Raw genomic sequence first — 113,270 nt, 5'->3', positions numbered from 1 at the left:
CAGCCCCTTGTGTTCGCGCATCAGGCGGCGGGTGCGCGCCCGCAGTTCGGTGGGCGACAGCGCCGGTGTGTCGTCGATGAACAGGGGCGCCTCGGAGAGCATCTGCACCGCGCTCGTCAGACGCGGCCAGTCGCCGTCCTCCAGGCGCCCGGAGCGCAGCTTCTGCTGGTTGATCCGGCCCATGGAGGACAGCAGGCGCATGGCCAGCTGCTCGCCGGGCATCTCCATGGAGAAGATCGCGACCGGCTCGGAGTTCTTCATCGCCACGTACTCGGCGATGTTCATCGCGAACGAGGTCTTGCCCATGGACGGACGCCCGGCGACGATCACCAGATCGCCCGGGTTCAGTCCGGAGGTCAGGGCATCCAGATCCTGATAGCCGGTGGCCACCCCGGTAATCGGGTTCTGGCTTTCGTAGAGATACTCGATCTGGTCGACCGCCGCGGTCAGCAGCGGCTTCATCCCGCGAAAGCCCTGGGCCCCGCGCGCGCCCTGCTCGGCGATGCGGAACACCTTCTGCTCCGCCACGTCCAGCAGTTCCTTGGAGTCGCGGCCCTCGGGGGTATAGGCCGAATCGGCGATCTCGGTGCCCACCGAGATCAGCGACCGCAGGATGGAGCGCTCGCGGACGATATCGGCGTAGGCCACGATGTTCGCGGCACTGGGGGTTTCCGCTGCCAGGCGGCCGAGATAGGCCATGCCCCCCGCGGATTCCAGCTCCGCGGTACGGTCCAGCTGCTCCGACACGGTGACCATGTCGAACGGGGCATTGCGATCCGCCAGCGTGGACACCGCCCGGAAGATCAGGCGGTGGTCGTGGCGATAGAAGTCTTCTGCGGTAATGCGGTCCGCCACCCGGTCCCAGGCGGCGTTATCCAGCATCAGGCCTCCGAGGACTGCCTGTTCGGCCTCCTCGGAATGCGGGGGGACCCGCGGATTCGGGGTCATGGGCGAGTTCATGCGACGAACCCGCCCACCTGCCGGGTATCAGCGACCCGGTGGGGCCACCCTCCCGACATCCGACGGATCACTCTTCGCCGATCACAACGACGCGAATGTCCACATCCACGTCCGAGTGCAGGTGCAGCCCGACCTCGAATTCGCCGGCGGTACGCAGCGGGCCTTCCGGCATGCGCACTTCCTTCTTCTCGACTTCGGTGCCCTTGGCGCTCAGCGCGTCGGCGATGTCCGCCGGGCCGATGGAGCCGAACAGCTTGCCTTCGCCACCGGCCTTCGCGGTGATCTCGAGCACGGTGCCGTCCAGCTTTTCCTTGCGCGCCTCGGCGGCGGCGAAGGCCTCGGCGGCGGCCTTCTCCAGTTCGGCGCGACGCGCCTCGAACTCGGCGATGTTCTCGGCGGTGGCGAACGTGGCCTTGCCCTGCGGCAGCAGATAGTTCCGCGCGAAACCGGGACGCACGTTGACACGGTCACCCAGGGTGCCGAGGTTATCGATCTTTTCCAGCAGAATGACTTCCATCTTTGTATTCCTGTAACGTTTGATCAGCGCCCGAAGGCACGCATTCTACACCGGTCTCGGACCGGTCTCACGGATTGTTGTCGCCGCCCTGCCCACCCGATGCGGAGCCGGGGCCCAGCCGCGAGCGGATGTCCGCCCAGGCGTCGATGACGCCGATGGTGGCGAGCAGCAGGAACATCTGCGGCATCGCCAGCGCCAGCAGGACGTACATCCCCACCAGCCAGAAGCTGCTCATGCCCTGACGGAAGGTCAGCGCGTGCATCAGCGCGATCCCCTGCAGGAAGAACAGCACCGCGAGGATGAACGCCAGTTCGGTCGCCAGCGGCACCGGGCCCAGATGGCCGATCCCCGCCAGCAGCAGCGTGGCCGCGCTTGTGGCGCGCCCGAACTGCAGTGCCCGAAACTCCTCGCCGAACGCCCCCGGGTTGTACAGCAGCGCCTGCCAGTAGCGACCCAGGAGCACCGAGAGCGTGAGGCTCAGCAGCAGGATCCCGGCAAACAGCCCGGTCAGGTACGGGGCGGCGCGGCGCAACGCCGCCTCGAGTTCCTGCGGACCGGTCTCGCTACCTTCGACCAGGGGCCCCAGCAGTCTCATCCCGGCCTCGGCCCAGGTGGACTCGAGATCCGGGACGAGCATATGGACGGCCAGCACCCCGAACCCGGCGACCCCGGCGGCGGCCTGCAGCGTGCTGCGCCACGAGACGGTCCGTCGCAGCAGCTCCGCCAGCAGCGCCACCGGCGCCCATTGCACCACCCCGGCCACCACCCCCGCGAACAGCGGGGCCTCGGGCATCAGGGCAAACATTGCGACCCCGAGCACGAGCGCGGACAGCGCGATCACCAGCAGTGCCTGCCCGAGGCCAATGCGCAGCCCGACCAGGGCGACCAGCGCGCTGCCAAGCAGCGCCACCGGCGGCAGAAACAGCCCCGCCACACCAAAACCGGAGACCGCGCCCACGGCGCGGCCCCGGCTCTTCATCGCGAATTCGGCCAGTGCGCGCATGGCGACGGCCCCCGGCGAACCGGTACGAGACTTAGTGGTTGTCGCTGTACGGCAGCAGGGCGAGGAAGCGCGCGCGCTTCACGGCGGTGGCCAGCTGACGCTGGTACTTCGCGCTGGTGCCGGTCACTCGGCTGGGGACGATCTTGCCGGTCTCGGTGACGAAACCCTTGAGCAGGTTCAGGTCCTTGTAATCGATGTAATCGATGCCTTCGGCGGTGAACTTGCAGTACTTGCGGCGACGCGGAAAACGGGCCATCTCAACTCTCCTTCAAAAATTCGGTCAACGAACGGGCGGGACTTATTCGGCAGCGGCCGAATCATCGGAGGCGGACTCGCCGCCCTCGTCGTCACGCTCGCGGCGACGGCCCTTGGAGCCTTCCTCTTCCTGGCCCTTGGCCAGCGGGGAGGTCTCGGTCACAGCCTCTTCCATGCGCATCGCCAGGTGTCGCAGCACGGCATCGTTGAACCGGAAGGCGCTGGCGAGCTCTTCCATCGCCTCTTCCGAGGCCTCGATGTTCATGAGCACGTAGTGGGCCTTCACCAGCTTCTGGATCGGGTAGGCCAGCTGACGGCGGCCCCAGTCTTCCAGGCGATGGATCTTGCCTTCGTGGCCTTCGACCAGGCCCTTGTAGCGCTCGATCATCGCCGGGACCTGCTCGCTCTGGTCCGGGTGGACCAGGAATACAACTTCGTAGTGACGCATCGGGAACTCCTTTCGGGTATCAGCCTCCCGTCCACGCGGTGAGGCAAGGGTTCAACCCCGCGGGCGCGCCCGCGGGGCAGAAAGGCGCGATACGATAACCGAAGCGGGCGACAACAACAAGCGACGAACAGGCCAGGCGGCCGACGCCCTCAGTCCGGCGCGCCGGCCTGGCGCTGGCGCACCGCCTCGAACAGGGTTACCCCGGTGGCCACGGAGACATTGAGGCTCTCCACCGTCCCGTGCATGGGCAAGGCGGCCAGGTGGTCGCAGGCCTCCCGGGTGAGCCGGCGCAGGCCCTCGCCCTCGGCCCCCATCACGATCGCGGTCGGCGGGCGCAGGTCCAGCGCGTAGAGGCTTTCCCCGGCCTCGCCCGCGAGGCCGACGGTCCACATACCGGCCTGCTTGAGCGAGGCGAGCGTCCGCGCGAGATTTCCGACCGTTACCACCGGCACGGTTTCGGCCGCGCCCGAGGCCACCTTGATGGCCGCCGGGGTCAGGGCGGCGCTGTGGTGGCGCGGCATGATCACCGCGCCGGCCCCCGCCGCATCGGCGGTGCGCAGGCAGGCGCCGAGGTTGTGGGGGTCGGTCACCCCATCGAGAATCAGCACGAGGTCCAGACCATCGCGCACCCGCTGGATCAGGGTCTTTTCATCCACCACCGGACGCGGGGTGCAGTGCACGATCACGCCCTGGTTCTGGAACCCCGGATGCTGCTGATCCAGGCGCTCGCGGCCCACCCGCTCCACCGCGAGACCGCAGGCGCGGGCACGATGCAGCAGGCGCTCCAGCGCGGGCTCGACCGGGTCGGTCGCGAGCTGCAGGCGCTTCACCCGTTCCGGGGCACGCTCCAGTACCGCCGCCACCGCATGAATACCACCGAAGGTCTCCGCGCGGCTGCCCTTGCCACCCTTGCTCACCGCACCCCTCCACGGGACACAGCCGGCCGCGAACCCGCCGCGCGCTCGCGCGGGGATGCCGCGCCTCGCGATGGATGGCCCTGCGCACTCACCGGGCGGTACCTCAGGACGAGGAGGGACGCCGGCGACGGCTGCGGCGACGGCCGGAACCCGCGGGCTTCTTGCCCGCCGCCTGGGCTTGCGGCTCCGACTCGACGATGGTGTTGCCGTCCTTGTCGGCCTCCGGTCGCGGCGGCGGGACCGCCTCGTTGCCGGGTTCCGGGGCATCGGGAATACCCTCGCCAGGGTCGGACACCGGGGCCGCCTCGTTCCCCGGCTCGGGGGCCGGGTCCGGGGTCGTGTCACCGGAGACCGAACCACGGCGGCGACCCCCGCGACGGCGACGCTTCTTCTTCGGTGCCGGGGCCTCGTCGTCGGCGGCGGGTGCCTGCGGCTCGGCCGGAGCCGGGTCCGCCGCAGCTTCGGCCGGCTGGGTCTCGTCCGCCGGGGTGGCGGCCGGGGCGGTCTCGGCATCCTTGCGGCGCTTGCTGCGGCGGCTGCGCTTCTTCGGCGGCGCGTCCGTCGGCTTCGGCTTGCCCGGTTCCCCGGCCAGCGCGAGGTCGATCTTGCGATCATCCAGACTCACCCGGGCCACCTGCACCTGCAGTTCGTCCCCAATACGGAACACACGTCCGCCGCGCTCGCCGGTCAGGGTGTGACGGGTCGGGTCGAAGTGGTAGAAGTCATTGTCCAGGCTGGTCACGTGGACCAGGCCCTCGATGTAGACATCCTTGATCTCGACGAACAGGCCGAACCCGGTTACGCCGGAGACCACGCCGGTGAAGGTCTCCCCGACCTTGTCCTGCATGTACTCGGCCTTCAGCCAGGCCTCGGCATCGCGGGTGGCATCGTCGGCGCGCCGCTCCGCCATCGAGCAGTGCTCGCCCAGCGATTCCATGTCGCTGTGCGAATACGGGAACGCCTTGCCACTGCCCTTGCGCAGCACATGACGAATGCCACGATGCACCAGCAGGTCGGGATAGCGCCGGATCGGCGAGGTAAAGTGCGCGTAGTCGTCCAGCGCCAGACCAAAGTGCCCGTCCAGTTCCGGGGCGTACACCGCCTGGCTCAGCGAGCGCAGCAGCACCGTCTGGATCAGCTGCTGGTCCGAGCGCTGGCGCGCGGCCTTCAGCACGGCGGTGTAGTCGGCCGGTGTGGGTTCGGCCCCGCCGCCCAGGCTCAGGCCCGCGCCATTCAGGAACTCGCGCAGCTCCTCGACCTTCTCCGCCGGTGGCTGGTCGTGGATACGATAAAGCGCCGGCACCTTGTGCTTCTTCAGGAACCGCGCCGCCGCGACGTTCGCCATGATCATGCATTCCTCGACCAGGCGATGGGCATCGTTGCGCTCGGTCGGGACGATCTGCTCGATCTTGCGGTCCTCGCCGAATACGATTTTGGTCTCGGTGGTGTCGAAGTCGATCGCGCCGCGGCGATTGCGGGCTGCGTGCAGGGACTTGAAGACCTTGTGCAGGGTCTCCAGATGCGGCATCACATGGGCGTTCTGCTCGCGCAGGGCCGTGTCGCCGTCGAGCATCGCCGCAACATCGTCGTAGATCAGACGCGCGTGCGAGCGGATCAGGCCCTCGTGGAAGCGATAGCTCTTCAGTGCCCCGCGCGCGCCGATCTCCATCTCGCAGACCATGCTCAACCGATCCACCTTCGGGTTCAGCGAGCACAGGCCGTTGGACAGGGCCTCCGGCAGCATCGGGATCACGTTGTCGGGGAAGTACACCGAGGTGCCGCGGGTGCGGGCCTCGCGGTCCAGGGCCGCATCGCGCTCGACATAATGGGACACGTCGGCGATCGCGACCCACAGGCGCCAGCCCTTGCCCTCCGGCTCGCAGTACAGGGCGTCGTCGAAGTCGCGGGCATCACTGCCATCGATGGTGACAAACGGCTTCTCGCGCAGATCCAGACGGCCCTTCTTGTCCTTCTCGGCGACCTCGGCACCCAGTGCGTCGGCGGCGGCCGTGACCTCGTCCGGCCACTCGTGCGGCAGGCCATGGGCACGGATCGCGATGTCGATCTCCATGCCCGGGGCCATGTGTTCGCCCAGGACCTCCAGCACATCGCCCTTCAGGCGCGCGGTGCGCGAGGCGGATTCGCGGATACGCACCACCACGATCTGGTCGTCCTGCGCCTCGCCCAGGCCGTCCGGCGGCACCAGGATGTCGTGGGTAATCCGCTTGTTGTCCGGGGTCAGGACACCGACCCCGTCCTCGATCTTCAGGCGCCCGACCACCTGGGTGGTGTTGCGCTCGAGGACCTCCACGATCCCGCCTTCACGGCGGCCGCGGCGATCCACGCCCATGACCCGGGCCAGCGCCCGGTCGCCATGGAATACGCCGCGCATCTGCTTGGGCGACAGGAACAGATCGTCGTCCTGCTCGTCCGGCACCAGGAAGCCGAAGCCGTCCGGATGCCCGATCACACGGCCGCGGATCAGATCTTCCTGGTTGACCGGCAGATAGGCCCCTCGGCGATTGCAAAGGGCCTGGCCGTCGCGCTCCATCGCCTTCAGGCGGCGGCGCAGGGCCTCGAGGCGATCGTCATCGTCGATCTGCAGCCGCTCCGCGATCTCGTCGTAGGACAGCGGATTGTCGGCTTCCTGCAGGAGCCCGAGGATGAACTCGCGGCTGGGGATGGGGTTGTCGTACTTCTGCGCCTCGCGCTCGAAGTTGGGATCGGCGGGGGTCTTGCGACGTTGTCTTGGCATTCAGTGAACTCTGTGGATGTTGCAATGGGCAGCCCCTCGCCGGGAACCCGGCCGGGCGCGCAAGGGAAACGCTGATTCATGTGCACGCTCGCGCTCGAGCCGCTTTCCAGCGTGCGAACAAGATGCGATGAGCGCAGTGTAGCCGAGCGACACCAGCGGACCGCAACACCAGCGGGTACATGAATCGGCGCTTCCCGAAGCGCCCATTATGAGGCATGCAGAATTTTGTTGCGCAGCACGGGTGCGCGCCGGCCCGCCGGCGCCCGTCCCGGACGGCGAATTTCGGCCTCCGGGGCGTTGACAGCCTCGCGAGCGCGCACTATATTGCGCGCTCCTGAAGCGCAGGACACTCGGTTTTCACCGCTGTGTCGTCCCTCGTGCCGAGGTGGCGGAATTGGTAGACGCGCTAGCTTCAGGTGCTAGTGGGGGTAACCCCGTGGAGGTTCAAGTCCTCTCCTCGGCACCATTTTTCTGCTTCAACACACTCCCTGAACCACTCCGGAACGCGCGGCATCCACATGGATGGCGTGGATTTTTTCGTGGGCGCTGCCTTCGCGGGCGCGGCCCGTGGAGCATTCACCCGGGCCATTCGCATGCCACATGGGCAAACCTCGACGCCGCTTCATGCACACGCGTCATGCGCACCCGCGTGCACAGGCGCCGGACCCCCGGGCCGGGGCATCACCGAAGCCCGCGCTTGCTGACGCCCCGACCGTCCGGGCGGGATATCAGCTGTCGAACGGGTCGCGCAGCACCAGGGTTTCGTCGCGATCCGGGCCGGTGGAGACCATATCCACCGGGACCCCGACGACCTCGCTCAGACGCTCCAGATAGGCGCGCGCATTCGCCGGCAGCTTCGCGTACTCGCGGATGCCGACCGTGGACTCCGACCAGCCCGGCATCTCCTCGTAGATCGGGGTGCAGGCGGCATAGGCCTCGGCCCCGGACGGCGGTACCTCGCGGCGCTCGCCACCACAGTCATAGCCGACACAGATCTGCACACTTTCCAGACCGTCCAGTACGTCCAGCTTGGTCATGCACAGGCCGCTGATCGTGTTCACCTGGACCGCCCGCTTCAGCGCGACCGCGTCAAACCAGCCGCAGCGCCGCGCACGCCCGGTGGTGGAGCCGAATTCGTTGCCCTGGCGCGCAAGGTGCTCGCCCATGTTGTCGAACAGCTCGGTGGGGAACGGCCCCGCCCCCACGCGCGTGGTATAGGCCTTGGTGATCCCCAGCACGTAGTCGATGTCCCGCGGGCCCACCCCGGAGCCGGTGGAGGCGCCCCCCGCGGTGGTGTTCGACGAGGTCACAAACGGATACGTGCCGTGGTCGATGTCCAGCAGCGTGCCCTGGGCGCCCTCGAACATCACGTCCTTGCCCTGCTCGCGCAGCGCGTGCAGTCGCCCGGCCACGTCCGTGACCATCGGCTGCAGTCGTTCGGCGTGCGCCAGGCACTGCTCCAGCACTTCCTGCTGATCGACGGTCGGCGCCTTGAAGTAGTGCTTCAGCGCAAAGTTGTGATAGTCCATCACCTCGCCCAATTTGGCCGCCAGGCGTTCGCGGTGGAACAGGTCGTCCAGACGCAGGCCGCGACGCGCCACCTTGTCCTCGTAGGCCGGCCCGATGCCGCGCCCGGTCGTCCCGATGGCCGCCTTGCCGCGTGCCTTCTCGCGCGCATGGTCCAGTGCCACGTGGTAGGGCAGGATCAGCTGGCAGGCATCCGACAGACGCAGGCGGTCGGCGACCGGAACCCCCTTGGCCTCCAGCTCCTCCATCTCCGTGATCAGGGCCTCGGGCGAGAGCACCACCCCGTTGCCGATCATGCACTCCACGCCTTCGCGCAGGATGCCGGACGGGATCAGGTGCAGGACGGTCTTCTCGCCGCCGATCACCAGGGTATGGCCGGCATTGTGCCCGCCCTGGAAGCGGACCACCGCGGCCGCATCCTCGGTCAGACGATCGACGATCTTGCCCTTGCCCTCGTCCCCCCACTGGCTGCCCAGCACGACTACAAAACGTCCCATCGTCATCAATGCTCCACTACCGTCCATTCGCCGTCGCGCTGCTCCAGACGCGCGCCGGCAGGTGATCCATGGTCCTGGCCATCCAGCTCGCGCACTACGCGCACACCCCGCGCGCGCAGGTCCGCGATCGCGGCCTCCAGGGCCGCATCGCCGCTGGCCGGCGCACGCACGCTTTGCCTTGTCGCGGCCGCCACCCCGCCTTCGCGGCGCACGAAGGCGCGCAGATCGGTACTGAACCCGGTCGCCGCCCGCGCACGGCCGAATACCCGCCCGATGTCGTTATACCGCCCGCCCCGGGCGATGGCCTGGCCGGAACCCGGGACGAAGGCGGCGAACACGAGCCCCGTGTGATAGGCGTAGCCGCGCAGTTCCGCAAGGTCCAGGTGCAGGTCCAGTCCCGGCTCGCCCGCCTCGAGGCGGGCGACCACGGACTGCAGGTGATCCAGCGCCGACTGCACCTCGGCCGGTGCGCCGTCCAGGGCCCGGCGGGCCTCGTCCAGTACCGTGGCGTCCCCATTCAGGTCGACCAGCGCACGCAGACGCGCGCAGGCGACCGGGTCCATGCCGGAGGACTGCCAGGCCGCCAGGGTCTCGTCGATCTCGGGCACGCTCTTGCGCTGGAGCTGGTCGAAGAAGTCCTGCTCCTGGCTTTCGTCGAGGCCGGCGTCGCGCGCCAGGGCGCGATAGATCCCGACATGGCCGAGATCCATGCTCGGGCGGTCCACGCCGCAGACGGTCAGGGTGGCCAGCATCAGACGGATGATCTCGAGATCGCTGTCGATCCCGTCGTGGCCGAACAGCTCGGCACCCGCCTGCAAGGGGCTGCGCGAGCCGGACCATTCGTCCGCGCGGGTGCGCAGGGCGGTGCCCACGTAGCACAGGCGATTCGGCCCCTGCACGCGCAGGCGATGCGCGTCGATACGCGCCACCTGCGGGGTCAGGTCCGCGCGCACGCCCATCATGCGCCCAGTAAGCTGATCGGTGAGCTTGAAGGTCTGCAGATCGAGGGCATGCCCGGCCCCGGTCAGGAGGGATTCCAGATACTCGGCCAGGGGCGGCATCACGAGGTCGTAGCCCCAGGTGTCGAACTGGTCCAGCACGCGGCGCCGGAGCGCCTCCAGACGCCGCGCGGCATCCGGCAGCGCCTCCTCCAGGCCGTCCGGCAGCAACCAGCGGTTGATATCGGTCATGTCATCCCTGTCCTTGTCCTGTCATCCACCCCGCCCGGCCGGCAAAAGTCGGGCCCGGAAACCTCCGGGCCCGTTGCAAACGGCGACCTTCGGGGCAGCCCCGCAGCCACCCGGATTCCGGCCCGCTCAGCGGGCCTGCAGCGGTGCCGGACGTTCGCCCCCGGGGGCATTGAAGTACTGGAAGAACTCGGAGTTCGGTTCCAGGATGAAGGTGCTGTTCTCGCCGCTCATGCTGTTGCGGTAGGCAATCAGGCTGCGATAGAAGCGGAAGAACTCCTGGTCTTCGCCGAACGAACGCCCGAGGGTCTCGGTCGCCCGGGCATCACCGGCACCGCGGATCTCTTCGGAGTCGCGGTAGGCATTCGCCAGGATCACCGTGCGCTCGCGGTCGGCCCGCGACCGGATGCGCTCCGCCTCCTCCTGCCCGCGGGCCCGGAAGTCCTGGGCCACGCGCTGACGCTCGGCGCGCATGCGCTCGTACACCGACTCGGATACCTCGTCGGGCAGGTCCATGCGGCGGATGCGCACATCCACCAGGTTGATCCCGAGCTCCTGGGCAGTCTCCAGTGCCGTCTGACGCACCGCACCCATAATGGTCAGGCGCTCGCCAGCGACCACGTCCTGCAGCTCGAAGCGGGCGAACTCGTTACGCATCCCGTCCCGCAGGATCTGGGCGAGGCGCTCCTCGGCCAGACGTTCGTCGCCGCGCGTGGCGCGATAGAACTGCCCGACGTCGTCGATCCGCCACTTGGCGTAGAAATCGACGATGATGTTCTTCGCCTCGGAGGTCAGGAACCGGTCCGGCGGGATATTCAGCGTCATGATCCGGGCGTCGAACTTCTCGACGTTCTGAATCAGCGGGAACTTGAAGTGCAGGCCCGGGGCCGGATCGACCTCGCGGATCTCCCCCAGGGCGAACTTGATCACGCGTTCGCGCTCGTCAACGGTGTAAGTCGACAGGGCGACGACGATACCGAGCACGACCACGGCAATACCGGCTATGCGGAGCATTAGCGCACCTCCCGCGAACGCTGGGCGGCCGGGTCGCGATCACCCAGCCGGCTGCTCGTACCCGAGCCACTGTTGCTGAAGACACTGCGGCTGGTATCCAGCGGTCGCGGTGTCGGTGTGTCGCCGGAACTGTTCCCGCTGCGCGCGGCGCCCTGGAACAACTGATCCAGCGGCAGCATCATCAGGTTGTTGCTGCTACCCACGTCCAGCATCAGCTTGCGCGAATCCTCCAGCACGGCCTCGACCGCCTCCAGGTAGAGACGATCCCGGGTCACGTCCGGGGCCTGCTGGTATTCGGCCAGCAACTGGTCGAAGCGCGAGGCATCACCCTCGGCCCGGGCGATCACCTGATCGCGATAGCCCTCGGCCTCCTCGATGATGCGGGCGGCCTGACCGCGGGCCCGCGGGATCACGCCATTGGCGTAGGCCTCGGCCTCGTTGCGGAAACGCACCTCGTCCTCGCGGGCGCGGATCGCGTCGGCAAAGGACTCCTGCACCGGTTCCGGCGGCTGCGCCTGCTGCATGGACACGGCGGTGACGATGATGCCGGCCCCATAGGCGTCCAGGTTTTCCTGCATCACCACGCGCGACGACGAGGCGATCTCGCCACGCCCCTCGCCGAGAATGAATTCGAGGTTGTTCTTGCCGATGCGCTCGCGGATCGCCGACTCCATCACCCGATTCACCGTGGCGTTCGGGTTGCGGACATTGAAGAGATAATCGACCAGGTCGAGGATGCGGTACTGCACCGCGATATCGACATCGATGATGTTCTCGTCGCCGGTCAGGATCAGCGCGCGATGCTCGAGCGTCCGGACGTTGTCGACGTTCTCGATCTCGATGCGCTCGATGGGATAGGGCAGATGCCAGCCCGGCCCCGGGTTCTTCACTTGCTGGAACTCGCCGAAGCGCAGCACCACGCCACGCTCGCCTTCCGAGATGATGTGGAAGCCGGACGCCAGCCAGACCACCAGCGCGATGATCAGACCGAGGCTGACCAGGGCCTGTGCGCCCCGACCCATGCCACCGCCGGAACCACCCGAGCCGCCGCTGCCGCCCCCGCCGAAGATGCCATTCAGCTGACGCGACAGTTTGCGCATCATCTCCTCGAGGTCGGGGGGCTGATTGCCACCCCCGCCACCGCCACCACTACCGCGCTGGCCGCCGCCACCCCCGCTCCAGGGGTCGCGGTTGTTGTTTCCCGGTTCGTTCCAGGGCATTGACTGGACTCCGTCGCTCGCTCAGGGCTGGCCTGCCGCAGCATCCGCGGATCGCGGCAGGCATAAGGAGCCACATTCTAGGGAGCCGCCCCAACCCGGGCAACCTCGCCCGGAGGGAAAGACGGGTTACTCGCCGCCCCAGGGGAACACAGATCAATGCACCCGCTCGCGCTCGAGTCGCTTGTGCCTGCGCTTAATGCACGGTGACTGCCGTGCAGTCATCCGGCACAAGGGAGCCCCAACGCGGCCCCACGCCCGGTCTTGATCAACAACGGGCGGGCAGAACCACTACCCGCAAGCGGCGCGCCTTGCCTCGGAAGACCGGGGGTGCAAACGAACGCGAGCGTGTAAATTAATCCGTGTTTCCCTCCAGGACCACGAAGGCCTGGGCGTATTCGCGTTCGTCGCTGATGCTGAGATGGATCGCGCGCACACCGAGGCGGTCTGCGGTGGCCCGGGCCCGCCCGGCCAGCACGAATTCGGGGCGCCCGCGCGCGTCATGGGTCACCCCCGCCTCCGCCAGCGCCATGTCGGCCCCGACCCCGCAGCCCAGCGCCTTGGCCAGCGCCTCCTTGGCGGCAAAGCGCCGGGCCAGAAACCCGGCCGGTTCATGGGATGGCAGATCGGCCTGCTCCAGCGGATGCAGGATGCGCTCGGCGAGGCGGCGGCCGTGGCGCTCCCACATGCCGCGCATGCGCGCGACCTGCACCAGATCGGTCCCGATCCCGAGGATCATCGCGCTCAGACCGGGTACTGCCCGGCCGGCAGCCCCTGGCGGGCAGCATCCATCAGCCCGCGCATGTGACTGACCGCCTCGGGCAGGCCGGTAAACAGGGCCCGCGCGACGATCGAATGCCCGATATTGAGCTCGTGAAACACCGGGTTGGCCGCGATCGGGCGCACGTTGTCGTAGTCCAGCCCGTGGCCGGCGTTGATCACCAGACCCATCTCCCGGCCGGCGGCAGCGGCCTCGTTAATGCCGGCGAGCAGGCGTTCGCGCTCGGCCGCATCACGGGCGTTGGCATAGGCACCGGTGTGCAGCTCCACCACCGGCGCGCCAATGGCCACCGCCGCCTCCAGCTGGCGCGCATCCGGCTCCACGAACAGCGAGACCTCGATCCCCGCGGCGGTCAGGGGCGCGACAAACTCGCGCAGGCGCTCCAGCTGCCCCACGGCATCCAGCCCACCCTCGGTGGTCAGCTCCTCGCGCTTCTCCGGCACGATGCAGCACGCCTCCGGGCGCAGCCTCAGGGCAATCGCCTGCATGCCCTCGGTGGCCGCCATCTCCAGGTTCATCGGGACCTTGAGCCGGGGCTTGATCCCGAAGACATCGTCGTCCTGGATATGGCGGCGGTCCTCGCGCAGGTGCAGGGTGATGGAGTCCGCGCCGCTGGCCTCGGCCAGGCGCACCGCCTGCATCAGGTCCGGATACGGCGTATGCCGCGCCTGGCGAATGGTGGCGATGTGATCGAGATTGACCCCGAGCTTGAGCGGAGCAGGATGCGACATGAGGCGGTGCCCTTGGTTGGATGCGGTCCCGAAGCCTACAGCAGACCCCGGGTGCGCAGGGGCCGGCCGGCCAGGTGGATGTCGATCAGCCGGCGCATGAAGTCGCGACTGACGCGGGCATGATTATCCGGCACGTCCTCCCCGGTGGCCAGCGCCCGCAGCGCCGAACCGGGGATCGCCTCGCCCCGTCCGGCGGCCACGGGCTCCAGTCCGGCCTCCGGGTCGTAGCGATACCAGCCATCCGGGTCCAGCTCGGCCGGCTCGACATGCTCCAGCCCGGAGTCCAGCGGGGCAAGCAGGGCCCATTCGGCACGGCGCAGGACGGTATCGGCGCGTTCGCCCGCGGCCAGCCGGGCGTAGGCGGACAGCAGCGCGGGCAGGGCCTCCGGGATCGGGGCCTCGCGCGGGTACAGGCGCAGGATCAGCTCGTTCAGGTACAGCCCGCAGACCAGGGACCGTCCGGTCAGCGGGAAGACCCGCTGCTGCTCGGCGACGCTGAGGGTGGGCAGTTCGCCGCGCCCGCGCCAGGCCAGATCCAGCAGCACGAACGGCTGGACAGACCCGGCCTTGCCGCGCACCACCGCCGACAGGCGGCCGCTCCCGGCGGTCAGCAGATCCAGCACGCGGCTGTTCTCGCGCAGCGGGCGGGCGTGCAGCACGACCCCCTGGGTGACCGCCGACCCCGCGCCACTCATGCCCGTCGCGGGGCCCTCATCGGGGTTCTTCGATGCCGAGTTCGCGCAGGGCCCGCGGGTTGCGGGTCCAGTCGGCCTCCACCCGCACGGTCAGACGCAGCATGACCTTGCGCTCCAGCAGTTCTTCCAGCTGGACGCGGGCCGCCTGGCCGATCCGCTTGAGGCGCTGGCCACCCTTGCCGATCACGATTCCCTTCTGGCTGTCGCGCTCGACCAGGATGACCGCGTCGATGTGTGTCGTGCGCGGCTCGTCCGACCAGTCCTCCACGCGCACCGCCACCGAGTACGGAACCTCCTGCCCCAGGTGCTCGAGCATGGATTCGCGGATCATCTCCTCGGCGCGAAATCGCTGCGGACGATCCGAGAGCTGATCGGGGTCGTACAGGAACGGGCCCTGCGGGAGGTGCGTCCGGATCTCCGCGATCAGGCCCTCCAGATTGGAGCCGGTCTTTGCCGACAGCGGCACCACGCCGGCATAGTCGAAGCTCGCGGCCCGGGCCTGGATGAACGGCAGCAGGTCCTCCTTCGCGCGGAACTGGTCGACCTTGTTGATCACCAGCAGCGCCGGGCGCCCGGAATGCCGGATGGTCTCTTCGATGCGCTCGTCGCCCGGGCCGAACTGGCCGGCCTCGACGATGAAGCAGACCAGGTCGGCATCCGCCAGCGCCTGGCTGGCCGTGCGGTTGAGGACGCGGTTCACGAGCTGGGTGCGCTCGGTGTCGATGCCGGGCGTATCCATCAGCACGATCTGGTCCTGCCCCTCGGTCACGATCCCGAGGATGCGGTTGCGCGTGGTGTGGGGCCGCCGGGTCGTCGCCGCCAGCTTCTCGCCGACCAGACGGTTCATCAGCGTGGTCTTGCCCACGTTGGGCCGGCCGATCAGCGCGATCAGACCACAGCGCGTGGATTCGCCCGCGGGGCGGTCATCGGTTTCGCTCATTGTTCCTGTACCTGTTGCAGGCGCTTCAGGGCGGCCTCGGCCGCGGCCTGCTCGGCGCGGCGCCGCGAGGAGCCCTGGCCGCGCTGCCCCCAGCCCTGGGTGGGAAGGTGCACCGCCACGGTGAACTGGCGCTTGTGATCGGGGCCGGCCACCTCCAGTACCTCGTAGACCGGAAGCTCCGCATTGCGGCCCTGCAGCTGTTCCTGAAGGCGGGTTTTCGGGTCCTTCAGCGACTCGGCCGACGGCAGATCCTGCAGGCGCTCGGCGTAAAGCGCCAGGGTGAACTCGCGCGCGGCCTGCATGCCGGCCTCGCGATAGGTCACCCCGATCAGGGCCTCCACCGCATCCGCGAGGATGGAGTCGCGGCGCTGACCACCACTCTTGCGCTCGCCCTGGCCCAGGTTCAGCGTGCCCTCCAGTCCCGTCTCGCGCGCCAGCGCGGCCAGCGACTCGCGATTGACCAGCGCGGCACGCAGGCGGGTCAGGTCGCCCTCCGGGGCGTCCGGGAGCTGCTCGTACAGGGCGTCGGCGATCACGAGGCCCAGCACGGCATCCCCGAGGAATTCGAGACGCTCATTGTTGCGCCCGCCGGCACTGCGGTGGGTCAGCGCCTGGCCCACGCCCTCGCCGTCGCGCACGGCCGGCGGCAGCAGGCTGCGAAAGTCACGACTCACGAAAACACCCCTGGAGGCATGCAACAGATCGACGCCGCCGTCCTCAAGGGGCGAGTGTCTCGCTGTTCGAGAAGCGCGCCACCACGTCCACGTTGCCGAGGAATTCGCGGCGCACCTCGTATTCCAAGTTCAGGCGGCGGCCCTCCCCGTGCTCGGTCACGCTGAAGTTGTCCTCGCCGATCCCGTCGTATACCGAATTGATCTGAAACCGGCGATTGATCTCGCGCCACAGCTCGCGCTCGCTCTTGTCGGCGGCGCCGGTCTGGGTGGCCACATCCTGCATGATCGAGCGCACGGTCAGGAACTGGGTGTACTGCGTACCCATCTTGATCACGAAGGTGCCGACCAGCAGCGCGAGGAAGATCAGCGCAAGAATCGTCACCGCGCCCGCGCCCTGCATCGAGTGTCTGGAATGTCGCATGAATACCCTGCCCCTGGTTGCCTGCTCCCGCGGAATACGGCCTAGCGAATCGCCTGGCCGATCCGGGAAAAGTCCCGATGGCCTTCATTGTAATCCCAATGCAGCCAGATGAAGAGCGCCCGGCCCACCAGGTGCTCCTCGGCGACGAACCCCCAGACCCGGCTGTCGTTGGAGTTGTCGCGGTTGTCACCGACCATGAAGTAGTGACCGTCGGGGACCGTGACCGAACCGTCGAGGCTCGCCTGCTGCTCGCGCATCAGGGTGTTGTAGGTGCGTCCATCCAGGGTCTCCTCGAACATCGACGCGCCCGACATGACCTGCCCGGAGCCCTCGCCCTCGAAAGTTCCAACCCGCTCGGCCGGCTGCGGCTCGCCATTCACGTACAGCACACGATCGCGGAACGCGATGGTATCGCCCGGCAGACCGATGACCCGCTTGATGTAGTCCTCGGCGGGGTTGCGGGGATACTTGAACACCACGACCTCGCCACGCTCCGGCTCACCGGTATCAAGGATCTTGGTGCGGGTGACCGGCAGGCGGATCCCGTAGGAGAACTTGCTGACCATGATGAAGTCGCCCACCAGCAGGGTGGGCATCATCGACCCGGAGGGGATGCGGAAGGGCTCGGCCACGAACGAGCGCAGGATCAGCACGATCAGCAGCACCGGGAAGAACGAACGCGAGTAGTCCACGAACCAGGGCATCGCCCGCTGGCGCTCCGGGCTGCGACGCCGCCGCAGGATCACCCAGCCCAGCCAGATCAGGCCGGTCACGGCGGTTGCCAGCACCAGGATCAGTTCGAGATTTGCCATGCCGTGTCCTCTGTTCCCGGCCCGCCGGGGAGTGCCCGACGGCCCTTCCGGGCCGCAGGCCTGATTGTCACTTCTTGTCGTCGTCCACCGACAGCACCGCCAGGAAGGCCTCCTGCGGCACGTCCACCTTGCCGATCGATTTCATGCGCTTCTTGCCGGCCTTCTGTTTCTCCAGGAGTTTGCGCTTGCGGGTTACGTCGCCGCCGTAGCACTTGGCCAGCACGTTCTTGCGCATCGCCTTGACCGTGGCGCGCGCGATAATCTTGGAACCGATCGCCGCCTGGATCGCCACCTCGTACATCTGACGCGGGATGATCTTGGCCATGCGCTCGATGATCTCGCGCCCGCGCGACTCGGCATGGTCGCGATGCACGATGGCCGACAGCGAATCCACGCGGTCGCCATTGATCAGGATGTCCACGCGCACCAGCGGCGCCGCCTGGAAGCGCAGCGGCTGGTAGTCGAACGAGGCATAGCCGCGGGTCGCGGACTTCAGGCGATCGAAGAAGTCGAGCATCACCTCGGACATCGGCAGCTCGTAGGACAGCTGCACCTGGCGCCCGAGGTACTGCATCTTCGTCTGCACACCGCGCTTCTCGACACACAGAGTGATCACCGCCCCTACATACTCCTGCGGGACCAGGATATTCGCCTCGATGATCGGCTCGCGGATCTCGGCCACCTCGTTGTTCGCCGGCAGCTCGGAGGGGTTGTGCACTGAGACCACCTCGCCGTCGTTGCGCTCCACCTCGTAGACCACGGTGGGCGCGGTGGTGATCAGGTCCAGGTCGTATTCCCGCTCCAGGCGCTCCTGCACGATCTCCATGTGCAGCATGCCGAGGAAGCCGCAGCGAAAGCCGAACCCGAGCGCCTGCGAGGTCTCCGGCTCGAACGACAGCGCCGCATCGTTCAGGCGCAGCTTGTCCAGCGCCTCGCGCAGGTCGTTGAAGTCGTCCGCACTGACCGGGAACAGCCCGGCGAATACCCGCGGCTGGATCTCCTGGAAGCCCGGTACCGGCTCGTCCGCCGGGTTGTTGAAATCGGTGAAGGTGTCGCCCACCTTGGCCCCGGAGATGTCCTTGATGGTCGCGATCAGATAGCCGACCTCGCCAACCTCCAGCGTCTTGCGGTCCAACGGCTTGGGCGTGAATACGCCGACCCGGCTGACCTCGTGCGCCCGCCCCACCGACATCGCCTTGATCTTCTGGCCCGCGTAGAAGCGTCCGGCCTTGACCCGCACCAGCGCCACCACGCCCAGGTAGTTGTCGTACCAGGAGTCGATCACCAGCGCCTTGGGCGCGGCCTCGGCATCGCCCTCCGGTGGCGGGATCCGGCGCACGATCTCCTCCAGCAGCTCGGCGATGCCCTCGCCGGTCTTGGCGGAGACGCGCAGGGCATCCGTGGCCTCGATACCGATCACGTCCTCGATCTCCGCGGCCACCCGGTCTGGCTCGGCGGCGGGCAGGTCGATCTTGTTCAGCACCGGGACGACCTCGAGCCCCTGATCGATCGCGGTGTAGCAGTTGGCGACGCTCTGCGCCTCGACGCCCTGCGAGGCATCCACCACCAGCAACGCACCCTCGCAGGCGTACAGCGAGCGCGAGACCTCGTAGGAGAAATCCACATGCCCCGGGGTGTCGATGAGATTCAGCTGATAGCGCTCACCGTCCTGGGCGTCGTAGTACAGCGAGACGCTCTGCGCCTTGATGGTGATCCCGCGCTCGCGCTCCAGATCCATCGAGTCCAGCACCTGCTCGGACATCTCGCGTTCGGTCAGGCCATGACAGCCCTGGATCAGGCGGTCCGCCAGCGTGGACTTGCCGTGGTCGATATGCGCGATGATGGAGAAATTGCGGGTGAGGCGGGTTTCGGTCATGCAGGGGCCAGTTGGTCCAGCAGTGCCTTTCGGTCGAGGAAATGGCAGCAGAGAATGTCGCCGTCGACCGCAAGCACCGGGACCTTGACGTTGAAACGCGCCTGCAGCTCCGGGTCCTCGTCGATGTCGACGACCGTAAGCGCGAAAGTATAACGGCTTTTGAGGGCCATGATCTCGGCCAGCATGTCATGGCAGAGACCGCAGCTCTCGCGGTGATAAAGCGTCAGTTCGGTCATCCGCAAACGATCGGGAGGGCTGCCGACCGGGCCGACAACCCTCCCTTGCTCCATGGCGGCCCCGGGGCGTGCGCCCCGAAGGCGGTCTCAGTCCCGCGGGATGCGCAGGGCGATGTAGGTCGGGTTGTCGCCGCGATACACCAGGACCGGCACCGTCCGCCGGTCGCCGACCTCGGCGATCTGTTGCTCCAGCGTCTCCGCCGAGTCGATGGCATGGCCGCCGAACTGCACGATCACATCGCCGGGGCGCAGGCCGGCGGAACGCGCCGGGTTGTCGACGACCTCCCGCACGACCACGCCGGCGTCCACGTCCAGCTCCGCGGCGCGTTCGGCCTCCAGCGGCTCCAGGACCATCCCCAGCAGGCTCTGCGGCTCGGTCCGCTCCGGCGTCTGCCGCTGTGGCCCGCCACGCTGGGCCGAGATGTCGTCCGGCAGGCGCTCGATCTCGACCGTGATGGTGCGGGTCTCGTCGCCGCGGCGCACTTCCACCTCGGCCTCGGTGCCCACCGGCGTGCGCCCGACGATCGGCGGCAGAGCGGAGGAGTTGGGCACCTCGATGCCGTTGAACGACAGGATCACGTCACCGGTCTCGAAGCCGGCCTTCTGCGCCGGGCTGTCGGCCTGCACCCGCGCGACCAGGGCGCCGGTGGGCTTGTCCATGCCGAAGGAGTCGGCCAGCTCGCGCGTAACCTCCTGGATCAGCACACCCAGCCAGCCGCGCGTCACCTCGCCGTGTTCCCGCAGCTGCTGCACCACGTCCTCCACCATCTCGATGGGCACGGCGAAGGACAGGCCCATGAAGCCGCCCGTGCGGCTGTAGATCTGGGCATTGATGCCAATGACCTCGCCATCCAGATTCAGAAGCGGCCCGCCCGAGTTGCCCGGATTGATCGCCACGTCGGTCTGGATGAACGGGACGTAGTTCTCGGTCGGCAGGTTGCGCCCCTTGGCGCTGACGATGCCGGCGGTGACGGAGTGATCGAAGCCGAACGGCGAACCGATCGCCAGCACCCATTCGCCGACCTTCAGGTCGGACGAAGAACCCAGCTTCAGGGTCGGCAGGTCCTCGGCGTCGATCTTCAGCAGGGCCACGTCACTCTGCGGGTCCTTGCCGACGATCTCGGCGTCGAACACGCGCCGGTCGGACAGATGGACGACGACCTCCGAGGCTCCGTCCACCACATGGTTCGCGGTGATGATGTAGCCATCCTCGGTGTAGATGAAGCCGGAACCCAGCGAGTTGCGTTCGAAGCTCTCCGGGGCGCGCTCGCCCGAGCCGCCCGGACCGCCAAAGAAACGCTCGAACAGGTCCTCGAAGGGCGTGCCCTCGAAGTCCGGCATCTGGCCGCGATGCGGATTCTCGCGCTCGCGGGTGGTGGCGATGTTCACCACCGCCGGGCTGTGTTCCTCCGCCAGCGGCACGAAGTCCGGCAGCATGCGCGCCGAGGCCGGCAGCGACAGGGCGAGAAAGGTCAGGGCCACCAGTGCCCATTGCATCGGTTTCATCATCATCTGATCCGCATTGGGAAGTCGAAGGTTCAACGCTCTAGAAAGCCGCACCCACCCGCAAGTTCCCGCGGGCGCACACAGACCCTCAGGGTCGCGGCGTGAGCACGGAGCCGGCGGAGCCATGCACGCCCGAGGCCGGATGACGCTCCAGCAGCACCGGCGCCAGATCCGGCGCCCGACGGCGCAGCCAGACGCGTACCGCATACAGGCCCGCGGCAAAGCCCAGGGCGCCGGCGAGCAGGTGTATTCCCTCGCCCAGCCCGGGCGCGACCAGCATCATCAGGCCGGGCGCCGCCACCAGCCCGGCCAGTGGCAGCAGGTACATTGCAAGGGCCCCTGAGACCAGGGCCTGGTCACGGATCCCCAGGGTCACGGTATCCCCGGGCTGCAGCGTTCCAGGATGCCCGACGGTCACCTCCACCGCCTTGCGGCCGAGAACCTCGGAGAGCACCCCGCTGCCGCAGCCCGAACGGGCCGAACAACTGCCGCAGGTCGACTGGCGCTCGATGCGCACGCGCGCCGCATAGCCCTCCACCGACAGCACAATGCCCTGTTCGCGGATCCATTCACTCATGCTGCGCCCCGCGAGGAATCATTCACCGGAGTGGTACACGATCGCATCCAGCACACCCTGAACCGTGGCCCGCGGGACGTCGCCCACCGCGGTTACCTGGTGCCCGGCAATCGAGCGGGCCGCGCCGTGCGTGGCGCCCGCGCGGGTCGTCCCCTCGAACATTCGCTCGCCACTGGTCTTTTCGATATACACCGAAACCGAGGCAAGGCCGTCGCTCAGCACGAAGTGGCGCAGACGGGCCTCGCCATCCCCGACCGGACGTTCGGTCGCGGCGATCGCGGTAAAACCGTCCGGCAGCGCATCGAAGTGCCAGCCGTCCATGCCCGTCTGTTCGTCCCATTCGGGCTTTTTGTGGCCACGATCGGCCCGCACTTCGACCCGCTCCGCGTCTTCCTGCGTGGGCTCGAGAGCACCCTCGGCGACCTCCTCCAGGCGCTCGAGACTGGTGAACGCGAGACGTTCCAGCAGATGGCCATGCCCGTCGTACAGCTCGCTCAGCAGCGGGAGCGCGGTCTCCGTGTGCAGGCAGTAGCGATGACTGTAGCGCAAGGTATCGCGCGCCCGCGCCAGGATCATGCGGCAGTCGAGACCGGCCACGCGGTCCGCGCCCATGTCCTTCAGTTCATAGTGATCGTGGCGCTCAAGCAGGAACACCGGCGCACCGGCCGGTCCGTGCGGGGGCTCACCCGCCGCCGCCCGGGCACCCTTCAGGGCACTCAGCCGGTCGACCGAACGCAGGATCTCGCGCGGGGCGCCGGTCAGGGTCTCCAGACGTTCACGGTAGCCACCGTTCTCGGCGGCATGTACCACGCGGATGGCGTCCAGCCGGTCGTCGCGCTGGAGCACGAAGGTCCCCTGGTAACTCTCCGAGTGCAGACTGCCGGTCATACGCTGCAACCAGTCGGCGGGGGACGCCTCCCCCGCCAGGACCGGCAAAGGCAGACAACAAAGCGCGGTAGCGGCAACCAGGGCGTACGCGAGGCTGCGGCGCATCACGCGTTACTCGTCACTCACCGAAAAGCGAACACGACCCAGGGCGGTGGACCCCGGCCCCATCAGTTCCGCATGGTTTTCGAGGTATCGGGCAAAGCGCGGATCCAGGCCTTCCGGCTCGGTGGCCGGCGCCTCGGAACCCGTGGTGCTGACCCGCTGGATACCGTCGACCAGCTGCGCCGGCGTGCCCTCGCTGGCGACCGGCGTCGCCTCCGGCGCACCGGAGTCGGGGCCGATCATCTGCATCCCGACCAGGGTGACCATCGCGACCGCGGCGGCGACGCCAGTACCGGCCACCGGCTTCAGCCAGCGCGGCTGATCCGGCTTGCGCGCGACCGACAGCGGGGCCTCTTCGGCCAGGGCCGCCTGGACGCCGTCCATGAAGCTCGCGGGTGCGGTGCGACGCATCCCCCCGCGCAGACTGTCGCCGATCAGGTGATAGCGTTCCCAGCGGGCCCGATCCTCCTCGGACCGCACCAGTTCGTCCATCAGGCGACGCGTCTCGAAGTCATCCGTTTCTCCGTCCACCAGAGCCGACAGACGTTCGTTCTTGGAGACTTGTTCTTTCATGGCGCTACTCGTTCAGTTGTTGTCTAGCAACGGACGCAAGGTCCGGTCGATGGCCTCGCGGGCCCGGAAGATGCGCGAGCGGACCGTGCCGATCGGGCATCCCATCGTCTGCGCGATCTCCTCGTAACTCAGTCCCTCGATCTCGCGCAGCGTGATGGCCATCCGAAGGTCGTCGGGCAATTCCTCGATGGTGCTACGCACCGCCCCTTCAATCTCTTCGGACAACAGCTCCCCCTCCGGGGTTGCACTGTCCTTCAGGGCGGAGTCACCGCCCATCTGTTCCGCGTCCTGCGCATCGACCTCGGCCTCGGGCCGACGCCGTCCCTGGGAGACAAGGTGGTTCTTGGCCGTGTTGATGGCGATGCGGTAGAGCCACGTATAGAACGCACTCTCGCCGCGAAAGTTCGCCAGCCCTTTGTAGGCCTTGATAAAGGCCTCCTGGGACACATCCAGGGCCGCCGCATGGTCATGGACATAGCGCCCGACCAGGTTGACGATCTTGTGCTGATACTTCAGCACCAGGATGTCGAAAGCCGCCTTGTCGCCGTTCTGAACTCGCTTGACCAGGGCCTCGTCGGAAGCCTTCTCGCTCATGCGGGGACTCCCGCCAGCACACCGGTCTCCGGTAATCTATGGTGCATGGACCGCCTGACTCGCATTAAGTTCGCTTTGCGCACAACACTGTTGCGCAAGGGCCACATTTTGCTCTGGCAACAAGCGCAGCACGTTACCTGACCCATGGGGACAGTACAACAACCGCGCCTGGCGGACGTCCTCGTGATCGGAAGCGGCGCGGCGGGGCTCTCCGCGGCCCTGCATCTGGCCCCGCATCGACGCGTCACCGTGATCAGCAAGGGTCCGGTCGACGAGGGTTCCACCCGCTATGCCCAGGGCGGCATCTCCGCAGTACTCGACCGCACCGACTCCTTTGACGCCCATATCCAGGACACCCTGGACGCCGGTGCCGGCCTGTGCGACCCGGACGCCGTGCGCCGCACCGTGGCGGCGGGCCCCGAGGCCATCCACTGGCTGCTCAACCTGGGCGTGCCGTTCACCCGGGAACCCCTGGAAGGCCGCAGCCGCCTGCACCTCACCCGCGAGGGCGGGCACAGCGCGCGCCGCGTGGCGCATGCCGCCGATGCCACCGGCCGCGCGATCGAGGAGGCACTGGTGCGCAACGCCTCGGGCCAGGGCAGCATCGAGGTCTTCGAACGCCATGTGGCGGTGGACCTGATCACCCAGCCGGTGGATGGCAGCCGCCGAGTGATCGGCGCCTATGTGCAGGACGCGAAGACCCGCGAGGTGGAGACCCTGCTGGCGCCGACCGTGATCCTGGCCACCGGCGGGGCCAGCAAGGTCTATCTGTACAGCTCCAACCCGGACGGCGCGACCGGCGACGGCATCGCCATGGCCTGGCGCGCCGGCTGTCGCATCGCGAACATGGAGTTCATGCAGTTCCACCCGACCTGCCTGTTCCACCCGAAGGCGAAGTCGTTCCTGATCTCCGAGGCGGTGCGCGGCGAGGGCGGGGTGCTGCTCCTGCCCGACGGCGAGCGCTTCATGCCGCGCTTCGACGAGCGCGCGGAACTGGCCCCGCGGGATATCGTCGCCCGCGCGGTCGATCACGAGATGAAACGCCTCGGCATCGACCACGTGAACCTCGACATCAGCCACAAGCCGGCCGAGTTCATTCGCGAGCATTTCCCCACGATCTACGAGCACTGCCTGGAATTCGGCTTCGACATGACCCGGGAATCGCTGCCGGTTGTCCCGGCCGCCCACTACACCTGTGGCGGCGTGATGGTGAACCACTTCGGTCAGACCGACCTGCCCGGGCTGTACGCCGCCGGTGAGGTGTCCTACACGGGGCTGCACGGGGCCAACCGCATGGCCAGCAACTCGCTGCTGGAGTGCCTGGTCTACGCCCGTGCCGCGGCCGATCACATCCTTTCGCAGACCGATCTGCCCGCCCCCGAGCAGCTCCCGGTCCCACCGGCCTGGGACGAGTCCCGGGTCACCGAGTCACAGGAAGAGGTGGTGGTGGCCCACGACTGGGACGAACTGCGCCGCCTGATGTGGGACTACGTGGGCATCGTGCGCGCCCGCGAACGGCTGCACCGCGCCGAGCGGCGCATCCGCATCCTGCAGGAGGAGATCCACGAGTACTACAGCCACTTCCGCATCTCCCCGGACCTGCTGGAGCTGCGCAACCTGGCCATGGTCGCCGAGATCATCGTGAAGAGCGCGCTGTCGCGCCAGGAGAGCCGCGGCCTGCACTATATCCGCGACTACCCCGACACCGATCCGGCCCTTGACGGTCAGCCGACCATCCTGGCGCCGGACAACGCCCTGCGCCCGGGCGACACCCGCCGCCCGTAAGCCACCCCGTCATTGCGAGTCGCCACAGGCGACGTGGCAATCGATGTGCTCAGCCACCTGACCCCAGCGCACTGCCAGCGTTGGGAGATTACTCGCTCCGCTCGCCCTTCGGGCCGGCCTGCGGCCGTTCAACGCAGCTTCGCTGCTTTTGTGCTTCGTCGCCTGCGGCGACTCGCAATGACCAATTCAGACCGCCGCCTGGCGCACTACCACCACTTCTCGTATTTCAGCTGGGCCTCGGGGATGCCCCATTCCGCCAGCAGGGTGGCCATGTCCTCGATGAACTCGCGCGACCCGCAGAAATAGAACAGCGCATCGCGCGGCAGGTCCAGCGACTCCAGCAACGCATGACTGATGCGGCCGGTATGCCCCAGCCAGTCCTCCGCCTCGCGCGTGACCGTCAGGCTGACGTCGATGTTCGGTGCCGCGGCCATTGCCTCCAGCTCCTGCGGGAACAGCACCTCGTCCTGGTGGGCCACGCTGTAGACCAGGTGGGCATAGACGTCCGGCATCCCGGCATGGATCGCGCGCAGGATGCCGAACAGGGGCGTGACCCCGATGCCCGCCCCCAGCAGCACCACGTTCTGCGCCATGCCGGGCTCGAAGAAGAAGCTGCCCTGCCCCGGCGTGATGTACACCGTGTCGCCCTCGCCGGCCTCCGTGTGCAGGTAATGGGTCGCCGCATGATGATCCGCGTACTTGATGGCCAGCTGCAGTCGCCCGTCCGCGCGCGGCGCGGAAACCACCGAGTACCCCCCGACGAAGGGCTTGCCCTCCGCCTGCGGGATCACCAGGTCCAGCCACTGGCCGGCCTTGCTGGAAAACCGCTGCGGGTCCGCCGCCAGGGTGAATACCTTGATCAGCGGGGTAACCTGCTCGATGGTCTCGATCCGGGCGGGCAGAAAGTGGTCGGGCAGCTCAACGGCTTCGGTCATGTCGGGTCCTTGGTATCGAATGTGTCCCGGGTCGCGCGTTCAAGACGCCGCGCCTCCTGGTAAAGGGTCTCCTGGCGATCGAAATCGAGCCCGGCCAGGGTCTCGCCGCTGGCCGCGGCCAGCGCCTCCATCTGGCGGAAACGGGCCTCGAACTTGCGCGTGCTGCCGCGCAGCGCGCCCTCCGGGTCCACCCCCAGATGCCGCGCCCAGTTGCTGACCGCGAACAACACGTCGCCGACCTCCTCGGCGATGCGCGCCGGCGGCTCGCCCTGGTCCACCGCCGCCTGCACCTCGGCCAGCTCCTCGTGAATCTTGGCGACCACCGGGGCCGGGTCGTCCCAGTCGAAACCCAGGCGCGCGGCGCGGCGCTGACTCTTCACCGCGCGCGACAGGGCCGGCAACGCCAGCGGGATATCGTCCATCGCGCTGGTCTGGGCGCGCGCCGCACGCTCGCGCGCCTTGTCCGCCTCCCAGGCGGCCTCGCGCTCGGCATCCGAGCCGTGCTCGGCATCGGCGAACACGTGCGGATGCCGGCGCACCAGCTTGTCGCCAATCGCGCGGGCGACATCATCCAGATCGAAGCGACCGGCCTCCTCGGCGACACGCGCCTGGAAGACCACCTGGAACAGCAGGTCCCCCAGCTCGTCACGCAGCTCCCGGGTGTCGGCCTCCGCGCCCTGGTCGCGGGCGATCACGTCGGCCAGCTCATAGGCCTCTTCCAGGGTGAACGGGACGATACTGCCCGCAGTCTGCGCCCGGTCCCAGGCACAACCGGCCCCGGGATCGCGCAACCGCGCCATGATCGCGCGCAGACGTTCCAGCGGGTTCGGCGACGCGAGCGAGCCCGGCGCGTCAGCGGGTGTGTGGTCGGTCATCGCGGGAGTGTACGGGGTCCGGCAGGCGGTAAAAACCGCCCACCGGATGAACATTCGGAACCGGTGGCTCCTGGCGGGGCCACCGGAAGGGATCGGACTAACCCTGCTGATCGGTCTCGCAGAGGCGCTTCTTCTCGTCCGGCAGGTTGTCCGGACAGATGCCGCAGCCCTCGTTGCCGGGCAGCGCCCAGTCGATCTTCTTCGGGTACGGCAGGTCCATCTCGTCCATGATCTTCACGAACTCGGCCTCCGGCTTGCCCTTGCCCAGGCGCGGGTTGCGCATCTTCTCCTGACCAATGGTGGTGATCTGGCGCTCCTCGTAGTCGTGCGCGGGGTACACCAGGGTCTCGTCCGGCAGGGTGAAGAACTTGTCCTGGATCGAGTGGTACAGGGTCTTGGCATCCCCCGACTGAAAGTCCGTGCGGCCGCAGGCTTCGATCAGCAGGGCATCACCGGAGAACAGCATCTTCAGGCCGACGTGATCCATCAGATAGGCATGGTGCGCATCCGTGTGACCCGGGGTGTACAGCGGGTTGATCACCAGGTTGCCCACCTGGAAGGGCTCACCCTCGCGCAGGCCGAAATCCCGGCAGGGCAGTTCGTCCATCGCCGGACCGCCCAGCTTGCAGCCGGTCTTCTCGCGCAGCATCCGCGCACCGGTGATGTGATCGGCATGGATATGGGTCTCGATCACGTAGTCGAGACTCAGGCCCATCTCCTGCAGCACGCGCAGATCGCGGTCGACGGTCTCGATGACCGGGTCGATCAGGGCCGTCTTCCCGGTATCCGGGCAGCTCAGCAGATAGGTATAGGTGGACGACTCGTCCTCGAACAGTTGCTTGAAGATCATGGTCTTTGCCTCCGTGGCCCGACGGGCCGGTCAATGATGGCCTGATGCTAGCGAGCCGGTTCGGTTCGGACCAAACCACCCCGACTTTCCATGCAGGTGTTCCGATGGGAACCCCACTCCGGGTTGGAGTTCCGCGTGTGGGGGCACTTCATGTCGGGCCAGACGCCCGGCTATCATCCGCGGCTGACATTCGCACTCATCACACGCACGCAAGGGGACTCATCATGGAAGCCAGCCAAGTGGCCGAACTCATCCGCGCCGGCCTGCCGGAGGCCCAGAAGGTCGAGGTCACCGGGGGCGAGGGCAAATTCGAGGCCCTGGTCGTCAGCCCGCAGTTCGCCGGCATGAACGCGGTCAAGAAGCACCAGACCGTCTACGCCACCGTGCGCGATCAGATCGACTCCGGCGAGGTGCACGCGCTGTCCATCCGCGCCTTCACGCCGGAGGACGCACCGGACGCCTGAGGCGTACCGCATCCGCCCATGCTGTCACCCAAGGGCCGCGAGGAGATCGAGCGCCTGCTGGAAGGCGGACTGGTCCAGGACTGGGGCGAGGCGGAGACCACGCTGCGCAACGTCACGCGCATGCTGCTGACCACCCGCCCCGACCTGCTGCGCCTGTACTTCACCCCCGAGGCCTGGGAGCAGATCACCACCTGGCCACAGAAGAAGGCCGCCAACGCGATCATCGCGGCCCTGCGCACCGGGGTAGTCGACACCCTGGGACGCCCGGCCATCGTCAACCGCGAACAGGCCCGGTTCTACCTGCTGTGCTTTCAGGATGACCTCGCCGAGCGCGTCGACGCCTGGTGCCGCGAGCATCCCGAGGAGTGCCCCCGGCGCAGCCGCAAGCACAGCAGCGCCCTGCCCGGTCGGCCAGACGCATGAGCCCCTCCGCGATCCAGACCTGCGGCGACCCCGGCCTGCGGGAGGCCCTCGCGGACCTGCTGGCGCGCTACGGCCTGCGTCTGGTGACACACCCGGCCCGGGCCCCGCTGCCCGGCACCTGGTGGGGCGAACCCGAGGCCGGGATTATCGGCCTGGAGGTCCACGTGCGCCCCGACACCCCGATCCACTCGGCCCTGCACGAGGCCGGACACGTGATCTGCATGGACGCCACGCGGCGTGCCACCCTGCACACCAATGCCGGCGGCGACGACCTCGAGGAATGCGGTGTCTGCTACCTGCAGATCCTGCTGGCCGACGAGCTGCCCGGCGTCGGCCGCGAGCGGCTGATGCGGGACATGGACACCTGGGGCTACAGCTTCCGCCTGGGCAGCACCACCGCATGGTTTCGCGAGGATGCCGCCGACGCGCGCCGCTTCCTGCAATCCCACGACCTGATCGACCACGACGACCGGCCGCGCTTCGCCTGCCGCGGGGCCGCGGCGGCGGTTCCTGTGGCGGGATCGGATGCTACACTGGCGTCCATTGACTAGATCGCGCACGCGCGCCCGCCCCGCTGCCCTTCCTGCGGCGTCGCGACGCGGGAATGGATTGGCACAGCACGGACCGGGAACCGCCCCATGGATAGCACCAGCATCGACACCCTGCTTCAGGACCTGGACCTCACCTCCGGCCTGTCGGACCAGGCCCGCAGCGAACTCGCCTCGGCCTGCCTGGCACGGGAGCTGGACGCCGGTCGGCGCCTGCGCCCGCAGGAGGTCGAGGACCGCTACCTGTTCCTGGTAAGCGGCCAACTGGTCCGCGTCAGCGGCGGCAACCCGGCGCGTATCACCCTGGATGCGGCCGACCCCGACAGCCCGCTGCAGATGTTCGACCAGAACATCGGCCAGCAGGACTTCCTGATCACCGAGAAGACCTGCCAGATGCTGGAGATCCCGACCGCGGCCCTCGAAAAGGCCCACAGCGCTTCGCTGGTCGTGCATGACACCGACCTGGACGATACCGAAGGCGCTTTCTTCGGCGAGCTCTACGACCTGATTACCAGCAACCGGCTGGAGTTGCCGACCATGCCGGAGATCGCACTGCGTATTCAGGAACTGACCAACGACCCGGACGCCGACCTCGACAAGCTGACCGAGGTCATCCAGCGTGACGGCACCATCGCCGGGGCGTTGCTGCACGCGACCAACAGCCCGCTGTTCCGCGCCGCCAAGCAGATCCAGTCCGTGCGGGACGCGGTCAATCGCCTCGGCTTTCGCAACACCCGCATGCTGGCGATGAACATGGCGCTGCGCCAGGCGTTCAAGGCCAAGCACGCCTCCACCCGCGACGCCATGGAAGCCAGCTGGAAGCATGGCGCCCTGCAATCCGCCTACAGCTACCTGATCGCGGATTCGCTCAAGCTGCTGGACCGCGAACGCGGCCTGCTGGCCGGGCTGGTCGCCGGGATCGGCGCGGTCCCGATCATCCAGTTCGTGGAGCTGCGCGAGGACCACCCCGACACCGAGCGCGTGCAGTCGCTGGTCCGGCGCCTGCGCAACCTCGCCGGTGTCCTGGTGATCAACTACTGGGACCTCGGGGGCGACCTGGTCACGGTCGCGGAGCATGCCGGGGACTGGGGCTATCGCGCCGGCGAACCGGATTACGCCAGCATCGCGCTGGTCGCGGAATGGGCCGCCCGACGCGCCGAGGGCGAAACCGTGCCCGATGCGGCCGAGGTCGCCGCCTTCGGCGTCCTCGGGATCGAGCCACCGGCGCCGGGGGAACCGATCGCGTTCCTCGAGGAACGCGCCGAGGACCTGGCCGAACTCCGCGCGATGTTCAACGTCTGAACCCCCGTGATCGAAAAACGCCTTCCACAGCTGCGCCCGTTCGCCGAACTGAGCGAGCGCGCCCGCGACAAGCTGTTGCAGCATGCCCGCACCATGACGGTGGATCCGGGGTTCAAGCTGCATGCGCGCGACGAATTCCGCAGCATGATCTTCCTGCTGGAGGGGCGGATGATCCTGGCCAGCGGGCGCAACTCGGTCATGCTCAACGGGGACTCCAGCGAGGCCCTCAACCCGCTGTTCGAACCCCACGACTATCACAGCCATGCGATCGCCGCGACCCGCGCCACCCTGGCGATGCTGGACCGCAAGGTCTACGAGACCCTGGTCGACGGCGGCGGGCAGGACAGCGTCGAGGTCAGCGAGATCGAGCTGTCCGACCTCGAGGGCGAGCTGTTCGGCAGCATCTACACGCATGCCTACTCGGGCGAGCTGGCCCTGCCCCAGCTCCCCGAGGTGGCGCTGCACCTGCAGCAGGCCCTGAAAGATCCGGACGTCTCCATTGCCGAGGCCACCCGCATCATCGAGGAAGATCCGAGCGTGGCGGGGCGCCTGTTGAGCGTGGCCAACAGCCCGGCCATGGGCAGCCGCCGCGAGGTGTCACGCCTGCAGGATGCCGTGGCCCGGCTGGGGCTCGAACGCACCCGCCAACTGGTGATGGCCCTGGCCATGCACCAGGTCTTCATCCATCGCGACAGCCCCTACCACGACCTCCTCGAACGCCTGTGGCGCCGCTCCGCGCGCATCGCGGCCATCAGCTGCGTGCTCGCCGACCAGTGCGAGGCAGTCGATCCGCAGACCGCCCTGCTGGCGGGTCTGCTGCACCGGGTGGGCGCCCTTCCAGTGATCGCCGAGGTCGCCCGCACCCACCCTGACCGAACGCCGGAAGAGGTCGAACGGGTGTTGTTTCGTCTCGAAGGCCTGATCGGCGAACTGGTTGCCCAGCAATGGGATCTGTCATCCGATATCATTGACGCCATTCGCGATTCCGGCGGCCCGGAGAACCCCGAGGCCCCTGTCCTGACGGACATCGTGCGGATCGCACGCGCCGCGTGCCCGCGAGATGCCGAGGACGACCCGCTTGCCGACCGCATCCCGCTCGCCGATCTGCGGGCCGTGGAACGGCTCGGCTTCATCCTCGACGAGGATGGCAGCCTGCCCGCGATCGAGACCGCGCGGCAGGAGGTCGAGGAACTGATTCGTCAGGTTGCCTGACCCGGTACCGCCCAGTCGCCCCACGTCGGCCGCCCACACACCGGCCGCCCGAGAGATTCAGGGAAGGTCCATGGACACACGCACCCGCCCCCAGCCCGGAGAGAAACAGCGCGCCGCCGACAAAGTCGCGCGCATCCCGGTCAAGATCAATCCCACCGAGCGCCCGCAGCGCAAGCCCAAGTGGATTCGCGCCCAGAGTCAGGCCCGCCCCGAGGTGCAGCGCATCAAGGGCATCCTGCGCGAACAGAAGCTGCACACCGTCTGCGAAGAGGCCAGTTGCCCCAACCTGGGCGAATGCTTCGCCCACGGCACTGCCACCTTCATGATCATGGGCGACATCTGCACCCGTCGCTGCCCGTTCTGCGATGTGGCCCACGGCCGCCCGGAGGCACTGGATGCCGACGAGCCGCGCCATCTGGCCGAGACCATCCAGGCGCTGGGCCTCAACTACGTGGTGATTACCTCGGTGGACCGCGACGACCTGCGCGACGGCGGGGCCGGGCACTTCGTGGACTGCATCCGCGAGGTGCGCAGCCTCAACCCGAACACCCGGATCGAGATCCTGGTGCCGGACTTCCGCGGGCGCATGGACCGGGCGCTGGAGATCATGCACCAGGCCCCGCCGGACGTCTTCAACCACAACCTGGAGACCGTTCCGCGCCTGTACCGCGAGGCGCGCCCCGGCGCCGACTATGCCTGGTCGCTGGACCTGCTCCGGCAGTTCCGCGAGCAGCACCCCGGCGTGCCGACCAAGTCCGGCCTGATGCTGGGGCTGGGCGAGACCCGCGAGGAGTTGCTGGAGGTCCTGCAGGACCTGCGCGAGCATGGCTGCGACATGCTGACCCTGGGCCAGTACCTGCAGCCGTCGCGCCACCATCTGCCGGTGACGCGCTTCCTGTCGCCGGAGGAGTTCGACGAGCTGGGCGAACGTGCCCGCGAGATGGGCTTCAAGCAGGTGGCCAGCGGCCCGATGGTGCGCTCCTCCTACCACGCCGACCTCCAGGCCCAGGGCCTCGAAACCGCCTGACCCGCCCTGCCGTCTCCAGCCTCTGGGCCATCATCCCGTGCCCCGAGGCTGGCGCTGGCGCTTCGAGCCCCGGTGATTGCGATGGCTTCGTCCGGCCGCCTGCCATGATGTGGCTGGGCCTGGTTCGTCCTCCGGTGTTTACGTGCCTTCGGTCCACGTACTGCCGAGCGCTGACTCGCCAGCGCGCCGCGAGGTCCTTTCTTGCTTGCCCAAGAAAGGACCCAAAGAAGGGCACCCGGATTTCGCCCGGGAACCTTGCTCCAGGGCCCTCGGGCCGGCGGCGCTGAACTCGCTACGCTGCGCTTCGCTCAGACATCCAGCGCCTTCTTCCGGCCCGAGGACCCTTCCGCAAGGGGCTCCATACGGGAGGGGAAGGTCAAAACAGAAGGCATCCCAACGCCACGACACGACAACGGCCCTGCCGCCTGAACCCCCCGGCGCCCGCACCGCGGGCGCGGCACGCTATGGCCGAAGGCCGAGCGTGCCCAAGATGTGCGAAGACCTAGCCTTCATCCACTGGCAAGACCGTCGGGACAGCCGTTGTCTTGACCTTGAGCCCCCCGTTGTCGTCGCGCCGAGCGGAGAGGGTTTTCGCGGGAGAAAAGGCGCTGGATGTCTGAGCGGAGCCGCAGGCGCAGCGAGTTCAGCGCCGCCCGCGAAAACCCTCGGAGCGAGGGAAACCCCGGCCCGCACAGCGGGCCGGGGTCGCGGCAGTCGGGCGTGTTTCTTGGGTACTTCTTTGCACGAGCAAAGAAGTACCTCGCGGCGCGCTGGCGAGTCAGCGCACGGCAGTACGTGGACCGGAGGCACCGTAAACACCAGAGGACGAACCAGGCCCAGCCACATCTTGGCAGGCGGCCGGACAGCGCCACCGAAAACACTCGAGGTCGAACCAGGGGGAAGCCTCAGGGCGTGGGACAACGTCCCAGCGCAAGCACGCGGACCAACTCGGGCGGCAACGCAGGTTCATGCCGGATGCGCGCAACCTCAGCGGGAAACAGCTGCGCGGTGAGGTGGGCAAGCAACTGCTCCCGGAACCTGGTGGCGTCCAGTGGACCGAGCAGCTGCTGCATGGAGGTCGCCGCGAGCCCCGGATAGCCACAGGGATTCATCCGCTGGAACGGCGCCAGATCCGGGGCAATGTTCAGCGCCAGCCCGTGGATGCTGCGCCCATGCCGGATGCGCAGGCCCAGCGCCGCAATCTTGGCCCCATCGATATACACCCCCGGCGCGTTCTCCCGACGCTGCGCATGGATCCCCCATTGCGCCAGCGTATCGATCACCGCCTGCTCCAGGCCCGCGACCAGGCGCCGCACCCCGATCCCCAGTCGCGGCAGGTCCACCAGCGTGTAGATGACCAGTTGCCCGGGGCCATGCCAGGTCACCTGCCCGCCGCGATCGATCGCCACCACCGGCGTCGCGCCGGGGTCCAGCAGGTGCTCGCGGCGGCCATTGCGGCCCTGGGTAAAGACGGGCGGATGCTCGACGCACCAGAACGCATCCGGCCGGGCTGCATCGCGTTCCCGCGCCTGGAGCTGCATCGCCTGCCAGACCGGGACGTAGGGCTGCATACCCAGCAGGCGGACCACCGGCCCGGGCGGGAGCACGTCGGTCACAGGATCATGCGCACCCGGTCGCAACGACCCAGGGAACGGTAGAAGGCGTCCAGCTGTTCCTGGCTGGTCGCGGTAAAGGTGATGGTGATGCCGACGAAGCGGCCGGCGCGCGAGGCGCGCTGCTCGATCACTGCGTCCCCGGCATCCAGATGCTCAGCGACACAGCCCTCGACTGCCTCCATCAGCTCCGGGTGGGCGTCGCCCATCACCTTCACCGGGAATCGGCAGGGAAACTCGATCAGGGTCTCGCGGTCGTCGCTCATGCGGCACCTCCGGACTGCAGGGGTTCGCTCACCGGCGCCCCGGGCTTGGCCGCCTGGTAGGCGGCGTGCACGGCCTGCCAGACCGGTCCGGGGCGCCCCGTGCCCACGGTGCGATCATCCAGCCGCGTAACCGGCAGGATCTCGCGGGTCGAGCTGGTGAGCCAAATCTCCCCGGCCCGGGGCAGCTCGTCGGCGCTGACCCCGCGCTCCTCCACCGGGTAGCCCAGCTCGCGCGCCAGGTCGAGCACCCGCGAGCGGGTGACACCCGGCAGTACCGAGGCATCCAGCGGCGGGGTGATCACCCGCCCGTCCAGGACCACGATGACATTGCTGGCCGCGCCTTCGGTCAACTGCCCGTCCCGCAACAACACGGCCTCGACGGCACCCCGCTCGGTGGCCTCCTGGCGGTTCAGCACATTGGCCAGCAGGGTGGTGGCCTTGATATCGCAGTGGCCCCAGCGGCGGTCCTCGGCCGTCACGGCGGCCACGCCGTCCACGCGGATGGTCTCCGGGAGGGGCCGGATCGGGCTGACCATCGCCAGGACGGTGGGTTGCGCATCCACCGGGAAGGCATGGTCGCGCGGGGCCACGCCACGGGTCACCTGAAGGTAGACCCCGAGATCGGGCGTCGCAGGGTCGGCATTGCGCGCCAGCAAGTCCATCAGAAGCGCACGCCACCCCTCGCGGTCAAACGGGTTGCGGATGCGGATCGCCGCCAGGGATCGCGCCAGGCGCTCCAGGTGCTCGGAGAGCAGGAAGAACTCGCCGGAGTAGCTGGGGATCACCTCGTATACCGAGTCTCCGAACAGGAAGCCCCGGTCCAGCGGCGAGATCCGCACCTGGTCCAGCGGCAGGTAATCCCCGTTGTAATAGGCAATGCTCACGGGCGAAACACGGCTCAGAATGGCCAGGCCGACTGAATGCCCAGGGCCGCACCATCCCACAGGCGGCGGATCAGACCGCCCTGTTCCACCGGCTGCAACGCAACCAGCGGCTGGGTCCGGAGGACCTCGCCGTTCAGACGCACCACGACTTCGCCCACCGGATCGCCCGCGGCCAGCGGGGCCTCCAGCGGCTGGTTGACCTCCATCGAGGCGTCCAGATCGTCCTCGCGCCCCGGCGGGACCATGACCCAGAAGTCCTCCGCCAGGCCCACGGCCACTTCGGTCTGCGCCCCGCGATAGACCCGCGGGGTCCCCAGTTCGTGCCCGCCCTCGAACAGCTTGCGGGTCGCGGTGAAGCGCATCCCCCAGTTCACCAGCGCCTGGGACTCGTTGGCGCGGCGAGTACCGCCCTGCTGATGATCCGACGCCTCGATCCCCATGACCACGGCCACCAACCGGCGGTCGTTACGCTTGGCGGACGAAACCAGGTTGTAGCCCGCGTTCGAGGTCCAGCCGGTCTTCAGGCCGTCGAATCCGGCATCGCGCCACAGCAGCATATTGCGGTTGCTCTGCGAGATGTCGTTGTACTCGAAGGAACGTTCGCTGTAGTAGCCGTAGAGATCCGGGAAGTCGCGGATCAGCGCCCGGGCGAGCAATGCCATGTCCTGGGCGGTGGTGTACTGCGACTCGTCGGAGGGCAGTCCGTGCGGGTTGGCGAAGTAGGACTGGCGCATCCCCAGCTCGCGCGCCTGGGCGTTCATCATGTCGACAAACGCCCCCTCCGAACCGGCAACATGCTCGGCCAGCGCGGTGGAGGCATCGTTGCCGGACTGGATGATCATCCCGCGCAGCAGATCCTCGACCACAACCTCCTCGCCGACCTCGATGAACATGCGCGATGCCCCGCGCATACCGGTCCGCCAGGCACGCTCGCTGACCGTAACCTGGTCGTCCAGCGCCATGCGGCCATCGGTGATTTCGCCAAACACCACGTAGGCCGTCATCAGCTTGGTCAGGCTGGCCGGCTCGCGCTCCACCAGCGGATCGCGGCTGGCGAGCATCAGGCCGGAGTCGAAGTCCATCAGCGCATAGCTCGCCGCCGTCACGTCCGAGGGCGGCCGCGGGATGCCACCGGGCACGTTCGCGCCGGCGCCGGCCACGGGCAGCTCCGACTCCTGCGCCTGCGCCGGAACCAGCGCCAGCAGGAGCGCCAGCATCACCGGCAGGCAGGCCGCCAACAGCGGCAGAAACGGGGTGCGGACGGACGAATTCATGATTGCGAAGGGCCTCCTGAAGGACCGAAATACGATAGCAGAATTGGGGCCCGGTACGGGCCGGAAATACCGGGGACGAGGGCTTACGGCGCGTCGGTCACTACGCGGTAGTCCACGTGCGCCGCGCCCTGCAGGCGATCGGTAATCGTGCGGACCGCGTCGCCATCGGCCAGCGGGCCGATGCGCACGCGGTGCAGTTGCGCCCCGTTGTCCCGTTCGACGCTGGAGATCCGCACCGGCTCCAGGCCGAGCGCGCGCAGATCCTCGCGCACCTGCTCGGCCGAATGGCGCTCGGCGAACGCCCCGACCTGGACGAAACGCCCGGGCCCCGCCGCCTCGCCATTGGCGCCGGCCGCGGCCGGCGCTGCGTCCTGCGGTTCGGGCGCGATGTCCGGCTGAGCTGCGGCGGCCACCTCGAGCGGCTCGGGCTCCGGTGCCTCTGCCACCCGGGCCGGCGTCGTGTCGCCCGGCCCCACCGCCCGGATGCGCACGCGCGCGACCCCGGCATCGGTCATGTCGATGCGATGGGCGGCGGCGTAGGAGAGATCGATGATGCGTCCGTCCACGAACGGGCCGCGATCATTCACCCGTACGATCACCTGTTTGCCGTTTTCCAGGTTGGTGACCTCGACGAAGCTCGGCAGCGGCAGGGACTTGTGCGCCGCGGTCATCGCGTACATGTCGTAGGGCTCGCCGCTGGAAGTGCGCCGTCCGTGGAACTCGGTTCCATACCAGGACGCGTACCCCTCTTCCTCGAAGCCGTCACTGGTCTTGAGCGTGCGATAGCGCTGACCGAACACCTCGTACTCGGACGGATTGCCATAGCGGCTGGGCGGCTCGTCACGCGGCTCCGGTTCCGGAATCAGCGCCAGATCCTGCGGCACATCCGCAGGATCGGGGTAGCTGTCATACGCGGCATCGCCCAGCGGGCGGTCCGGGTCGGCCTTGTGGTCGGGGGTGGACGAACAGCCCGCCAGGACCAGCGCCAGCAAGGCCGCCAGCGCGGCCCCGCCGACGCCCGCGCGGCGCGGTTTACTCGGCCAGCGCCTCGGCCAGCTGGTGGACGGCCATCGCATACAGCGGGCTCCGGTTGTAGCGGGTAATCACGTAGAAGTTCGGATACCCGAGATAGTACTCGTAGCCATCCTCGCCCTCGAGGCGGATGAACGAGTACTGGCCGTCCTCGTCCACGGCCTCGTCGGGGTAGATCCCGTGTGCGGCCAGTTCTTCGAGGTCAAAGCGCGCCTGATAGTTGCGGCTGATCAGCGCCTCGTGGGCATCGCCCTCGACCCGGGCCCTGGCCACCACCGGCTCGCCGTAGTTCCAGTGGTGCGCGCGGAAATAGTTGGCCACCGACCCGATCGCATCCGGCCAGGAGTTCAGCAGGTCACGCTGGCCGGAGCCATCGAAATCCACCGCGTAGTGGCGATAGCTGGACGAGATGAACTGGCCACGCCCCATGGCCCCGGCGTAGGAGCCGCGGGTCTCGCGCGGGTCGAGGCCCTCTTCATCCACCAGCGTCAGGAACTCGCCCAGCTCGCGGCGGAAGAAGTCGGACCGGGGCGGATAGTCGAAGCCCAGAGTCACCAGAGCATCGAACACGCGGAAACCACCGGTGTTGCGGCCGTAGTAGGTCTCGACCCCGATGATGGCGGCAATGATCTTCGGTTCGACGTCAAAGCGGTCCGCGGCGCGCTGGAGCCAGCGCTCATGCTCCTGCATGAACTCGCGCCCACGCTCGATGCGCTCATCGGTGATGAAAATCGGGCGGTAATCCTTCCACGGCCTGGCCTCGGCGGGGCTGGAGATCAGATCAAGGATGCGCTGTTGCGGATCGGCCGCCGCGAACATCGCCTCCAGGGCCTCGCGGTCACGGCCAGCCTCCACCTGCTCGTCGATGAAGGCCTGGACCTCGTCGCGCTCGAGATACGGCGGGTCACCGGCGCGGAATTCGCTCGCCGCTGCGGCCGGAAGGGAGGCAAACGCCAGGATCAGGGTCAGCCCGACCGGCATCAGGAGTGGGCGGGCAAGACGGGCCCACACGGGGCGCAGGGTCAGGGTCATCGATTCACCAGGCGTTTCTGGGAGGCTATGCTCATGAGAATACCGAAGGCGACCATCAGGGTCACCAGCGACGTTCCCCCGTAACTGACCAGGGGCAGCGGCACACCGACCACCGGCAACAGGCCGGTCACCATGCCGATATTGACCACCATATAGACCGCGAAGGTCAGGCTGATACTCCCGCCCAGCAGCCGGGCATAGCGGTCCTGCGCCAGCGCGGCGATCCACAGCCCGCGGGCGACAATCGCAAAATACAGCAGCAGCAAGAGCGCGACACCAATAAAGCCGAATTCCTCGGCGTAGACCGCAAAAATAAAGTCGGTGGAGCGCTCCGGAAGGAACTCCAGTTGCGACTGGGTCCCGTTGAGCCAGCCCTTGCCGTACAACCCCCCGGACCCGATCGCGATCTTCGACTGGATGATGTGATAGCCGGCCCCCAGCGGATCGGATTCCGGGTTGAACAGCGTGAGTACCCGCTGGCGCTGGTAATCCAGCATCTGCGACCACAGGATGGGCACGGCGGCCGCCACCACGACGCCCAGGCCGACGAACCAGCGCCAGCCCAGCCCCGCGAGAAAGACCACCAGTACGCCGGCGGCCGCCACCAGCATCGAGGTCCCCAGGTCCGGCTGCTGCATGATCAGATACACCGGCACCAGGATCAGCACGCCGGTCACGAGGAGATCGCGAAAACGCGGCCGCCCACTGCGCAGCGAGAGATACCACGCGACCATCATCGGCACGGCAAGCTTCATGATCTCCGAGGGCTGGAAACGCATGAAACCGAGATCCAGCCAGCGCTGGGCCCCCTTGCCGACGTCCCCGACCCACATCACCGCCAGCAACAGCAGGATGCCCGCCGCGAACAGCCACGGGGAGATCGCGCGCAGACCGTGCAGTGATACCTGTGCGACCAGCAGCATCGCGGCCACGCCCAGGCCGATACGCATCAGTTGCCGTTCCACGACCACCACGCTTTGCCCGGAGGCGCTGAACAGAACGGCCAGCCCGAGCAGCAGCAGGATCGACAGCAGGACCAGCAGCACACTGTCCAGGCGCAGGCTGCGCAGCACCCACTGGCTGACGGACATCTCGCGGCCGGTTACGCTGATCATTCGTCCTCCTCCAGGGGAACACTGATGAATAAATTCATCAGTGTTCCCCTAGGGTCATTCCCGCCCCGTCCAGCAGATAGGCGTCCATCACTTCACGCGCCACGGGCGCGGCCACCCGGCCGCCGGACCCTCCGTGCTCGACCAGGACCGCCACCGCGATCTGCGGATCCTCCGCCGGGGCATAGCCCACGAACAGGGCGTGGTCCCACAGACGCCGGGCCAGCTCCTCTTCGTCGTACTCTTCATCCTCGCCGAGGCTGAACACCTGCGAAGTGCCGGTCTTGCCGGCAATGGTGTAGGCCGGGCGGGTACTGCCCACGCTGCCCCAGGCGGTCCCGTGGCGGGCATGCACCGCCTCCACCAGCGAGCCGTGGATCGCATCCCAGTGCTGGTCGTCCACGACCACCGGCTCGCGCGTCACCGGTAGCGGATACTCCGGCTCCCCGGTCCCGTTGTCCATGGCGCGCAGCAGGTGCGGCTGATAGCGCACACCGCGCGTGGCCAGCGCCGCGGTGAAATCGGCCATCTGCAGGGGCGTGGACAGCATGTACCCCTGGCCGATCGCGGTGATCAGGGTCTCCCCCGGGAACCATACCTCGTTGTGGGTGGCCCGCTTCCAGTCGCGGCTGGGCAGGATCCCCGCTCGCTCGCCGGTGGAATCGATCCCGGTGCGCTGACCGATCCCGAAGGCGCCAAGAATGGGCACCATGCGATCGATGCCCATGGTGTGGGCCAGATCGTAGAAGTAGACATCCGAGGACACCGCGATCGCGCGCGACATGTCCACCCGGCCATGGCCCTCGCGGCGCCAGTCACGATAGCGCCGTTCATGCCCCGGGAGCTGGTAGTACCCGCGTGCGAACATCTCGCGCTCGGCGGTCGTGACGTCTTCGTCCAGGGCCGCCAGCGCGACCAGCGGCTTGACCGTCGAGCCCGGCGGGTACTGCCCGCTCAGGGCACGGTTGAACAGCGGCCGGCGCTTGTCATCGCGCACCGCGGCGAAATCGGCCTGCGAGATTCCGTGGACAAAGGCCTCGGGATCAAAACCGGGGGCGCTGACCAGCGCCAGCACCTCGCCGTTATTCGGATCGATGGCCACGATCGCGCCATCCCGCCCGGCCAGCGCCCGGTAGGCCGCCTGCTGCAGGTTCACATCCAGGGTCAGGGTCAGGTCCGTGCCCGGCTGCGGCGGGGTCACCGACAGCTCGCGGATCACCCGCCCCTGGGCGTTCACCTCCACCTGGCGATAGCCTGGCCGGCCGTGCAGCAACTCCTCGTAGTAGCGTTCGACCCCGCTCTTGCCGATATGCGAGGTCCCGGCATAGGCCCGCCCGTCCACCCGGCGCAGATCCTGCTGGTTGATGCGCCCGACATAACCGACCGCGTGCGAGAATTCGGAACCTAGGGGATAGAAACGCAGCGGACGGGCCTCAATCTCGACCCCCGGCAGCTCGTGGCGCGAGACCGCGATACGGGCCACAGTCTCGTCATCCAGCCCGGCCTTCAACAGCACCGGCTGGAACGGGCGCCGCTGCTGGACCCCCCGGCGGAAGCGCTCGATATCGGCCTCGCTCAGCTCCACGTAGCCGCGCAGCCGCGCCAGCAGAGCGTCGAGATCCCCGGCCTGCTCGACCGTGACCTCCAACTGATAGGACGCGCGGTTGCCCGCCAGCAGGATGCCATTGCGGTCGCGAATCACGCCCCGGGTGGGAGCGATCGGCTCGACCCGTAACCGGTTGTTCTCGGAGAGAGTGGTGAAATGCGAGTGCGCGCCGACTTGCAGCCCCGAGAGCCGCCAGCCCAGCGCCAGCAGGATGGCGGCCAGGATGACCAGTGCCAGCAGGATGCGCACGACAAAGCGCTCGCGGTCCTGCTGTTCCTCGCCGTAGGCATCGCGCTCGGCCATCTCAGCGGGTCACGGCGTCACGACCAGGTCCGTGGCCCGCGCACGCAAACGCCGCACCGACCCTGCGGGACGGCGCGGCGCTGACCGACCGCTGCATGCAGCGGGGCGCGGCGTCAGATCTTGCTCTTCTGGTAACGCTTGTAGCTGGCAACAATCTCCGCCTTGGCTTCGTCGGCGCCAACCCAGCCTTCCACCTTGACCCACTTGCCCTTCTCCAGCTCCTTGTAGCGTTCGAAGAAGTGCTTGATCGAGTCCAGGAGCTCCTTCGGCACGTCGTCCGGGCTCTGGAACCGCGCGGACTGCGTGCACAGCTTGTCCACCGGCACCGCCAGGATCTTCGCGTCCACCCCGGCCTCGTCGGTCATCTTCAGCATGCCGATCGGGCGCGAGCGCACAACCGAGCCCGGCAGCAGCGGCACCGGGGTGATCACCAGCACGTCCACCGGGTCGTTGTCTTCCGACTCCGTGTTCGGGATGAATCCGTAGTTGCACGGATAGAACATCGCGACCGCCATAAAGCGATCAACCACCAGAGCCCCGCTGTCCTTGTCCATCTCGTACTTCACGGGCTGACCCTGGGTGGGGATCTCGATGACCACGTTGATGTCGTTGGGGAGATCCTTGCCGGCTTCGATCTGGTTGAGGTCCATGCTTGAGTAGTTTCCGATTGCTTTGAAGAGCGGGGGATTATACAGGGGAGACACCCCGCAAGGGCACCCATCAACAGTCGCATCAGGGAGACTCGAACGGCCGCGCGCGGTTGCGGCGCATCGGCCTCAGGCGGTATAAGACCGCGCTCGGGAAACGGTTTGCGGCCCGCCCTCGCCCCGGGCCGGCTGCCCGTTTCACCACCGCAATCACCGTGCCGTCCCGTTCCCGGCTAGTCCTGCGGTCCGGTACGGCACCCGGCAGGAGTCAGCTATGCGTATCGTCCTGATGGGCGCACCGGGGTCCGGCAAGGGCACCCAGGCCAAGAAGATGGTCGCCACCTTCGGCATCCCCCAGATCTCCACCGGCGACCTGCTGCGCGCCGCGGTCGCGGCCCGGACCGAACTCGGCAAGCAGGTCGAGAACGCGATGGAATCCGGCAATCTGGTCCCGGATGATCTGGTCCTGGGCCTGATCCGCGATCGCCTGCAGGAACCCGATGCGCAGAAGGGCTTCATCCTCGACGGCTTCCCGCGCAATGTCGCCCAGGCCGAGGCGCTGGACAGCATGCTGGCCGACATCGAGTCGCCGCTGGATCGCGCGATCCAGATCGACGTACCGTTCGAGGAGCTCAAGCAGCGCCTGACCGGCCGCGTGTCCTGCGGGGACTGCGGCGCGGTCTTCAACACCCATACCTTCCCGCCACAGAAGGAAGGCGTGTGCGACCTGTGCGGCGGCGATCTGATCCACCGCGCGGACGACAACGAGGAAACCGTGGTCAATCGCCTCAAGGTCTACGAGGAGCAGACCCGGCCGCTGATCGAGTACTACGATCGCCACGGTCTGCTCAAGCACGTCAACGGCACCCGCGACATCGAGCTGATCTTCGACGAGATCCGCCAGCTGCTGTCCTGACGTCGGGATGAGCCGCCGGCCCGCCAACCCCGCGCCGCGCCATCGCCCGATCGCGCGGCCGGTCGCGTGCGGGATCGGCCTGGTGACCGCGGCGCTGCTCCCGCTCGCGCTGCCCGCGGAGGAGCGCCCCCCGGGATGCGAGTTCGCCCCGGGGGTCGAGTGGCCCGAGCTGCGCACCCTCGAGGGCGGCCTCACCGAGATCGACGCCGACCAGGTGCGCCGGGACGGCGAACGCATCTCGGCCTCGGGCAACGTCCAGCTGTTCGAAGGCGGACAGCGCCTGGACACCGAATTCCTCGAATACGACCGCGCCACCGGCACCGCCCGAACCGAAGGTGACACCCGCCTGTTCGACGGCGACCTGCTGCTGCACACCGAGGGCGGGGAATACCGCCTGGACGCGGAGACCGGCGAGTTCCGCAGGATCGACTTCCTGGTGCAGTCCATCCCGGCCCGGGGCAGTGCCGCCCTGGGCGTCCAGCACGCCCCGCACCGTCACGACTTCGAGGAGGCCGAATACACCACCTGCCCGGTCGGCAACGATTCCTGGTGGCTGCGCACCCGGGATCTGGAGCTCGATCGCGAGACCGGCGTGGGCGTGGCCCGCAATGCGACCATCCGCTTCAAGGGTGTACCCATCGCCTACACCCCGTATATCAACTTCCCGCTGGACGACCGCCGCAAGAGCGGCTTCCTGCTGCCCAGCGCGGGCACCGGCGGCCGCACCGGCTTCGATCTCGCGACGCCCTGGTACTGGAACATCGCGCCCAACTACGACGCGACCTTCACGCCTCGCATCATGGCCGATCGCGGAATCATGCTCGGCACCGAGTTTCGCTACCTCCAGCCCCGGCACAATGGCGTACTCGACGTGCGCTACCTGCCGGACGACCGCGAGACCGGCGAAGACCGCCACTTCGCCCAGTGGCGCCACCAGACCCGCATCACCTCCAATCTGAACCTGCGCGTCGACGCCGCGGATGTCTCCGACCGGGAATACTTCTTCGACTTCGGCAACTCGGACCGCTATGCGGGTTCGACGCCCTATCTGCGCCGATCCGCCGACCTGACCTGGAACCAGCCGGCCTATCGCCTGCGCACCCGCATCGAGGACTACCAGATCGTCGACCCCGAGCTGAGCGCCGCCGGCGAGCCCTACCAGCGGCTGCCACAGATCACGCTGGAGGCCGGGGAATATCTGGGCCACGGCATCTCCTGGGATCTGGATACCGAACTGGTGCGCTTCGAGCGCAGCGAGGACCAGTCCGGGCGCCCCGTGGGTACCCGCCTCGACCTGAATCCCGAGGTCCGCTGGCGCCATGACACCGGCGGCTTCTTCTTCGAACCCGCCACCGGTGTCCGCCATACCCGCTACGAACTGGACCGCCGCGACCAGACCAGCGGTCCGGAATCGATCAGCCGGACGGTACCACGCGCCTCGATCGACACCGGGCTGATCTTCGAACGTTCCATCGCCAACGGCCGCCGCCTGCAGACCCTGGAACCGCGCATCTTCTACGGCTACGTGCCCTACCGCGACCAGGACGACATCCCGATCTTCGACACCGGCGAGGCCGACTTCAGCTTCGACAACCTGTTCAGCCTGGACCGTTTCGTCGGCGCCGACCGCGTGGGCGATACCCATCAGGTCACCACCGCCCTGACCACCCGCATCCTCGACCAGCAGACCGGGCGCGAGCGCCTGAGCCTGTCCGCCGGTCAGATCCACTACCTCGAGGACCGCGAGGTCCGCCGCGGTACCGGACAGGACCCGCTGACGGACTCGCGTTCGGACCTGGCCCTGGAAGGTCGCGTGCGCATCGGCGATGCCTGGAGCGGCCGCGGCTCCATCCTCTACAACGAGGACGCGCGCGAAACCACCCTGGCCGCGATCTCGGTCGGCTACCACCCCTCCGAGCGCGCGCGGATCAACGTCGGCTACCGCCAGCGCGAGGCCGGCGCCCGCTCCATCGACCAGACCGACGTCTCCGTGATGTGGCCGGTCACCGATCGCATCGACGCGATCGGCCGCTGGAACTACAGCCTGCAGGAAGAACGCGACCTCGAACTTCTGGCCGGGCTTCAGTATCGTAGTTGCTGCTATGGTATCCGTGTGGTGGCGCGCCGCGCGTACAGCTTCGACGAGACCTACGACAACTCGATCTACTTCCAACTCACGCTGGACGGCCTGGCAAGGTTCGATTCCGGCGTGGATTCGCTATTGCGCGAGGGTATTGCCGGATATGACGCACGTCCCTGAACAACGCCGCGGCGGGGTCCGCACCCTGCTGCCCCTGCTGGCCGTCCTGGTCTACGGCCTCGGCCTGCCGGCCATGGCCCAGACGCCCGGGTCGGCACCCGGCGGGCTCTCGCAGGGCGCGGTCGAGGCACCGGTCACGCCCGGGGCCGCCCGTGACGGCGGTACCCCGGCGGCGCCCATCACGCCCGAGGGCGACCGCTTCACCGACCGCATCCTGGCGGTGGTGGGCGACGACGTGATCACCCAGCGCGAGCTGGTGGAGCGCATGAACCTGGTCGCCCAGCAGATGATCGAGCACGGTAACCGTCCGCCCGACCAGGACACCCTGGCGCGCCAGGTCATGGAGCGCCTGATCGTCGAGCGCGTGCAGCTGCAGGAGGCCGAGCGCGTCGGCATCAACATCGACGAGATGACCCTGAACCGCGCGATGGAGAACATCGCCCGCGAGAACCGCATGACCCTGCCGCAGCTGCGCCAGGCTCTGATGCAGGACGGCGTGGACTTCAACGCCTTTCGCGAGCAGATCCGCCACGAACTGACCGTCAACCAGCTGCAGCGCCGCCAGGTCGACCAGCGCGTCCGCGTCTCCGATCAGGAGATCGCCGACCTCATCGCCTCCGAGAGTGGCGCCATTGACCGCGGCGTGCGCTACCGCATCGCCCAGATCATGGTCGTCCTGCCCCAGGGCGCCGACGCCCGGCAGATCGCCGAGGCGCGCCAAAAGGCCGAGTCGCTGCGCGACCGCGTGCGCGAGGGCGAGGACTTCGCCACCGTCGCCATCAGCGAATCCGAAGGGCCGCAGGCCCTGGACGGCGGCGATCTGGGCTGGCGTTCCGCCGGCGAGATCCCCACCGTGTTCGCCCGCGAGGCCGTACTGATGCGGACCGGCGAGGTCAGCGATGTCCTGCGCTCCCCCAGCGGTTTCCACATCATGAAGCTGCTGGACCGCGAGGGCGGTGACCAGACCCGCGTGCAGCAGACCCGGGTACGCCACATCCTGATCAGCCCGGACCAGGTGCGCAGCGACGAGGACGCGCGCCGCCAGGCGCAGTCCCTGTATAACCGCATCCGCGAGGGCGCCAGCTTCGAGGACCTCGCCCGCGCCAACTCCGACGACCCCGGCTCGGCCGCCCAGGGCGGCACCCTCGGGTGGGTCAGCCCGGGCGAACTGGTTCCCGCCTTCGAGGAGGCCATGCAGGCGCTGGAACCGGGCGTGGTCAGCGAGCCGGTGGAGAGCCAGTTCGGCTGGCACATCATCGAGGTCCTGGAGCGCCGCGAGGTGGACACCTCGCGCGAACAGATCCGGGCCCGCGCCCGCGAGATCCTGCAGAACCGCAAGCGCGACGAAGAGCTCGAGCTGTGGCTGCGCCGCCTGCGGGACGAGGCCTATGTCGAATACCGGGTCGACGGCTTCGGCTCCTGATCCGCGCGGGGCCCACCCGGTCCCGCGTCTGGCCCTGACCGCCGGCGATCCCGCCGGGATCGGGCCCGATCTGCTGATCGCCATGGCGCGGCAGCGCGGCCAGGCGCAGCGCGTCGCCATCGCCGATCCTGGCGTGCTGGAGGCCCGTGCCCACCAGCTGGGCGAGTCCCTGCGCCTGGTGCCCTTCGACCCGCAACGCCCGCGCGAGCCCACCCCGGCCCACACCCTGGAGATCCTGCCGGTACCGGTCGCCGTCCCGGTGGTCGCCGGCACCCTGAACCCCGCCAACGCCGAACACGTACTGGCCCTGCTGGCCAAAGCCGCCGACGGCTGCCTGGACGGCACCTTCGAGGCCATGGCCACCGGCCCGGTCCACAAGGGCGTGATCAACCGCGCCGGTATCGCCTTCAGTGGTCACACCGAGTGGCTGGCCGAGCGCGCCGAGGCACCGACGCCGGTGATGATGCTGGCCACCGAGACGCTGCGAGTCGCGCTGGTGACCACCCATCTGCCCCTGCGCGCGGTCCCCGACGCCATCACGGCCGAACGCCTGGAGGCCGTGACCCGCGTGCTGCACCACGACCTGCGCCGTGACTTCGGCATCGACGAACCCGTGATCGCGGTCTGCGGCCTGAACCCGCACGCCGGCGAGGACGGCGTCCTCGGACGCGAGGAGATCGAGATCATCACCCCGACCCTGGATCGCCTGCGAGAGGCCGGCATGCATCTGCGCGGCCCACTCCCGGCCGACACCGCGTTCACCCCGCGCGCGCTCGAAGGCGTCGACGCGGTGCTGGCCATGTATCACGATCAGGGCCTGCCGGTCCTCAAGCACGCCGGCTTTGGCGGGGCCATCAACGTGACCCTGGGCCTGCCCTTCATCCGCACCTCGGTGGATCACGGCACCGCACTGGACCTGGCCGGCACCGGGCGCGCGGAGGTCGGCAGCTTCCAGGCCGCCGAACGCCTGGCGGAAACCCTCGCGGCCCGTGCCGCGGCCCGTGCCGCCGCCAGCAGGAGCATCTCGGGGACATGACCCGCCTCAAGACCTCGTCGCCGATCCGCAAGCGCTTCGGCCAGAACTTCCTGCACGATGCCGGCATCCTCGCGCGCATTGTCGCGGCGATCGACCCGCAGCCAGGAGACGCCGTACTCGAGATCGGGCCCGGCCGCGGCGCCTTGACCGCGGCGCTGCTGGAGCGCCTGGACCACCTCGTCGCCGTGGAGATCGACCGCGACCTGGCCGCCGGGCTGCGCGCCGGTTTCCCTCCGGAGCGCCTGGACCTGCACGTGGGCGACGCCCTGGACATGCGGCTGGCCGATCTCGGCCCCCTGCCCGAACGCGGCTGGCGCGTGGTCGGCAACCTGCCCTACAACATCTCCACCCCGCTGATGTTCCATCTCCTCGAACAGGTCGGCGCAATCCGCGACATGCACTTCCTGCTGCAGCGCGAGGTGGTGGAACGCATGACCGCCGCGCCCGGCAGCAAGCGCTACGGCCGCCTGACCGTCATGCTGGCCGCCCGGGCCTCGGCCACGGCCCTGTTCACGGTGCCGCCCGGGGCCTTTCACCCGCCGCCCAAGGTCTACTCCAGCGTGGTGCGCATCACGCCCCTGGCCGAGCCGCGGGTCGCACCGGCGCTGTACCCGACCTTCGCGCGGGTGGTGAACCAGGCCTTTTCCAGCCGCCGCAAGACGCTGCGCCGCGGGCTGTCCGGTCTGGCCACGATCGCGGACCTGGAGGCCGCCGGGCTGGACCCCGGGGAACGGCCGGAGAACGTCGACATCAGCGGGTTCGAGGCCCTGGCCCGGCAGATCCACGCAGGCGCGCACTGAGCCACCGGTCACCACGATCCGCTACCATGAACCCATGGACCTGATCGTTGCCGATGTCGGCGGAACCAACACCCGTGTCGCGCGCGCCCGCCGCGAGGCGGATGGCTGGTCCCTGCACGAGGCGCAACGCTACCCGAGCCGCGAGCATCCGGACCTCGCCAGCATCCTTGAGCACTGGCGCCACGAATACGCCACAGTGGATACGTTCGCCGCCGCCGGACTCGCGGTGGCCGGCCCGGTCCATCAGGGCCGGGCACGCGTGACCAACCTGGACTGGCCCGCCCTGGAGGCCGCCAGCCTCGGCGAACGCCTGGGTATGCCGGTCACGCTCCTCAACGACTTCGCCGCCATCGGCGCGAGCCTCGACGCGCTGCAACCCGGCGACTGCGAGACCCTCCAGCACGCGACACCCGATCCGGCGGGCCTGCGCCTGGTCGCGGGGGCCGGCACCGGGCTGGGCACCTGTCTGGTGGGTCCGCCCGGCCGGCCCGCCATCTATCCCGGCGAGGGCGGACACGCGCGCTTCTCGCCCGCCGGGCCCGAAGAGGCCGCGCTGGGCGATTTCGTAAGCCGCGAACTGGGCTACTGCACGCGCGAACACCTGCTGAGCGGGCGCGGGATCGCCCGCATCGGCCAGTTCGAGCTCGACCGGCAAGCGGATCCCGAGCTGGCGGAGGCCCTTGCCGCGCGGGACCCGGCAGCCGCTATCGGCGAACTGGCCCGGGCGGGCCACCCGGCCGCCGAGAACGTGATCGACCGCTTCGTCGGGCTGTATGCCGGACAGCTGGCCGACATGGCCCTGACCGCGCTCCCCACCGGCGGCATTTACCTGGCCGGCGGGATCGCGCCCCGCTGGGTCGACGCCTTCCGTGGCCCGCGCTTTCGCTGTGCCTTCCGGAATCGCCCACCGATGACCCACTTGCTTGAGCAATTGCCCGTGGCCCTTATCATGCACCCCGAACCGGGCCTGCTGGGCGCCGCCGTCTGCGCCAGCCGGTCCGCGACCCCCTGATGCCGGGTCTCCCGCTCAAACCTGGAGCCACAACCGCATGAACCCGCCCCAAGAGCACGACGCCGAAGCCCATACCATCGAGATCGAGGTGTCCACCGCCTACGTGGAGGACCAGTCCGAGCCGGATGACGACCGCTACGTGTTCGCCTATCACGTGGTCATTCGCAACGCCGGCGCGCTGACCGTGCAACTGCTCAACCGCCACTGGATCATCCGCGACGGCCGCGACCAGACGCAGGAGGTCCGTGGCGAGGGGGTGGTCGGCGAACAGCCGAGCATCGCGCCCGGCGACAGCTTCGAATACACCAGCGGCACGGTCATCGAGACCCCGGTCGGCACCATGGAGGGCTCCTACGGCATGCGCGACGAACGCGGCAACACCTTCGACGCGCCGATCCCGCCGTTCACCCTCTCCGTCCCGCGCACCCTGCACTAGGCCGGGCGGAACGATGGCGCTGTACGCCGTTGGGGATCTCCAGGGCTGTCTGGACCCGCTGGATCGACTCCTGGAACAGGTGCGGTTCGATCCGGCGGAGGACCACCTGTGGCTGGTCGGCGACCTGGTCAACCGCGGCCCGGACTCGCTGGGCTGCCTGCGCCGGGTCATGGACCTGGGCGATGCCGCCACGACGGTCCTCGGCAACCACGACCTCCACCTGCTCGCCACCGCACAGGGCGTGCGCACGCCCGGTGGCAAGGACACCCTGCGCCCGGTGCTGGATGCCCCGGATGCCGCGGACCTGCTCGACTGGCTGGCCCAGCGCCCGTTGCTGCACCGCGACACCGCCAGCGGCTGGACCCTGGTGCATGCCGGACTCCCGCCCGCCTGGGACCCGGAGACGGCCGCGCGCGAGACCCGGCGCGTGGAGGCCGAGCTGCGCGACCCGGCACGACGCCACGCGCTGTTCGAGGTCATGTACGGCGACGAACCCAGCCACTGGAGCCCCGATCTCGACGGATACGAGCGCCTGCGCTACACCATCAATGCCTGTACCCGCATGCGCTATCTCACCGCGGACGGCGGCCTGGAGTTCGCCGGCAATGGCCCGCCCGAGGAAGCGCCCTTTGATCTCCGGCCCTGGTTCCGGATGCCGGAACGAGCCGCCGCCGGGCACCCGATCGTGTTCGGACACTGGGCCGCGCTCGGGCATCGGGTGGGGGCGGACTGGCTGGCGCTGGACAGTGGCTGCGTCTGGGGCAACTGCATGACGCTTGCCCGCCTCGATCACACCGACGGCGACCCGGCCCGCGTCACCACCTGGCAGACGCCCTGCCCCGCCTGACCCACCCGCTACCGCACACCGCCTTCCAGGCACTCGCCGCTGTCATCCAGCCGCCTGCCTTGTTGTGGCTGGTCCTGGTTCGTCCTCTGGTGTTTACGGTGCCGTCGGTCCGCAACCTGCCGATTTTTGGCTAGGCCTGGTTCGTCCTCTGGTGTTTACGGTGGCTTCGGTCCGCCGCCTGCCGTGCGCTGACTCGCCAGCGCGCCGCGAGGTACTTCTTTGCTCGTGCAAAGAAGTACCCAAGAAACACGCCCGACTGCCGCGACCCCGGCCCGCTGTGCGGGCCGGGGCTTCCCTCGCTCCGAGGCTTTTCGCGGGCGGCGCTGAACTCGCTGCGCCTGCGGCTTCGCTCAGACATCCAGCGCCTCTGATCCCGCGAAAACCCTCTCCACTCGGCGCGACGACAACGGGGGGTCAAGGTCAAGACAACGGCGGTTCCGACGAGATTGCTAATGGATGAAGGCTGGGTCTTCGCACATCTCGGGCACGCTCGGCCTGCGGCCGTTGCGTGCCGCGCCCGCGCAGCGGGCGCCAGGGGCTTTCGAGCGGCATTGCCTATGGTTAGGCGCAAACATGGTGATGCGTTCGGTTTTGACCTTCGCCTCCCGTATGGAGCCCCTCGCGGAGGGCGTGATGGGCCGGAAGAAGGCGCTGGATGTCTGAGCGGAGCGCAGCGCAGCGAGTTCAGCGCCGCCGGCCCAGCACGTCCGGAGCGAGGTTCCCGGGCGAAATCCGGGTGCCCTTCTTTGGGTCCTTTCTTGGGCAAGCAAGAAAGGACCTCGCGGCGCGCTGGCGAGTCAGCGCACGGCAGTACGTGGACCGAAGCCACCGTAAACACCAGAGGACGAACCAGGCCTAGCCAAAAATCGGCAGGTTGCGGACCGACGGCACCGTAAACACCGGAGGACGAACCAGGACCAGCCACCACGAGGCAGACAGCCAGACGAAGGACCTGCCTGCGCTGACGAACAAGCGCCTGGTGAGATGCGGTCAGCGGAGGAAGAGGGAGTAGGCCGGGTTACTGGTCTCCTCGTGCCACGGATACCCGACCTCCTTCAGGAACTCGCGGAACCGGGCCCGATCCTCGGACGGGATCTGCATACCGACCAGCACACGCCCGTAGGCCGCCCCATGATTGCGGTAATGGAACAGGCTGATATTCCAGGTCTGCCCCATATGCGTCAGGAAATTGAGCAACGCCCCGGGTCGCTCCGGAAACTCGAAGCGATAGATCCGCTCATTGCGGACCTCGCCCCCATGGCCGCCGACCATATGCCGCAGGTGCAGCTTGGCGACCTCGTTCTCGGTCATATCGAGCACCTCGTACCCCGCCCCCTCCAGGGCCTCCAGGATCTCCCGGCGCTCGTGATCACCGCCCTCCAGCTTGATCCCGGCGAACACCTGCGCGTGCTCGTCGTCGGCATAGCGGTAGTTGAACTCGGTGATCCCGCGCTTGCCGATAGCCTGGCAAAACTGGCGGAAACTCCCCGGGCGCTCCGGGATGGTGACCGCGAACAGGGCCTCGCGATGCTCGCCGATCTCGGCGCGTTCGGCCACATGGCGCAGCCGGTCGAAATTGATGTTGGCGCCGCTTAAGACCGCAGCGAAGTTTCCGCCCTGCACGCCCTCGCGCTGGAGGTACTGTTTCATCCCGGCCACCGCCAGGGCACCGGCCGGCTCGGCGACCACGCGGGTATCGTCGAAGACATCCTTGATGGCCGCACAGATGGAGTCGGTATCCACCAGCAGGACCTCGTCGACAAGATCGCGGCACAGGCGGAAGGTCTCCTTGCCGACCTGGCGCACCGCCGCGCCGTCGGCAAAGATACCGACCTGCTTGAGGTTGACCCGGCGGTTCTGCTGCAGCGCCTTGTACATCGAGGGCGCGTCGTCCGGCTCCACACCGATGACCTTGATCTCCGGGCGCAGGCGCTTGATATAGGCCGCCATGCCAGCGGCGAGCCCCCCGCCTCCGATACAGACGAACACAGCATCGAGTTCGCCCGGATGCTGACGCAGCAGCTCCATGGCCACCGTGCCCTGCCCGGCAATCACGTCGGGGTCGTCGAACGGATGGATGAAAGTGTAGCCGTGCTTGGCTTCCAGCTCGCGGGCGTGGGCGGCGGCCTCGTCGAAGGAATCCCCGTGGAGTACGGCCTTGCCGCCGAAACGACGCACCGCGGCGATCTTGATCGAGGGCGTGGTCACCGGCATCACGATCACGGCCTTGATGCCGAGGTGATTCGCCCCCAGCGCGACCCCCTGGGCATGATTGCCCGCGGAGGCCGCCACCACGCCCTTGGCGCGCTGTTCCGGGGTCAACTGAGCGATCTTGTTGTAGGCGCCGCGCAGCTTGAACGAGAACACCGGCTGCAGGTCCTCGCGCTTGAGCCAGAGCGTCGAGCCCAGGCGCTGCGACAGGGTCGGCATCGAGTCCAGGGGTGTCTCTCGGGCCACGTCGTAGACGCGCGCCGTCAGGATCTTCTCGAGATAGGGGATTTGCATGGCGAAACCATAGCATGCGAGCGGTTCACGGTTCCGCTTGTCCCGGGGCCGGAGCAGTCGGTATCCTCAATGGGTTATGGATCGTACATGCGAGAGATGTTGATGAATCAGGACGAAATGAAGAAGGCCGTGGCCGAGGCGGCGCTGGAACGGATCGAGAGCGGCTGGATCGTGGGTGTGGGTACCGGGTCTACCGCGAACTACTTCATCGACGCCCTGGCGGGCATCAAGGGCAAGATCGACGGGGCCGTCGCCTCCAGCGAGGCCAGCGCCGAGCGCCTGCGCGGACATGGCATCGAGGTGCTGGACCTGAACTCCGCCGGCCCGCTGCCGATCTACGTGGACGGCGCCGACGAGGCCACCCGGCACCTGCACCTGACCAAGGGCGGGGGCGGGGCTCTGACCCGCGAGAAGATCGTCGCGGCCGCATCGAAGACCTTCGTGTGCGTGGTCGACGAGACCAAGGTCGTGGACTACCTGGGCGCCTACCCGCTGCCGGTCGAGGTGATCCCGATGGCCCGCAGCCATGTCGCCCGCGCCCTGTCGAAGCTGGGCGGCAACCCGGAGCTGCGCGAGGGCTTCAAGACCGACAACGGCAACGTGATCCTCGACGTGCACAACCTGCGCATCATGAACCCGGTGGAGCTGGAGTCCGAGCTGGACCACATCGCCGGTGTCGTGACCAACGGCCTGTTCGCTCGGCGGCCGGCGGACGTGATGCTGGTGGGTTCGTCCACGGGCGTCGAGGAGATGACCGCCAAGTAATCGGTCCGGGCGACCGCCATGACCGACACGGGCAAGTGGCTGATCGTCATCGGCGGGCTGATCGTGGTGATCGGCCTGCTCTGGCCCTGGCTGGGCAAAATCCCCTGGGGCCGCTTGCCCGGGGATATCGTGATCGAGGGGGAAAACAGCCGGTTCTATTTCCCGATCACCACCATGATCATCGTCAGCGTGGTGATCTCGATCCTGCTGGCGCTTTTCCGGCGCTGACCCGCCGCCAGCGCACGCGCTGTCAAACAGAAGGGCCGGGATCGCATGATCCCGGCCCTTTTTCAGTGCGAAAAACGCGGATGCAGGAAACGCTCCGGGCCTCGCCTAGCGCGCCATCACCTCGTCGTAGAAGCGCTGCAGGCCGCCCTCGAGGAAGCGGTAGTCCTCGACCCCCCGCTCCTCCAGGTGATACTGCAGCCAGCGCACCTGTTGCCCGTTCTGGTCGAAGATCAGCAGCGGGGCACCGTCCCGGCGGGCCTGGTCGACGATCCGATTGAGCGTGTCGATATTCTCCAGCGGCGCGGAGATCTCGCGCCCGGCGAACAGCGAAATCTCGTCGCGTTCCTCGTTGCCACGCACATCCACCACCACGGCATCGTCGTTCTCGCGGACGCGACGGGCAAAGGTGTCGGCCTCCAGCAGACGCGCCTCGAAGGCGTCGTCGGCAATCAACTGCGTCTCGGGGTCCTCGATGGGCTCACCGCGCAGGAGTGCCAGTCCGGGATAGCGTTCCGCCCAGTCCTTGACGCCGGCATCATACGCCTGGGTCGGGCCCAGCCCCGCGGAGTTGGCACGCGCCGCGGCGCGATACGACAGATAGCTCTCACGACCGTTGCAGTAGAACACCAGCGGGCCACCGTGCTGCTCCTCCAGTGCACGGACCTGGTCCTCGAAATCCGGGGCCCCGAGCGGGACGTGATGCGCCCCCTCGATGTGCAGGATGTCGTATTCCAGGCGCGGGCGGACGTCGATCACCGTGGAACGCGACAGCTGACCGCGCAGATCGAACAGGTCCACGGCATCCACACCAAAGCGCTCGTAAAGGCTGCGTCCGGGGAACTCGACAAAGGCCTGGGCACTGGCCACGACAGGGGCACCGGCCAGCCCGACACAGAGGGCCATGACGGCAAGGCGGGGACTCAAAGAGCGAAAGGTCATGCGAACTCCCTTGCATGGACGGGTGGACATGCCGCACGCACTGCCGCGGCCCTGTTGGGGCGTATTCGACGCCCGTTGGGCGACGCGGCCAGACGGGGCTTTATTCCCCGGCCCGGCCGCGCGCCTCGCCCGATTGTAGCCAACCCGCACCCTTTGTGTGCAACGGGGACTACAGCAGGACCTTCTCGATCCCGCCCTCGCGGGCCCGCTCGATGAAGTTCTTCTGCCAGCCATCGCCCATCAGGCGGTTGGCCATCTCGACCACGATGTAGTCGGTATCCAGCCCGGTGTCCTCGCGATAGCGCGAAAGCCCCTGCTGACAGGCCGGGCAGGAGGTCAGCATCTTCACGTTGCCGTTCTCTGCCTTCTCCTCGCCGGTCAGCTCCTTGATGCCCTTGTGCAGTTCTTCCTGCTTGCGGAAGCGCACCTGAGTGGCGATGTCCGGGCGACTCACCGCGAACGTGCCGGCCTCGCCGCAGCAGCGGTTGGACTGCAGGACGTCCTGCCCCATCAGCTTGGAGGCGACGTCGGTCGGCTTGTGCGACTTCATCGGCGAGTGGCAGGGGTCGTGGTACATGTACTGCACGCCCTTGAGCCCCTCGAGCTTCACGCCCTTCTCCATCAGGTATTCGTGGATGTCGAGCAGGCGGCAGCCCGGGAAGATCCGCTCGAACTCGTACTTCAGCAGCTGATCCATGCAGGTCCCGCAGGACACCACGACGGTCTTGATGTCGAGGTAGTTGAGCGTGGTCGCCAGCCGGTGGAACAGCACGCGATTCTCGGTACTGATCTGCTGGCCCTTCTCGAAGTCGCCGCCGGCGTTCTGCGGATACCCGCAGCACAGGTAGCCCGGGGGCAGCACGGTCTGCGCGCCGACGTCGTAGAGCATGGCCAGCGTCGCCAGCCCCACCTGGCTGAACAGGCGCTCGGAGCCGCAGCCGGGGAAGTAGAACACCGCATCCGAATCCAGATCGGTCTTCACCGGGTCGCGCAGGATTGGCACGTAGCGCGAATCCTCCAGCCCCAGCATCTGCCGCGTGGTCTGGCTCGGCAGGCCGGCGGGCATCGGCTTCTTCACGAAGTGCACCACCTGCTCGTGCACCGGCGCCTTGCCGGTCGTGGAGCGCGGGGTCTTGCCCTCGCCGGTCAGGTTCAGCTTCTTGAACGCGAAGTGCCCCAGACGCTGGGCGGCATAGCCCATCTGGATCGCGCCCTTGCGGATGCCCTTGATGGTGGCCGGATCCTTCGCGTTGAGGAAGGCCATGGACATCATCGTGGCCGGCGTCGCCTTGCGCTTGCCCTTCTTGTTGAGGATCGAACGCATGTGCATGGTCACATCGCCAAAGTCGATGTCGACCGGGCACGGATTCAGGCACTTGTGGCAGATCGTGCAGTGATCCGCGACGTCGTTCATCTCCTCGAAGTGATTGAGCGACAGCCCGCGGCGGGTCTGCTCCTCGTAGAGGAAGGCCTCGACGATCAGTCCGGTGGCCAGGATCTTGTTGCGCGGCGAGTAGAGCAGATTGGCGCGCGGGACATGCGTATTGCACTCCGGCTTGCACTTGCCGCAACGCAGGCAGTCCTTGATCTCGTCGTTGAGATCGCCCAGTTCGCTCTGCTCCAGGATCAGCGCCTCCTGCTTCACCAGACGCAGCGAAGGGGTGTAGGCATTGGACAGCCCGGAGCCCTCGAGCAGCTTGCCGGCGTTGAACACGCCGTTCGGGTCGACCTGCTGCTTGTACTTCGCGAACGACTCGATGCGCTCGGGTTCCAGGTACTGCATCTTGGTCAGGCCGATCCCGTGCTCGCCGGAGATCACCCCGTTCAGCTCGCGCGCCAGGCGCATCACGTCGTCCACCAGACGCTCGGCCTGGTGCATCATCTGGTAGTCGTTGGAGTTGACCGGGATGTTGGTGTGCACGTTGCCGTCGCCCGCATGCATGTGCAGGGCGATGAACAGCCGGCTGGTCAGCACGCGGTCGTGGATCCCGGCCAGGCGCTTGCGCACCGGCTCCAGCTGGTGGCCACCGAAGATCTCGAACAGCGGGCGCTCGACCTCGGCGCGGTAGGAGATCCGCAGGCTGCGCCGCAGCAGCAGGTTCATCAGCTTGTCGTGGTCGCGACGGTCAGCGCGGGCCGACTCGTCGAGCAGCTCGTCGCACTCCGACGCGAGCGTGAAGAAGTTCTCCGAGATCGCCTCCCAGCGCTTCTTCACCGCCTCCAGGACCTCCACGGCGCGCTCGCGCTTGGACTCGAACCACTGCTGACCCTCGCCACCGGTGTCGTCCAGCAGCTCGCGCAGCTCGGGATGGTCGCCGCGCATGCACTCCAGCACCTCGTCGACCATGGTCAGCTTGTTCTTCAGCGACTCGCGCACGTTCAGGGATTCGATCCCCTCGGTGTACTCCGCCAGACGCTCCAGCGGGATCACCACGTCCTCGTTGATCTTGAAGGCGTTGGTGTGGTGGGCGATCGCCGCGGTGCGGGCGCGATCCGCCCAGAAGCGCTTGCGCGCCTCGGGGCTGACCGCAATGAAGCCCTCGCCGTTTCGGGCATTGGCCGCGCGCACCATGCTGGCGGCCAGCCGACCCAGCGCATCCTCGTCGTCGGAGACGATATCGGCGACCAGCACCATCTTCGGCAGGTCGCCGCGCGCGCCTTTCGGCGTGTACTTGACCGCGCGTACATAGCGCTCGTCCAGGTGCTCGAGGCCGGCCAGCAGGACGTCGTCCTCGGCATCCACCGCGTCCTTGATCTCGACAATCGCCGGGACGGCCTGGTGCAGGTCGGTCCCGTAGAACTCGAGACACACGGTGCGGATGTTGTCGGGCATGCGGTGCAGGATGAACTCGGCCGAGGTGATCAGGCCGTCACAGCCTTCCTTCTGGATGCCCGGCACGCCCATCAGGGCCTTGTCGGTCACGTCCTTGCCCAAGCCCAGCTTGCGGAAGCGCTGCCCCGGCATCTCGAGGATCTCGGGCTCGCCCTTCGGGGTCTTGCCATCCGGCTGATAGCGCGTCACGCGGAAGCGCACCGTCTCGGCGTCGTGGATCTTGCCCAGGTTGTGATCGAGGCGCTCGATGTACATCCACTCCGCCTCGGGCGTGACCATCGTCCAGGCCGCCAGGTTGTCCAGCGCGGTACCCCACAGCACGGCCTTCTTGCCACCGGCGTTCATCGCCACGTTGCCACCGATGGTCGAGGCATCCTGCGAGGTCGGATCGACCGCGAACACCAGGCCATTGCGATCGGCCAGTTCGGAGACGCGCTTGGTGACCACGCCGGCCTCCACGCGCACCACCGGCACGTCGTGCTCCACGCCCGGCAACGGTCGCCGCTTGACCTCGCCGAGGCCCTCCAGCTTCTCCGTATTGATCACCGCGGAACGCTTGGACAGCGGGACCGCGCTGCCGGTGTAGCCGGTGCCGCCACCGCGCGGAATCACCGTCAGGCCCAGTTCGATGCAGGCCGCGACCAGCGGCCCCATCTCTTCCTCGGAATCGGGGGTCAGTACCACGAACGGCAGTTCCACGCGCCAGTCGGTCGCGTCGGTCACGTGGGACACCCGCGCCAGCCCGCCGAACTGGATATTGTCCTTGTGCGTGAGGCCCTTCATGCGCTTGCGCACCTGATCGCGCAGCGCCGCGGTGTCGGTGAATTCCTTGGCAAAGGCGGACACCGCCGCCTGTGCACGCTGGGCGAGCTTCAATGCCTTTTCGTTGCCGTCGGCCCGGGCCGTGATCTGGTCCAGGCGATGCTGCATGGCGTCGATCAGCGCCTTGCGGCGCTTCTTGTCCTCCAACAGGTCGTCCTGGATATACGGGTTGCGGGTGACCACCCACATGTCCCCCAGGACCTCGAACAGCATGCGCGCGGACACGCCCGTCCGCCGCTCTCCACGCAGCTCGTTGAGGAGATCCCAGGTATCGGATCCCAGGAAACGGATAACGATTTCGCGGTCAGAGAAGGAGGTGTAGTTGTAGGGTATTTCTCGAACGCGTTCGGCGGTCATTGAGGCGTGGCCCCCCGATCAAAGTGAGGCCAAAGAGTAACGGGTCCGCGCGCCCTGCGCATGAAGTCGCACTGTTGGTCCATGCTTTTGGGCACCAAACTATCCCCCGGGAACTACCCGGGCTCGCGGCCCGGGCGGTCCCGCAGTGTGCCCTACCAGTGGGCCAGGAGCCCCAGCACCCCGATCACGATCAGGTAGATCGCGACGATGTAATTGAGGAGCCGGGGACGGATCAGGATCAGAATCCCCGCCACCAGCGACAGGATGGCCATCAGCAGGCTCGGGTCAATATGCAGCGTCATGCAGCGACTCCCTTGCCGAACGCCGGCGCGTTCAGAACAGTTTTTCTTCCATCTCGAGATAGACCGCGTTGGCATTGCTGCGGTTGGTCTGCTCGAAGGCCGGGAGATCCTCGTAGTCGCTCCAGTCCATGGCCGCGTAGGCCTCGTCGAAGGTCTCCATGTTCTCCACGGCCGCGCCCATGTGCTCGCGCAGCTTCACCAGGTAGTCACGCGTAAACTTCACCGCTCGGCTTGCCTGATCGGTGGCCTCGCCATGCCCCGGGACCAGGAATTTCAGGTCCATCTCCATCAGTTCTTCCAGACGATTGACCCAGTTCTCCGAATCCAGCGCGTCGTCCCCCAGAAACGGGATACGGCCGTCAAAGACGATGTCACCGGCAAACACCACGCCCGTCTCCTCCACCACCATGATGATGTCGTCGGGTGAATGGGCCGGGCCGGCGTGCACGCAGCGAAAGGTCTTGCCGCCCAGACGGATGGTGTACTCGTCATCGAAGAACTCGTCCGGCGGGATGATCTGCGTGTCCTCGTCCACCCATGGCGTCAGCACCCCGCGACGCTGTTCCAGTCGCGCCACCGCGCCTGGCCCGCCGAGGTAGTCGCGTGCCCGTGCCTGACCGATGATCTTCGCGTCGGTATGGTCGGCGAACGCCTGCAGGCCGTAGATGTGGTCCGCATGGTAATGCCCGGCGATCACGTACTTGATCGGCTGGTCGGTCACCTCACGGATCCGGCGGATCATCTCGAAGCCCAGCGGCGGGGTCCCCAGGGCGTCGTAGACCACCACCCCTTCGTCGGTCACAACGAATCCGGCGTTCGATGTGTGCCCCTGGTTGTCAGGGTCCGGGATGCCGGAGATTCCGATCATGTACCAGGTGTCCGCGCCCTCCACTTCGTGGGCGGTGGTATCGACGGTCACGGGCTCGTAGGGGTTATCGGGTACCGACATCTTTGCTCCACTCCTCTTCTTGATGCGTATCCATTCGGCCCGTGGACGGGCTCTGGGTTATTGGACGGAGAAAAGACCGTAGAATTCCCTGCAATTCCCGATCCCCGCCCGGGGATTGTAGCGGAGCCGGGGACAACGATGAGAAGCCACCCGAGGAGCACAACCCAGAAGAGGCCGGGCCAACAGCCCTCCACCTTCGGCAGGACGCAGATTGACGCCGCAGGGCCTGAGGGAATGATTGCCACTCACGGGCGCGATCGTGCCTGACCCGTGCCAGAAGCACCGCATGGTTGGTTGCCCGTCAATGCTGAAATGCGGACATGCCAAACCGAGGGGCACACCGCTATGGCGGGGGACCAGGATGATTCGGCGGCTGCCCCGCCTCACCCCTTTGGGGCTGCACGCGCGGCGCGCGCGCAGTGCTCCGCTGCGCTTCGCCGAACCTTCCAGGTTCGAACCCTGGACTCGCTCAAGTATCCATAGAAAAGGGCCCCACGAGGGGGCCTTTACCGAAGGTCGCGACCAGTTTGAGGCAAATGGCGGGGAGCCCCATTGAGGGGCACACCGCCATGGCTGGGGGACCAGGATGATTCGGCGGCTGCGCCGCCTCACCCCTTCGGGGCTGCACGCGCGGCGCGCGCGCAGTGCTTCGCTACGCTTCGCCGAACCTTCCAGGTTCGAACCCTGGACTCGCTCAAATATCCATAGAAAAGGGCCCCGCGAAGGGGCTTCACCTGAAGGAGTGACCATTCTGAAGCAAATGACGGTGAGCCCCATCGAGGGGCACACCGCCATGGCTGGGGGACCAGGATGATTCGGCGGCTACGCCGCCTCACCCCTTCGGGGCTGCACGCGCGGCGCGCGTGCAGTGCTCCGCTGCGCTTCGCCGAACCTTCCAGGTTCGAACCCTGGGCTCGCTCATATATCCATAGAAAAAGGCCCCACGAGGGGGCCCTTTTCTATGGATGGCTGGGGGACCAGGATTCGAACCTGGGTTGACGGAGTCAGAGTCCGTAGTCCTACCGCTAGACGATCCCCCAGTAAACCGGATCGCGTGCGTCCCGCAGAAACTCGAGGCGAATTTTAACGCTTCGAGTACTGGGTTGCACGACGGGCCTTGCGCAGGCCGATCTTCTTCCGCTCCACCTCGCGGGCATCGCGGGTCAGATGACCACCACGACGCAGCGGCGAGCGCAGCTCTTCGTTGTACTGCACCAGGGCGCGGGCAATGCCCAAGCGGATCGCACCGGCCTGGCCGTTACCACCACCGCCCTCGACGGTTGCGATCACGTCGAAGTTTTCGGTGGACTCGGTCGCCTCCAGCGGCTGGCGCACGACCATGCGCGAGGTCTGGCGGCCGAAGAACTCGTCCAGCGGCTTCTGGTTAACCGTGATGTTGCCCGTACCCGGGCGCAGGAAGACGCGCGCAGCGGCGGTCTTGCGGCGGCCGGTGCCGTAATACTGATTGGTAGCCATTCGGATCGATTCCCTTGCTGATTCTGGCGGCTCAGACTTCGAGCGGCTGCGGCTGCTGGGCCGTATGCCGGTGTTCGGTGCCGGCGTAGACCTTGAGCTTCTTGAACATGGCCCGGCCAAGCGGGTTGCGCGGCAGCATGCCCTTCACGGCAAGCTCCAGCACCTTCTCCGGATGACGCTCGATCATCTGGGTGAAGTTGGCTTCCTTGATGCCACCCGGATAACCGGTGTGGTGGAAGTACTTCTTGTCCATGGCCTTGTTGCCGGAGACGCGAATCTTCTCCGCGTTGATCACGACGATGTAGTCGCCGGTATCGACATGCGGCGTGTACACGGGCTTGTGCTTCCCGCGCAGGCGGCGTGCGATCTCGGTGGCGAGTCGGCCGAGGGTCTTGCCGTCGGCGTCGACGAGAAACCAGTCGCGTTCGACTTCGGCCGGCTTGGCGCTGATGGTACTCATGATGTTCGATGCTCCGAGGTCGGGGCGATTCAGAAAGCGCGCAAGAATAACGCTTCCCTTCACCCGATTCAAGCAAAAGGGACAATTCGCGAGACGGGCCGTGCTCGACGTCCACCGGAGGCGACGTGGCGGGCCGGGGCCTGCGCGAACGCCCTCCGCACATAATAAAGGGGCCGCCCCGAAGGGCGGCCCCCCTTGCAGGCCCCGGGCGCAAGGCCCGGGGCGGCACACAACCCGTTTACAGCTGGGCTTCGGCGCGCTCCTGCACTTCCTGCATCAGCTCGGGGTCGTTCTGCAGGGCCATGGCGACTTCGTTGTATTCCTCGACGCTCATGCCCGCATCTTCCACGGCGCTGACCATTTCGTCCTGAGCTTCCTGCTGCATGGACTGCGCCTCGGTCTCGTCCTCGGCGTTCTGCAGGCGGTCGGCGAAGTCCTCGCGCACTTCCTGCACCGCGACAAAGGCGGTCACGAAGGTGTCGATGTCCCCTTCGCTCAGGTCCACCTCGGGGGCTTCCTGCATCGGGGCACCGCCCTGGGCCGCGCCACCCTGGGCGCCACCCTGCGGCGGCTGGCCGCCCTGGGCACCGCCACCGGCGCCGGCACCGCCTTCCTGGGCCGGGGGCTGGCCACCCTGGGCGCCGCCCATGTCGCCACCGCCGGCGCCGCCTTCGGCACCACCATACTGCGCGGAGGCCGCGCCACCCACGGCAAACAGGGAGGTCAGGGCCATTGCGAGGATCGTCTTGCGCATATTCATCATGTTGCTCCTTTTCCTTTGGTTCGATCGGATCTCGCGGCCGACCGGGACCCGCTCGAGGCGCCCCCGGTCCAGCCGCGCCGCAACCGTGTGAGGAGGAATGAGCCCGTGCGGGCTGCGCTTCTCCGATTGCTGCCCGAAGAGGAGCAGGCATCGTGCCAACAATGGCAACCGGGGAGACATTCTATAGTAATCAGATGGTTAGGACTGAATCAGCTGACATGGCGTCCGCCGACGGCGGGATTGTGAATGGGTCATAATGACACATGGGTCAGCTCGACCCGGGTCAGGATGTCACGACGGGTCGGATTCGCCGAGCTTGCGGTAGAGCGTCTTGCGTCCGATGCCGAGGATGCGCGCGGCCCGCTGCTTGTTGCCGTCCACGTGCTCCAGGACCCGCTGAATGTAGTCGCGCTCACGCTCTTCCAGCGTCGGCCATTGGGTGTCGTCGCCGACTCCCGCTACGGGTAACACCTCTGCGCCGGCACCACCGGCGGCCACACCCGCATCTTCGCCGCCGATCGCGAACACGCGTTCCGGCAGGTCCCGGGTCTCGATCACCTCGCCCGTGGCCAGGGTGGCGGCGCGCTCGATGAGGCTGGCCAGTTCGCGTACGTTCCCGGGGAAGGGGTAGCGCACCAGCGCGCGCAGGGCCTCCGGGCTGAGACGCCGCTCGGGCAGGCCTCGGGCCAGGGCTTGCTGGCGCAGGAACTGCAGGGCCAGGTACTCGATATCGTCACCGCGTTCTCGCAGCGGCGGGATCTCGATGCGGAAGGTCTCCAGGCGATAGTAGAGATCCTCGCGGAAACGGCCGTCGGCCATGTGCGCCTGCAGGTCCTGGTGGGTGGCCGCGACGATACGCACATCCGTCTCGATCTCCTCGTTGGCGCCCACCGGGCGCACCCGTCCGTCCTGCAGCAGGCGCAGCAGCTTGCTTTGCATCGCCACCGGCATCTCGGCGATCTCGTCCAGGAACAGGGTTCCCCCATGTGCCTCGGTGAACAATCCTCGACGGGCACCCTTGGCCCCACTGAAGGCACCCGCAACATGCCCCAGCAGCTCCGACTCCAGCAGGGCCTCGGGGATGCCGGCGCAGTTGAGCGCGACGAACGGCCCGTGCGCCCGGTCACTTTCCGCGTGCAGCGCCCGCGCCACGAGTTCCTTGCCGGTCCCGGACTCGCCGGTAATCAGGACGCTGCCGTCGGCGGCCGCGATCCGCCGGATCAGGTCGAACATCTGCAGCATGGCCGGACTGTGTCCCTGCATGCCATGAAACCCGTCGGCCCGGGCGAGCACCTCGCGATAGCGCCGCACCTCGTCCTTCAGGCGACGCGCCTCGGTTACCCGGTCCGCAGCCAGGCGCAGATGATCGAGGTCCACCGGCTTGGTCAGAAAGTCGTCCGCCCCCGCCTTCAGCGCGGCCACGGCCTGGTCGATGGTCCCGAAGCCCGTCAGCATGATGAAGCCCGGCGCCGGCACCCGGGCGCGCGCGTCCTCGAGCACCTGAAACCCGTCGGCGCCCGGCAGACGCAGGTCACTGACCACCAGACTGAAGGCCTGCTGTGCCAGTGCCCGCGCGGCGTCCTCGGCGCTGCCTACCGCGGTGACCGCGTAGCCGGCCTCGGCCAGCTCCTCGTGCAGCAATTCGCGATGTCCGCGGTCGTCTTCGACGACAAGGACCGATTCCGGGGGCGCGGCGGGTGTTTGTGGCGCGGCGCTCATAGGCGCGTCTCCTGCGGTTCGTCAGTGGCCAGCGGCAGATGCACGACAAAGCGGGTCTCCCCGGGCACGCTGCGATCCAGCGCGACCGTGCCGCGATGATCTTCCAGTGCCACCTGGACAACAGCCAGCCCCAGTCCGGTTCCCTCGCCCGTGGGTTTGGTGGTGAAGAAGGGCTCGAACAGGCGCGCCGCCTGTTCGTCGTCGATCCCGCGCCCGGCGGTCGGACCGTCATCGGCCACCACCAGGGTTACCCGGTCGGCCTCCGCCCGCCAGTGGACCCGCACCTCACCGGCGGCCGCCTGGGCCGCGTTCTCCAGCAGGTTCTCCAGCGCCTGTCCGAGGCGCAGACGATCGGCCGCGACGACCAGCGCCTCCCCGTCCACCTGGAACCGGATCGCGTCGGGCGCGTGCCGCGCGCGCACCCGCTCGACCAGGTCGCCGACCAGTTGCGCGAGGTCCAGGGGGCGTTCCTGCAGGGGATTGCGACGGGCAAAGTCCAGCAACTGCCGCACGATGGTCTCCACCCGCTCGAGTTCGGCCTGCAACGCCTCCATCTCCTTGCGCGCAGGATCCGGCTCCGGCAGGCGGCGAATGGCCCGCTGCACCCGCCCGGCAATAATCCCGAGCGGTGTCCCCAGCTCATGCGCCACACCGGCCGCGAGCTGGCCGATCGCCGCCAGCTTCTCCGAGTGCCGCAGCTTTTCCTCGAGCCGCACCTGCTCGTGGCGCTGCGCCTCCAGTTCCGCCTCCGAGGCCTCGCGGCGCTCCATCATGCGGTTCATCGAGACCGCCAGCCCGCGCAGTTCGGCCGGCCCGTCCTCCGGCGCCCGCAGGCCGCGCTGGCCATCGCCGATCGCGCGCATCGCGGCCATCAGGCGCGACACATGCCGGCCGACGGCGCGGTGGTAGCCGAACAGTACGACCAGCAGGAACAGCGCACTGACCGCCAGCATCAGCAACCCGCCCTGCCACTGCAGCTGCGTGACGAAGGCCCGGAACGGGGTCACATCGCGGGTCACCTGCAGCAGGCCCACGATCCGCCCGGCCGGATCGGACAACGGCAGGAAGAAGGAGAAGGTCTCGCGCCCCTGGTGCTCGCCGAAGGCCCCGAGACTGCCGGTCTCGCTGATGACCCGGGCCTCGCCGCGGCGTTGCAGGGTCGGGCTGGGCGGCCCACTGGCCGCGACCATGCGGCCCTCGGCGTCGTAGACGTAGACCCCGAACACCTCCTCGATCTGGAACAGCGAATCCAGCGATTGCTGCACCCCGGACACGTCGTCCTGCAGCATGGCGCTCGACACCGGGAGGCGGATCGAACGCGCCACCAGTTCGATATCCTCCTGCATGCGGTTTTCCATCTGGACCTGGAATTCGCGCAGGCCGAGCGCCACCACCGCGGCCATCATCAGCAGCAGCGGCAGCAGCACGAAGGACAACACCGCGGTGCGCAGGCTGTTCAGGCTTCGGATCATGGGCGTTGGGTCATCATCGACGGGCCATCCGCGGCACGGGCCGGACTCAATGGTAGACACGCCCGGCAACAGGAGGCGAATCACAGGCAAAAAAAAGGTTCATCGAGCATTACCGGGGAACGCGGCGCGGATTTTGAGGAAGAAGTATTCCTGGTCGCGGTAGCCGTAGGCGCGGCGCTTGATGACCTTGATGGTGTTGTTGATGCCTTCGACAACGCTGGTGTTCAGCCGATGCCGGCAGCGCGAGACGATGCCGGGGAGATAGGGCTCCAGCAACCGCGCGAAGCGCTGCAGAGCATGAATGCCACTCTCCTGTGCCTGCTGCACCCAGTGTCGCCAGGCCTGCCAGGTCTGTTCCGGACGGCGCTGGAACCAGAGCCGCTTGAGCTCGTCGCGTAATAGATAGACCGTCAGTAACGCCTGGTTGGCCTGCAACAGCTCGTCCAGGTGGACTGCCTGGCCGGCGTTCAGCGATGCCCGGTTACGCAGCAGCAACCAGCGGCTGGACTTGATCACGCGACGGGCCTGGCGGTCCTCGCCCAGACGCTTCGCCTCGTCGACGCGCACCCGGTCGATGACCTCGCGGCCGTACTTGGCCACCACATGGAACAGGTCGTAGACGATCTCGGCCCGGGGACACTGCGCCCGGATCTCGAGCTCGAAGGCCGTGGTCATGTCGATCGCCACCGCCTCGATGCGCTCGCGCAAGCCTTCGGGGAGCTGTTCGAAGAAGGCCCGCGCCGTCTCGCGCGAGCGGCCTTCCCCGACCCACAGCACCTGGCGCCGGATCGGCTCGATCACGACCGTGGCATACCGGTGGCCCTTGTGCAGGGCGAACTCGTCCATCGCCAGATAGCGGATCGACGCCCAGTCCGGCTCCGGCAGCGCAGCCGCCAGCCGATGCCGGTCCACCGTCTTCACCGTGTGCCAGCCCAGGCCATAGAAGGCCGCCACCGCCTGGATGCTGGCCGACCGCAGCAACTGACTGCAGGCGTCCGCCAACCGGTTGGTCAGTCGCTGGTAGCGTCCCAGCCAGCTCAGGCGCTCCAGCTGGGGACCCCCGCAGTGCTCGCACCACACCCGACGGCGCGGCACCACCAGCACCACCCGGTACTCGAACAGGGGAAGATCCCGAACCCGCCGAAGCGTCGTCTCGTGCACCTGACGCGTCCGGTGCCCGCAGCGTTCGCAGTGCATCCACTGCCGCGTCGGCTTCAGGTGCAGCTCCAGCGTCCCGCCGGCCTCCTCCGGCCACACCGCACGCTCCAGCCGATAGCCTTCCCAGCCGCCCAGCTTCTGCAACGTCTTCTTGTCCAGCATCGTCCTCTCCCGTGTCCAACCCGGCTCCACGCGAGACTACGATGCCCTTCAGCGGACGAATACCTCCCCGGTATCCTTCGATGAACCAAAAAAAAGCGCGGGTCGAAGCCCGCGCCAAGAAAACCACCAAAGGAGGATGGAGGAGTCCACTAACCACTGACAGGGGGGACAGCGATTAGCGTATGCAAATCTTCTAATATGGCGATGTTCTTGTCAACCGGTGAAATCCGCAGGGGGTCGTCCTTCACCGTTTCGTCATATCACGTACCCTTGAAGACCTGCATACCCCGTAAGACGCACGTCCGCCCGATCTATTCCCGGGCATGAAAACCACCCGCCGGGGATGCACCAAAAATCGACTTCGTTCACGGATCCCGCATCATGCTTCGTCACCTGAGCCACCCCGTCACCTCGCTTGCCCAGAACGCCACGCTGATCTGGTGCGATGCGACCGGGGCCGCGGCCTGGGTCGACCCCGGCGCGGATGCCGCGACCCTCGAACAGATCGCCCGCGAGCACGGCGTGCACCTGGAGAAGATCCTCCTGACCCACGGCCACCTGGACCATGTCGGGGCCACCGCCGAACTGGCCGCCCGTGCCAATGTGCCGGTGATCGGGCCGCATCGCGACGACGCCTTCTGGCTGGACCAGCTCCCGGCGCAGGCACAGATCTTCGGCTTCCCCGAGACCGCGCCACTGGTGCCCGACCAGTGGCTGGAGGATGGCGACACCATCGCGCTGGGCCAGACCACACTCCGGGTGCTCCACTGCCCCGGCCATACCCCGGGGCACGTGGTCTTCCACGACTCCGAGAGCGGCCTGGCCCTGGTCGGCGACGTGCTGTTCCACGGGGCAATCGGCCGCAGCGACTTCCCGCGCGGCAACGGGCGCGAGCTGATCGCCTCGATCACCGACAAGCTCTGGCCGCTGGGCGACGAGACCCGGTTCGTGCCCGGCCACGGCCCCGAGTCCACCTTTGGCGAGGAACGCCGCAGCAACCCCTTCGTCGGCGACGCGGCCCTTGCCGCCGGCGGACAGCCCGGCCGCGGCCGCTACTACTGAGCCCCGCGAAGCAGCATCTCTCAAATGAAACGGGCCGCCCCGAGGGGCGGCCCGTGTACGCACGGCGCCAGGCGTCTTCTCAGCCGTTGGCGCGCAGCGCGGCGATGCGCTGTTCGATCGGCGGGTGGCTCATGAACAGCTTCTTCAGGCCCTGGGCCATGCCGCCACGGATCCCGAAGGCCGCCATCTGGTCCGGCATGTCCACCGGCCGCCCGGAGGCCCGGGCCAGCGACTCCAGCGCGCCGATCATCTTCTCGCGCCCGGCAAAGCGGGCCCCCGCCTCGTCGGCGCGGAACTCGCGCTGACGCGAGAACCAGAACACGATGATGGAGGCCAGGATCGCGAGGATGATCTCGGTCACGATGGCGGTAATCCAGAAGGCCGGTCCGTGACCCGACTCGTTCTTGAAGATCACCCGATCGACGAAGTGGCCGATCACGCGCGACAGGAAGATCACAAAGGTGTTCACCACGCCCTGGATCAGTGCCAGGGTCACCATGTCGCCGTTCGCCACGTGGCCGACCTCGTGCCCCAGCACGGCCTCGACCTCACCCTGCCCCATGTTCTGCATCAGTCCGGTGCTTACGGCCACCAGGGCGTTGTTCTTGCTCATCCCGGTGGCAAAGGCGTTCGGGTCGGGCGAATCGTAGATTCCCACCTCGGGCATGCCGATACCGGCCTGTTTGGCCTGGCGCTGCACCGTCTCCAGCAACCACTGCTCGGTGGCGTTGCGCGGCTTGTCGATCACGTGGACCTTCATCGTCTTCTTCGCCATCCACTTGGAGATGGCCAGCGAGATGAACGACCCGCCGAATCCGAACACGGCGGCGAAGATCAGCAAAGCGGTCAGGTCGAGATCGACCCCCTGTTCATCGAGGATGCTCTCCACACCCAGGATACGCAGGGTGATGCTGAGCACGATCAGGATGGCGAAGTTGGTCGCCAGAAACAGCAGAACACGTTTCATGAAGTTTTCCTGTACTCCATCAATCCATTTACGGGGATGTCGCAATCATCGGGGCGCACCGCGCGAATTCAAGCGCCACCCCGATCAGTGACCACCGGAGCGCCCCGGGGTTCAGGCCGGGCGCACTTCCAGGCGGTCCGCATTCTGGTAGCCGCGTGGCAGCTGGCGCCCGCGCCGGGCGCGCTCGCCCACGTACTCCGCCCACTCGGCCGGGGCCAGTGCCTTGAAGCGCTTGCCGGCGTGCACGACCAGGGTGTCCTGCGGCCCCAGCACGGCCACGTCGAGCACCCGCTCGGAGCCGTCCTTGAGGGCCGCGGACGGGATGCCGATCAGCTTGTTGCCCTTGCCGCGCGCCAGCTCCGGCAGCTCGGTGGCCGGGAACAGCAGCAGATAGCCGCGGGTGGTGACGACCGCGATGTGGTCCTCGTGCGGGTTGCGCACCGGGGCCGGCTGCAGAACGGCCGCCCCGTCGGGCACGGTCAGCACGTTCTTGCCGGCCTTCTGCCGCCCCAGCAGATCGCCCAGTTTGGCGACGAAGCCGTAGCCGTGATCCGAGCCCAGCAGCCAGCGGTCTTCCTCCGCGCCCGTTGCCATGCCGACAAAGCGCGCGCCCTCCGGCGGGTTCACGCGGCCGGACAGCGGCTCGCCCTGCCCGCGCGCCGACGGCAGGGTGTGCGCGGGGATGGTATAGGTGCGGCCGGTGGAGTCGATGAACGCGACCGGCTGGTTGCTGCGCCCGGTGACCGCGGCCTGGAAGGCATCCCCGGCCTTGTAGCTGAGCCCCTGGGCATCCACGTCGTGGCCCTTGGCCGCACGTGCCCAGCCCTTTTCCGACAGCACAATGGTCAGCGGCTCGGTGGGCACCAGCGCGGACTCGTCCAGTGCCTGCGCGGCGGCGCGCTGGACCAGCGGCGAGCGGCGCTCGTCACCGTAGTCCGCGGCGTCCTTCTCGATCTCGCGCCGCACCTGGGTGCGCAGGCGGCGCTCGGACCCCAGGGTCTTCTCCAGCTGGTCGCGCTCCTTGGCCAGTTCGTCCTGCTCGCCGCGGATTTTCATCTCCTCGAGCTTGGCCAGGTGGCGCAGCTTCAGCTCCAGGATCGCCTCGGCCTGGATATCGGACAGGCCAAAGCGGCTCATCAGTTCCGGCTTGGGCTGGTCGTGCTCGCGGATGATCGCGATCACCTCGTCGATATTGAGATAGGCGATCAGCAGGCCTTCCAGCACATGCAGCCGCGCCTGCACCTTCTCCAAGCGCCACTGCAGACGCCGGCGCACGGTCTCGATGCGGAAGCTCAGCCATTCACTCAGCAGCCCGGCCAGGTCGCGTACCTGCGGTCGGCCGTCCAGGCCGATCACGTTCATATTCACGCGGTAGGTCTTTTCCAGGTCCGTGGTCGCGAACAGGTGCGCCATCAGCGCCTCGACATCCACGCGGTTCGAGCGCGGGGTAATCACCAGGCGGGTCGGGTGCTCGTGGTCGGACTCGTCGCGCAGGTCCTCGACCATCGGCAGCTTCTTCGCGCGGATCTGGCTGGCGATCTGCTCCAGCAGCTTGGCCCCGGAAACCTGGTGCGGCAGCGCGGTGACCACGATGTCGTCGCCTTCGCGTTCATAGCGCGCCCGCGCGCGGATCGAGCCCTGGCCAGTCTCGTAGACCCGGCTCAGCTCGGCGGGCGGGGAAATGATCTCGGCCTCGGTGGGAAAATCCGGCGCCGGCAGGTGCTCGCACAGCTCGGCGACGGTCGCCTTCGGGTGCTCCAGCAGGTGCACGCAGGCCGCGGCCACCTCGCGCAGGTTGTGCGGCGGGATATCGGTGGCCATGCCCACGGCGATCCCCGAGCCGCCGTTCAGCAGCACGTTTGGCAGGCGCGCCGGGAGCATCTTCGGCTCCTCCAGCGCCCCGTCGAAGTTCGGCACCCAGTCCACCGTGCCCTGCCCCAGCTCCGAGAGCAGCAGCTGCGCATAGCGCGAGAGGCGCGACTCGGTGTAGCGCATCGCGGCGAAGGACTTGGGATCGTCCGGCGAGCCCCAGTTGCCCTGCCCGTCGACGAACGGGTAGCGGTAGGAGAAGGGCTGCGCCATCAGCACCATCGCCTCGTAGCACGCCGAGTCACCGTGCGGATGGAACTTGCCGAGCACGTCACCGACCGTGCGCGCGGACTTCTTGTACTTGGCGGTGGCCGAGAGCCCCAGCTCGCTCATCGCGTAGATGATGCGGCGCTGCACGGGCTTGAGCCCGTCGCCGATGTGCGGCAGCGCACGGTCCAGGATCACGTACATGGAGTAGTCCAGGTACGCCTTCTCGGTGAAGTCCTTCAGCGGCAGCTGCTCGCCGCTGTTGGCGAACAGGCTGGGGGTCTCGATATCGCTCATCGGCGCTCTCGCGAATGATGGGTGGCGCGGGCTTTTACCCCGGACCGGGCCCGCGTACTGTAGCGGGCACGCGCCCGCCATTCCACGGGGTCACGGAAAAACCGCCGAACCGGGGAGCGGAGAAGCCCCGGAGGAGTCCATTCGTGCTGGATACAGGCTGGATCGCCAGTATCGCTGCCGTCGCCGTGTTTGCCCTCGCGGCGATCAGCGTGGTGCACGCCCTGCTGCAGCGCCGCGACACCGGGACCATCATCGCCTGGGTCGGGTTGATCGTGCTGCTGCCGCTAGGCGGCTCGGTCCTGTACTGGCTGTTCGGGGTCAACCGCATCCGCCGGCGCGCCCACGCCCTGCGCGAGGGCTATCTGATCGCCGACCCCAGCGCCGGGGGCGCCACCCTGAGCGAGCCGCCGGAACGCTGGCAACGCCTGCTGCACTCCGGCGACCGACTGAGCCCTTTCCGGCTGGTCGGCGGCAACGCGATCGAACCGCTGTTCGACGGCGACCGCACCTATGCCCGCATGCTGGACGCCATCGACAGCGCCCGTCACAGCATCACCCTGGCCACCTACATCTTCGACTACGACCGGGTCGGGGAACGCTTCGTGGACCGCCTGCAGCAGGCCCAGGACCGTGGCGTGCAGGTGCGCGTGCTGATCGACGCCATCGGCGCCCGCTACAGCCGCCGCAACACCCTGCGCCGGCTGCGCCGAGCGGGGATCCCGGCCACCACCTTCATGCCGGTGCACCTGCCACGCAGTCTGGCCGCCTTCAACCTGCGTAACCACCGCAAGATGCTGGTGATCGACGGCCACCAGGCCTTCACCGGGGGCATGAACATCCGCCGCGGCCACAGCCACGCCGATCCGGGCCCCCACCCGATACACGACCTCCACTTCGAGCTGCGCGGCCCCGCCTGCACGCAACTGCAGCGGGTGTTCACGGAGGACTGGCAATTCGCCACCGGGGAACGTCTGGACGGCCCGCGCTGGTTCCCGGACACCATTGACCCGGCCGGGGCCCGCGCCTGTCGCGGCCTGCCGGACGGCCCGGACGAGGACTTCGAGGTCCTGAACTTCACGCTGCAGTCGGCCCTGGCCGAGGCCCGCGAGCAGGTCACCATCATCACCCCGTATTTCCTGCCGGACGTGGCGCTGACCGGCGCGCTCAAGGCCGCCGCCCTGCGGGGCGTCCGGGTCGACATCCTGATCCCGGCCCGGAGCAACCTGCGGCTGGTGGAATGGGCCAGCCGCCCGCAACAGGGCGAGCTGCTGGAGCGCGGCTGCCGCCTGTGGCTCACCCCGCCGCCCTTCAACCACGCCAAGCTGATGCTGGTGGATCGCGAGTGGGCCCTGGTCGGCTCCGCCAACTGGGATCCGCGCAGCCTGCGCCTGAATTTCGAGTTCAATCTGGAATGCCTGGATGCCGGCCTGGGTGGCGAACTGGCCAGCTGGGCCGACGCCCTGCGCGCGCAGTCGCACCTCCTGACCCTCGACGAGGTCCGCGCCCGTCCGCTCCCCGCGCAGCTACGCGACGGAGCCGCCCGCCTCCTCACTCCCTACCTGTAACGCGGGGCGACACTCCCCGGCCGGCGTGCAGACAGCGTTAGCCGGCCCCCATGCACCGCCCCCCCCGAATGGGGGCGGCGGCCTGCGGTCTTTTGTACTGTAGGCGATGTCACGCGAATACCCGACGGGGCCCGATTCGCTTCGCCGCAGGGGAGTAAAGGGATGTTACGACGCGCGGAAACCGCAAAGGGACATCGATGAACGGGGTCCTGGTGCCGTCGCTCTATCTGGCCGCCGGCCTGGCCGCCTACGCCAGTCTGAGCCACCTGCTGCACAGCCGCCAGAGTGCGCGGCGCACCGAGCACCGCCTGTTCGCCACGATGTGCGCCCTGATGGTGGTGGTCGCCATCGGATCGGCCCAGACCTACCAGGCCGACAGCGTCGCGGCCTACACCCGCGCCCTTACCCTCAACATCTACCTGCTGGCCCCGTTCTACGTCCTGTTCGCCGCCTTCGTCGCGGCCCATACGCGGACGCCCGCACGCGGCCTGATGACCGGACTGCTGGTACTGCTGGGCATCACGTGGGTGGTCAACACCCTGCAGCCCTACAGCATGCAGTACCGCCACATCGAGGAGCTGCGCATCCTCGAGCTGCCCTGGGGCGAGAACGTGGCCCTGGCCGTGGGCACGATCAGTCCCTGGTTCGGCTTCGGCGTCCTCGCGGTCTTTCTGGTGTTCGGCTTCGCGCTGGTCACGTTGATCCGGCATTACCGCCGCCACCGTCAGGCCACCACCCTGCTCCTGCTGGGCGGGATCGGGGTCTTCGTGCTGTTCACCATCCAGGGCGTGCTCGCCCGTGCCGGCGCGCTGGAGATGCCGCAGCTCGCACCGTTCGGCTACGTGGTGATGGTGGTGATGATGAGTCTGGTGCTGAACCGCGAGACTGGCGAACGCCTGCGCGACTCCGAGAGTCGCTTCCGCGCGCTGGTCGAGCAGTCCCCCATCGGCATCCAGGTGCTCACGCCGGAAGGCGAGATCCGCCAGACCAATGCCGCCTGGGAACGCATGCATGGCAGCGACGCCTCCCGCCCGGGCGGGAACGTCCTCGAGCGCCCGGATCCGATCGACCAGAAGCTCCTGGAACCGCTCGCGGATGCCGTGCGCGGGCACTACCGCGAGATCGGCCCGCTGGCCTACACCCCGCCGGCGCCTGCCGACACCGGGACCGGGGAAGGCCCCGCCGGCCCGCCCGGGGAGCGCTGGCTACGGGGCTGTATCTACCCGTTGCAGGATACGCAGGGTGAGGTGCAGGACGTCATCGTGATGCAGGAGGATGTGACCGCCGCGCACCGCAGCGAGGATGCCCTGCGCCTGATCGCCGAGGGCCTGCAAGCACGCTCGCGCGAGGAGTTCTTCCAGCAGCTGGTGCTCAAGCTGAGCAACCTGTTCGATGCCGACTATGCCCTGATCGGCATGGAAGACCCGGAGCACCCCGGCGTCGTCGAGACCGTCGCCCTGTGCGCCCGAGGCCGGATCGTCGACAACCTGCGCTACGACCTCGCCGAGACACCCTGCGAACGCGTGCTGGAGATCGGCACCTGTATCTATCCCTGCGACGTGCAGCAGCGTTTCCCGGAGGATGCAATGCTGGTGGAGATGGATGCCGAGAGCTACCTCGGCGCCCCGTTGCTCGACAGCCAGGGGACGCTGCTCGGGCATATCGCGATGGTCAACCGCCATCCGGTCGAGGATGTCGACAAGGCGATGGAGATCCTCGGGATCATGGCCGACCGCGCGGGCGCGGAACTGGAGCGGCTGCATACCGAGGAGCACATCCACGCGCTGGCCTACCACGACGCCCTGACCGGGCTGGCCAACCGTACCCGCCTGCACGACGACCTGACCCGGCATATCGAGGAGGCCGTCGTGGGGGACCTGCACGGTGGCCTGATCCTGATCGACCTGGATCACTTCAAGACCATCAACGATGCCCTCGGTCACGCGGTGGGCGACACCGTGCTGGGGGCCGTCGCCGAACGCCTGCGGGCCCATGCCCCGGAGGGCGCGCTGATCGTCCGCCTGGGGGGCGACGAGTTCGCCGTGGTGCTGCCGCCCCGCGATGGGGCCCGCGAGGCACTCGAGTCCGACCTGCACGCCATCGCCGAACGCATCCTCGAGGCCCTGCAGCGACCCATCGTGATCGGCGAGCGCACCTTCGGGGTCGGGGCCAGCCTGGGCTGCGTATGCTATCCGGATGCCGGCGAGAGCTCGGCCGATGCCCTGCGCCACGCCGATATCGCCCTGTACCAGGCCAAGCGGGCCGGGCGCGGCGGCGTGCAGTTCTACCGCCATGCGCTGCAGGACGAGGCCCATGCCCGCCTGCAGATCGAGGACGGTCTGCGCCAGGCGGTGGAGCGCGGCCAGCTGGACCTGCACTACCAGCCCCAGCTCGATGCCGCCGAACGCCTGATCGGCGCCGAGGCCCTGCTGCGCTGGCGGCACCCGGAACTGGGCGCGGTTGCGCCGGACCTGTTCATCCCGGTCGCGGAGGAGACCGGCCTGATCCATGGCATCGGCAACTGGGTCCTGGACCATGCCCTGGAACGCCTGTCGCAGTGGCAGCAGGCGGGGCTGCGTCCGCCGCGCCTGGCCCTGAACCTGTCACCGTGGCAACTCTCGCGCCCCGATTTCGTCGACCAGTTCCAGGCCCGCCTGCGCCACCACGGGGTTGACGCCCGCACCGTGACCCTGGAGGTCACGGAATCCGGACTGCTGCGCGACCTGCCGGATGCGATCGCCAAGCTGGGCGCGCTGCAGACCCTCGGCGTGCGCATCGCGCTGGATGACTTCGGCACCGGGTACTCGTCGCTGGCCTATCTGCGCGACCTGCCGGTGGACGAACTGAAGATCGACAAGTCCTTCGTGCAGGGGCTGCTGGCCGGTGGCGACCGGACCCTGATCGAGAACATCGTGGACATCGCCCGCAACATGGAGCTGGACGTGATCGCCGAGGGCGTGGAACACGCCGAGCAGCGGGACCAGCTACTGGCGCTGGGCTGCACGCGCTTTCAGGGGTTCCTGTTCAGCGAGCCCCTCGCCGAGGAGGCCTTCACCGCCCGGCTGCGGCAATAGCACCGGTTCAGTCGCGAGCGGACGGGTCCTCCAGCCCGCACCCCAGGGCGCCCCGCCGGCGCAGCGCCAGATCGGTTGCGCGCAACGCCGCCTCGGGACACTCGTGGTACAGCACGATACGGCTGCCACCCTCTTCCTTGGCCAGATACATGGCGCGGTCGGCACGCTGCAGCAGGGTCTCCGCGTCGTCGCCGTCCCCGGGATAGAGCGCCGCCCCCATGCTGAGGCCCACGTACACCGCTTCGCGGTTCACCTCCACCGGTTCCTCGAAGCGCTCGATCAGCTTGAGGCCGACACCGGTGACGGCATCGGGATCACGGACATTCTCCAGCAGCAGCACGAACTCGTCGCCACCCACGCGGGCGACCACATCGCTCTCCCGCACCCCCTCGCGCAGGCGCCGCGCCACGGTCACCAGCATCACGTCCCCGGCATCATGCCCCAGGCGGTCATTGATCGGCTTGAAGCCGTCGAGATCGCAGACCACCAGGGCCAGCCCGGTGCCCGTCCGCTGGGCCCGGCGCAGGGCCTGCTGCAGATGCTCCTGCAACAGGCTGCGGTTGGGCAGGCCGGTCAGGGAGTCGTGGTGGGCCTGATGCCACAGGCGCTCCTCCGAGGCCTTGTCGCGGGTGATGTCGCGCACCATGCCCAGCACCTGCACGGCCCGCCCCTCGGCATCACGGTCGATCTCGCCCTCCACCCGGACATGGCGGACCCCGCCGTCCCGGCGCACGACCCGGTGATCCACCCGGTAGAAATTCTCGCGGTCCAGGGCCTCGTTGGTCGCGCGCCGCACGCGGGTGCGATCATCCGGGTGGATGGCGCGCATGTACGCCTCGAAACCCGCACTCTCGGTGCGCGGATCGAGACCGAACAGTTCGAAGACATGCGACGACCAGTTCATGCGCTGACCCCGGATATCCCAGTCCCAGTAGCCGGCCCCGGCGATCCGCTGCGCCTCTTCCAGGCGCTCGGTGGTCTCCTGCAACGCCGCGGTGCGCCGGGCCACGGCGGCCTCCAGCCCGGCCTGCGTCTCGCGCAGACGAGCCTCGACCTGCTGGCGGCTCTCCAGCTCCTGGCGCAACGCGGCATGATCGCGCCAGATCCGCCGGCGCACGCGCACCCACATCAGCAGCATGATCAGGACCGTGATGCCGGTGGCGATCAGCGTGATCTGCTGCGCCTGCTCGTGACGCCGGGCCATGGCGGCCACCGCCTCCTCGTTGTCATGCTCGAAGGCCTGCAGGATGGCTTCCATCTGCTCCAGGACTTCCTCCTGCACCGGCATCGCCTCGGCATACAGGAGGGCCAGCGCCTCGTTGCGCCCACCCGCGAGGGCGATGTCCACGAGTTCGGACAGGATCGGAGCCCCGGTCGCGGTCAGCTCGCGCAGCTCCGCCAGCAACGCGGCATCGCGCGGGGTCCGGGCCAGCAGCTCGGCGCCCGCTCGGGCCTCCAGAAAACGTTCGGCCAGTTCGCGAAACTCCCGCTGGTAGCGGTCCTGCAGGGCCGGATCCTCGGCGCTGATGACCAGCGAGGCGCGCAGCATGCGCTCGCGTACCAGGCTGCGCATGCGGTGCACGCGATCCACCTTCTGCACGTATTCCTCGGTCAGGGCCTGGACGTCGTACTGCAGTTGCTGCACGCGCAGCCAGCTGGCCATGGCGACTACCGCGACCAGCAACAGCACCACGACAAAGGCACTGGTCAGACCGGGGACGACAGGACGCGAGGGCATGGCTGCTCAAGCCACCAAGGATACGGGCCACGCCCCATACGCACGCAGGCCGGTTGCCGGCGAAACCCCGCAAACCGCTGTCGCATCCTTGACGCGCATCCCGTTCCCCCTGTTTGATCGATCGCATCTGCACGATCCAGCCGCGAGGGTGCCGCGAGATGTCCACCAATACAAGCGCTGACGCTGCCGACCCCGCCCCGGGGCGCGCGGAATGCGCCCCAACCAGATCGCGACGGGCTGAACTGGAACAGGCCTACCGCAAGGCGCGGTACTGCGTGGAGACCGCGGACGGTTCATGGGTGCTGCGCATCGACCGGGCGGCCGATGAGGTGGCGGCCTGGATGGCGGGGCATGGCACCCACCGCCTCGTCGTGCTGACCGCCTGCAACCCGGGCAGCCAGCCGCTCACCGAGGAAGAAAACCAGCAACGCCAGCAGCGGTTGGAGCGGGCCGTGACGGAACAGGGCCTGCGCGCCTGGCCGGCCTGCAACCGCGATCCCCTGGGCCACTGGCCGGACGAGCCGGGCCTGGCGATCGCGGACCTGCCCGAACACCTGCTCGCGCGCTGGCTGGAGACATTCGGCCAGAACGCCGCCGTGCTGCTGGAGCCGCCCGAACCGCCACGACTGGTCTGGAGGGCCGGACGGACCGGGCGTCCTGTGCCCCCGCCAGGGGATGCAGATTAGAGCGGCAGGCGCCCGCCCGAGGCGACCACGATCGTCGCCAGGCCGATCAGGGTATTGATCCCGACCAGGATGCGGATCTGCCCCAGGCGGCGCAGGCCTTCCTGGGCGTCATCCGCGGCAATGGCCTGGCGCATGCGGCGAAACGGCGCGAAGAACACATGGGCGAAGATCGCCATCATGATCAGACCCAGCAGCAGCATGGTATGCACGCTGGGGTGGACGTCGCCCATGCCGCCGAACACGCCGAAGATCATGTAGAAGCCGGTCGCCAGGATCACCAGCACCGAGGCCCAGACCCACGGGAAGAAACGGGCGAACACGCCCTCCCAGAGCTTCAGCCGGGGCATGCCCTCGAGCTGCTGCCCCGCCACCGGGCGCAGGAACATGTAGGCGAAGAACATGCCGCCCACCCAGATCACCACCGCCAGTACATGCAGCACATTCGCCAGTGCGTATCCCGTCATTGCCTGCTTCCTCTGTGTCGTTGTCCGTGTGCCGCGCAGTGTATCCGTCCGCGCCCCGGTCTGCCGAGTCCGCGGACACCCCACACGAGCGTCCGGATCAGTAGAATGGCGCCATCCGCGACAATCTATCCGGCCGAACAAGGAGCCCGCATGTCCCGCGAGATCATCCAGACCGATAACGCCCCGGCCGCCATTGGCCCCTATTCCCAGGCCGTGCGCGCCGGCGACACCCTGTACCTTTCGGGCCAGATCCCGCTGGATCCGGCCACCATGGAACTGGTGAGCGGCGGCATCGAGGACCAGATCCGCCAGGTATTCGCCAATCTCCAGGCCGTCCTGGAGGCCGCGGGCGCGAGCACCGCGGACATCGCCAAGCTGAACATCTTCCTGACCGACCTGACCCACTTCCCGCTGGTCAACGAAATCATGGGCGAGGTCTTCGGCGAGCCCTACCCGGCACGCGCCGCGATCGGCGTGGCCGCCCTGCCCAAGGGCGCCCAGGTGGAGATGGATGCCATCGCCTGGTGCCCGCGCGGCTGAGCACCCGACGCGAGCCCCTGCGGTGGACCTGCAGGCCCCGCTGACCACCCTGAAGGGTGTCGGCCCGGCGGTGGCCGAGCGCCTGGAACGCCTGGGCCTGGTACAGGCCGGGGACCTGCTGTTCCACCTGCCCCTGCGCTTCGAGGACCGCACCCGGCTGACCCCGATTGCCGCGCTGCGCCCGGGCCTGGCCGCGCTGTTCGAGGGCCGCGTCACCCATGCCGAGGTGGTGCACCGCCGCCGGCGCATGCTGGTGGTCACCCTGGCCGACGACCAGGCACAGATCCTGCTGCGCTTCTTCCACTTCGGCGCCAACCAGCAACGGCGCCTGGGACCCGGCACGCGCATCCGCGCCTTCGGCGAGCCGCGCGGCCTGCCCGGGGCGCTGGAATGCGTGCACCCGGAGCTCCAGACCGTGGGGGATACCCCGCCCGCGCTGGAATCGCACCTGACCCCGATCTACCCGACCACCGAGGGCATCTCGCAGAAGCTGCTCCGCCAGCTGGTCGCACACGCCCTGCCGGGCATGCAGGCCCTGCCCGATCTGCTGCCCGAACTCTCCCGCCAGGGCCTGCCCGGGCTGCACGCCGCGCTGGAACAGCTGCACCATCCCCCGGCGCGAGCCGATGCCCTGGGCGAACTGGATACCGCGGAGAACCGCAGCCCGGCGCGCACCCGCCTGGCGCTGGAGGAGCTGTGCGCCCACCAGCTCGCACGCATGCAGCAAAGCCGGACCCCACAGGACGCGCGCGGCGCCCCGGTCATCCAGCCGCCCGGGGCGCTGTGGCAGCAACTGCGCGAACAGCTTCCGTTCGCGCCGACCGGCGCGCAGGAACGCGTGACCGGCGAGATCTTCGCCGACCTGGCGCGACCTCAACCGATGAACCGGCTGGTGCAGGGGGATGTGGGCTCGGGCAAGACCCTGGTGGCAGTCGCGGCCGCACTGGCCGCGGTGGAGGCCGGCTTCCAGGTCGCCTTCATGGCCCCCACGGAGCTGCTGGCGCGCCAGCACGGGCGCAACCTCGCCCAGTGGCTGGAACCGCTGGGGATTGCGATCGCCTGGCTGGGCGGACGCCAGACCGCGAGCGAACGCGGCCAGCTGCTCGCCGAGCTGGCCGCGGGCCAGCGGCAGGTCGCCATCGGGACCCACGCCCTGTTCCAGGAGGAGGTCCGCTTTCACCACCTGGGGCTTGCGATCATCGACGAGCAGCACCGCTTCGGCGTGCACCAGCGCATGGCCCTGCGCGACAAGGGCAACGGGTACATGCCGCACCAGCTGATCATGACCGCCACGCCCATCCCGCGCACCCTGGCCATGGCCCTGTATGCGGAACTCGCCAGTTCGGTGATCGACGAGCGCCCGCCCGGGCGCACGCCGGTACGCACCGCGCTGATCAGCCACGAGCGCCGCGACGAGGTCATCGAGCGCATCCGCGCCGCCTGCGGCTCCGGCACCCAGGCCTACTGGGTCTGCCCGCTGGTGGAGGAGTCGGAACAACTGGAGGCGGAATCCGCCGAGGCCACCGCCGAACGCCTGCGCGAGGCGCTGCCGGAACTGACCATCGGCCTGGCCCACGGACGCATGAAGGGCCCCGAGCGCGACGCGGTGATGGAGCGCTTTCGCGCGGGGGCGATCGACCTGCTGGTCGCCACCACGGTCATCGAGGTCGGCGTGGACGTACCCAACGCGAGCCTGATGATCATCGAGAACGCCGAGCGCATGGGGCTCTCGCAGCTGCACCAGCTGCGCGGCCGGGTCGGGCGCGGCAATACCGCCTCCGCCTGCGTACTGCTCTACCGCCCGCCACTGGGCGAGACCGCGCGCGAGCGCCTGGAGGCGATGCGCCGCACCGACGACGGCTTCGAGATCGCCGAGGTGGACCTGAAACTGCGGGGGCCGGGAGAACTGCTGGGCACGCGCCAGACCGGCGATCGCAGCTTCCGCGTCGCCGACTGGGGTCGCGACCAGGACCTGCTGGACGAGGCCACCACACTGGCCGCACGAATCGAGAACGACCCAGCCCGCGCCGGCGCCCTGATCGAACGCTGGCTGGGCAGCGCCACCCGCTACGCCACCGTGGGGTAGGAATTCACCACGAAGCGCACGAAGGCACGAAGGAGGTCAACTTCAAGAGCGGTTTGAACCACGGAGGGCACGGAGGACACAGAGAAACATCAGGATTGCGGAGCACCGTCAATGATCGGTGCATCGACTGGGATGCAGATCCCGGCATCCTTGAATGATCTTCTTTTCTCCGTGTCCTCCGTGCCCTCTGTGGTGAAATGCCCTTGACCTTCTTCGTGCCTTCGTGCGCTTCGTGGTCGAAACATCCCTCAGGGCCTCAGGAGCGGGCCCTCGACGGCGTTGCGGGCATCGCGGCCGGCGAGCTGCTCGATCAGGGTCAGGGCGAAGTCCATCGCGGCGCCCGGGCCGCGGCCCGTGATCAGGCGGCCGTCCACCTCCACCGGGGCGCCGGTGGACGGGATTCCGACGTCGTCCAGCGCGCCGGTGAAAGCCGTCACGCGCCGGCCTTCCAGCAGGCCGGCCTCGGCCAGCGCCTTGGGTCCGGCGCAAACCGCCGCCAGGTAGCCATCGCGCTCGGCCTGCGCCCGCAGGAGTCCCTGCACCCGGGCATCGTCGCGAAGGTGATTGGCCCCCGGCAGACCACCGGGCAGGACGATCAGGTCGAAGGCCGCATCCAGCACCTGGTCCAGGGTGGTATCCGGCTGGATGACCGTCCCCCGCGAGCAGGTCACCGGCCCGGGCTCCAGCCCGGCCACGGTCACCTCGAATTGCGCGCGGCGCAGCAGGTCGATGATGGTGACTGCCTCCAGTTCCTCGGCCCCGGCAGCCAGGGGCACCAGTACGTTCGGCATCGGTTCTCCGTCGATCGCGACCCCGCCGCGCTCAGCGGCGGTTGTAGAAGTTCAGGCCCTTCAGCAGGTTCAGCGCCTCGCTCAGGCCGTAGTCGCGCTCGGCCAGGGCCTCGCCATTGTCCTCGTCATCCGCGTCCACCGACTCCGGCAGACCGTCCCGGCCCATGCGGGCGCCGCCGTTCTCGCTGTCACTGCGCTGCACCACCAGTTGCTGCAGGCGGATGTCCGGCTCGATGCCGTCCTCGTTGATCGCGCGACCCTCGGGCGTGAAGTAGCGCGCGGTGGTCAGCTTGATCCCGGTGTTCTGGGTCAGCGGCAGGATGGTCTGTACCGAGCCCTTGCCGAAGGTGTTCTGGCCCATGACGACGGCCCGCTTGTGGTCCTGAAGCGCGCCCGCCACGATCTCCGAAGCCGAGGCCGAACCGCGATTGACAAGCACCACCATCGGCGCGCCCTTGAGCACGTCGCCCGGCGAGGCCTGGTAACGGAACTGCGAGTCCTCCAGACGGCCCTCGGTGTAGACGATGAGGCCGTCCTCGAGGAACGCGTCCGAGACTCCCACGGCCCCGTTCAGGATGCCGCCCGGGTTGTTGCGCAGGTCCAGCACCAGCCCCTTCAGCTCGCCCTGCTCCTGCAGGTCCTCGACCGCCCGCACGAGATCGCGCGCGGTGCGCTGCTGGAAGTTGCTGATGCGCACATAGCCAAATCCGTCCTCCAGGATCTCGGAGCGCACGCTCTGCACCTGGATCACATCCCGGGTGATGGTGATCTCCATCGGCCGGTCCTCGCCATCGCGCAGCACGGTCAGGGTGATATCTGACCCTTTCTCGCCGCGCATCTTGGCGACCGCGTCGGACAGCGACATGCCCTTCACCGACTCGCCGTCCAGGCGGATAATCAGATCACCGGCCTCGATCCCGGCACGGCTGGCCGGGGTGTCGTCGATCGGCGCGATGACCTTGACGAACCCGTCTTCCATGCCCACCTCGATCCCCAGGCCACCGAACTCACCGGAGGTGCCGACCTGCATGTCCTCGAAGTCCTGTTCGTCCAGGTAGGCCGAGTGCTGGTCCAGACCGGACAGCATCCCCTGGATCGCGTTGTCCAGCAGGTCCTTGTCGTCGACCTCGGTGACGTAATTGCGCTTGATGCGCATGTACACGTCGGTGAAGCGCTGCAGATCCTCCACCGGCAGGGCGGATTGCGCGCCATTGTCGCGGTCGGCGTAGACGGCCACCGAGACACTCAGCATGACCCCGACGACCAGTCCGACGATCAGGGCGTATCCGGTGCGACAAGACTTGCTCATTACCTTTCCTCGTTACGTGAGGTGATCAGTGTGAGGATGGTAGCACCGGCAATGTGATGGGCGCCTGAATGCAGGCGCTCCATCCGCCTTTTGCCGGACCCCGGTCTCACTTCTCTCTGTCTACTGAGAGGGCCACCAGCCCTCGGGGTTCAATGGTCCGCCGTTATGCCGGATCTCGAAGTAGAGTCCGGGCGCGATCGCCTCGCTGCCCGCGCCGGCCACGGCCAGCTGCTCGCCGGCGCCCACCGTTGCGCCTTCTGCCACCAGGATCTCCTCCACATTGGAGTACAGCGTCAGGTAGCGCTCGCCGTGATCCACGATCACCAGGAAGCCGTAGCCCTGCATCCAGTCGGCGTAGACCACCTGCCCGTAGTGCACCGCGCGCACCGCCGCGCCATTCTCGACCTCCAGCACCGTGCCGCGCCAGCGCGAGCGCAGGCGACTGCCACGGGAGTCATTGAAGCTGCGGATCACCCGGCCGTCGGCCGGCCGCGGGAGTTCGCCCTGCAGCTCGGCGAAGGCCACGTCGGGTTGCGCGGGGGCGGAGTCCCCGGGGGCCTCGGCGCGCGCTGCGCTGCGCGCCTCGACCTCCTCGATCACTGCCTCCAGCGTCTCCGCGTTGCGCTGCAGGCGTTCCAGCTCCAGCGCCTCGTCCTCGATGGCCGCCTCCAGTTCCGCCATGGCCTGGCGCTGGCGCGCCTCTTCGCGTTCCAGGTCCGCGACCGCGGCGCGCGCCTGTTCCTCCTGTTCCGCCAGGACCGCGCGTTCCCGCGCCAGGGCCTCGCGCTCCGCCTCCAGCCCCTCGATCCGGTCGCGCAACGACTCCAGCGCCTGCTCCCGGGCCTCGCGGATACGCACGGCGAACGCCACCTGATGGCGATCGTCCCCGCCCTGACCGTTCAGGCGCCCGACGTGGCGTTCGCGCTGCCACTGGTCGCGCACCAGCCGGGCCGCCGCGCGGCGTTCCGTCTCCAGGCGCTCCCGGGCCTCGTCCACCCGCGACTCCTGGTCGGCGACGACCGCCTCCTGGCGCGAACGCGCCTGCGCCAGCTCGCGCAACTCGCGGCGCGAGTCCTCGGTCCCGCGCGCGGCATCCGCCAGCAGGGCCTCCAGTTCCTGCAACGCCGCGTAGCGCTCCTCCTGGGTGCGTTCCAGGTCCTGGATCGCCTCGCGGGTCTCGCGCAGTTCGGCCTCGGGTTCCAGCGCCAGGGCCCCCGGGGCCAGCAGCAGACCGGCCAGTACCGCGCACCAGAACGGGGCACGGAGGCCATATGGATGACTCAGGATTGCGCAGATTCGCATATCGGGGTACGTTTAGGTTCTTATATTCTGACCCGGTTGCGAGGATTTCCCTCGCTCGCAAGAGAGGTATGCCGTGAGCCACGAAACGGTTGAAGACGATCTGTCCGTCGAAGACGGCCTGATGTCCCAGGACGAGGATATCGAACGGGCCTCGCGCTCGCTCAAGGCCATGTCCCACCCGCTGCGCCTGAAGATCCTCTGCATTCTCGGCGATCGCGAAATCAGCGTACAGGAAATCGTCGACCAGGTCGGGACCTCGCAGAGCAACATTTCGCAGCACCTGGGCATCCTGCGCGACAAGGGCATCCTCGCCACGCGCAAGGATGCCAACCGGGTCTACTACCGCGTGGGGGACTCCCGGACCCTGCGCCTGATCGGTATGATGCAGGACGTTTTCTGCAGTTCCTGACAATCACCCCTCCGATCCGGTCTCCCGAATGCTTGAACGCCTGCCCGAATTTCTCGCCAATCACCCGATCCTGACCGGCGCCCTGCTGGCGGTGATCGGGATGATCCTGTTCGTCGAACTCCGACGCCTGAACCGCAAGTACCGCTCCCTGTCGCCGGCCGAGGCGGTGCGCGTGATCAACCAGGACGATGCCCTGGTGCTGGACGTACGCGAGGACAGCGAAGTCGCGGCCGGCCGCATCGGCGGCGCCAAGCACATCCCGCTGGGCAGCCTGAAAAAGCGCATGGGCGACATCGAGAAGTACAAGGACAAGCCCGTGGTGGTCTACTGCCGCAGCGGCAACCGTTCCGCCAGCGCCGCGCAGCAGCTAACAGCGGCCGGGTTCGAGGACGTGGTCAACCTGCAGGGCGGCATCCAGGCCTGGCAATCGGCCAACATGCCCATCAAGAAGAAGTAATGCAGTTCGAGGTCTACTCCAGCGGGCGCTGCCCGTTCTGCCTGCTGGCCCGGCGCCTGCTCAACCAGCGTGGCTATCCGTTCGCGGAATACGCCGTCGACCGCGAACCGGGCCTGCGTGCCGAGATGGAGCAACGCGCCGACGGCCGCACCTCGGTCCCGCAGATCTTCCTCGGCGAGACCCACATCGGCGGCTTCGACGAACTGCAGGCGATGGACAGCAGTGGCGAGCTGGCGCGCCTGGCCGCCGCGGCAGGGGTCGCGCCGACAGCCGCCGGCAGTCCCGGATAACCGGCAGCGCCCGCACCACCGGGCAGCGCTTCCGGCCACCGCACCCGCAAGGCGCGCGCACCCCCTTATAATGCCCCGATTCAAGACGACTGCGAGATAGAACACCATGGCTGAAGAGAACTCCCCCAACAGCGGCAACGGCGCGGCCCAGGGCGAACAGAACGACCGCCCCGATTTCTCCATTCAGAAGGTCTTCATCAAGGACCTCTCGTTCGAGGCGCCGGACTCCCCCGAGGTGTTCATGCGCGAGTGGAAGGGCGAGACCAACATCCAGCTGAACACCAACGCGCGCCCGATCGACGAGGCCGCCGGGGCCTTCGAAGTGGAACTGGGCCTGACCGTGACCACCGAGTCCGACGGCAAGACCGCCTACCTGGTGGAGATCAAGCAGGCGGGCGTCTTCATCGTGCGCAACTTCCCCGAGGACCAGCGCAATCACCTGCTGGGCGCCTACTGCCCCAACGTGCTGTTCCCGTTCGCCCGCGAAACCGTCGCCGACCTGGTCCTGAAGGGCGGCTTCCCGCAGCTGCTGCTGCAGCCGGTGAATTTCGAGTCGCTGTACGCCCAGCACCTCCAGGAGCAGAAGCAGCAGGCCGGCGGCGAGCAGACCGCGCCCAGCCAGCAGGCCTGACGCCAAGCCCCCGAAGGACCTGGCGTACCGACGCGAGCGCGTACATGAAGCATGGGGTTTCCTAGGATGCGCATCGCGGTCCTCGGCGGCGGCTGCTGGGGCACGGCGCTGGCCCTGCATGCGGCGCGGCTGCATGCCGACGTGGCCCTGTGGGTACGCGGCGATGACACCGCCGCGCGCCTGCAGGCCGAGCGCGAGAATGCCCGCTACCTCCCCGGCCACCGCTTCCCGGACAACCTCCGCGTCAGCGCCGACCCCGCGATCGTCGACGGCCGCGATCTGGTCCTGATCGCCGTCCCCTCCGGCGCCTTCCGCGCGACCCTGCGCTGGCTGGCCCCGCGGCTGGCGCGCGGACAGGTGGTGGCCTGGGCCACCAAGGGCCTGGAGACCGCCACCGGCGCCTGGCTGCACGAGATCGCCGAACAGGAACTGGGTCCGGAGCACCCGCCCGCCCTGATCTCGGGCCCCTCCTTCGCCGCCGAGGTCGCGCAGGAGCAACCGACCGCGCTGTCCGTGGCCTCCACCGACGAAGGCCATATGGATCGCCTGGTGGAGGCGCTGCACGGGCGTTCCCTGCGCCTGTACCGCAATACCGACGTCATCGGCGTGGAGCTCGGCGGGGCCCTGAAGAACGTGCTGGCGGTGGCCACGGGCATCGCCGATGGCGCCGGGTTCGGCGCCAATGCCCGCGCCGCCCTGATGACCCGGGGACTGGCCGAGATCCAGCGCTTCGGCGCCGCGGTGGGCGCCCGCCCTGCCACCCTCACCGGCCTCTCCGGGCTGGGTGACATGATCCTCACCTGTACCGACAACCAGTCGCGCAACCGCCGCCTGGGGCGGATGCTGGGCGAGGGGGTGGACCTCGAGACCGCCCGCGCGCGGGTCGGCCAGTCGGTGGAGGGCGTGGAGACGGCCCGGGTCGCCGTGGTGCGGGCCGAGGCACTGGAAGTGGAGATGCCGATCTGCGCCGAGGTACACGCCGTGCTCTACCAGGGCCGCCCGGTGCGCGACACCGTGCGCCGCCTGCTGGAACGCGACCCCACGCGCGAAGAGGGCTGACGCAGCGCCGGTAAAACCCTCGCGCGGCACCCGCACAATCGCCCCGCGCCCCGGGTTGCGGCTACCGTGGCGCTACACGTGAACGCAACGGAGGCAGGGATGAGCAAGGCCTGGAAGGAACTGGACCTGGAGGGCGGCGGCCTGCAGTCCGTCAATGCCAAGCTCGCCAGCGAGATGCGCACCCGGCCCGCGGCCTACGCCGCGTGGGTCCTGTTCCCGCTGGGCCTGCACCGCTTCTACCTGCGCGAACCGCTGGGCGGCGCCGGCTTCCTGGCGCTCACCGCGATCACCCTGGCCCTGGCCTTTTTCGTACCCGCCCTCTGGTGGCTGCTACCCCTGGGCGCCGGTGTGCTGTGGGCGCTGGTGGACCTGTGGTGGATCGACCGCCGGGTCACCGACTACAACAAGGAACTGCGCAAGCAGGTCTTCCTGCGCAAGGGACACAAGCCGCCGCAGGACTACCGTGGCCGCTACACCAGCGACGAGGATGCCCGCCGCGAACTGCAGGAGTATCAGCGCATCAAGGACGCCGAAAAGCCGGGCCAGTCCGGCCAGGCCGGCGCCAGCGACCGTGACCGCGACGTGGGCGGCAAGCGGCGCATGCCCAGCTTCAACGAGCAGGAAGCCATGCTGCGCCAGATGCGCAAGGACCGGGGCGAAGGCGGCGACAACGGCTGACGCCGGCGCGCCGCCAGCCCGGATCAGTTGTCGCCGGGGCGCCACACGCCGCTGGCTTCCTGCGGCGGCGGCGCGGCCTGCTTGCGACTCTCCACGTCCACGAACACCGACTCGGTGAACTGCGACAGCTGCTTCAGGTATTCCTTGCGCTCGTTCACCGACTCCGGCATCTGCGCGACCATGAACCCGGTAATGGCGCTCAGGTACTGGACGGCCACGATGGGCTGTTGCGCCTTCGGATCCACCTCGGTCAGCACCTCCTGGACCTTCTGGATCAGCTCGCCGGACAACTGCAGGGTATCGCTCATGGGGCTTCTCTCGCGGTTCGGTTGACGATGGGCGCACAGGCTACGGCAAGCCCCGCCCACCCGAAAGTGGGCGCAGGATGCGCGGGCCTTTCTCCTCTACCCACCGCCCATTTTGTTCACCACGAAGCCCACGAAGGCACGAAGAAGGGCAACTTCAAGAGCGATTTGAACCACAGAGGACACGGAGAAGGTCAGGGCTGGACGGAATGGCGTCTCGATCGGCCGACGGCGATCGACGTAGTCCCTCGTCATGCGCGGCCCTCGTACCGCGTGTTTTCTCTGTGCCCTCTGTGGTGTAGAGGTCTTGCCCTTCTTCGTGCCTTCGTGGGCTTCGTGGTGAAAATTGGGGGCACAGGTCAAGAGCGCCGGGGCGCGTCGTCTTCGGCGTCGGCCTCGGGGGCGTCGTCGTCTACGTCGAAGTCCTCGTGGACGCGGTCCGGCGGGATGGTCCACGGCTCGCTGGGCGCGACCGTGTGCTCGCCCGGACGCGGCGCGTAGCGCTCGTCCTCCAGACCGCGCATCAGCCCGACCACCATCATCAGCATCACCAGCGAGAACGGCAGCGCCGCCAGGATGACCGCGTTCTGCAGGACCTCCAGCCCGCCGGCCAGCAGCAGGACCCCGGTCACCAGCCCGATCATCGCCCCCCACAGGATCAGGTGGATCGCCCGGTGCTCGGTGGATCCATGGGCCAGCAGGGTATTGATGACCACGATCCCGGCATTGGCGGAGGTCAGCAGGTAGGTCGCAATCAGGATCGTGATCAGAATCGCCCCCGTCTTCGCAATCAGCCAGGGCTCCAGGGTCTCCATGGTGGCGAAGGTCGCCATGGTCAGGTCCTCGGACACGCGCTCGGCGATATTGGCGATGCCCTCGACCTCGGCATGCAGAGCGGTGCCGCCCAGCAGCGCGAGCCAGAAGAAGGTGATCAGGGTCGGCACCAGCAGCACGCCCATCACGAACTCGCGCAGCGTGCGGCCGCGCGAGATGCGCGCGATGAACAGCCCGACGAACGGCGCCCAGGCCAGCCACCAGCCCCAGTAGAAGACCGTCCAGTCGGCATGCCACTCGTCCATATGGTGGGCGTGGGTGTACAGCGAGAGCCCCAGCAGGTTCTGCAGGTAGCTGCCGCTGGACTGCACGACCAGGGCCAGCAGGTACTGGGTCGGCCCTGCGACCAGCAGCAGTCCCAGCAACGCGACACTGAGCCAGAGGTTGGCCTGGCTGACCCGCTGCACCCCGGCCTGCATACCGGTCACCACGGACACGATCGCAATCACGGTCAGCAGCGCGGTCAGCATCAGCAGTCCGCGGTCCCCCTCCAGGGAGATCCCAACGGTGTGCGCGAGTCCGGACTCCAGTTGCTGGATCCCCAGGCCCAGCGTCGTCGCGATCCCGAAGACGGTGGCGATGATCGCCAACAGGTCGACCAGGTCCCCCGGCCAGGTGTGACTGTACTTGCCGATCAGCGGGTGCAGGGCCGAGCGCAGGGCCAGCGGCTGGCCCTTTCGGAACCCGAAGTAGGCCAGGATCAGGGCCAGCAGGGCGAACACGCCCCAGGCATTCAGACCCCAGTGGAAATAGGTCAGGACCATGGACATGTCCGCGGCCGCGGCCCGGTCGCCATTCTCGATCAGGAACGGGTTCCCGCCGTAGTGCGACAGCGGCTCGGCCACCGCCCAGAACAACAGCCCCACGCCCATGCCCGCGGCGAACAGCATCGACAGCCACGACAGGGTGGTGAACTCGGGAACCTCGTCGTCACGCCCCAGGCGCACGTTCTTGTAGCGCCCGACCCCGAGCCAGACCACGATCACCAGGAAGAAGGCCATGACGACCACGTAGTACCACTCCAGAAGCGGCGTCACGAAGGTACGCGCATCGCCCACCACCGCACCCAGCTGCTCGGTGCGATACACCCCCAGCAGGGCGATGATGACCACCAGGATCAGCGCCAGCGGCGCGACGCGCGGATTCAGCCCCTTGAATGGGCCACGGGTGGCAACGTTGTACATCGGGCGTCCTTTCGCATGAGTGGCGGGCGCGCCGGACCGCGCGCCCCCGGCGTGCGCTCAGGTACCGGTGGCACCCGCCAGCGCGGCACGACAATCCGTGCGGAAATCCTGAATGACCTGATGCACGAACGCCAGCTTGGCGATGGCGGCGGCCGTCAACACGAAGGGATAGACATGCGGATGCCCCATACTGCGGTTGAGGCTGTTGAGGGCGCTGACCAGTGGCAGCCAGTGTTCCATCAGTCCATCGAAATCGGCCGCGGCATAGGCGTCGAAGGCCGGTGCATCGCCCTGCGCACCCAGCCGTGCTGACGGGCCGGCACCGGGCACGATATCCATGTTGTAGGCGGACGCGGTATCCAGGGTATCCACGATGTGCAGGTAGTGGGCCCAGGTCTCGGCCCAATCCTCCCAGGGATGCGAACTGGCGTAGGCGGAGACGAACGAGGCCTGCCATTCGGCGGGCGGCCCGTCGGCATAATGGCGGCGCAGGGCTTCGTCATAGTCCGCGCGCTCGTCGCCGAAGCGCTCGCGGAAGGCGGCGTGCCAGGGGGTATCGCGGATCAGGCGGTCCCAGTAGTAGTGGGCGGACTCGTGGCGGAAATGGCCGAGGATCGTGCGATAGGGTTCGGCCATCGCCTCGCGCATGCGCTCGCGAACCGCCGGGTCGGCCTCGGCGATATTCAGGGTAATGAGCCCGTTCGCATGGCCGGTGACCACGCCACCGCCCTCGCGGAACTCGGGGGCCGTATCGGCCAGGAAGTCGAATGCGATCCCCTTGGGATCATCACGTCGCGGCACCACCGGCAGGCCCAGACGCAACAACCCGTAGACCAGGCGCCGCTTCTCCGTCTCCAGGCGCTCCCACAGACGTGCATTGCCGGGGACACTCAGGTCGGGGATGGTCCGGTTCAGGCGGCAGGCCCCGCAGAACGGGTCGGCGTCGCCGTGCGGCACCATCCAGTTGCAGACCGCGTCCACCGCATAGTGGCGACACTGGCGGTACAGTGCCCCGTCCGGCTCGTCCGCCACCCGCCACAATCCGCCAGGCACCGGGCGTCCGCGGGCATCCGTGGCCTCTCCGGCCGGCGCCAGGGCAGACACCTCCAGACGATCCGGGAGAAACCCCAGCCGATGGCCACAGCGTGTGCAGTAGGTGTTGTCGAAATACACCCCCTGCCCACAGCACTCGCACTCGAACAACTGCATCGCATTCCCCGTTGAACCGCCGCCCGCTCGAAGTGCGGCCGGGTGGCCCCAGACTACGCCGATCCCGCTGCCCCGTCGCGGTGCAGAAGCCGCCGGGCGCAGCCATTACCGGTCCTCCACCCGGGACAGGAGTTCCTCGACCCGCTCCAGCGCCAGCGGATGCGACAGGATGCCGGCATGCGTGGTCGCCACGCCGAAGACCGAGGCCGCCTCGCGCTGGGCCGGCGGGTGCAGCATGCTGGCCAGCGTGACCACCCCGTCCGCGGTCGCGCGCGCACCCCCTTCGCCGCGCTGGTAGCCGAACACCAGATGCAACTCGCCTGCCCCCGCGCCCGGATGCGGGAACAGGCCTTCCAGGTAGTCGCTGCCCGGGGCCATGTCGCGCCAGACCGGGATCACGACCGGCGAGCGATCCACCCCCTGCTGCGCCCGCTCGTGCCCGGCCCAGGGCGTGGACAGGGTGATCATAACCGGCACCGGTGCCGCCGCCTCGCGCCGAGCTCGCTCGTTCAGGAACCCCCGCGCCACCAGCCCGCCCATGCTGTGCGCCACCACCGGTAGCGACTCGACCCCGTGACGCACTTCCAGCTCCTCCACCACCTGTGCCAGGTGCGCAGCCGCCGACTGCAGTGGCAACCCGGAGGCGTAGTAGTAGAACCACGGCTGATAACGCTCGCGGTCCAGAACCTCCAGCAGCCCGGCAAAGTCCCGTGGCGAGCCGTTCATCCCGTGCACGAACAGCACCGGCGTCCGCGTCGGATCATGGGGCTCGAGGAAGTACACCCCCGCGTAACCGTCCATCACGAAGTCCAGGGGTCGCCACTGGCTGCCGCGGGCCACATCGGAGGCAAAACGCGGGTCGTCCAGGTGAGTTATCGTGCCGAAAGCGGTCACTCGACCCAGGCTCAGCGGAAGGTCGCGGGCGCCCTCGGCGCCCTCCAGGCCGCGCGTGGCCGGCAGGGCAACCGGGTGGGCCAGGCGATGGTCCCCGTTCACGCGGATCTCGATCCCGGTCAGCCGCCCGCCGGGGCCACAGTCCAGCGCCTCGCCGCCGGCCACATACTGCACCGGGGCACCGGCGGGATGGGCCCGATCACCCTCCTCGTCGCGGAAGGCCAGCACGCGGTAGCGACCCGGCTCCAGCCCGAAGAACCAGCTCCCGCCCTGGGCGCTGACCACATGGTCCACCGGCTCGGGCACCCCGGCGCCACCGACCGACTCGCGGAATACCGCCACGATATAGGGCCCCGTCCGACCCGCCTCGGACGCCGTCGCGTCCGGTCCCACCGTGCCGCTGATCACGCAGGCCCCGCCCATGCGCGCGAGCTGTTCGCGCGCGTCCAGCAGCGAACACCCCGCCAGCACGAACCCCAGCGCCAGGACCGCAACCACCCGTACCACCGCCATCACGAACATCCCGTTCCGTCTTTCCTCCCCCCGAGTGTAGCGGTCCGGAACGCCCGGCTCGCCACGCACACCGGCATTTCAATCCGGGCGGTCCCGGTCTCCGTCCTGCGGATCGTGCCGCGCGTAGCTCGCCGCCTCCATCTCGGTCACCTCGACGGTGATTACCGCCTCCCCGATCCGGTCCTGCAGGGCCCGCAGGACGGCCTCGCTCAGCGCCTGGCGCTGCGCCAGCGAACGGCCGGACTTGAGACGCACCTAGACATGCACGAAAGGCCGCACCTCGCCCCCGAGCCGATACTGCGACACCGGGTGGGCGCGGACCTTGATATGCGACGCCGGGAACAGCCCCGAAGCGCAGGCCGCCGCGTGCAGGGCGTCCAGCCAAGCGGCCACCTCCGGCCCCGCGGCCAGGCCCTGCGAATATTCGACGATCAGATGCGGCATACCCAACCCCCTCGGCGCACGTCCCGTTGCGCCAGGCCCGCGATTGTGTCGCAGCGCGGACCCGGCATGAAAAAGGCCCGCACCGGGCGGGCCTTGTCGATGTCGCAGGATACCGGACGGATCAGGCCGCGGCCGCCGCCCGGGTGAAGGCCAGCTGCTCGCCGGCCATGTCCACCTCGATGGTATCGCCGGGGCCGAACTCGCCGGCCAGAAGCGACTGTGCCAGCGGGTTCTCCAGCTGGGTCTGGATCGCCCGCTTGAGCGGGCGCGCCCCGTAGACCGGGTCGAAGCCCGCGGCCCCCAGGTGGTCCAGCGCGGCGTCGGTGATAGTCAGGCCCAGGTCGCGCTCTTCCAGCCGCTTGCGCAGGTACTGCAGCTGGATATCGGCGATCGCGCGGATCTGTTCGCGCTCCAGCGGATGGAACACCACCACGTCGTCCACACGGTTGATGAACTCGGGACGGAAGTGCTGCCCGACGATCTCCATCACCGCGCCCTTCATCGCCGCGTAGTTCTCCTCGCCGGCCATCTCCTGGATCTGCTGCGAGCCCAGGTTGGAGGTCATCACGATCACCGTATTGCGGAAGTCCACGGTGCGGCCATGCCCATCGGTCAGGCGGCCGTCATCCAGCACCTGCAGCAGCACATTGAACACATCCGGGTGCGCCTTCTCGACCTCGTCGAGCAGGATCACGGAGTACGGCTTGCGGCGCACGGCCTCGGTCAGGTAGCCGCCCTCCTCGTAGCCGACGTAGCCCGGGGGCGCCCCGATCAGCCGCGCCACGGAGTGCTTCTCCATGAACTCGGACATGTCGATGCGCACCATCGCCTCTTCGGTGTCGAACAGGAACCCGGCCAGCGCCTTGGTCAGCTCGGTCTTGCCCACGCCGGTCGGGCCAAGGAACAGGAACGAGCCGTTCGGGCGGTTCGGGTCGGACAGGCCCGCCCGCGAGCGGCGGATGGCGTTGGCCACCGCGCGCACCGCCTCGGACTGACCAACCACGCGGTCACCAATGGCCTCTTCCATGCGCAGCAGCTTGTCCTTCTCGCCCTCCAGCATCTTGGAGACCGGGATGCCGGTCCAGCGCGAGACGACCTCGGCGATCTCCTCGTCGGTGACCTTGTTGCGCAGCAGCTGGGTCTCCTGGCTCTCCATCTCGTGGGCCATGGCCAGGGACTTCTCCAGGTCCGGGATACGCCCGTACTGCAGTTCGGACATCCGCGACAGATCCCCGGCGCGGCGGGCCGTCTCCAGCTCGGTACGGGCGCGCTCGAGCTCTTCCTTCAACTGGGCAGCGCCGGAGACCGAGGCCTTCTCGGACTTCCACACCTCTTCCAGGTCGGAGTACTCGCGCTCCAGGCGCTCGATCTCCTCCTCCAGCGTGCCCAGGCGCTTCTTCGAGGCGTCGTCGGATTCCTTCTTCAGGGCCTCGCGCTCGATCTTCAGCTGGATCAAGCGCCGCTCCAGCCGGTCCATGGACTCGGGCTTGGAGTCGATCTCCATGCGGATGCGCGAGCTGGCCTCGTCGATCAGGTCAATCGCCTTGTCCGGCAGCTGCCGGTCGGTGATGTAGCGCTGCGACAGCTGCGCGGCCGCGACGATCGCCGGGTCGGTGATCTCGATGCCGTGGTGGACCTCGTAGCGCTCCTTCAGCCCGCGCAGGATGGCGATGGTGTCTTCCTGCGTGGGCTCGTCCACCAGCACCTTCTGGAAGCGGCGCTCCAGCGCGGCGTCCTTTTCGATGTTCTGGCGGTATTCGTCCAGCGTGGTCGCGCCGATGCAGTGCAGCTCGCCACGCGCCAGGGCCGGCTTGAGCATGTTACCGGCGTCCATCGCGCCCTCGGCCTTGCCGGCGCCCACCAGGGTGTGGATCTCGTCGATGAACAGGATCACGCGACCCTCTTCCTGCGAGAGCTCCTTGAGCACGGACTTCAGCCGTTCCTCGAAATCGCCACGGTACTTGGCCCCGGCCAGCAGCGCGCCCAGATCCAGCGCGAGCACGCGCTTGTCCTTGAGCCCCTCCGGCACCTCGCCGTTGATAATGCGCTGCGCCAGGCCCTCGACGATCGCGGTCTTGCCGACGCCCGGCTCGCCGATCAGCACCGGGTTGTTCTTGGTGCGCCGCTGCAGCACCTGGATCGAGCGGCGGATCTCCTCGTCACGCCCGATCACCGGGTCCAGCTTGCCCTGCTCGGCGCGCTCGGTGAGGTCGATGGTGTACTTGTCCAGGGCCTGGCGGTTCTCCTCGGCGTTCGGGTCGTCCACCTGGGCCCCGCCGCGCATGTCCTCCACGGCCTTCTCCAGGGAGTCCTTGTTGGCGCCAGCGTTGCGCAGCATCTCGCCGACACCAGCCTTCTCGTCGATCGCCGCGAGCAGGAACAGCTCGCTGGGGATGTACTGGTCCTTGCGCTCCTGGGCGAGCTTGTCGCAGACGTTCAGCATGCGCCCCAGGTCGTTGGAGACATGCACCTCGCCCGCGGCGCCTTCCACCTTCGGCAGGCGATCCAGCGCCTCGCCCAAAGCGGAGCGCAACTGGCGCACGTTGGCGCCGGCGCGGTCGAGCACGTGACGGATCGTGCCCCCCTCCTGGTCCAGCAGGGCCAGCAGCAGGTGGGACGGCTCGATGAACTGATGGTCGCGGCCAACCGCGAGCGACTGTGCGTCCGCGATGGCGGACTGGAATTTGGTGGTCAGGCGATCCATTCGCATTGGGAAACCCCTCGGTCGAATCTTGTTGAACTGACACCAACGTTGGGGACTATCCCCCCGGCTTCAAGGATAGACGCGCGGAAACCGCTGCGCGGGGCCAGAGCCGAGGCTCGCCGCGAAACCAGCGTCGGGGTGCATCCAGCGACTGCCACGGCCCCTGGCAGGGCCTCGCAGTGACAGGTGGCTATCGCGCGGGGTCGGGGGCGAACCACACGAGCGTGCCCATGCGGCCGGTCGCTCCTTCGCGACGATAGGAATAGAAGGTCTCCGCCTCGGTGAAGGTGCAGCGGCCCCCGCCGGCGACCTGCGCCACACCGGCCCGCTGCAGCCGCTGGCGCGCCAGTCGGTAGAGATCCGCCAGCAGGCGCCCCCCGGCACCGGGCCGAAACGCGGCATCGGCCTCCGGATCCTGCGCCCGGAAGGCCTCGCGCACCTCGGGCCCGACCTCGAAGGCGACGGGTCCGATGGCAGCCCCCATCCAGGCCTGGATTGGCACACCTGGCCGCAGGCCGTTCAGCGCCAAGATCGTTGCCTCCAGCACCCCATCGGCCAGCCCACGCCAGCCGGCGTGGGCCACCCCGACCGCCGCGCCGTCCACTGTCGCCAGCACCACGGGCAGACAATCGGCGGTCTGCACGGCGCAGATCGCCCCCGGCCGGTCGCTGACCACCGCATCGGCCTCGGGCGTATCGCCCGCCTTCAGCGCCGCCTGCAGGGCATCGGCGGTGATCACGGTCGTCCCATGGACCTGGCGCGGCCAGGCGATGGGCGCGGCGCACCCCAGGGACTGTTCCAGTCGGCGCCGGTTTTCCGCCACGTGATCCGGGGCATCGCCAGTATGCAGGGCCAGATTCAGCGCGGCCCAGGGCCCGGTACTGACGCCACCCGTCCGGGTCGTCTGCAGCGCGTGCACCCCGGCCGGGAGTTCCCCGGGCCCGGGTTTCAACAGCGGCAGGGCCTCAGACATCCCCATCCTCCCGGGCATCGGCGCGCAGGGCCGCGAGCAGGACCTCGAAATCCTCCGGCAGCGGGGCCTCGAAGGCGCAGGGCTCGCCCGTCTCCGGATGCTCGAACTCCAGGCGGGCCGCATGCAGGGCCTGGCGCTTGAAGGCCGCGACCGTCGCCTTCGCCGCGTCGCCCATGCCCTTCACCGGGCGCGGACGACCGCCGTAGGTCAGATCCCCCACGATCGGGTGGCGGATATGTGCCATATGCACACGGATCTGGTGCGTGCGCCCGGTCTCCAGACGTACGTTCAGCAGGGTGTGCGCGGGAAAGCGCTCGGCCACTCGGTAATGCGTGACCGCGGGCTTGCCGGCCGCGGTCACGGCCTGGCGCTTGCGATCAACCGGATGACGCCCGATCGGCTCGTCGATGGTGGCCCCGCTGATCACTCGGCCCTGGACCAGGGCGCGGTACTCGCGGTGCACGCTGCGCGCCTGCAATTGGCGCACCAGGGCGGTCTGGGCCTCGGGCGTACGCGCGACCACCATCAGGCCGGTGGTGTCCTTGTCCAGGCGGTGGACCACCCCGGCGCGCGGCAGCTGCGCCAGCTCCGGGGCGTGGTGCAGCAGGGCATTGACCAGCGTGCCGTCGCGATGCCCGGCCGCCGGGTGGGCCACCAGCCCGGCGGGCTTGTTGACCACCAGCACCGCGGCGTCCTCGTAGACGATGTCCAGCGCAATGGCCTCGGGCCGGGCCTCCAGCACCGGCGCCTCGGGCGCCGTCAGCTCGACCCGCTCGCCCCCGCGCACCGGCGTGCGCGGGCGGGGCGAGCCACCATCCACCCGCAGCGCGCCCTCCTTCAGCCACTGGGTCAGCTGGCTGCGCGAGTACTCCGGGAACAGCCGCGCCAGCGCGGCATCCAGGCGCTGTCCCGCCGCTTCTTCCGGCAGACAGGCCTCCCGCGGTTCACTCATTGCGCGGCCTCCCGCTCGTCGCCACCGGGGCTTGATGTTGTAGAATCCCTGCACTTCGGTTCATCTGTGAGGCCTCGCCGTGATTTCTGTCCCGCACCTGTCGCGCCTGCTCGTCGTTCTGATCGTGGCGCTCGTGGTCGCCGGCTGTGCCGGGCGCGAAGACCCCACGCTCGGCTGGTCCGCCAGCCAGCTCTACGGCGAGGCCAAGAACGCCCTGAACGAGGGCAACTACGACCAGGCCGTCGAATACTACGAAAAACTCGAGGCGCGCTATCCCTTCGGGCGCTATGCCCAGCAGGCGCAGATCGAGATCCCCTACGCCTACTACAAGGCCGGCGAGCCGGAACCCGCCCTGGCCGCGGTGGACCGCTTCGTGCAGCTGAACCCGCGCCACCCGAACCTCGATTATGCGTACTACCTGCGCGGGCTGATCAACTTCAACCGCCAGCAGGGCTTCCTCGCCAACCTGTTCCCGCGCGACCCCGCCGAGATGGACCCGGAGCCCTTCGACCAGGCCTTCCAGGACTTCGACCGCCTGATCCGCGAGTTTCCCGACAGCCGCTATGCCCCGGACGCCTACCAGCGCATGATCTACATCCGCAATGCGCTGGCCGCCTACGAACTGCGGGTGGCCGAGTTCTACATGGAACGCACCGCCTGGGTCGCCGCCGCGCAGCGCGCCCGCAACGTCATCTCCACCTACCCCGGCGCCGAGGTGATGCCCAAGGCCCTGGCCGTGCTGCATCGCGCCTACACCGAGCTCGGCCTGGACGATCACGCCGAGAACACCATGACCGTGCTGGAGCTGAACTACCCGGACGCGGCCGTGGCCGTGCGCGCGGGCGAGCCGGTGGAACTGGAAGGCGAGGAACGCCGCGGCCTGTGGCGCGTGATGGACCGCATCCCCTTCCTCACCAACTGAGTTGGCACCTCCCGGCGCTGTTTGGACTCACCACGAAGCACACGAAGGCACGAAGAAGGGCAAGGTCAAGGGCGTTTGCACCACAGAGTGCACGGAGGACACGGAGAAAATCAGGGCTGCAGGGCAAGGCGCATCGAGCTCCGTCTGAGTCATCGAACATCACCAATTTAGGCCTTTCTCTGTGTGCTCCGTATCCTCTGTAGTGAAAAGGCTTTTAACCTCCTTCGTGCCTTCGTGCGCTTCGTGGTGAATCCAAGCGGCGCCGAAAGGCAGGTCGCTCAGAGGGCCTCGCTGCCCTCTTCGCCGGTGCGGATGCGGACCACGCGCGACATATCCGACACGAAGATCTTGCCGTCCCCGATCTTGCCGGTGCGCGAGGCCTTCACGATCGCATCGATGCAGGGGTCGACCCGGTCGTCGTCCACCACTAGTTCCAGCTTCACCTTGGGCAGGAAATCGACCACGTATTCCGCGCCCCGGTAGAGCTCGGTGTGGCCCTTCTGGCGCCCGAAGCCCTGGACCTCGGTCGCGGTCATCCCGGCGATACCCATCTCGGTCAGGGCCTCGCGGACATCTTCCAGCTTGAACGGCTTGATGATCGCCTCGATCTTCTTCATGCGAATCCCTTTGGTTGTGCCCGCTGCGCAGGCGCTTGTCTCACCCCTGAAAGTGTATCAAACCCCCGGCCCCGCGCTGTGGTCCTCGCCTGCTCGCGACGTTCGACGCTGCTCTGGATTCACCACGAAGCACACGAAGGCACGAAGAAGGGCCAGGTCAAGGGCGTTTAACAGGAAGACGGGAAGGCTGGAAGAGGGCCTGTGGTTGATCGGGGAAGTCCTTTCCGGTCCGCAATATGCCGCCGTTTCGGATACGTCGGACGGAGCGAGGCACCGAGTCAGTATTGTCGGGGCCCTAAGACCGCAGCCCGGGACACCCCATTCAGAACCTTCGGTACTTCCTGTCTTCCTGTGAACCGTCCTTGACCTTCTTCGTGCCTTCGTGTGCTTCGTGGTGAACTCTGCGCGCGTCGGCGCGGATCAGTCCGGGCGGTAGCCGGAGGTGATCGGGTAGCGCCGGTCGCGGCCGAAGGCGCGCGGGCTGACCCGTATTCCGGGCGCGGCCTGGCGGCGCTTGTACTCGGCGATGAACACCATGCGGGCGATGCGCTCCACCGTGGGGCGGTCAAAACCCTGCGCGACGATCTCGGCGACGGACCGTTCCTGTTCGACAAAGGCCTCGAGGATCGCGTCCAGCACCTCGTACGGCGGCAGCGAGTCGGCATCCTGCTGATCCGGCGCCAGCTCCGCGCTGGGCGGACGTTCGATCACCCGTTCCGGGATCGCCGGCCCGCGCGTGTTGCGCCAGCGCGCCAGGCGATACACCCACTGCTTGGAGACATCCTTCAGCGGCGCGAAACCGCCATTCATATCGCCGTACAGCGTGGAGTAGCCCACCGCAATCTCGGATTTGTTGCCCGTGGCCAGCAACAGCTTGCCGCTGCGGTTGGACAGCGCCATCAGGAGCACACCCCGGGCGCGCGCCTGCAGGTTCTGCTCGGTTACGTCCCCCGCCCCGGCCGGATACGCGGACAAGGCATCCCCCAGCCCCGCCATGAAACTCTCGACCATCGGTTCGATCGCGATCTCGTGATACTCCAGCCCCAGCAGCCGGGCCTGTGCCTCGGCGTCCTCGATGCTGATCGAGGCGGTATAGCGATAGGGCATCATCACGGCCGTGACCGCCGCCGGGCCCAGGGCGTCGGTGGCCAGCGCCGCGGTCAGTCCGGAGTCGATCCCGCCGGACAGGCCCAGCAGCACCCCGGGAAAGCCGTTCTTGGTCACGTAGTCGCGGATGCCGATCATCAGCGCCTGGTAGAGGTCGCGGGCATCGGCCTCGTCCGGTTCCGGACCGGGGTCGGTCAGCGTCGGCCGGATGCCGCAGGCGGACAGGTGCAGGTGCTCGTCGCGGGGGTGCAGAATCGGACCCTGCACCCCGCGGCGCGCCTCCACCTGCCCCAGGCCGGTCGCCCAGGCCGGCAGCACGGCCCGCGCGCCGTTGACCGGATCCTGCACGAAGGAACGACCGTCAAAGACCAGCTCGTCCTGGCCACCTACCTGGTTCACGTAGACGACCGGGCAACCGGTCTCGGCGACGCGCTGGCCCACCACGCGCAGGCGTTCCTCGGCCTTGCCGCGGTGGTAGGGCGACGCGTTGAGATTCAGCAGGAGCTCGGCCCCGGCGGCCCGCGCCGCGGTCGCCGGGGCCGGCTGCCAGATGTCCTCGCAGACCGTCAGTCCGACCCGCCAGCCGTCCAGTTCGACCACGCAGGCCTCGGTGCCGGCGACGAAGTAGCGCTCTTCGTCGAACACCGAGTAATTGGGCAGGACCTGCTTGGCATAGCGCGCGATGCAGGCCCCGTCGCGCAGCCAGAGCGCCGCGTTGATCAGGCCCGCCTCGCCGTGCACCGGGGCGCCCAGGATCACATCGATACCCCGCGCCGCCTCGGTGATCGCGGTCACCACGCGCTCCACGCCCAGCAGAAACGCCGGACGCAGCAGCAGGTCCTCCGGCGGGTAGCCGGTGACCGCCAGTTCGGGGAACACCACTGCGCGGGCGCCGCCGGCGCGGGCCTGTTCGATCGCCTCGAGGATGCGGTGGCGGTTGTCCTCCAGACCGCCCACCACCGGGTTGATCTGGGCCAGGGCCAGACGCAGGGGCGAATCGGCGCTCATCCGCGGATCAGACCAGTGCGGACTGCATCGCGGCGCCCAGTTCCGCCGGGCTCTCGGCCACGGTCGCACCGGCCTCGCGCAGGGCGGTCATCTTCTGCGCCGCGGTGCCCTGACCACCGGCGATGATCGCCCCGGCATGGCCCATGCGCCGGCCCGGCGGCGCGGTGGCGCCGGCAATATAGGCGGCCACCGGCTTGTCGAATTCGTCCGCGATAAAGCGCGCGGCGCGCTCCTCGGCGTCGCCGCCGATCTCGCCCACCATCAGCACGCCGTCGGTCTCCGGATCCTCGCGGAACAGGCGCAGGCAGTCGACGAAGTCCAGGCCCTGGATCGGGTCGCCGCCGATGCCCACGCAGGTGCTCTGGCCCAGGCCAAGGTCGGAGGTCTGCTTGACCGCCTCGTAGGTCAGGGTGCCCGAGCGCGAGATGATGCCGATGCGCCCGCGACGGTGGATATAGCCGGGCATGATCCCGACCTTGCAGGCATCCGGGGTAATGATGCCCGGACAGTTGGGGCCGATCAGGCGCGTCGGGCTGCCGGCCAGCACCTGCTTGACCCGCACCATGTCCTGTACCGGGATACCCTCGGTGATGCAGACCGCCAGCTCGATCCCGGCGTCCGCCGCCTCGCAGATCGCGTCCGCGGCGAACGGGGCCGGCACGTAGATCATGCTGACGGTCGCGCCGGTGGTCGCCACCGCGTCGGCCACGGTATCGAACACCGGCCGATCCAGATGGGTCTGCCCGCCCTTGCCGGGGGTTACGCCCCCGACCAGGCGGGTCCCGTAGGCGATGGCCTGTTCCGAGTGGAAACTGCCCTGCTTGCCGGTGAAGCCCTGACAGATCACCTTGGTGTCGCGGTCGACGAGAATGCTCATGCCACGGCCTCCACTACGGCCCGCGCTGCCGCGTCCAGATCAGCGGCCGGGATCACGTCCAGGCCCGAGTGCGCCAGCGCACTGCGGCCCTGCTCGGCGTTGGTGCCCTCCAGGCGCACCACCACCGGCACCTGGACCTGCACCTCGCGGATCGCGGCGATGATGCCCTCGGCGATCAGGTCGCAGCGCACGATGCCGCCGAAGATATTCACCAGCACCGCCTTCACCGAGGCATCGGACAGGATCAGCTTGAAGGCCGCGGTCACCCGCTCCACCGTCGTGCCGCCACCGACATCCAGGAAGTTGGCGGGTTCGCCGCCGTGGTGCTGGATCAGGTCCATGGTCGCCATCGCCAGGCCGGCACCGTTGACCATGCAGCCGATGGAGCCATCCAGGCGGATGTAATTGAGGTCGTGCTCGTGCGCCTGTTCCTCGGCCGGGTCGCGCTGGCGCGCGTCGCGCTCTTCGAACAGCGCCTTCTGGCGGTAGGCCGCGGAGTCGTCGATGGTCAGCTTGGCGTCGACCGCCAGCAGCCGGTCATCGCCGGTCAGCACCAGCGGGTTGATCTCGAGCAACTGGGCATCGAGCTGCTGGAACAGGGCATGCGCGTTGGTCACCAGCTGCGCCATTGCCTTCGCGGCGGCGCCGGCCAGGCCCAGGGTCGAGGCCACCCGGCGGCCATGAAACGGCATTACCCCCGTGGCCGGATGGATCGGCAGGGTCACGACCGCCTCGGGGCGCTCCGCCGCCAGCGTCTCGATATCCATGCCGCCCTCGGCGGAGACCACCAGCGCCAGGCGCTCGCGCGCGCGGTCCACCAGCATGGCGAAGTAGAATTCGCGGGCAATATCCACCGCCGGCTCCAGCAGCAGCTGGTCCACCGGCAGCCCCTCGGGGCCGCTCTGGCCGGTGACCAGGCGCGAACCCAGCAGGTTCTCCGCGGCCACGCGCGCCGCCTCAAGGGAATCCGCCATCACCACGCCGCCGGCCTTCCCACGACCGCCGGAGTGGACCTGGGCCTTGACCAGCACGCGCTCGGCACCCAGCGCCTGCCAGGCGCCGGGTAGTGCATCGATCGCGGTGATCACCTGACCGTCGGGAACGGGGATGCCGGCGTCGCGAAAGCGCGCCTTGGCCTGAAATTCGTGGAGATTCATGGGCGTCGAGGATAGCGGCGCGCCCCCGGCCCGACAACTGCGGGCGGGCCGTGCGCGGAGGAGAGGGAAATCAGGCGGCCTGGACCGGGATGCCGTGACCGGTGCGAATGATCCGGTTGCTGGCGTCGAGATAGACCAGGTCGGGGGTGAATTCGCGGGCCTCGGCGGCCTCCATCTGAGCATAGGCGCAGATGATCACGCGATGGCCCACCGCCGCCTTGTGCGCGGCCGCGCCATTGACCGAGATGATGCCGGAACCGGCCTCGCCCTCGATCGCGTAGGTCGTGAAGCGCTCGCCGTTGTCGATGTTGTAGATCTGGATCTGCTCGAACGGCAGGATGCCGGCCGCCTCCAGCAGGCGGGTATCGATCGCGCAGGAGCCTTCGTACTCCAGCTCGCAATGCGTGACCCGGCCCTGATGCAGCTTGCCTTTCAGCATAGTGACAACCATACGGCGAATTCCCGGCTTGTACCTCGGAAGGGCGGAAAATTATCCGCGATCCCGGCGACCACGGCAAACCCGCCCGTTCGGGTCAATGTTTTTTCACCACGAAGCCCACGAAGACACGAAGAAGGGCAAAGGGCGGATTTACCACAGAGCACACGGAGGACACAGAGAAAACTACTGTTGGGGTTGAGAGCGTCCGCGGCGAAACGCATCAATCCGGGAACTGGGGGGCCGCGGGCCACCACCCGATGGGATGCGATGCGCGGCGCTCATCACATCCTACCCCCCGAAAGCCTGGTCCTTTCCTCCGTGGACTCTGTGCCCTCCGTGGTAAAAAGCCCCTGACCTGGCCCTTCTTCGTGCCTTCGTGGGCTTCGTGGTCAATCCGTTAACAGAATCAGGCCAGGCGGGTGCGGACGTTGTCGATCAGGCGCACGTCCTCCAGCCAGGCGGCGGACAGGACCACGAGGTCCTGCTCCGCCAGCGGTACGCCCGAGGCCGGCTCCAGCAGGTCCTCGGCGCGGCGGATCGAAAGGTACTCCGGATCGAAACCGGCCTCGCGCAGTCGTTCGCAGGCCCGTCCCTCGACCTCGGGGATGCGGTCGGCGTCGAACACAGTGGCGGTACGGCAGACCATCGCGACCTCGTCCAGCACCCGCTTGAGCTCGGGGGCTACCGCACGGGCGTCCTCCGACAGCTGGCGGTTGCGCGAGCTGAAGGCCAGACCGTCCGCCTCGCGCACCGTGGGGATGGCCTCCACCCGGGTCGGGATGTCCAGCCCCTGCACCATGCGCTCGATCAGCTTGAACTGCTGGAAGTCCTTCTCGCCGAACAGGGCCAGGTCCGGGCGCACCAGGTTGAACAGCTTGGTCACCACGGTGGCCACCCCGTCGAAGTGCCCCGGTCGGTAGTCCCCCTCGAGGATCTCCGACAGCCCCGGCACGACCACGCGTACCGGGGGCATGCCGTCATCGGGATACATGTCCTCGTTGCTGGGGCAGAACAGCGCATCCACGCCGGCATCGGTCGCCAGACGGGCATCCTCCTCCAGGGTGCGCGGATAACGCTCCAGGTCCTCGGCGCGATCAAACTGCAACGGATTCACGAAGATCGAAACCACCACCCGCTGGGCGCGCGCCCGCGCATGCCGGATCAGGGTCAGGTGCCCCTCGTGCAGGTTGCCCATGGTGGGCACCAGCGCCACGGTGCCGCGCCCCTTGCGCGACCACTCTCGATGCATGGCCACCAGCTGTGGCCGATCACGCAGGATTCTCATGCTCGGGCTTCCGTGTCAGGTAAAGGTATGGACGCCGGATTGCGGGAACGCCCGGGTCCGCACGGCGTCGCAGTAGGCGCGTACCGCGCCTTCCAGGGAGCCCCCCTCGGCGAGGAAATCCCGCGCGAAGCGCGGCGGCTCGGGGGTCAGGCCAAGCACATCGGACAGCACCAGCACCTGGCCGTCACAGCGCGGACTGGCGCCGATGCCGATCACCGGCACCCCGGCGCTGCGCACAATGGCATCGGCCAGGCTCTCCGGGATGCCCTCCAGCAGCAGGGCCTGCGCCCCCGCACTCTCCAGGCGCGCGGCCAGGGATTCCATCTCGGCCGCCGCCTTCGGATCGCGCCCCTGCACGCGGTGGCCACCAAAGCGGTGAACGGCCTGCGGCGTCAGCCCAAGGTGGGCGCAGACCGGAATGCCGGCGGACACCAGGCGTTCCACGATCGGTACCTCCACCGCCCCGCATTCGACCTTGACCATGTGCGCCCCGGCCCGCAGCAGTGCCCCGGACTGGGCCAGGGCGGTGGCGACATCGACATCGCCCAGAAACGGGATATCCGCCATGATCAGGGCGTTCTCGCTGCCGCGCGCCACGTTGGCGACGTGATAGACCATGTCGTCCAGCGTCACCGGCAGGGTGGTCGTGTGGCCCTGCACCACCATGCCGAGCGAATCGCCGACCAGGATCACGTCGACCCCGCAGCGGTCCAGCAGCCCGGCGAAGGCCGCGTCGTAGGCAGTGAGGCAGGCGATCGGCTCGCCGGCCTGCTTGCGCCGGGCCAGGGTGTTCACGGTAATCGGCCGCATGTTCATGCCTCCCGGGCAGTCCGGCTTGCCACCCTCTAGAGCGAGATGGGCAACGGGTTGAAGTAGTGCCGCCCGCCCTGGATCGGCTCCAGAAACTGCACCAGCTGGTCGAAATCGGCCGGGTTGTTCACCCAGTCAATCTCGGTGGCGTTCACAATCACGAGCGCCGGTCCTTCGAAATGATAGAAGAATTCCGCGTAGGCGGCGTTCAGCCGTTCCAGGTAACCGGCCTCGATGTGACGTTCGTACGGTCGTGCCCGGCGGCGGATGCGTTCCTGCAGCACGTCCACCGGCGCCTGCAGGTAGATCACCAGGTCCGGACGCGGCAGGCCGCCGCGCAGGTGCCGGAACATCTCGCGATAGATCTCCAGCTCATCGGGGTGCAGGTTCAGCTCGGCGAACAGCGGGTCCTTGTCCATCAGATAGTCGGACACGTGCCGCTGCTCGAACAGCCCCTTCTGCGCCACTGGCGTCAGCTGGCGCACGCGCTGCACCAGGAAGTGCAGCTGGGTCGCCAGGGCGTGCTTGTCCGGCTCCTGGTAGAAGCGGTCGAGGAACGGGTTCTCGTCCGGCGCCTCGAAGATGCCCTCGGCCTGAAGGTGCTCGGCCAGGCGTTTCGCCAGGCTGGACTTGCCAACCCCGATCGGTCCCTCGACCGCGATGAAATCGAAATCGGCCAGACTCATCGGCGCCCCTCCGCCGCCGCGACGTTCGCCTCCGGCTCCGCGATCGGGATCAGGCCCGCGCCGTCGAAGCGCCGCGCCAGCCCCTCCAGCGGGCCCGCACCCGGGATCTGCAGACCAGGCGCCAGCTCCAGCAACGGCAGGACCACGAAATCACGCTCGGCGATGCCGGCATGCGGCACCTGCAGGCCCGGCAGATCCAGCGACTGTTCACCGAACAGCAACAGGTCCAGATCCAGCAGCCGCGGCCCCCAGCGGCTGCCGTCGCGCTTGCGGCCGCAGGCGCACTCGATGGCCTGCAGACCCGCCAGCAGGTCCAGCGGCTCCAGACGGGTGTGCAGCCGGGCCACTGCGTTCACGTAGTCGGGCTGGTCCTGCGGACCCATCGGCGGATTGCGGAACAGCCGGGAACGCCCGGTCAGGCGCGTCTGCGGCAGTTCCTGTGCCAGACGGTCAAACGCGTCGCGCACCTGCGCCTCGGGCTCGCCCAGGTTGGCACCGATCCCGATGAAGGCCTGCACGCCGTGATCGGCCGTGCTCACTCGCCACCCCCGGCATCGGGCTTCGAGGCCGCTCCGGCGTTCTCGCCACCACCCTTGCGGCCCCGGCGCCGACGGCGGCCACCGCGGCGCGACTTGCCCTTGGTACCCGACTTGCCGTCACCTTTGGGCCCCTTCGGGGCTCCGGCCATGGCCTTCTGGCCGGCCTCGTCCTGCTCCTGGATCTCGGTCCACCAGCGGCACAGCTCGGGGTCGGCATCGCCGGCACGGGCGCGCAGACAGAGGAAGTCGTAGCCGGCGCGAAAACGCGGATGGGTCAGCAGGCGAAGCGCGCGGCCGCCCCGATGGCGCTCCAGGCGCGCCTGCAGTTCCCAGATCTCGCGCACAATCAGGCTGAAGCGCTTGGGGATGGAGACCGTCTTCACCTGCCGATCGAGCACCTCGGCCATCGCCTGTTGCCAGGCCGGGATCTCCTGCTCGCCGTCGTCGATCCGTTGCGCCGCGGCCACCTGCACCGGCGCCCACAGGATCGCGGCATAGAGGAAGGCCGGGTTCACGCCCAGCCCCTCGTTGATGCGCTTGTCGGTGTTCAGCAACGACTCGACCAGGAACTGGCGCCGCTCGGGACCGACATCCGGATCGGCAAAGCAGTCCGCCGCCTCGGGGAACATCGCCTCGAACAGGCCAAAGCGCTCGAGCTCGTCCAGGCAGGTCACCGCCGCACCGCTGTGGAACAGCTTGATCACCTCGTCGAACAGCCGCGCGGGCGCCACGGTCTGCATCAGCGAGGCCAGCTCATGGATGCCGGCCTCGACCTCCGGTGCGATGGTTAGCCCCAGCTTGGCGGAGAAACGCACCGCCCGCAGCATGCGCACCGGGTCCTCGCGCAGCCGGGTCTCGACGTCGTCGCCGATCAGGCGCAGCACGCCCGCGCGCAGATCCTCGACCCCGCCGGTGTAATCCAGCACCGAGAAGTCCTCGATGTCGTAGTACAGGGCGTTGACGCTGAAGTCGCGGCGGATCGCGTCCTGCTCGATGGTGCCGTAGCGGTTGTCCCGCAGGATGCGTCCTTCCTCGCTCAGTGCCACCTGGCCCTCGTCCCCGGACTCGTCGTCATGCGGGGCGCGAAAGGTCGCCACCTCGATCATCTCGCGCCCGAACAGCACATGCGCCAGGCGGAAGCGGCGCCCGATCAGGCGACAGTTGCGGAACAGCCCGCGCACCTGCTCGGGCGTCGCGTCGGTGGCAACGTCGAAATCCTTCGGTTCGCGGCCCAGCAGCAGGTCACGCACGCCGCCGCCCACCAGACAGGCACGGTAACCCGCGTCGCGCAGGCGATAGAGCACCTTCAGGGCGTTGTCGTCGATCGCCGCGCGCGAGATCCCGTGATCCGCGCGCTCGTAGACGTGCGGTTCCGGCAGCTCGCTGTCGGGTCGAGTCGGGGTTGCGGGGTCAGCCTTTGTCACGCGATACCGTAGCGGTGGTCGAAAGCGCCGTATGGTAACAGCTTGGCCGGCTTCATCCCGCTTTTCGCACCGGGCGTGGCGCGGCGGTTTCACCGGTCAGACGCCAGCGGCGGTAGTCATCGAGGATGCGCCGGTGATCGAACACCAGGACCGGATCCGGATCCTCCGGGTCCAGCCAGGCGCAGTCGGTGGCATCGTCGGCGGCCTTCGCCTCGCCCCGGCCACGGGCGATATAGACCGCGCTGACGGTATGCCCGCGCGGATCGCGCTCCGGGTCGGAATAAACGCCCAGCAACACCTCCAGCTCGACCTCCAGCCCGGTCTCCTCGCGCGCCTCGCGCACCGCGGCATGCTCGGCGGACTCGCCAACGTCGACGAAGCCCCCGGGGAGCGCCCAGCCATGCGGGGGGTTGCGCCGCTCGATCACCAGCACCCGACCGGGCTGGGCCGGATGACGGATCACCAGATCCACCGCCACACGCGGGGTCACCGGAGGGCCACTGCCTTCGAGGGATGTCACTCGGATTCGCTCCTGTCGCTGTCATCCTGGCGAATAAAACGGCGAATCTTGCGCCGCTCGCGCTTGTCCGGCCGGCGGCTGGGCGCACTGTCCGCCACCGCGCGCTCGGCCCGGCGGCGCTCGCTTTCCGCCTCGCGCCGGGCCTGGCTCTCCGGGGTCTCCTCGTACAGAGCCTGTGCCTCGCGGGCCGGCCGGCGCTGCTCGTTCAGCCCCACCACGTCCAGCTCCCAGACCTGCGGGCCCCGATGGATCGTCAGGCGGTCACCGGGATGCACGCGCCGCGCCGGCTTGCAGCGCTCGCCGTTCACGTGGACCTTGCCGCCGCCAACCGCTTCGCTGGCCAGCCCGCGCGTCTTGTAGAAACGCGCGGCCCACAGCCACTTGTCGATCCGCAGCCCGGCGCTGGGCGCCTCGTGGTGGCCGCTACCCCTGGCCAAGGCTTCCCCGGGCCTGCGCGAGGGGGGACAATGCGCAACCTTTCCAGGCCAGGCACCGACGTTCCGCGGTCATCCGGACCGTGACCTGCCCCGACCCAGGACGCCAAGGACCCTCATGAATCTGCCGCATCTGCACCTGATCAGTTTCGCCATCTGTCCGTTTGTCCAGCGTAGCGTGATCACGCTGAAATACAAGCAGGCCCCGTTCGAACTGAGCCTGATCGATCTGGCCGACCCGCCGGAGTGGTTCCGCGCGCGCTCGCCGCTCGGCAAGGTGCCGGTGCTGATCGTCGACGACGACACCGTGCTGTTCGAGTCGGCGGTGATCAACGAGTATATCGATGCCATCACCCCGCCCGCCCTGATGCCGGTGGACCCCCTGGAACAGGCCCGCACCCGGGCGTGGATCGAGTACCTCTCGGAACAGACCTTCGCCCAGTATCACTGGATGACGGCCGCCACCGAGGACGCCTTCGAGCTCGCGCGCCATACGGCCGCGCGCGGGCTGGAGCGCCTGGAACAACAGATGACGCGGGATGATCGCCTGGCCACCCCGGATTTCTCGCTGATCGACGCGACCCTGGCACCGATCCTGATGCGCTATGCGCTGCTTGCGGACCCGGACAGCCCCTGGGAGGCGGAGGCGTTTCCACGGCTGGCGCAGCGCTGGGAGCGGCTGCGCGAGATGCCGGCCGTGCGGGACTCGGTCCCGGCCGACTTTGCGGCGCAGCTGGCCGACTACCTGCGCAAGCAGGAGGGCTTCGCGCCGGCGCATTTCGCGGCGAAGCTCGACGGGTCCGCCTGACCCGGGCTTTTCCCGACCACCCACCCCTTGGGTCGCGCCCGGTTCGGCATCGGGTATTTGCACTGCCTCCGGGTGGTCGCCTGCCGGGTTGAGGCTGGCCCTGGTTCGGCATCGGGTGTTTACGTGCCTTCGGTCCACATACTGCCGTGCGCTGACTCGCCAGCGCGCCCCGAGGTACTTTCTTGCTTGCCCAAGAAAGTACCCAAAGAAGGGCACCCGGATTCCGCCCGGGAACCTCGCTCCGGACGCGCTGGGCCGGCGGCGCTGAACTCGCTGCGCCTCCGGCTCCGCTCATACATCCAGCGCCTTCTCCCGGCCCATCACGCCCTCCGCGAGGGGCTCCATACGGGGGAGGAAGGTCAAGACAGAAGGTGTTCCAGCCCCACGACACCACAACAGCCCTGCCGCCTGAAAGCCCCCAGCGCCCGCGCTGCGGGCGCGGCACGCAACGGCCCAAGGCCGAGCGTGCCCAGATGCCGGAAGACCCAGCCTTGATCCATTACCACGAACCTGTGGACCGCCGTTGTCTTGACCTTGACCCCCCGTTGTCGTCGCGCCGAGTGGAGAGGGTTTTCGCGGGAGACAAGGCGCTGGATGTCTGAGCGGAGCCG

108 protein-coding genes, 2 tRNA genes and 1 pseudogene (1 of these 111 running past the window's edge) are annotated in these 113,270 nt (G+C 68.2%); 33 read left to right on the top strand and 78 right to left on the bottom strand.

All coding sequences use genetic code 11. The annotated features are described in order from the left end of the window. The 7 genes from dnaB to rnr all read right to left on the bottom strand — a co-directional run. On the bottom strand, positions 1-948 hold the 5' portion of the coding sequence (gene dnaB / locus D105_RS0110165; RefSeq protein ID WP_018867241.1) for a replicative DNA helicase. Its footprint begins 417 nt before the window's first position; only the first 948 of its 1,365 coding nucleotides appear in the window; it begins with the start codon at positions 946-948; its stop codon lies off the left edge, out of view. Positions 949-1,027: 79 nt separating this feature from the next. Next, positions 1,028-1,477 (bottom strand): 50S ribosomal protein L9, encoded by a 450-nt coding sequence (gene rplI, locus D105_RS0110160; RefSeq protein WP_018878327.1) that lies wholly within the window; start codon positions 1,475-1,477, stop codon positions 1,028-1,030. A 67-nt stretch (positions 1,478-1,544) separates the two neighbouring features. Beyond that, positions 1,545-2,480, bottom strand: a complete 936-nt coding sequence (locus tag D105_RS0110155) for a hypothetical protein (protein ID WP_018878326.1) — start codon at positions 2,478-2,480, stop codon at positions 1,545-1,547. A gap of 31 nt (positions 2,481-2,511) precedes the next feature. Beyond that, entirely contained in the window at positions 2,512-2,736 is a 225-nt protein-coding gene (gene rpsR, locus D105_RS0110150) for a 30S ribosomal protein S18 (protein ID WP_017940974.1), read from the bottom strand. 42 nt (positions 2,737-2,778) lie between these two features. Continuing rightward, positions 2,779-3,183, bottom strand: coding sequence for a 30S ribosomal protein S6 (gene rpsF, locus D105_RS0110145; protein WP_018867237.1), 405 nt, complete (start codon positions 3,181-3,183; stop codon positions 2,779-2,781). Between the two features lie 149 nt (positions 3,184-3,332). Continuing rightward, positions 3,333-4,100, bottom strand: coding sequence for a 23S rRNA (guanosine(2251)-2'-O)-methyltransferase RlmB (gene rlmB / locus D105_RS0110140; RefSeq protein ID WP_018867236.1), 768 nt, complete (start codon positions 4,098-4,100; stop codon positions 3,333-3,335). 103 nt (positions 4,101-4,203) lie between these two features. Beyond that, positions 4,204-6,855, bottom strand: a complete 2,652-nt coding sequence (rnr, locus tag D105_RS0110135; RefSeq protein ID WP_018878325.1) for a ribonuclease R — start codon at positions 6,853-6,855, stop codon at positions 4,204-4,206. Between the two features lie 379 nt (positions 6,856-7,234). On the opposite strand from rnr, the gene D105_RS0110130 reads away from it, so the two are divergent. Next, a tRNA-Leu gene (locus D105_RS0110130) sits at positions 7,235-7,321 on the top strand. Between the two features lie 262 nt (positions 7,322-7,583). On the opposite strand, the gene D105_RS0110125 is transcribed toward D105_RS0110130, so the two are convergent. The 18 genes from D105_RS0110125 to rpoE form a co-directional block, all read right to left on the bottom strand. Beyond that, positions 7,584-8,885, bottom strand: coding sequence for an adenylosuccinate synthase (locus D105_RS0110125; protein WP_018878324.1), 1,302 nt, complete (start codon positions 8,883-8,885; stop codon positions 7,584-7,586). Beyond that, a complete protein-coding gene (locus D105_RS0110120; RefSeq protein WP_018878323.1) occupies positions 8,885-10,069 on the bottom strand; it encodes an ATP phosphoribosyltransferase regulatory subunit in 1,185 nt (394 codons plus the stop codon). Before D105_RS0110120 ends, D105_RS0110125 begins: the two co-directional genes overlap by 1 nt. A 126-nt stretch (positions 10,070-10,195) precedes the next feature. Next, the gene (gene hflC, locus D105_RS0110115) at positions 10,196-11,080 is read right to left on the bottom strand and encodes a protease modulator HflC (RefSeq protein WP_018878322.1); all 885 of its coding nucleotides are present in this window, start codon (positions 11,078-11,080) and stop codon (positions 10,196-10,198) included. Then, positions 11,080-12,300 carry an FtsH protease activity modulator HflK gene (hflK, locus tag D105_RS0110110; protein WP_018878321.1) on the bottom strand — a complete coding sequence of 407 codons (1,221 nt, stop codon included), beginning with the start codon at positions 12,298-12,300 and terminating at the stop codon, positions 11,080-11,082. The genes hflC and hflK overlap by 1 nt, the downstream gene beginning before the upstream one ends. 352 nt (positions 12,301-12,652) lie before the next feature. Beyond that, a complete protein-coding gene (gene acpS / locus D105_RS0110105) occupies positions 12,653-13,036 on the bottom strand; it encodes a holo-ACP synthase (RefSeq protein ID WP_018878320.1) in 384 nt (127 codons plus the stop codon). Between the two features lie 5 nt (positions 13,037-13,041). Next, the gene (gene pdxJ, locus D105_RS0110100) at positions 13,042-13,809 is read right to left on the bottom strand and encodes a pyridoxine 5'-phosphate synthase (protein ID WP_018867229.1); all 768 of its coding nucleotides are present in this window, start codon (positions 13,807-13,809) and stop codon (positions 13,042-13,044) included. Positions 13,810-13,844: 35 nt separating this feature from the next. Beyond that, positions 13,845-14,504, bottom strand: a complete 660-nt coding sequence (locus tag D105_RS0110095) for a DNA repair protein RecO (protein WP_018878319.1) — start codon at positions 14,502-14,504, stop codon at positions 13,845-13,847. 16 nt (positions 14,505-14,520) lie between these two features. Beyond that, entirely contained in the window at positions 14,521-15,444 is a 924-nt protein-coding gene (gene era, locus D105_RS0110090; RefSeq protein ID WP_018878318.1) for a GTPase Era, read from the bottom strand. After that, positions 15,441-16,118, bottom strand: a complete 678-nt coding sequence (gene rnc / locus D105_RS0110085) for a ribonuclease III (protein ID WP_018867226.1) — start codon at positions 16,116-16,118, stop codon at positions 15,441-15,443. Before rnc ends, era begins: the two co-directional genes overlap by 4 nt. Before the next feature lie 43 nt (positions 16,119-16,161). Next, complete coding sequence (locus D105_RS0110080; RefSeq protein ID WP_018867225.1) at positions 16,162-16,518, bottom strand: DUF4845 domain-containing protein; 357 nt, start codon at positions 16,516-16,518, stop codon at positions 16,162-16,164. Between the two features lie 62 nt (positions 16,519-16,580). Further along, the gene (gene lepB / locus D105_RS0110075) at positions 16,581-17,351 is read right to left on the bottom strand and encodes a signal peptidase I (protein WP_018878317.1); all 771 of its coding nucleotides are present in this window, start codon (positions 17,349-17,351) and stop codon (positions 16,581-16,583) included. Between the two features lie 67 nt (positions 17,352-17,418). Next, a complete protein-coding gene (gene lepA / locus D105_RS0110070) occupies positions 17,419-19,227 on the bottom strand; it encodes a translation elongation factor 4 (protein ID WP_018878316.1) in 1,809 nt (602 codons plus the stop codon). Next, on the bottom strand, positions 19,224-19,463 hold the full coding sequence (locus tag D105_RS0110065; RefSeq protein ID WP_017940958.1) for a glutaredoxin family protein: 240 nt from the start codon (positions 19,461-19,463) through the stop codon (positions 19,224-19,226). The genes lepA and D105_RS0110065 overlap by 4 nt, the downstream gene beginning before the upstream one ends. A gap of 87 nt (positions 19,464-19,550) precedes the next feature. Continuing rightward, positions 19,551-20,975, bottom strand: coding sequence for a DegQ family serine endoprotease (locus tag D105_RS0110060; RefSeq protein ID WP_018867222.1), 1,425 nt, complete (start codon positions 20,973-20,975; stop codon positions 19,551-19,553). An 82-nt stretch (positions 20,976-21,057) separates the two neighbouring features. Continuing rightward, positions 21,058-21,546: a SoxR reducing system RseC family protein gene (locus D105_RS0110055; RefSeq protein WP_018878315.1), complete on the bottom strand. Its 489-nt coding sequence runs from the start codon at positions 21,544-21,546 to the stop codon at positions 21,058-21,060. 18 nt (positions 21,547-21,564) lie between these two features. Next, positions 21,565-22,539: a MucB/RseB C-terminal domain-containing protein gene (locus D105_RS0110050; protein ID WP_081619298.1), complete on the bottom strand. Its 975-nt coding sequence runs from the start codon at positions 22,537-22,539 to the stop codon at positions 21,565-21,567. A gap of 6 nt (positions 22,540-22,545) precedes the next feature. After that, entirely contained in the window at positions 22,546-23,109 is a 564-nt protein-coding gene (locus tag D105_RS0110045) for a sigma-E factor negative regulatory protein (RefSeq protein WP_018878313.1), read from the bottom strand. 12 nt (positions 23,110-23,121) lie between these two features. Beyond that, positions 23,122-23,703 carry an RNA polymerase sigma factor RpoE gene (gene rpoE / locus D105_RS0110040; protein ID WP_018867218.1) on the bottom strand — a complete coding sequence of 194 codons (582 nt, stop codon included), beginning with the start codon at positions 23,701-23,703 and terminating at the stop codon, positions 23,122-23,124. Positions 23,704-23,847: 144 nt separating this feature from the next. Between rpoE and nadB the strand changes: the two genes are divergently transcribed. Next, positions 23,848-25,488 carry an L-aspartate oxidase gene (gene nadB / locus D105_RS0110035; RefSeq protein ID WP_018878312.1) on the top strand — a complete coding sequence of 547 codons (1,641 nt, stop codon included), beginning with the start codon at positions 23,848-23,850 and terminating at the stop codon, positions 25,486-25,488. Between the two features lie 206 nt (positions 25,489-25,694). On the opposite strand, the gene D105_RS0110030 is transcribed toward nadB, so the two are convergent. From D105_RS0110030 to D105_RS0110020, 3 genes are read right to left on the bottom strand one after another with little or no spacing between them, the layout of a single operon-like run. Further along, entirely contained in the window at positions 25,695-26,423 is a 729-nt protein-coding gene (locus D105_RS0110030) for a ferredoxin--NADP reductase (RefSeq protein WP_018867216.1), read from the bottom strand. Then, positions 26,420-27,352 carry a nucleoside triphosphate pyrophosphohydrolase gene (mazG, locus tag D105_RS0110025; RefSeq protein WP_018878311.1) on the bottom strand — a complete coding sequence of 311 codons (933 nt, stop codon included), beginning with the start codon at positions 27,350-27,352 and terminating at the stop codon, positions 26,420-26,422. The genes D105_RS0110030 and mazG overlap by 4 nt, the downstream gene beginning before the upstream one ends. 43 nt (positions 27,353-27,395) lie before the next feature. Next, on the bottom strand, positions 27,396-28,148 hold the full coding sequence (locus tag D105_RS0110020) for an MBL fold metallo-hydrolase (protein ID WP_018867214.1): 753 nt from the start codon (positions 28,146-28,148) through the stop codon (positions 27,396-27,398). Positions 28,149-28,372: 224 nt separating this feature from the next. Here D105_RS0110020 and D105_RS0110015 point away from each other — a divergent pair, with 224 nt between their 5' ends. From D105_RS0110015 to lipA, 6 genes are all read left to right on the top strand, one after another. Further along, positions 28,373-28,612, top strand: coding sequence for a BolA family protein (locus D105_RS0110015; RefSeq protein ID WP_018867213.1), 240 nt, complete (start codon positions 28,373-28,375; stop codon positions 28,610-28,612). An 18-nt stretch (positions 28,613-28,630) separates the two neighbouring features. Continuing rightward, the gene (locus D105_RS0110010) at positions 28,631-29,035 is read left to right on the top strand and encodes a hypothetical protein (RefSeq protein ID WP_018877071.1); all 405 of its coding nucleotides are present in this window, start codon (positions 28,631-28,633) and stop codon (positions 29,033-29,035) included. Next, positions 29,032-29,586: a hypothetical protein gene (locus D105_RS0110005; protein ID WP_018878310.1), complete on the top strand. Its 555-nt coding sequence runs from the start codon at positions 29,032-29,034 to the stop codon at positions 29,584-29,586. Before D105_RS0110010 ends, D105_RS0110005 begins: the two co-directional genes overlap by 4 nt. Before the next feature lie 87 nt (positions 29,587-29,673). Beyond that, entirely contained in the window at positions 29,674-30,885 is a 1,212-nt protein-coding gene (locus tag D105_RS0110000) for an HDOD domain-containing protein (RefSeq protein WP_018878309.1), read from the top strand. A gap of 6 nt (positions 30,886-30,891) precedes the next feature. Next, on the top strand, positions 30,892-32,097 hold the full coding sequence (locus tag D105_RS0109995; protein ID WP_018867209.1) for an HDOD domain-containing protein: 1,206 nt from the start codon (positions 30,892-30,894) through the stop codon (positions 32,095-32,097). Between the two features lie 70 nt (positions 32,098-32,167). Then, on the top strand, positions 32,168-33,124 hold the full coding sequence (lipA, locus tag D105_RS0109990; protein ID WP_018877067.1) for a lipoyl synthase: 957 nt from the start codon (positions 32,168-32,170) through the stop codon (positions 33,122-33,124). 905 nt (positions 33,125-34,029) lie between these two features. On the opposite strand, the gene lipB is transcribed toward lipA, so the two are convergent. The 9 genes from lipB to ppa all read right to left on the bottom strand — a co-directional run bounded on the left by lipB (position 34,030) and on the right by ppa (position 42,896). Continuing rightward, the gene (gene lipB, locus D105_RS0109985; RefSeq protein WP_018878308.1) at positions 34,030-34,740 is read right to left on the bottom strand and encodes a lipoyl(octanoyl) transferase LipB; all 711 of its coding nucleotides are present in this window, start codon (positions 34,738-34,740) and stop codon (positions 34,030-34,032) included. After that, positions 34,737-35,003 carry a YbeD family protein gene (locus tag D105_RS0109980; protein WP_018877094.1) on the bottom strand — a complete coding sequence of 89 codons (267 nt, stop codon included), beginning with the start codon at positions 35,001-35,003 and terminating at the stop codon, positions 34,737-34,739. The genes lipB and D105_RS0109980 overlap by 4 nt, the downstream gene beginning before the upstream one ends. Beyond that, entirely contained in the window at positions 35,000-35,887 is an 888-nt protein-coding gene (locus tag D105_RS0109975; protein ID WP_018878307.1) for a D-amino acid aminotransferase, read from the bottom strand. The genes D105_RS0109980 and D105_RS0109975 overlap by 4 nt, the downstream gene beginning before the upstream one ends. Positions 35,888-35,901: 14 nt before the next feature. Next, the gene (locus tag D105_RS0109970) at positions 35,902-37,161 is read right to left on the bottom strand and encodes a D-alanyl-D-alanine carboxypeptidase family protein (RefSeq protein ID WP_018878306.1); all 1,260 of its coding nucleotides are present in this window, start codon (positions 37,159-37,161) and stop codon (positions 35,902-35,904) included. A gap of 83 nt (positions 37,162-37,244) precedes the next feature. Continuing rightward, entirely contained in the window at positions 37,245-38,237 is a 993-nt protein-coding gene (locus D105_RS0109965) for a septal ring lytic transglycosylase RlpA family protein (protein ID WP_018878305.1), read from the bottom strand. Next, entirely contained in the window at positions 38,194-39,225 is a 1,032-nt protein-coding gene (mltB, locus tag D105_RS0109960; RefSeq protein WP_018878304.1) for a lytic murein transglycosylase B, read from the bottom strand. Before mltB ends, D105_RS0109965 begins: the two co-directional genes overlap by 44 nt. Then, positions 39,222-40,340, bottom strand: a complete 1,119-nt coding sequence (gene rodA / locus D105_RS0109955) for a rod shape-determining protein RodA (RefSeq protein ID WP_018878303.1) — start codon at positions 40,338-40,340, stop codon at positions 39,222-39,224. Before rodA ends, mltB begins: the two co-directional genes overlap by 4 nt. 37 nt (positions 40,341-40,377) lie before the next feature. Next, positions 40,378-42,246: a penicillin-binding protein 2 gene (gene mrdA / locus D105_RS0109950; protein ID WP_018878302.1), complete on the bottom strand. Its 1,869-nt coding sequence runs from the start codon at positions 42,244-42,246 to the stop codon at positions 40,378-40,380. 113 nt (positions 42,247-42,359) lie between these two features. Then, positions 42,360-42,896 (bottom strand): inorganic diphosphatase, encoded by a 537-nt coding sequence (gene ppa / locus D105_RS0109945; protein ID WP_018867199.1) that lies wholly within the window; start codon positions 42,894-42,896, stop codon positions 42,360-42,362. A 271-nt stretch (positions 42,897-43,167) separates the two neighbouring features. Here ppa and D105_RS0109940 point away from each other — a divergent pair, with 271 nt between their 5' ends. The 9 genes from D105_RS0109940 (at position 43,168) to D105_RS15260 (ending at position 52,286) form a co-directional block, all read left to right on the top strand. Then, entirely contained in the window at positions 43,168-43,809 is a 642-nt protein-coding gene (locus D105_RS0109940) for an adenylate kinase (protein WP_018877100.1), read from the top strand. A 7-nt stretch (positions 43,810-43,816) separates the two neighbouring features. Continuing rightward, positions 43,817-46,069, top strand: coding sequence for an LPS-assembly protein LptD (locus tag D105_RS0109935; RefSeq protein WP_018878301.1), 2,253 nt, complete (start codon positions 43,817-43,819; stop codon positions 46,067-46,069). Then, entirely contained in the window at positions 46,053-47,492 is a 1,440-nt protein-coding gene (locus D105_RS0109930) for a peptidylprolyl isomerase (RefSeq protein ID WP_018878300.1), read from the top strand. The genes D105_RS0109935 and D105_RS0109930 overlap by 17 nt, the downstream gene beginning before the upstream one ends. Further along, positions 47,458-48,528: a 4-hydroxythreonine-4-phosphate dehydrogenase PdxA gene (pdxA, locus tag D105_RS0109925; RefSeq protein WP_018878299.1), complete on the top strand. Its 1,071-nt coding sequence runs from the start codon at positions 47,458-47,460 to the stop codon at positions 48,526-48,528. The genes D105_RS0109930 and pdxA overlap by 35 nt, the downstream gene beginning before the upstream one ends. Further along, positions 48,525-49,328, top strand: a complete 804-nt coding sequence (gene rsmA / locus D105_RS0109920; protein ID WP_018867194.1) for a 16S rRNA (adenine(1518)-N(6)/adenine(1519)-N(6))-dimethyltransferase RsmA — start codon at positions 48,525-48,527, stop codon at positions 49,326-49,328. The genes pdxA and rsmA overlap by 4 nt, the downstream gene beginning before the upstream one ends. 34 nt (positions 49,329-49,362) lie before the next feature. Further along, on the top strand, positions 49,363-50,340 hold the full coding sequence (locus D105_RS0109915; protein WP_018867193.1) for an ROK family protein: 978 nt from the start codon (positions 49,363-49,365) through the stop codon (positions 50,338-50,340). A gap of 37 nt (positions 50,341-50,377) precedes the next feature. Further along, the gene (gene apaG, locus D105_RS0109910; protein WP_018867192.1) at positions 50,378-50,776 is read left to right on the top strand and encodes a Co2+/Mg2+ efflux protein ApaG; all 399 of its coding nucleotides are present in this window, start codon (positions 50,378-50,380) and stop codon (positions 50,774-50,776) included. A 13-nt stretch (positions 50,777-50,789) separates the two neighbouring features. Next, a complete protein-coding gene (locus D105_RS0109905) occupies positions 50,790-51,623 on the top strand; it encodes a symmetrical bis(5'-nucleosyl)-tetraphosphatase (protein ID WP_018878298.1) in 834 nt (277 codons plus the stop codon). A gap of 456 nt (positions 51,624-52,079) precedes the next feature. Then, positions 52,080-52,286, top strand: coding sequence for a hypothetical protein (locus D105_RS15260; protein WP_018875836.1), 207 nt, complete (start codon positions 52,080-52,082; stop codon positions 52,284-52,286). Between the two features lie 327 nt (positions 52,287-52,613). Here D105_RS15260 and ilvA read toward each other — a convergent pair whose 3' ends face one another. After that, a complete protein-coding gene (gene ilvA / locus D105_RS0109895) occupies positions 52,614-54,128 on the bottom strand; it encodes a threonine ammonia-lyase, biosynthetic (RefSeq protein ID WP_018878297.1) in 1,515 nt (504 codons plus the stop codon). Between the two features lie 102 nt (positions 54,129-54,230). On the opposite strand from ilvA, the gene rpiA reads away from it, so the two are divergent. After that, positions 54,231-54,893, top strand: coding sequence for a ribose-5-phosphate isomerase RpiA (gene rpiA / locus D105_RS0109890; RefSeq protein WP_026279276.1), 663 nt, complete (start codon positions 54,231-54,233; stop codon positions 54,891-54,893). A gap of 18 nt (positions 54,894-54,911) precedes the next feature. Continuing rightward, entirely contained in the window at positions 54,912-55,121 is a 210-nt protein-coding gene (locus D105_RS0109885) for a DUF2905 domain-containing protein (RefSeq protein WP_018867188.1), read from the top strand. 105 nt (positions 55,122-55,226) lie between these two features. Here D105_RS0109885 and D105_RS0109880 read toward each other — a convergent pair whose 3' ends face one another. The 11 genes from D105_RS0109880 to D105_RS0109830 form a co-directional block, all read right to left on the bottom strand. Beyond that, positions 55,227-56,060 (bottom strand): rhodanese-like domain-containing protein, encoded by an 834-nt coding sequence (locus D105_RS0109880; protein WP_026279275.1) that lies wholly within the window; start codon positions 56,058-56,060, stop codon positions 55,227-55,229. Positions 56,061-56,229: 169 nt separating this feature from the next. Beyond that, the gene (locus D105_RS0109875; protein WP_018878296.1) at positions 56,230-60,072 is read right to left on the bottom strand and encodes a DUF3683 domain-containing protein; all 3,843 of its coding nucleotides are present in this window, start codon (positions 60,070-60,072) and stop codon (positions 56,230-56,232) included. 152 nt (positions 60,073-60,224) lie between these two features. Next, positions 60,225-60,374 (bottom strand): DUF3096 domain-containing protein, encoded by a 150-nt coding sequence (locus D105_RS14755; protein ID WP_018867185.1) that lies wholly within the window; start codon positions 60,372-60,374, stop codon positions 60,225-60,227. A 31-nt stretch (positions 60,375-60,405) separates the two neighbouring features. Next, entirely contained in the window at positions 60,406-61,323 is a 918-nt protein-coding gene (locus tag D105_RS0109865) for an MBL fold metallo-hydrolase (protein WP_018875840.1), read from the bottom strand. Between the two features lie 966 nt (positions 61,324-62,289). Continuing rightward, positions 62,290-62,363: transfer RNA gene (locus D105_RS0109860), tRNA-Gln, on the bottom strand. A 43-nt stretch (positions 62,364-62,406) separates the two neighbouring features. Beyond that, on the bottom strand, positions 62,407-62,799 hold the full coding sequence (gene rpsI, locus D105_RS0109855) for a 30S ribosomal protein S9 (RefSeq protein ID WP_018867174.1): 393 nt from the start codon (positions 62,797-62,799) through the stop codon (positions 62,407-62,409). Positions 62,800-62,830: 31 nt separating this feature from the next. Then, positions 62,831-63,259, bottom strand: a complete 429-nt coding sequence (gene rplM, locus D105_RS0109850; protein ID WP_017940583.1) for a 50S ribosomal protein L13 — start codon at positions 63,257-63,259, stop codon at positions 62,831-62,833. Positions 63,260-63,497: 238 nt separating this feature from the next. Beyond that, complete coding sequence (locus D105_RS0109845) at positions 63,498-64,019, bottom strand: DUF4168 domain-containing protein (RefSeq protein WP_018867173.1); 522 nt, start codon at positions 64,017-64,019, stop codon at positions 63,498-63,500. A gap of 294 nt (positions 64,020-64,313) precedes the next feature. Next, a complete protein-coding gene (locus D105_RS0109840; protein ID WP_018878294.1) occupies positions 64,314-65,741 on the bottom strand; it encodes a sigma-54 dependent transcriptional regulator in 1,428 nt (475 codons plus the stop codon). Further along, positions 65,738-67,213, bottom strand: coding sequence for an ATP-binding protein (locus tag D105_RS0109835; RefSeq protein ID WP_018875843.1), 1,476 nt, complete (start codon positions 67,211-67,213; stop codon positions 65,738-65,740). The genes D105_RS0109840 and D105_RS0109835 overlap by 4 nt, the downstream gene beginning before the upstream one ends. A 99-nt stretch (positions 67,214-67,312) precedes the next feature. Then, complete coding sequence (locus D105_RS0109830) at positions 67,313-68,533, bottom strand: ISL3 family transposase (protein ID WP_018878293.1); 1,221 nt, start codon at positions 68,531-68,533, stop codon at positions 67,313-67,315. Positions 68,534-68,914: 381 nt separating this feature from the next. On the opposite strand from D105_RS0109830, the gene D105_RS0109825 reads away from it, so the two are divergent. Further along, positions 68,915-69,595: an MBL fold metallo-hydrolase gene (locus D105_RS0109825; RefSeq protein WP_018875844.1), complete on the top strand. Its 681-nt coding sequence runs from the start codon at positions 68,915-68,917 to the stop codon at positions 69,593-69,595. A 79-nt stretch (positions 69,596-69,674) separates the two neighbouring features. Here the strand turns inward: D105_RS0109825 and htpX are convergent, their stop codons facing one another. Beyond that, the gene (gene htpX, locus D105_RS0109820; protein ID WP_018867169.1) at positions 69,675-70,562 is read right to left on the bottom strand and encodes a protease HtpX; all 888 of its coding nucleotides are present in this window, start codon (positions 70,560-70,562) and stop codon (positions 69,675-69,677) included. 111 nt (positions 70,563-70,673) lie between these two features. Then, a complete protein-coding gene (parC, locus tag D105_RS0109815) occupies positions 70,674-72,935 on the bottom strand; it encodes a DNA topoisomerase IV subunit A (protein ID WP_018878292.1) in 2,262 nt (753 codons plus the stop codon). Positions 72,936-73,078: 143 nt separating this feature from the next. On the opposite strand from parC, the gene cls reads away from it, so the two are divergent. Together cls and D105_RS0109805 are read left to right on the top strand one after the other, a co-directional pair. Further along, entirely contained in the window at positions 73,079-74,500 is a 1,422-nt protein-coding gene (gene cls / locus D105_RS0109810; protein WP_018878291.1) for a cardiolipin synthase, read from the top strand. A gap of 197 nt (positions 74,501-74,697) precedes the next feature. Next, positions 74,698-77,574 carry an EAL domain-containing protein gene (locus tag D105_RS0109805; protein ID WP_018878290.1) on the top strand — a complete coding sequence of 959 codons (2,877 nt, stop codon included), beginning with the start codon at positions 74,698-74,700 and terminating at the stop codon, positions 77,572-77,574. Between the two features lie 7 nt (positions 77,575-77,581). Here the strand turns inward: D105_RS0109805 and D105_RS0109800 are convergent, their stop codons facing one another. Beyond that, a complete protein-coding gene (locus tag D105_RS0109800; RefSeq protein WP_018878289.1) occupies positions 77,582-79,312 on the bottom strand; it encodes a diguanylate cyclase domain-containing protein in 1,731 nt (576 codons plus the stop codon). A 158-nt stretch (positions 79,313-79,470) separates the two neighbouring features. On the opposite strand from D105_RS0109800, the gene D105_RS14245 reads away from it, so the two are divergent. Then, entirely contained in the window at positions 79,471-79,998 is a 528-nt protein-coding gene (locus D105_RS14245; protein WP_038032887.1) for a DUF3293 domain-containing protein, read from the top strand. Here the strand turns inward: D105_RS14245 and D105_RS0109790 are convergent. Continuing rightward, the gene (locus D105_RS0109790) at positions 79,995-80,462 is read right to left on the bottom strand and encodes a CopD family protein (RefSeq protein ID WP_018875849.1); all 468 of its coding nucleotides are present in this window, start codon (positions 80,460-80,462) and stop codon (positions 79,995-79,997) included. The two genes, D105_RS14245 and D105_RS0109790, sit on opposite strands and share 4 nt — an antisense overlap. A gap of 150 nt (positions 80,463-80,612) precedes the next feature. On the opposite strand from D105_RS0109790, the gene D105_RS0109785 reads away from it, so the two are divergent. After that, on the top strand, positions 80,613-81,002 hold the full coding sequence (locus D105_RS0109785; protein ID WP_018878288.1) for a RidA family protein: 390 nt from the start codon (positions 80,613-80,615) through the stop codon (positions 81,000-81,002). Beyond that, positions 80,974-83,088, top strand: coding sequence for an ATP-dependent DNA helicase RecG (recG, locus tag D105_RS0109780; protein ID WP_255349542.1), 2,115 nt, complete (start codon positions 80,974-80,976; stop codon positions 83,086-83,088). Before D105_RS0109785 ends, recG begins: the two co-directional genes overlap by 29 nt. Before the next feature lie 248 nt (positions 83,089-83,336). Here recG and D105_RS0109775 read toward each other — a convergent pair whose 3' ends face one another. From D105_RS0109775 to D105_RS0109765, 3 genes are all read right to left on the bottom strand, one after another. Then, a complete protein-coding gene (locus D105_RS0109775) occupies positions 83,337-83,879 on the bottom strand; it encodes a DJ-1 family glyoxalase III (RefSeq protein ID WP_018878286.1) in 543 nt (180 codons plus the stop codon). A gap of 31 nt (positions 83,880-83,910) precedes the next feature. Next, on the bottom strand, positions 83,911-85,188 hold the full coding sequence (locus D105_RS0109770; RefSeq protein ID WP_018867159.1) for a S41 family peptidase: 1,278 nt from the start codon (positions 85,186-85,188) through the stop codon (positions 83,911-83,913). 120 nt (positions 85,189-85,308) lie between these two features. Continuing rightward, positions 85,309-86,490, bottom strand: coding sequence for a murein hydrolase activator EnvC (locus tag D105_RS0109765; RefSeq protein WP_018878285.1), 1,182 nt, complete (start codon positions 86,488-86,490; stop codon positions 85,309-85,311). A 73-nt stretch (positions 86,491-86,563) separates the two neighbouring features. On the opposite strand from D105_RS0109765, the gene D105_RS0109760 reads away from it, so the two are divergent. The 6 genes from D105_RS0109760 to D105_RS0109735 all read left to right on the top strand — a co-directional run bounded on the left by D105_RS0109760 (position 86,564) and on the right by D105_RS0109735 (position 90,014). Next, entirely contained in the window at positions 86,564-86,899 is a 336-nt protein-coding gene (locus D105_RS0109760) for a helix-turn-helix transcriptional regulator (RefSeq protein ID WP_018867157.1), read from the top strand. 28 nt (positions 86,900-86,927) lie between these two features. Beyond that, entirely contained in the window at positions 86,928-87,356 is a 429-nt protein-coding gene (locus tag D105_RS0109755) for a rhodanese-like domain-containing protein (RefSeq protein WP_018867156.1), read from the top strand. Next, on the top strand, positions 87,356-87,646 hold the full coding sequence (gene grxC, locus D105_RS0109750; RefSeq protein ID WP_018878284.1) for a glutaredoxin 3: 291 nt from the start codon (positions 87,356-87,358) through the stop codon (positions 87,644-87,646). Before D105_RS0109755 ends, grxC begins: the two co-directional genes overlap by 1 nt. Before the next feature lie 106 nt (positions 87,647-87,752). Next, positions 87,753-88,277, top strand: coding sequence for a protein-export chaperone SecB (gene secB / locus D105_RS0109745; RefSeq protein ID WP_018867154.1), 525 nt, complete (start codon positions 87,753-87,755; stop codon positions 88,275-88,277). A 66-nt stretch (positions 88,278-88,343) separates the two neighbouring features. Further along, a complete protein-coding gene (locus D105_RS0109740) occupies positions 88,344-89,336 on the top strand; it encodes an NAD(P)H-dependent glycerol-3-phosphate dehydrogenase (RefSeq protein ID WP_018878283.1) in 993 nt (330 codons plus the stop codon). A gap of 99 nt (positions 89,337-89,435) precedes the next feature. Next, positions 89,436-90,014 carry a hypothetical protein gene (locus D105_RS0109735; RefSeq protein WP_018878282.1) on the top strand — a complete coding sequence of 193 codons (579 nt, stop codon included), beginning with the start codon at positions 89,436-89,438 and terminating at the stop codon, positions 90,012-90,014. Positions 90,015-90,037: 23 nt separating this feature from the next. Here D105_RS0109735 and D105_RS0109730 read toward each other — a convergent pair whose 3' ends face one another. The 9 genes from D105_RS0109730 to rluD all read right to left on the bottom strand — a co-directional run bounded on the left by D105_RS0109730 (position 90,038) and on the right by rluD (position 100,026). Further along, positions 90,038-90,322 (bottom strand): hypothetical protein, encoded by a 285-nt coding sequence (locus D105_RS0109730; RefSeq protein ID WP_018867151.1) that lies wholly within the window; start codon positions 90,320-90,322, stop codon positions 90,038-90,040. 356 nt (positions 90,323-90,678) lie between these two features. Then, the gene (locus D105_RS0109725; protein WP_018878281.1) at positions 90,679-92,337 is read right to left on the bottom strand and encodes a BCCT family transporter; all 1,659 of its coding nucleotides are present in this window, start codon (positions 92,335-92,337) and stop codon (positions 90,679-90,681) included. Positions 92,338-92,394: 57 nt separating this feature from the next. Next, entirely contained in the window at positions 92,395-93,546 is a 1,152-nt protein-coding gene (locus D105_RS0109720; RefSeq protein WP_018878280.1) for a putative zinc-binding metallopeptidase, read from the bottom strand. A gap of 105 nt (positions 93,547-93,651) precedes the next feature. Next, positions 93,652-94,962 (bottom strand): triacylglycerol lipase, encoded by a 1,311-nt coding sequence (locus D105_RS0109715; protein ID WP_018867148.1) that lies wholly within the window; start codon positions 94,960-94,962, stop codon positions 93,652-93,654. A 69-nt stretch (positions 94,963-95,031) separates the two neighbouring features. Further along, positions 95,032-95,208, bottom strand: coding sequence for a hypothetical protein (locus D105_RS15085; protein WP_018867147.1), 177 nt, complete (start codon positions 95,206-95,208; stop codon positions 95,032-95,034). After that, the gene (locus D105_RS0109705; RefSeq protein WP_018867146.1) at positions 95,209-95,397 is read right to left on the bottom strand and encodes a 5-carboxymethyl-2-hydroxymuconate Delta-isomerase; all 189 of its coding nucleotides are present in this window, start codon (positions 95,395-95,397) and stop codon (positions 95,209-95,211) included. Between the two features lie 121 nt (positions 95,398-95,518). Further along, the gene (gene clpB / locus D105_RS0109700) at positions 95,519-98,101 is read right to left on the bottom strand and encodes an ATP-dependent chaperone ClpB (protein ID WP_017940397.1); all 2,583 of its coding nucleotides are present in this window, start codon (positions 98,099-98,101) and stop codon (positions 95,519-95,521) included. 190 nt (positions 98,102-98,291) lie between these two features. Continuing rightward, on the bottom strand, positions 98,292-99,074 hold the full coding sequence (gene pgeF / locus D105_RS0109695; protein WP_017940396.1) for a peptidoglycan editing factor PgeF: 783 nt from the start codon (positions 99,072-99,074) through the stop codon (positions 98,292-98,294). Then, a complete protein-coding gene (gene rluD / locus D105_RS0109690; RefSeq protein WP_017940395.1) occupies positions 99,067-100,026 on the bottom strand; it encodes a 23S rRNA pseudouridine(1911/1915/1917) synthase RluD in 960 nt (319 codons plus the stop codon). Before rluD ends, pgeF begins: the two co-directional genes overlap by 8 nt. A 79-nt stretch (positions 100,027-100,105) precedes the next feature. On the opposite strand from rluD, the gene D105_RS0109685 reads away from it, so the two are divergent. After that, entirely contained in the window at positions 100,106-100,948 is an 843-nt protein-coding gene (locus D105_RS0109685) for an outer membrane protein assembly factor BamD (RefSeq protein ID WP_018867143.1), read from the top strand. Positions 100,949-101,226: 278 nt separating this feature from the next. Here the strand turns inward: D105_RS0109685 and D105_RS0109680 are convergent, their stop codons facing one another. The 12 genes from D105_RS0109680 to D105_RS0109625 all read right to left on the bottom strand — a co-directional run bounded on the left by D105_RS0109680 (position 101,227) and on the right by D105_RS0109625 (position 111,854). Then, positions 101,227-101,565 (bottom strand): P-II family nitrogen regulator, encoded by a 339-nt coding sequence (locus D105_RS0109680; RefSeq protein ID WP_017940393.1) that lies wholly within the window; start codon positions 101,563-101,565, stop codon positions 101,227-101,229. A gap of 420 nt (positions 101,566-101,985) precedes the next feature. Beyond that, positions 101,986-103,680 (bottom strand): NAD+ synthase, encoded by a 1,695-nt coding sequence (locus D105_RS0109675; RefSeq protein WP_018878279.1) that lies wholly within the window; start codon positions 103,678-103,680, stop codon positions 101,986-101,988. Positions 103,681-103,687: 7 nt separating this feature from the next. After that, entirely contained in the window at positions 103,688-104,557 is an 870-nt protein-coding gene (gene sucD / locus D105_RS0109670; protein ID WP_018878278.1) for a succinate--CoA ligase subunit alpha, read from the bottom strand. Then, positions 104,554-105,714 (bottom strand): ADP-forming succinate--CoA ligase subunit beta, encoded by a 1,161-nt coding sequence (gene sucC / locus D105_RS0109665; protein WP_018878277.1) that lies wholly within the window; start codon positions 105,712-105,714, stop codon positions 104,554-104,556. The genes sucD and sucC overlap by 4 nt, the downstream gene beginning before the upstream one ends. Before the next feature lie 70 nt (positions 105,715-105,784). After that, positions 105,785-106,165 (bottom strand): aspartate 1-decarboxylase, encoded by a 381-nt coding sequence (gene panD / locus D105_RS0109660; protein WP_026279269.1) that lies wholly within the window; start codon positions 106,163-106,165, stop codon positions 105,785-105,787. Positions 106,166-106,559: 394 nt separating this feature from the next. Next, on the bottom strand, positions 106,560-107,438 hold the full coding sequence (gene panC / locus D105_RS0109655) for a pantoate--beta-alanine ligase (protein ID WP_018878276.1): 879 nt from the start codon (positions 107,436-107,438) through the stop codon (positions 106,560-106,562). Positions 107,439-107,453: 15 nt separating this feature from the next. Further along, the gene (gene panB, locus D105_RS0109650) at positions 107,454-108,248 is read right to left on the bottom strand and encodes a 3-methyl-2-oxobutanoate hydroxymethyltransferase (RefSeq protein ID WP_018881638.1); all 795 of its coding nucleotides are present in this window, start codon (positions 108,246-108,248) and stop codon (positions 107,454-107,456) included. 35 nt (positions 108,249-108,283) lie between these two features. After that, positions 108,284-108,934 carry a deoxynucleoside kinase gene (locus D105_RS0109645; RefSeq protein ID WP_018878275.1) on the bottom strand — a complete coding sequence of 217 codons (651 nt, stop codon included), beginning with the start codon at positions 108,932-108,934 and terminating at the stop codon, positions 108,284-108,286. Further along, on the bottom strand, positions 108,931-109,473 hold the full coding sequence (gene folK, locus D105_RS0109640) for a 2-amino-4-hydroxy-6-hydroxymethyldihydropteridine diphosphokinase (protein WP_018878274.1): 543 nt from the start codon (positions 109,471-109,473) through the stop codon (positions 108,931-108,933). The genes D105_RS0109645 and folK overlap by 4 nt, the downstream gene beginning before the upstream one ends. Continuing rightward, positions 109,470-110,897, bottom strand: a complete 1,428-nt coding sequence (pcnB, locus tag D105_RS0109635; RefSeq protein WP_018878273.1) for a polynucleotide adenylyltransferase PcnB — start codon at positions 110,895-110,897, stop codon at positions 109,470-109,472. The genes folK and pcnB overlap by 4 nt, the downstream gene beginning before the upstream one ends. A gap of 52 nt (positions 110,898-110,949) precedes the next feature. Further along, a complete protein-coding gene (locus D105_RS0109630) occupies positions 110,950-111,417 on the bottom strand; it encodes an NUDIX hydrolase (RefSeq protein WP_017940404.1) in 468 nt (155 codons plus the stop codon). Then, positions 111,414-111,854, bottom strand: a complete 441-nt coding sequence (locus D105_RS0109625; protein ID WP_017940403.1) for an RNA-binding S4 domain-containing protein — start codon at positions 111,852-111,854, stop codon at positions 111,414-111,416. Before D105_RS0109625 ends, D105_RS0109630 begins: the two co-directional genes overlap by 4 nt. A 115-nt stretch (positions 111,855-111,969) precedes the next feature. On the opposite strand from D105_RS0109625, the gene D105_RS0109620 reads away from it, so the two are divergent. After that, positions 111,970-112,659: a glutathione S-transferase family protein gene (locus D105_RS0109620; RefSeq protein ID WP_018878272.1), complete on the top strand. Its 690-nt coding sequence runs from the start codon at positions 111,970-111,972 to the stop codon at positions 112,657-112,659. Positions 112,660-112,950: 291 nt separating this feature from the next. Here the strand turns inward: D105_RS0109620 and D105_RS15390 are convergent. Then, positions 112,951-113,159: pseudogene (locus tag D105_RS15390) on the bottom strand (hypothetical protein). Positions 113,160-113,270: the final 111 nt, after the last annotated feature.

The organism is Thioalkalivibrio sp. ALE28, from assembly GCF_000377425.1.
Taxonomy (GTDB): domain Bacteria; phylum Pseudomonadota; class Gammaproteobacteria; order Ectothiorhodospirales; family Ectothiorhodospiraceae; genus Thioalkalivibrio.
The sequence above is the reverse complement of the archived record's forward strand: the minus strand, read 5'-3'. Positions and strand labels throughout refer to the sequence as shown.

Bases quoted from the DNA above. Each gene is read 5' to 3' on its own strand.
- D105_RS0109825 (WP_018875844.1), top strand. From the start codon at position 68,915: ATGCTTCGTCACCTGAGCCACCCCGTCACCTCGCTTGCCCAGAACGCC.
- D105_RS0110005 (WP_018878310.1), top strand. From the start codon at position 29,032: ATGAGCCCCTCCGCGATCCAGACCTGCGGCGACCCCGGCCTGCGGGAG.
- rluD (WP_017940395.1), bottom strand. From the start codon at position 100,026: ATGAGTGAACCGCGGGAGGCCTGTCTGCCGGAAGAAGCGGCGGGACAG.
- ppa (WP_018867199.1), bottom strand. From the start codon at position 42,896: ATGGACCTCAACCAGATCGAAGCCGGCAAGGATCTCCCCAACGACATC.
- D105_RS0109730 (WP_018867151.1), bottom strand. From the start codon at position 90,322: ATGAGCGATACCCTGCAGTTGTCCGGCGAGCTGATCCAGAAGGTCCAG.
- rplM (WP_017940583.1), bottom strand. From the start codon at position 63,259: ATGAGTACCATCAGCGCCAAGCCGGCCGAAGTCGAACGCGACTGGTTT.
- D105_RS0110055 (WP_018878315.1), bottom strand. From the start codon at position 21,546: ATGAGTGAATGGATCCGCGAACAGGGCATTGTGCTGTCGGTGGAGGGC.
- D105_RS0110080 (WP_018867225.1), bottom strand. From the start codon at position 16,518: ATGCAGGGCGCGGGCGCGGTGACGATTCTTGCGCTGATCTTCCTCGCG.
- panB (WP_018881638.1), bottom strand. From the start codon at position 108,248: ATGCGGCCGATTACCGTGAACACCCTGGCCCGGCGCAAGCAGGCCGGC.
- pdxA (WP_018878299.1), top strand. From the start codon at position 47,458: ATGTCGAATACCGGGTCGACGGCTTCGGCTCCTGATCCGCGCGGGGCC.
- D105_RS0109835 (WP_018875843.1), bottom strand. From the start codon at position 67,213: ATGATCCGAAGCCTGAACAGCCTGCGCACCGCGGTGTTGTCCTTCGTG.
- rpsI (WP_018867174.1), bottom strand. From the start codon at position 62,799: ATGGCTACCAATCAGTATTACGGCACCGGCCGCCGCAAGACCGCCGCT.
- D105_RS0109805 (WP_018878290.1), top strand. From the start codon at position 74,698: ATGAACGGGGTCCTGGTGCCGTCGCTCTATCTGGCCGCCGGCCTGGCC.
- rplI (WP_018878327.1), bottom strand. From the start codon at position 1,477: ATGGAAGTCATTCTGCTGGAAAAGATCGATAACCTCGGCACCCTGGGT.
- hflC (WP_018878322.1), bottom strand. From the start codon at position 11,080: ATGCTCCGCATAGCCGGTATTGCCGTGGTCGTGCTCGGTATCGTCGTC.
- rodA (WP_018878303.1), bottom strand. From the start codon at position 40,340: ATGATCAGCGTAACCGGCCGCGAGATGTCCGTCAGCCAGTGGGTGCTG.
- D105_RS0109965 (WP_018878305.1), bottom strand. From the start codon at position 38,237: ATGCGATGGCCGTCCACCAGCTGGCCGAGGCGCTGGCCGAGTAAACCG.
- D105_RS0109715 (WP_018867148.1), bottom strand. From the start codon at position 94,962: ATGTTCGTGATGGCGGTGGTACGGGTGGTTGCGGTCCTGGCGCTGGGG.
- D105_RS15260 (WP_018875836.1), top strand. From the start codon at position 52,080: ATGAAGGCTGGGTCTTCGCACATCTCGGGCACGCTCGGCCTGCGGCCG.
- D105_RS0109880 (WP_026279275.1), bottom strand. From the start codon at position 56,060: ATGACCTTTCGCTCTTTGAGTCCCCGCCTTGCCGTCATGGCCCTCTGT.
- D105_RS0109970 (WP_018878306.1), bottom strand. From the start codon at position 37,161: ATGAATTCGTCCGTCCGCACCCCGTTTCTGCCGCTGTTGGCGGCCTGC.
- apaG (WP_018867192.1), top strand. From the start codon at position 50,378: ATGAACCCGCCCCAAGAGCACGACGCCGAAGCCCATACCATCGAGATC.
- D105_RS0109735 (WP_018878282.1), top strand. From the start codon at position 89,436: ATGAGCAAGGCCTGGAAGGAACTGGACCTGGAGGGCGGCGGCCTGCAG.
- D105_RS0109980 (WP_018877094.1), bottom strand. From the start codon at position 35,003: ATGAGCGACGACCGCGAGACCCTGATCGAGTTTCCCTGCCGATTCCCG.
- pgeF (WP_017940396.1), bottom strand. From the start codon at position 99,074: ATGTCTGAGGCCCTGCCGCTGTTGAAACCCGGGCCCGGGGAACTCCCG.
- sucD (WP_018878278.1), bottom strand. From the start codon at position 104,557: ATGAGCATTCTCGTCGACCGCGACACCAAGGTGATCTGTCAGGGCTTC.
- D105_RS0110020 (WP_018867214.1), bottom strand. From the start codon at position 28,148: ATGATCTTCAAGCAACTGTTCGAGGACGAGTCGTCCACCTATACCTAT.
- D105_RS0110010 (WP_018877071.1), top strand. From the start codon at position 28,631: ATGCTGTCACCCAAGGGCCGCGAGGAGATCGAGCGCCTGCTGGAAGGC.
- D105_RS0109790 (WP_018875849.1), bottom strand. From the start codon at position 80,462: ATGACGGGATACGCACTGGCGAATGTGCTGCATGTACTGGCGGTGGTG.
- D105_RS0109840 (WP_018878294.1), bottom strand. From the start codon at position 65,741: ATGAGCGCCGCGCCACAAACACCCGCCGCGCCCCCGGAATCGGTCCTT.
- panD (WP_026279269.1), bottom strand. From the start codon at position 106,165: ATGGTTGTCACTATGCTGAAAGGCAAGCTGCATCAGGGCCGGGTCACG.
- D105_RS0109830 (WP_018878293.1), bottom strand. From the start codon at position 68,533: ATGCTGGACAAGAAGACGTTGCAGAAGCTGGGCGGCTGGGAAGGCTAT.
- D105_RS0109620 (WP_018878272.1), top strand. From the start codon at position 111,970: ATGAATCTGCCGCATCTGCACCTGATCAGTTTCGCCATCTGTCCGTTT.
- D105_RS0109770 (WP_018867159.1), bottom strand. From the start codon at position 85,188: ATGAGCAAGTCTTGTCGCACCGGATACGCCCTGATCGTCGGACTGGTC.
- ilvA (WP_018878297.1), bottom strand. From the start codon at position 54,128: ATGCAAATCCCCTATCTCGAGAAGATCCTGACGGCGCGCGTCTACGAC.
- D105_RS0109935 (WP_018878301.1), top strand. From the start codon at position 43,817: ATGAGCCGCCGGCCCGCCAACCCCGCGCCGCGCCATCGCCCGATCGCG.
- D105_RS0109775 (WP_018878286.1), bottom strand. From the start codon at position 83,879: ATGCCGAACGTACTGGTGCCCCTGGCTGCCGGGGCCGAGGAACTGGAG.
- D105_RS0109875 (WP_018878296.1), bottom strand. From the start codon at position 60,072: ATGACCGCCGAACGCGTTCGAGAAATACCCTACAACTACACCTCCTTC.
- era (WP_018878318.1), bottom strand. From the start codon at position 15,444: ATGAGCGAAACCGATGACCGCCCCGCGGGCGAATCCACGCGCTGTGGT.
- D105_RS0109720 (WP_018878280.1), bottom strand. From the start codon at position 93,546: ATGCAGTTGTTCGAGTGCGAGTGCTGTGGGCAGGGGGTGTATTTCGAC.
- mltB (WP_018878304.1), bottom strand. From the start codon at position 39,225: ATGACCCTGACCCTGCGCCCCGTGTGGGCCCGTCTTGCCCGCCCACTC.
- parC (WP_018878292.1), bottom strand. From the start codon at position 72,935: ATGAGCGATATCGAGACCCCCAGCCTGTTCGCCAACAGCGGCGAGCAG.
- D105_RS0110050 (WP_081619298.1), bottom strand. From the start codon at position 22,539: ATGCGCCGCAGCCTCGCGTACGCCCTGGTTGCCGCTACCGCGCTTTGT.
- rpiA (WP_026279276.1), top strand. From the start codon at position 54,231: ATGAATCAGGACGAAATGAAGAAGGCCGTGGCCGAGGCGGCGCTGGAA.
- D105_RS0110095 (WP_018878319.1), bottom strand. From the start codon at position 14,504: ATGAGTGGCGCGGGGTCGGCGGTCACCCAGGGGGTCGTGCTGCACGCC.
- D105_RS14755 (WP_018867185.1), bottom strand. From the start codon at position 60,374: ATGACGCTGCATATTGACCCGAGCCTGCTGATGGCCATCCTGTCGCTG.
- rpsR (WP_017940974.1), bottom strand. From the start codon at position 2,736: ATGGCCCGTTTTCCGCGTCGCCGCAAGTACTGCAAGTTCACCGCCGAA.
- sucC (WP_018878277.1), bottom strand. From the start codon at position 105,714: ATGAATCTCCACGAATTTCAGGCCAAGGCGCGCTTTCGCGACGCCGGC.
- lipA (WP_018877067.1), top strand. From the start codon at position 32,168: ATGGACACACGCACCCGCCCCCAGCCCGGAGAGAAACAGCGCGCCGCC.
- D105_RS0109905 (WP_018878298.1), top strand. From the start codon at position 50,790: ATGGCGCTGTACGCCGTTGGGGATCTCCAGGGCTGTCTGGACCCGCTG.
- htpX (WP_018867169.1), bottom strand. From the start codon at position 70,562: ATGAAACGTGTTCTGCTGTTTCTGGCGACCAACTTCGCCATCCTGATC.
- D105_RS0110030 (WP_018867216.1), bottom strand. From the start codon at position 26,423: ATGACCGAAGCCGTTGAGCTGCCCGACCACTTTCTGCCCGCCCGGATC.
- D105_RS0109765 (WP_018878285.1), bottom strand. From the start codon at position 86,490: ATGCGAATCTGCGCAATCCTGAGTCATCCATATGGCCTCCGTGCCCCG.
- D105_RS0109705 (WP_018867146.1), bottom strand. From the start codon at position 95,397: ATGCCGCATCTGATCGTCGAATATTCGCAGGGCCTGGCCGCGGGGCCG.
- panC (WP_018878276.1), bottom strand. From the start codon at position 107,438: ATGAGAATCCTGCGTGATCGGCCACAGCTGGTGGCCATGCATCGAGAG.
- D105_RS0109845 (WP_018867173.1), bottom strand. From the start codon at position 64,019: ATGAATATGCGCAAGACGATCCTCGCAATGGCCCTGACCTCCCTGTTT.
- D105_RS0110155 (WP_018878326.1), bottom strand. From the start codon at position 2,480: ATGCGCGCACTGGCCGAATTCGCGATGAAGAGCCGGGGCCGCGCCGTG.
- D105_RS0109680 (WP_017940393.1), bottom strand. From the start codon at position 101,565: ATGAAGAAGATCGAGGCGATCATCAAGCCGTTCAAGCTGGAAGATGTC.
- lepA (WP_018878316.1), bottom strand. From the start codon at position 19,227: ATGACCGAAACCCGCCTCACCCGCAATTTCTCCATCATCGCGCATATC.
- D105_RS0109785 (WP_018878288.1), top strand. From the start codon at position 80,613: ATGTCCCGCGAGATCATCCAGACCGATAACGCCCCGGCCGCCATTGGC.
- D105_RS0109675 (WP_018878279.1), bottom strand. From the start codon at position 103,680: ATGAGCGCCGATTCGCCCCTGCGTCTGGCCCTGGCCCAGATCAACCCG.
- D105_RS0109740 (WP_018878283.1), top strand. From the start codon at position 88,344: ATGCGCATCGCGGTCCTCGGCGGCGGCTGCTGGGGCACGGCGCTGGCC.
- D105_RS0109915 (WP_018867193.1), top strand. From the start codon at position 49,363: ATGGACCTGATCGTTGCCGATGTCGGCGGAACCAACACCCGTGTCGCG.
- secB (WP_018867154.1), top strand. From the start codon at position 87,753: ATGGCTGAAGAGAACTCCCCCAACAGCGGCAACGGCGCGGCCCAGGGC.
- D105_RS0109800 (WP_018878289.1), bottom strand. From the start codon at position 79,312: ATGCCCTCGCGTCCTGTCGTCCCCGGTCTGACCAGTGCCTTTGTCGTG.
- recG (WP_255349542.1), top strand. From the start codon at position 80,974: ATGCCATCGCCTGGTGCCCGCGCGGCTGAGCACCCGACGCGAGCCCCT.
- D105_RS0109930 (WP_018878300.1), top strand. From the start codon at position 46,053: ATGACGCACGTCCCTGAACAACGCCGCGGCGGGGTCCGCACCCTGCTG.
- mazG (WP_018878311.1), bottom strand. From the start codon at position 27,352: ATGTTCATCCGGTGGGCGGTTTTTACCGCCTGCCGGACCCCGTACACT.
- acpS (WP_018878320.1), bottom strand. From the start codon at position 13,036: ATGATCCTCGGGATCGGGACCGATCTGGTGCAGGTCGCGCGCATGCGC.
- D105_RS0110060 (WP_018867222.1), bottom strand. From the start codon at position 20,975: ATGATGATGAAACCGATGCAATGGGCACTGGTGGCCCTGACCTTTCTC.
- rpsF (WP_018867237.1), bottom strand. From the start codon at position 3,183: ATGCGTCACTACGAAGTTGTATTCCTGGTCCACCCGGACCAGAGCGAG.
- D105_RS0110015 (WP_018867213.1), top strand. From the start codon at position 28,373: ATGGAAGCCAGCCAAGTGGCCGAACTCATCCGCGCCGGCCTGCCGGAG.
- nadB (WP_018878312.1), top strand. From the start codon at position 23,848: ATGGGGACAGTACAACAACCGCGCCTGGCGGACGTCCTCGTGATCGGA.
- rpoE (WP_018867218.1), bottom strand. From the start codon at position 23,703: ATGAGCGAGAAGGCTTCCGACGAGGCCCTGGTCAAGCGAGTTCAGAAC.
- grxC (WP_018878284.1), top strand. From the start codon at position 87,356: ATGCAGTTCGAGGTCTACTCCAGCGGGCGCTGCCCGTTCTGCCTGCTG.
- rsmA (WP_018867194.1), top strand. From the start codon at position 48,525: ATGACCCGCCTCAAGACCTCGTCGCCGATCCGCAAGCGCTTCGGCCAG.
- D105_RS0110120 (WP_018878323.1), bottom strand. From the start codon at position 10,069: ATGACCGATATCAACCGCTGGTTGCTGCCGGACGGCCTGGAGGAGGCG.
- D105_RS0109645 (WP_018878275.1), bottom strand. From the start codon at position 108,934: ATGAGTCTGGCCGATTTCGATTTCATCGCGGTCGAGGGACCGATCGGG.
- hflK (WP_018878321.1), bottom strand. From the start codon at position 12,300: ATGCCCTGGAACGAACCGGGAAACAACAACCGCGACCCCTGGAGCGGG.
- D105_RS0110065 (WP_017940958.1), bottom strand. From the start codon at position 19,463: ATGACCGAACTGACGCTTTATCACCGCGAGAGCTGCGGTCTCTGCCAT.
- D105_RS0110000 (WP_018878309.1), top strand. From the start codon at position 29,674: ATGGATAGCACCAGCATCGACACCCTGCTTCAGGACCTGGACCTCACC.
- D105_RS0109885 (WP_018867188.1), top strand. From the start codon at position 54,912: ATGACCGACACGGGCAAGTGGCTGATCGTCATCGGCGGGCTGATCGTG.
- D105_RS14245 (WP_038032887.1), top strand. From the start codon at position 79,471: ATGTCCACCAATACAAGCGCTGACGCTGCCGACCCCGCCCCGGGGCGC.
- pdxJ (WP_018867229.1), bottom strand. From the start codon at position 13,809: ATGTCGCATCCTGCTCCGCTCAAGCTCGGGGTCAATCTCGATCACATC.
- D105_RS0109725 (WP_018878281.1), bottom strand. From the start codon at position 92,337: ATGTACAACGTTGCCACCCGTGGCCCATTCAAGGGGCTGAATCCGCGC.
- D105_RS0109940 (WP_018877100.1), top strand. From the start codon at position 43,168: ATGCGTATCGTCCTGATGGGCGCACCGGGGTCCGGCAAGGGCACCCAG.
- clpB (WP_017940397.1), bottom strand. From the start codon at position 98,101: ATGGATCGCCTGACCACCAAATTCCAGTCCGCCATCGCGGACGCACAG.
- mrdA (WP_018878302.1), bottom strand. From the start codon at position 42,246: ATGGCCGAGCGCGATGCCTACGGCGAGGAACAGCAGGACCGCGAGCGC.
- D105_RS0110125 (WP_018878324.1), bottom strand. From the start codon at position 8,885: ATGACGATGGGACGTTTTGTAGTCGTGCTGGGCAGCCAGTGGGGGGAC.
- D105_RS0109865 (WP_018875840.1), bottom strand. From the start codon at position 61,323: ATGTCGGTACCCGATAACCCCTACGAGCCCGTGACCGTCGATACCACC.
- lepB (WP_018878317.1), bottom strand. From the start codon at position 17,351: ATGGCAAATCTCGAACTGATCCTGGTGCTGGCAACCGCCGTGACCGGC.
- D105_RS0110045 (WP_018878313.1), bottom strand. From the start codon at position 23,109: ATGAAAGAACAAGTCTCCAAGAACGAACGTCTGTCGGCTCTGGTGGAC.
- D105_RS0109755 (WP_018867156.1), top strand. From the start codon at position 86,928: ATGCTTGAACGCCTGCCCGAATTTCTCGCCAATCACCCGATCCTGACC.
- rnr (WP_018878325.1), bottom strand. From the start codon at position 6,855: ATGCCAAGACAACGTCGCAAGACCCCCGCCGATCCCAACTTCGAGCGC.